Genomic DNA, 115343 nt, shown 5'->3' on the forward strand with positions numbered 1-115343 from the left:
TGTATGATTCCAATTTGTTTCTATAGCAGTATTGTTTAGTTCTATTTTACTATATCTTTTGTACATGTTAGTAGTCTTTTTTCCTTCAAAAGGCTTTATTATTTCTTGGTTCACCACCTACACTACCTTTCAAAAAGGAATTGTTTCAATCTGGCAACAAGATTCGGCTTTTTGAAATGAATTGGAAGTTCAAACTCTTGTTGACAATATTTTTCTACCATACTAAACAAAGCCATTGAAGCGGGTGCTTTTTCGTTTAACTGAATAAAAGGTGTTTGCTTTTTGACTGCCTGGGGAATAATCGGATCCTCAGGTATGACACCAAGCAAAATCGAGCCTTTTTCAAGGAAATGATTTAACACCTTAGAAATTCGGTGATACGTCTCTGCTCCTTCTCGTTCTGATTGAGCTCGATTGACTATAATATAGAATGGGAGAGTTTTATTTGAGAGTGTGATAAATTTCATCGCCGCGTACGCATCTGTTATTGAGGTCGGCTCACACGTTGTAATAACAATAATCTCATCTACTGCTAAAATAAAACGTAGAGAACTTTCACTCATACCAGCACCCATATCGAAAATAACATAGTCATAATCACTCATTAAACTGGAAAACTGATCAAAAAAGCTCTGTAATGATTCCTCTGTTATTTTAGTGAATTGGGATAGACCTGTCCCTCCAGAAATATAGTGAATACCACCTGGTATCTCTGTAATCATGCTTTTAAGCAGAACATTACTTGTAAAGAAATCAGCAATGGAATGCATGGAGGAAGCTCCCATAAGGATATCAATATTTCCCATACCGATATCCATATCAAATAAAAGGACTTTATGTCCCTTTTTTTGCAACATAATGGCAAAGTTCAATGAAACATTGGATTTTCCTACTCCGCCTTTTCCACTAATTACAGCAATGGTTTTTGTAGCCCTACCTGATTGTTGTTTTCGTAATTTTTCACGTAATCTTTCTGCTTGATCTTCCATGTTAATCGACTCCAATTATGCGACTTACTACATTCTCAGGAGTAGCTGCAATAAAATCATCTGGTACATTCTGACCATTTGTTATATATGCTGCTGCCTTTTGCTTTTTATAAATCATATTATATAGCGAGCCAAAAGTTGATGTTTCATCAGCTTTTGAAAATATCATCTTATCAATGGATATAAGTGAAAATTGTTGATAGATTTCCTCCATATCCATTTGCTTCGATGTTAAAGAAAGAACTAGAAAGGTTTCAATATCTTTTTGAAAATCAATAATATGATTCAAATCTTCCACGTATTTACGATTTCGAAAATTCCTTCCCGCCGTATCAATAAAAACTAAATCATAATTAGTAAAAGCTTGAGTTGCCTTTTGAAAATCATCCAAATTATAACAAACCTCAATAGGCGCATTTAGAATATTTGCATATGTTTTTAATTGATCAATTGCAGCAATGCGATATGTATCAGTTGTAATAAAGGCAACCTTTTTTTTATATTTTAAGATACAGTTTGCTGCAATTTTTGCTAATGTTGTTGTTTTTCCGACACCGGTTGGTCCGACCACAAGGATAAATTTCTTCTTAAATGAAATATCTCCAAAGGACAGATGACTTATTTGATTAATTAAATAAGTTTTTGCCCATTTCAATACCTCGGCACCAGTCATTTTCCCTCCGTTACTATACCATTCCTCAATAGCTGCTTTTAATAGAGAATTCATCAACTCCTGATCAATTCCCTGATTCGTCAACCGATTTTTCAAGTCTTGAATAGGAGTTGGTAAAGGGATGCCTTCGCTGCTTTCCATTTTTACATTTTTAAGCAGTGCTTTAAGTTCCGTTAATTCATTTTGTAGGTCTTTTGAAATCAACACATGATTATTATCGACACTTTTCAGGATTTGTGAATTCTTCGAAGGCCCTTCTGTTTCGACGGACTTTTGTTTTTCCTTAATCACAGGTTTAATCGGATCTTTCATTTTGTCATCAAGAGCAGCAATTACCTCAATACTTCGCTTTTTAAAAAGACCAAAAAAACCTCGAGTTTGAATCACTTTTGAATTCAGAATAATAGCTTCATGGCCAAGTTCGCTGCGAACTAGCTTCATGGCTTCAGGCATTGTAGCAGCTCGATATTTTTTTACCTTCAATCTATATTCACCACCCCAACACTTTGAACTTCAACATTTGCTTCTAATTCATTGTATGACAGAATCGGAATTTGCGGAAAATAACGTTCCGTTAATTGACGTACATACATTCTGACAGCGGGTGAACATAGAACGATTGGTGTTTGCTCCATTAACGAAAGATGCTCTACCTGTGCTGCTATCGCCTCTAATATATGTTGTGAAACAGCCGGATCGATGGCTAAGTAATTTCCATGTTCTGTTTGTTGTATGCCATCAGCTATTATTTTTTCGACTTTACCAGACAATGTAACAACTTTTAATGAATCATTTCCTTGTAAAAATTGATTTGTTATTTGGCGAGCAAGAGACTGTCTAACATATTCCGTTAGAAGTTCTGTATCAGAAATCATTTTCCCATAATCAGCCAGTGTTTCAAAAATAATCGGTAAGTTTCTAATAGAAATATTTTCTTTTAATAGTTTAGCCAAAACCTTTTGAACTTCTCCAATGGAAAGTGGGTTTGGTGTGACTTCTTCGACAAGAATCGGATAATTTTCTTTCAAATGGTCAATTAGTTGTTTTGTTTCTTGTCTTCCTAATAAATCGTAACCATTCGTTTTAATTACCTCTGTGATATGTGTTGATACAACTGAAGGAGGATCGACTACTGTATATCCTAGTATTTCAGCTTCTTCTTTCATATCTTCAGTTATCCATTTTGCAGGCAGCCCAAAAGAGGGTTCAATTGTATCAATTCCAACAATTGAATCATCATCTGTACCCGGACTCATGGCTAAATAATGATCTAATAACAACTCGCCATGCGCCATTTCAATTCCTTTTATTTTTAATCGATATTCATTTGGCTGTAATTGAATATTATCTCTTATTCGTACAACAGGTATAACGATACCAAGTTCAATAGCAAGCTGTCTTCGAATCATAACAATTCGGTCAAGGAGGTCTCCCCCTTGATTTGTATCCACAAGCGGGATTAAACCATAGCCAAATTCAAATTCAATAGGGTCCATGCTTAACAAGCTTACGACACTTTCAGGACTTTTCATTTCATCTGCTTCAGCGTCTTCTTCCACTTCCGGCAGGAGGTCCTTCTCTTGGTCAGGGATATTAGTAAACCTGTAGCCTGCAAAAATCAGAAGTCCGGCAATTGGAATAGTCAGAACATCATTGATAGGAGTAAATAAACCTAAACAAAGAATAGTCCCCCCAGTCACATATAACATCTTAGGAAAATTAAGCAATTGGGATACAATATCAGCTCCTAAGTTACCATCAGATGTAGCTCTTGTTACAACAATCCCAGTTGCTGTAGAGATTAATAAGGCAGGTACCTGACTGACAATACCGTCACCTATCGTTAATAATGAAAAATGACTTGCTGCATCAGCAATACCCATCCCCTGCTGCATGACACCAATAATAATTCCAAAAATCAAGTTAATTAATACGATGATAATGCCTGCAATGGCATCCCCTTTCACAAATTTACTGGCACCATCCATGGCTCCATAAAAATCTGCTTCTCTGCTGACTTTTTCACGCCTTTCCCTTGCCTGCTGCTCAGAAATCATGCCTGCATTTAAATCAGCATCAATACTCATTTGTTTTCCTGGCAATGCATCGAGAGTAAATCTTGCTGCCACTTCAGACACACGTTCAGAACCCTTAGTAATAACAATGAAATTTATAATAACCAAAATAAGGAAGACGACCATGCCAACAATTAAATTCCCACCGACAACAAAGGATCCAAATGTTTCTACTACTCCGCCTGCATCACCATGAGTAAGAATAGCACGGGTTGTCGAGATATTCAGCCCTAAGCGAAACAATGTCAAGAGCAGCAAAAGGGATGGGAAAACGGAAAACTGAAGGGGTTCTGTCATGTTCATAGATGTTAACAGAACTAACAACGCAATCGAAATATTTACTATAAGTAAAATACTTAATAACCATGTCGGAAGAGGGATAATTAGCATCGCAACAATCATGATGACGCTTATTATGACAATTAAATCTCTTGCTTTCATGTTATGCCCTCCCAATAAATAAAGCACAAGGCCCTGATTTTTTTTAGCTGTTCACTAGCTATTTTTTTGCCAAGTTCAGGGCCGACCTGCCTCTCATAAACTACTTGACCATATTTTTCGTTCGGTAAACATATGCTAATATCTCAGCAACTGCTTTAAAAAATTCTTCGGGAATCACATCCCCGATATCAGTTTGACTATATAAAGCCCTTGCCAACGGTCGATTTTCAATCATGATGACATCATTTTCCTTAGCCACTAATTTAATTTTCTGAGCCACAAAATCGACTCCTTTCGCTACCACAAACGGGGCATCAAATTTCGTTTCATCGTATCTTAAAGCAATAGCAAAATGAGTTGGATTTGTAATGATGACATCTGCATTCGGGACTTCCTGCATCATTCGGCTCATTGCCATTTCTCGCTGCTTTTGCTTAATTTTTGATTTAATTAACGGATCCCCTTCAGAATTTTTATATTCATCTTTAATATCTTGTTTTGACATTCGGATATTTTTTTCAAAATCATATTTTTGGTAAAGGTAATCTAGCAGTGCTAAGAACAATAAGGCTCCACCAGCATATAAACCCATTTGTACAGTTAGATTGGCTAAGAAAGCAAGTGCAGCTCCAATTGATTTTTGCGATAATGTCAAAATTTCATACAAACTGTTCCAGATAATTAGAAAAGTAATTATGCCGACAATACAAATCTTTAATATCGATTTTAAAAATTCAACAACCGAGCGAATGGAAAAAATCCGCTTAAATCCCTTAATCGGATCAATTTTTTCTAGTTTTACCTGCAGGGTTTCTGTTGAAAAAAGAAAACCTACCTGTAAATAATTTGCAGCCACACCAGCTAACAGAGCCACAAGCATGATGGGACCGACAAACAATACTAGCTCCTTTAAGAGCTCTATTAAAATCATATATACACTCTCTTCAGTTACATCCATAAGCATATAGTTTTGAAATGAATGTTTAAGAATGGATACTAGTTTTTGTAATAAATATGTACCTGCAAATAACAAAAACATAAATACAGCAAGTAAACCAATTGCCGTATTCACATCCTGACTTTTCGCAACCTGGCCCTTTTTTCTTGCATCACTTCTCTTTTTGGGAGTCGCTTTTTCTGTTTTTTCACCGGCAAAATATTGCAAATCTAAGGCTACTAATTTCAATGTTTAAAGACCCCCAAGAAGATTCATAATTCCTCTCATCGTTGTCAGCATTAATTTAAATAAATTTGAAACAGAAATCATCATTGTACCCATAACTATCATTAGTATTAAGAAACTCACACCAATTTTCAACGGAACACCAACTACAAAAATGTTTAACTGTGGAAAAGTTCTAGCTGTAATTCCAAGTGCGACATCAACTAGGAACAAACTGCCCACAACGGGAAGTGACATTTGCAATGCAATCATAAACATCGTACTAAATGACTTCAGTATATATTGCAGCAAATGTTCAGAACCAAGCGGCAGCCAAGCCTGTTCAAGAGGGATAAATTGATAACTATAATAGATACCATCTATCATTAAATGATGTCCGTTAACCATTAGCAGGAAAAATAAACTTATGATATTCAAATATTGCCCCATTAACGGACTTTGGGCACCGGTTTGCGGATCCATCACGTTCACCATACCAAATCCCATTTGAAAATCAATAAATCCACCTGCTATCTGGATAGCCGACATAACCAAATAGGCCATAAAACCAAGCAAAATCCCAATCAATGCTTCCTTTAAAATCAATAAGTAATAAACTCCATCCATTTCCAAAGCAGGCGCCTTTATATTAAAAAACATAATTAAGGCTAAAAAAAATCCAAAACCGACTTTAAAAGTAGTTGAGACTGTCCGATAAGAAAAAAGAGGCATCATTAAGAAAAAGGATGTTACCCTTACAAAGACGAGCAAAAAGGCAGGGAATGTTTCAAAAAGATTCACCATAGATTCAGCCTATAAACCGAACTAAATTTGAGAAAATATTGTTTGTATATGAGAGCATATGACTAAGCATCCATGGACCAAAAAATACAATTCCAAGTAAAACCGCAACAATTTTCGGTACGAACGCTAAAGTTTGCTCTTGAATTTGCGTTGTTGCCTGAAATATACTAACGACCAAACCGACGACAAGTGCCAGCGCTAAAAGCGGACCGCTTATCAGCAGAACAACCCATATTCCTTCTTCCGCTATGGCTATGACTGTTTCAGGAGTCATTCTTATCACCTACTTAAAAACTTTGTAACAGAGATTTAACAACTAAGTTCCAACCGTCTACAAGAACAAACAGCAAAATCTTAAATGGCAACGAAATCATAACAGGAGGAAGCATCATCATCCCCATCGACATTAAGACACTAGCTACCACCATATCAATTACTAAAAAGGGAATGAATATCATAAATCCGATTTGAAAAGCTGTCTTAAGCTCACTGATTGCAAAGGCCGGAACAAGGGCAGTCAGCGGGATATCCTGAATGGATTCAGGCTGCTCTGCTTTTGAATAATTAAGAAATAAAGCCAAATCCTTTTGTCTAGTATTGGCGCTCATAAACTCCTTAAAGGGAACTACAGCATTCTCATAGGCCTGTTCTAAATTGATTTCATTGTTAAATAAAGGTGTAAGTGCCTCTGTATTTACCTCTTGAAATGTTGGTGCCATAATAAAAAAACTTAAAAACAATGATAGACCAATAATGACTTGGTTTGGCGGCATTTGTTGAGTGGCTAGAGCCGTTCTGACAAAAGACAGTACAATGACAATTCTGGTAAAACAAGTCATTAAAATAAGGATACTTGGAGCTAAAGAAAGTACCGTTAATAATAATACAAGCTTTACAGAAGTAGATACATTTTCAGGTGAACTGTTATTAAAAAATTCCATAAACTCATTCATTGCTTGTCCGAACCCTTCTCTTTCTCTAATTCATCGTACAGTTTTTGTCTTCCTTTTGAAAAATCAACTAATTGCCTTTGAAGCTGAGATTGGAAGCTTATGCCCTCATCCTTTTTCTCAGAATTCCCGCCTGCCTTATTGAACAATTTTGACAATATATCTCCAGACTGTGTCAGCTGATCCATTTTATTGTTATAGGTTGACAAAAGTTCTTCAAATTCCTTTGAATCATCGATTTCTTTAATCAAATGAACATTTTCACCAACCCCAATAACAAGGATACGATTCCCTATTTTAATCAGTTGAACAGACCGATTTGCACCAAGTGTAGTGCCGCCAAGATTTTCTATCAGTTGCGAGCTTTTAAATAAGCGACCTTTTTTATTAACGAACATCAAGATGAAGTAGAGCAGTGCAACAACAAAAATAGTGGCTGCTATCATCTTAATAAAATCCCAAATCGTTAGTCCTATGGTATTCCTATCATCTGTCTGCTTTGTAACAGAATCATCTGTTTGCATATTCTGCTCTGTATTTGGTTGATCTCCACATGCTTCAGGCTGTTCAAAGCAATCTTTTACACTTTTTTGTACTTGCTCTGCTGAGGCTTCTTCACGAAACCCCAATAGAGCAAATACAAGTATAAAGGCAATGAAACAGAATTGTTTTTTCCGCAACATCCTGCACCCTCTAGTAATAAGTCTTAGCCGAGCGTTTTCGAAATGGCTTCCAATACACGATCAGCTTGAAATGGTTTTACGATAAAATCCTTTGCACCTGCTTGAATGGCGTCAATAACCATTGCCTGCTGTCCCATTGCAGAACACATAATTACTTTTGAATTTGGATTAATTTTTCTAATTTCTTTTAAGGCTGTAATACCATCCATTTCCGGCATCGTTATATCCATGGTAACAAGGTCAGGTTGCAGTTCTTTATATTTTTCAATAGCCTGCTGACCGTCAGCAGCTTCCCCCACAACCTCATAACCATTTTTAGTTAAAATGTCCTTTATCATCATTCTCATAAATGCAGCATCATCTACAACTAAAATTCTATGCGCCATTAATCTTCTACCCCCATAGTGATTTTTGTATTAATCTCGTTAATAATTTAACATCTGTTATTTTAGCTTTTTCAACCTGTCTGACTGGCTGATAATATCTGTAACTCTGACACCAAAATTCTCCTCAATCACAACCACTTCTCCTTTAGCAATCAATCTGCTGTTAATAAGGATATCAACAGGTTCACCTGCCAACTTATCCAGTTCTATAATAGATCCTTGAGACAGTTCGAGAATTTCTTTCACTGACCTTTTTGTTCGACCCAGTTCCACCGTAACTTGTAATGGTATATCAAGAAGCATATTCAGATTTTTTGATTCAGGCTCTTGAATAGGGTACGGTTCAAAATTAGAGAACAGAGCAGGCTGTACATTAGGCTGCACACCCAAAGGATTTGCCGAACCAAAATGCTGCGGACCAGTAGGTTGATTTACCGGAGTAACACCAAATGAATGATTTCCGGAATAGTTTTGTTGGTTTAATGGCTGCTCACGGCTTTCAAATCCATAAGGAGTCTGTACCATATTGCTTTGTTGAGCCGAATGGTCCATTTGGTTTTGCGTCGGCTGATTATACTGTGGTTCTTGATAATAGGATTCTTGAAGCTTCTCTGCTGTCTGCGGAGGGACATTTACCTCTTGGATTGGCTCTGATATTGGGTTTAACAGTTCATATACTAATCCCTTAGCAAAATCCAATGGCAGCAACTGCATAATATTAGAGTCAATTAAATTCCCAATCTTCAATCGGAAAGATATCTTTACTAATTTGTCATCATTTGGCAGTTTATCGGTTCCTGTACCGTGAAGCATATCTAAAAGATCAATTGAAGGCGGGGAAATATCCACTCTTTTACTAAAGATGGTGGACATGGATGTTGCTGCAGACCCCATCATTTGATTCATTGCTTCTTGAACAGCACTCATTTGGATTTCGCCCATTAAATCCGCCGGTTTTTTTCCATCTCCGCCAAGCATTAAATCAGCAATAATTGCTGCATCATTCTGCTTAATCACTAACAAATTCGTTCCAGAAAATCCTTGAGTATAACTTACTTGAATCGCTACATTTGGTTGAGGAAACTCTTCCGATAATTTATGTTTTAAAACAACTGACACTTCTGGTGTTGTAATATCAACCTTTTGATTTAATAACGTAGACAATGCAGTAGCTGAACTGCCAAAAGAAATATTCCCAACTTCCCCCAGTGCGTCTTTTTCCATTTCAGATAAATAATTATCCGTGGTATCTAAATCTGAAGTGACCAGTGATCCGTCATTACTTCCTCTTAGTAAAGCATCAATTTCATCCTGTGAGAGCATTTCATTACTCATCTTCTTCATCTCCCTCCTTCCATGTATCTAATACTTGTACGGCTAGTTTTTTATTCATTTTTCCAGGCTGTCCGACAAATTTGGGAACCTCACCTACTTTTACCAATAACGGTCCATCAATCAGTTGATTTAATTCAATTACATCACCAATATCAAGCATTAAAAAATCTTGTATAGATATATTTGCCGTACCAAGCTCAACTGCAATGGGTATTTCAGCCTGTTGAATTTTCTTTTCAATCTGTTTAACTTCATCAGGCTCCCTGACTTTTTTTTCTGTCTGCATCCAATATTGCATGGACAATTTGGGAATGATTGGCTCTAGAACAACATGCGGAATACAAATATTAATCATACCTGTGGTTTCAGCAATCGCAGTATTTAGAGAAATAACTACAACTGTCTCATTAGGTGAAACCATACGTAAAAACTGTGGATTTACTTCAAACTCTGACAAAACAGGGTCAATCTCAACAATCGTTTCCCATGCCTCTTGTAAATAATCACATGCCTTCTCAAAGATAGCTGACATGATTTTGGTTTCAATTTCAGTTAAATTATCTACTTTATTAATGCTCGTCCCCTTTCCTCCCATCATTCGATCCATCATAGCATAAGCAATATTGGGATTGACCTCCATAAGGATTCTTCCTTCTAAAGGAGGGACATCAAAGACATTTAATATCGTCATTTTTGGTATAGAACGTATAAATTCCTCGTATGGAATTTGATCTGCGGATGCCACACTGATTTGCACATATGTTCTTAACTGAGCAGAAAAAAAGGTTGTTAACAGTCTTGCAAAGTTTTCATGTATCCGTGTCAAACTTCGGATTTGATCTTTTGAAAATCGTAAAGCCCTTTTAAAATCATAGACTTTTATCCGTTTCTCAAATTCCTCTTTTTTTAAGTCATCTGCATTCATTTCACCTGTTGACAAGGCAGACAATAAAGCATCTATTTCATTTTGAGAAAGCACATCTCCTGACATCAAATTCACCTCCATTGCTTATACTCTTCTCAGGATGTCTTTTTACTGGAGGAGGAATTGAGTAATGTAGACCTTTTCAACTTCACCTTCCTGCATAATCTCATTGATGCTGACCTTTAAATTTTCTTCCAGCTGCAGCTGACCTTCTCTTCCCTTTATAGTTGCAGCCGATTGTTCAGATAGTTCCAAAATAATAATATTGTTCACTTGAAAACTTCGTTTTTCTAATTCTTCCTTTGCCTCTATACTATCTGTTTGAATTTTAAACGAAATACGTATAAAATCATTTTCAGCCAGATTCGTTGTAAGTTCTGGAATATCAACCGATGCCTCAAGGACTTCATCAATTGTTGGTTCTGCGTTTTTATCCTGGCCGTTTTGATTCAGCACCAATACAATGGCCACCGTTCCAGCTAGGGCAATCGCAACAAGAAGGATTAACATAATCATAACAAGCTTATTATTCTTCACGCTCATTTCCCCCTAACTGTTGTCCAAGAAGGTTTACAGATTGATAGAATTTCCGGATCATTTCCAATACCTTTTCTTCCGTCTCTTTGACAATATATTTACTGCCATTTGTCAATGTAATGGTTGTATCTGGAAATGACTCAATTGTTTCTATGTATAACGCATTAATAATAAATGGTTTCCCGTTTAATCGCGATACTTTAATCACTGTTAAATTTAGGGTTAAAGGGGGTTCCTCTAACCCTATCCTCCTTTAAATTAACGTTTTAAATTAACTAATTCCTGCAGTATTTCATCTGAAGTCGTGATAATTCTTGTATTCGCTTGGAAGCCGCGCTGCGCAACAATCATATCGGTAAATTCTTCTGAAAGATCAACGTTGGACATTTCAAGGGCACCTGATACGAGTGTTCCTGCTCCGTTTGTACCGCCGGGAACATCAACTGTTGGTGCACCTGAATTTGTTGTTTCTCGGTAATTGTTCGAACCAACTTTCTCTAATCCACCATTATTAGAGAACTTTGCAAGTGATATTTGATCAGCCGTTGTTAAAGAGCCTCCACTGTCGATATAAGAAAGGGTACCATCACTACCAATACTAAAACTTTTTGCATCTAAAGGAATATTAATATTCCCGCTCTGGCCTTGTACATAATTTCCGTTTGCATCAACAAGATCTCCCGCATTATCTAAATAGAAGTTACCTGCACGTGTATACGTCGTCATTGCTCCATCCGTAAGTATAAAATAACCATCTCCGGAAATTGCTAAATCCAATGTTCTTCCAGTAGTTTGCAAACTTCCTTGGATATCTACTGTATCAATAGTTGATAACTGTGAACCTAGACCGACCTGCTTTGGATTTACACCACCTTTACTTCCGGTTGGTGCGCTTGCACCAGAAATACTTTGGCTCACCAAGTCTTGAAAGGTTACGCGGCCTTTTTTAAATCCATAAGTATTAACATTAGAAATATTATTTCCAATCACATCTAATTTAGTTTGAAAGTTTTTCATTCCGCTTATTCCAGAATACATTGATCTTATCATATCCAATTTCCCCTCTCAGAATGAAGCTGCGTCAGCCACTCAGCAGCTTATGGGCTTCCTAAAAGGTCCAGCCCTATGTTAATCCATCAAAATCGTTCCATTTATATTCGTAAAAATTTGTGTTGTTGCTTCAGCACGGTTCATAGCCGTAATAACTGTATTGTTTTTTGCACTTACAATTAACGCGGCCTCTTCTAAAAGTACAAGCGATTCTTTTACGCCCATGTTTTTCGCTTGTTGTACTTTTTCATCAATTTGCTCCCAACGAGCAGCATTTATTGTGATACCTCTTTGTTCTAGTCTCTCTTGTGCATGTTTAGATATCGTTAATTTGTCACAGTTAGGTTTTATAGCGGAATGGAGTTCAACTACAAAAGATGTTTCTTCCTTTTTATTTGTTTTATGCGTTTTTCTCATATTTCCTTGAATAAATGGCTGTGTCAGCGGTCTGTAAACTTGCATTAAAACCTCCCCTTTATTCGATTTTTATCACTTGTGAAGATGTAATTACTGAGTTTCCTGTATCATCTAACTGGAATGAGATTTTTCCATTTCTAAACGAAACCGAATGGATGACGGCACTAACTTCTTCATTTGATTCATTTACATAGGTCACTTTTTTGCCAATCATCATGCTTGCTTGAATCATGTTCGACTCATTAGCTGTCGCATTGACTTGTGAGATATTGGCCGGTTCAAGCTTTGTACCATCTTCAAGAATGAAAAGTACTTTTTCATTTTTATATTGAATACTTGTAACTTTACCAGAACCTTCCTTTACTTCTGCCGTACCATCTTCCAATTCGCTGAGTTTATGCCAGGCAACCTCTTGACCAACAAATTGATTATAGGAAATCAATAGGCTTTGCTGCTGCTGTGTGATAAATCTTTCAAGCGTACTGTTCATATTTGTCATTTGTTCTAAAGAAGAAAATTGTGCCATTTGAGCAATGAACTCCGTATCCTGCATAGGATTTGAGGGATCCTGATTTTGCAGTTGTGTCATCAATAGCTTTAAAAAATCATCTTTTCCAAGCTGAGATGATCCGGTTTTCCGCTCAGCTTTCTGGTAATTAGTGAGGTATAAATTGGAATCAATGGTATTGGTCAAAACTTTCCCTCCTATGCTTCTACATTTAAAAGAACTTCCTCGAAAGAAACAGCATGCGTCTGATTTCCACTGTCCTGCTGTTCTTCCTGCTCATTAGGTTGCTGTTGTCCCTGCTCCTTTTGCGGATTTCTATTAAGGAACCGCTCCTGTTGAAGCTGCTGATTTATCTCAATTTTTTCCACCTGCAGATTTTGGTTAAGAAAGGCTTGCTTAAGATTTAGAATTTGAGATTCTAATAAATCCTTCGCATTTTCAGTAGTTGTTAAAATTTTTGCTGTAAATATTGAATTTTGCTGTATTAATTCAATCCGTAAAGCTCCTAGGTGTTCTGGGTATAGCTTAATGAAAAGCTTTTGGTTCCCGCCTGCAGTGATAAATTGACTTTTGGCTAAAATAGTTTCAAATTGTTTGATAAGCTGATCTTTGGAAACCAGCTGCCCTGATTGCTCTTGCAGCAAAGCCAATGGATCCTGTTTTGCCAAAAACGATAAGGAATGAATAGAACCAGTCGGCATGAATCTGCCCGTTTGATTGCTATCTATCATGCTCAACTGCTCCTCGTTTTGCCCATTTGCTATTAGACCCTCCAGCTTTTCAACTGTCTTTTGTAAAAGCTGCTTCATCTGAGTATTTTCCAGATTGGGCTGCTCGTAGTGTAAGAGCAATTCCAGCAGTTTGAATGACTTGGCTAATTGGACACCTTCTTGGTCTGCCTCAAACGACAGCTGATTGATATTTATGCTTGGCAAAATTTGAAGTAAAGACATTAAAGCTTCATTTAGTTCCATGTTTGGAAGTTCTTCCATTAGTTGTATTAGCTCCATTTCTTCAAGAAAAGCATTAAGAGCTGAACGCAACTCTCCTTCATTTAAATGTAACTTTTCTAAAATCACCATTGACAAATCAGTGTTACCTTCTGTCAGTAAGTCCTCTATTAAATCACTTCCATACTCAATTTCAGCTAAGTCGGATGCTTGTAATAACTTAACAGCCTCTTTTATTTCAGTATGAGATAGTGCAGGAAGCTCCTGCCTCGCTGCTTTCTCCATTTTAATGCTAGAGTTAGGCTGTTTGAGATTTGACAATAAATGGGCAAATCTGTAATTCTTCTTTTGTCTCGCATTTACATTGCGCGTAAAATCTGTTTTTGCCATACTGACTGAATTAATTTGCGTATCCATCATTCCACCTCCTTGCAAATAAGAGATAAAATTAAAGAGTTATAGTTATTCATTACTGCTATTTTTTGTTAATAGGACAGTATATTTAGCTGCATCTTGAGCATTCATTTTCTCAAGAATAGCCGCTAATATATCCGGCTTTAAGCTTGACAATATTCTAATAGCTTCATCATCATTCATTTCAGCAATAATAGGCGCTGCTTTTTTTGCTGATATTGTTTCGAATGTATTTACAATTTCTTTAAATGTTTGCTGACCTTCTTCCTGAGTTAAGAGCAAATCATCTATTTGAGACTGCAATTGTTCTTTTTCCCGTTGGAGTGTGTCAATTTCTAAATCTTTTCCTTCAACTGCTGTTTCAAGCTGAGCAATGACTGCTTCACGTTCTTCAATTTCTGCCTTCAATTTCGTTAATGTACTTTCGCCTTCTTTTAAAGCGTGTTTATCGCTTAATTCTTCCCTTGTTGGTACAAACGGAATTTTGTCTCTGAACTCGTTAGCCTTTTCGAATACATTAATACCTGCAACAGTTAATACAAGGACAGCTACAGTTACGGCAAATAATGTAGGTATAACAATCACTACAAAAAACCATTGTACTTTACTGTATTTCTTTTCTTCCTGTTCTTCTATTAACTTTTCCATGTTTACACCTAGCTTCCTCGATGAACAAAGTGTTGAATGGAGATATCATCCATTTGTTTGGCTTCAACATGTTTTACTTCCTCTAAGAACTCATGCAAGCCTTTTTCCTTCATTTTTACAAATTTTTTCACTTCGATATTTTTATGCATTAATTTTTCCTGTTGGAAAAGCATATGATTACGGGCATTCTGCACCATTTTTTGATATTGCTCAATTGACTTTTGTAAGTTCACAATAAACTGTTGATGATGTCTTATTTCCAGCACTGGTAAGCCGCTTACAAGCTTCATAGACTGATAGCTTTCTAAATCCTCTTTTTTTTTCAGCAGCTCATATAATTTTTCGGCCACTTCTTCGAACCTTTTTACTGAATCATTGTAAGCCGAAAGAGCTTCGTTTTTCTCACGTTCTTTGACAGACATAATTTTTTCAAACTTAAAATGGTACCCCATGAGGTTATTCTCCTCTTCCTATTAATTGGTACAAAGTATTAACGCTGTCCTGCATGGACATTTTTTCATGGGTTCCTTGCTTTAAAAAGGAAATAATCTCTGGATATAACTGGATAGCAGCATCAATTTCTCTTGATGATCCCTTTTTATACGCACCAATATTAATTAAATCCTCGGCATTATAATAAGTGCTCAAGAGTTCTCTTAGTCTCTCAGCTGATTTACTATGTTCCCTGCCAACGATATTATTCATCACTCGACTGACACTTTTTAAAACATTAACAGCTGGATACTGACCTTTATTCGCTAAGCCTCGATCAAGTACAAAATGGCCATCGAGAATTCCACGTACCGTATCAGCTATCGGTTCATTCATATCATCACCATCAACAAGGACAGTATAGAACGCGGTAATAGAACCAAGTTCATTTGTTCCTGTTCGCTCTAACAGCTTTGGCAATAAAGCAAATACAGAAGGTGTATACCCTTTAGTTGTAGGAGGCTCACCGATTGCCAGTCCTACTTCCCTCTGCGCCATAGCAAAGCGTGTGACAGAATCCATCATTAACATCACATTTAATCCTTGATCACGAAAATACTCGGCTATCGCTGTAGCCGTAAGCGCTCCCTTTAAGCGCATCAGCGCAGGCTGATCAGAGGTAGCTACAACAACAATCGATCGCTGCAATCCTTCTGACCCGAGATCTTTTTCAATAAACTCACGTACCTCCCGACCCCGTTCACCTATTAATGCAATAACGTTTAAATCTGCTTTTGTATTACGCGCAACCATACCAAGTAATGTACTCTTTCCCACACCGCTGCCGGCAAAAATACCTACGCGCTGACCATTGCCGACGGTTAACAAGCTATCAATCATCCGCACACCTACCTCAATTGGTTCAGATATAGGCGGTCTTTTTAACGGATTTGGAGGTGCTTGCTCTGTTGGCACAGATGTCAAACCTTTCGGTAAATCCATCCCGTCAAGGGGATTCCCTAACGCATCAATGACATTTCCTATTAATGCAGATCCCACTTTAATTTCGAGAGGCTTCGAGGTGGCTTCAACAAGGCTGCCGGGAGCAATATCATTTACAGATGTGTAGGGCATTAAGATGACATTTTCTCCTTTAAAACCGACTACCTCAGCTTGGATTACTCTATTTTTTCGATGGCGAACATGAATGAGACACAAGTCTCCAACGGAACTTTCCGGTCCTTGCGATTCAATCATAAGACCAACAACTTGTTTCACTCGCCCAAAACGTTTATAGGAGTCAATTCCCTCCAGTTTGTTAACTAAATCAGCGGCTTTCAACTCTGATCACTCTCCAGCCATTCAGTCAGCCTCCGTTTTATTTCCGCAAGCTGAGTATCAATACTTGCATCAATGCGGCCATATGGTGATTCCAACCGGCAGCTGCCTGCAGGTAAGTCACTGTCGGGATAAATAAACAGCTTTGTATCATGTGTAAAAACAGCCAGCAATTCTTCTTTTCTGGAAAGTAAATATTCATAGTTCTCAGGGTTTACATGTATCTCTACATCTTGAAATTCCTTAACTTCCCGCACAGCTTTTTTCACAAGCGATACAAAGAACCCTTGGTCATCTTCAACCTTTTGATGAACTATTTTTTCAGCAATACGCACCGCTAAATCTAAAATGGTACTTTCTGATGCTTCTAAATATGCGTCATAATCCGTTTTAGCAGAGCGAATCATTTGTTCCGCTTGTAAAAGTTTTTCTTGATACTCAGAATAGCCCTTTAATTCTCCCTGTTCCCATCCAGCATGATAACCTTCTTCCCTAGCTTGATTTACCAACTTGACCCTTTCCTGCTCCCATTCCTCCCGTGCCTGTTGAACTTGGGCAAAAAGTGCGTCAGTTTCACTTTTCGCCTTTCTCTTAATCCTGTCAGCTTCAAGCATCGCTTCTTCAATTATTTGGCTGGAAGTTTCTTCTTCCATTTCTGGATCTTTTTTTAAAGAGAAATCTTCCTTTACTTCTGGCATATTAAATAATTTAATAGAAATGACTCTCTTATCAGATGAGGTATCCGACCATTGTGATTTAATAAGCCTAGACAATGATATCATCTCCTCCGCCACGGGCAATGACAATTTCTCCTGCTTCTTCTAAACGGCGAATAATCGCAACAATACGCGATTGAGCTTCCTCTACATCCCGTAAGCGAACAGGTCCCATATATTCCATTTCTTCTTTAAACGTTTCAACCATTCTTGTTGACATATTTTTAAAGACAGTCTGTTTAACTTCATCACTAGAAACTTTAAGTGAAAGCAATAAATCCTCATTTTCGCATTCACGTATAATCCGTTGAATCGATCGATTATCCAATGTAACAATATCTTCAAATACAAACATTCTCTTTTTAATTTCTTCGGCAAGTTCAGGATCCTGTATTTCAAGAGCATCTAAAATCGTTCTCTCAGTTGTTCTATCAACACCGTTTAATACCTCTACCACAGCCTCAATGCCGCCTGTTTGCGTATAATCCTGCGTTACAGTCGTTGACAGCTTCCGCTCTAATATCTGTTCAACTTCATTTATTATTTCTGGAGATGTGCTGTCCATTACAGCAATTCGTTTTGCAATATCCGCTTGCATCTCCTGAGGCAGCTCAGATAGAATTTGGCCAGCCTGCTGAGCGTCTAAATAAGAAAGTATTAAAGCAATGGTCTGCGGATGTTCATTTTGAATGAAATTTAATATCTGACCTGGGTCTGCTTTCCTTGCAAAATCAAAGGGACGGACCTGCAATGAAGAGGTAAGTCGGTTTAAGATGACCGCTGCCTGCTCTTCCCCAAGAGCCTTTTCAAGAACTGTTTTTGCATAGCCAATTCCACCTTGGGCAATATAATCCTGGGCAAGTGCGATTTGATGGAATTCCTCCACTACTTCTTCTTTAGCCTGACTGTCAACCTTTTTCACTCCGGATATTTCTAATGTCAACTTTTCAATTTCTTCCTCACTTAAATGCTTATAAACCGATGCAGAAACATCCGGACCAAGAGAAATTAAAAGAATGGCTGCCTTTTGTTTTCCACTTAATTCCTTTTGTTCATTTTTTGCCATCTTATCCCCTCCCTTTAGTCCTCAGCTATCCACGACCGTAAAAGCTTAGCAAATTCTTCCGGCTTTTCTTTAGCCATTTTTTCAAGTTGTTTTCTGCGAAGACTGTTTTCTGTTTCATTACTGTGGTCATTAACATCAGGAATCTCAATTGGATGTATAAAGTCTTCCATACTTTCCTCATCTTCTTCAGAGCTCTTTCTACGAGCTCTAATATATAGAAATACTAGTAATCCAATTACCGCAACAAGCACCCCGCCAATAGCATAAATCCACCATGGAATAGAGAACTTCGCTTCCTCATCAAAAGCAATCTTTCCTTTAAATGGCTGAACGGAAACTGAGATTTTTCGGTTAATATCTTCATCAGTCAATTCTGCATTCTCATTTTTATCAATTGAGGTTCTAACAATAGTGGCAAGCATATTTCTCATATCATCTACTCGTTCCGCAGGCAATGAATCTGGATTATCAGCTTCAGGCGGTTCGACCATCACTTGTATACCAAGATCTCTAATCTTAAATGGACTTTCAACAATTTCTTTTCGGATTCTATTAATCTCGTAATTAATCGTATCATTAACTTTTTCGTAATTACCGCTATTTGCAGCGCCGTCTGGTTGAGTATAGCCAGTATCTCCTGCTTCCTCAGCCTGTGGAACTCCCTCAGGAGCATTCCCTGAACCTGTATACGCTTCGGTAATTTTTTGGGCGCTTATTGCAAGCCCTTCCATATTTTCCTCGTCAACAGGTGTTACTAGATTCTCTTCTCGATTTTCCTGCGTAAAATCGATATCTGCAGTTACAGAAACAACAACTTTATCCTGCCCCATCAATGTACCTAACATACTCTGGACTTGACGCTGTACATCACGTTCAATTTCCTTTTTCACTTCTTGGTGATTAGCAAAAATAGATCCTGATAAATTATTTTCATTTTTTAAATCAAAATACTCAAAGTTTTGGTTCATAATGACGATATTATCAGTAGGCAAGTTAGGAACGCTTTTTGATACCAATTGATACAGGGCTGTAATTTGATTTTGTTCAAATTGATAGCCTGGTTTTGTACTTAATACAATGGAGGCTGAAGCCTCTCCCACTTGATCAGTGACGAATAAACTGGTTTCAGGAAGATTAATCATCACCTTTGCATCAGTAATTCCTTCAATTCCTTTTATTAGATTCGCAAGCTCTGTTTGCATTGCATCCAGCTTCAGCACATTAAATTCATTTTCAGTCGTTCCCATTCCGGCGTTTTGACTAAAAAAGGAATAGTCGATGCTACCTGATTTTGGAAGACCTTCTGCCGCCAATTCAACCTTTAATGTATCAACAATTTCCTCTGGAACTTTTATTGTTTGACCGCCGTCGGTTATTTCTGATTCAATCCCTCTTCCATCAAGGCTTTCTTTAATAGAACCGGTCTCAGAAGGAGTGAGATTGCTATATAAAGGCACTAGATTAGTCCTTGTTGTCAAAAATGTAATAACTCCGGCAGCCATTAAAATAGAAACAACAGCACTGATTAAAATGATCCGCTGTTTTTTTGAGCGACTTGTCCAGTACTCTTTTAATGGGTTTACAAATTTTTGTAACGATTCCTTCATGTTTATCCCCCGGTTATTAGATCTGATTCGTCAGTAGTAAATAACCTCCAAAATACGCTTCTTATTTCTATTAAACTTGCATTCTCATCATTTCTTGGTAAGCTTCTACCGCTTTATTACGTATCTCAAGTGTCAATTGCAAGGACACACTTGCTTTTTGTGATGCGATCATCACCTGATGCAAATCAACATTCTGTCCGAGCGCTAATTTTTCCGTTAATTTATCAGATTCCATTTGTGCTTGATTCACTTTTTCAATTGAACTTTTAAAGAAGGAAGAAAAGCTTTTTTGTGCTTCAGCCGGCGTAGCGGCTGTTTGTGCAGTTTTCAACCTATTAGCTGATACTGCCGGCGTAATGGTAATTGGCTTCAATTAGATGTCTCTCCTTTATTTTCCAATCTCTAATGCTTTCATTAGCATATTTTTAGATGCATTAAAAACCGTAACGTTTGCTTCGTAAGACCGGGTTGCACTCATTAAATCTACCATTTCCTTTAATGGATCAACATTCGGCATTTGGACGTAACCATCCTCGTTCGCATCTGGATGCGAACGATCATAAACAAGCTGAAATGAAGATTCATCTTCTACGATTTTGCTTACTTTTACACCATTACCGGCTCTCTGACGACTATTCGTATCCAGCGCCGTTTGCAGATAAGAAGAAAATTGATCTTCTTTTGCCTGCATGACAACAGATTTCCGACGATAAGGTTCCCACTCGCCATTAACAAATTTGGCACGAGTTGTATCTGCATTTGCCATATTTGAAGAAACAATATCCATCCGAAGGCGCTGAGCGGTTAAGGCTGATGCCGTTGTATTCATGCTATGGAAGATTGACATTACTTCCCACCTCTAATCACATTCTGCAATGTTGAAAATTTTCCACTTACCCTTTCAGTCAAGGCATTATAGTAAATTTGATTTTTTGCTAGGTCAGACATTTCCCGGTCGATATCAACACTGTTACCATTCTCATTATAAGAAACTAACTTTTTGTTTATAACACTTGATGAAGCGTCTACTGGTTTGTGTAAGACAAAATGTCTATAATCCGTACGGTTTGTTGAAAAAGATTGATCCACAGCATAATCTAGCGCAGCTTTAAAGCTGACTTCCTTTGCCTTATAATTGGGGGTATCTACGTTTGCAATATTTTGAGAGATGACCTTTTGTTTTGTTGAAGAATAATTAAGTGCATTCTCTAACAAAGATATTGTGCCTGAAAATAAATTCATCGTTTCACCTCTATACTTCAATAATATTTATGACCGAGAAATATGTAGAATTATGATGAATATTAACGAATCAATAGTTACAAATCTAATTGTAAATAAAACGTAATAATATGTCTATGACTGTTACGTTAATTTTAATAAGCAAATAGTCCCATTTTATAAAAACACGCGAAATATCCATTATTTGATTACAATTTTTTATAGAATCTTAATACAATCCTAGTAAAAATAAATTAGGTTAATTAATTCGATATACCTAGATTAGTCCATTTAAATGGAACATTACGAATATATTACATTGTAAAACTTAATGTAATTTACTGTTCAACTCTATTTATTCTATTTTTTACATTTTGTCGAATTCAATTCAACTAAATAGATCTAATATTTTTCTTATATAAGAAACAAAAAAATCATCTGCTTAAACAGATGATTTTTAATCATTTATTTAGTTTGTTTTTAATTTTTCTAATTCCAGTAAAAACTTATCATTTAGAACCTTAATATAGGTTCCTTTCATTCCAAGTGATCGTGACTCAATAACACCAGCACTTTCAAGCTTACGCAATGCGTTTACAATAACTGACCGAGTAATACCAACACGATCGGCAATTTTGGAAGCAACTAGGAGACCTTCAGTACCATTTAATTCTTCAAAGATATGCTCTATTGCTTCAAGTTCACTGTATGATAATGAGCTGATTGCCATTTGAACAACAGCTTTACTGCGTGCTTCCTCTTCAATTTCCTCTGCCTTTTCATGAAGTATTTCCATTCCTACAACCGTTGCACCGTACTCTGCAAGAATTAAATCATCATCATTAAATTGTTCTTCTAGTCTTGACAGAATCAGAGTACCAAGACGATCGCCTCCGCCAATAATTGGTACGACAGTTGTTAAACCATCCTTGAAAAGATCCTTATTTTCCGATGGGAAAGCAGAATAGTCACTTTCAATTGTAAGGTTTGGTGTTGTTTCATTAATCCCGAATAGATTCTTTGTATATTCCTCAGGGAACTGACGGTCTTCTAGCATTTTTTTCATCCGGTCATTTTCAATCTGTTGGTTTACAGAGTAACCAAGTAATTTCCCACGGCGGCTCACAACAAAGATATTTGAATTAATGACATCACTCAATGTTTCAGCCATCTCTCTGAAGTTTACCGACTTTCCGGTAGCTTTTTGCAACATTGCGTTAATTTTTCTTGTTTTTGATAATAAATCCATTACATTCTTCCTCCTATTAACTAACAACCGATTATTCTTTATCTAGGTTTAGTTACATTTGTTGATTTTCTTCTATTAGACGTAACATGCGATAGAGAACTTAAAGAATAAAACGGCTTAGATCTTTATTCCGAGAGATTGCCCCTAACTTTTCTTCTACATATTGCGGTGTGATAACGATTTTCTCCATTGTAATTTCTGCAGCCTCAAACGATAAATCTTCAAGCAGTTTTTCTAATATCGTGTGCAGACGTCTTGCCCCAATATTATCTGTATTTTGATTCACCTCAAAGGCAACTTCAGCTATCTTAGTAATAGCATCGTCAGAAAATTCAATTTGTATACCTTCAGTTGCCATTAATGCCTGATATTGTTTAATTAATGCATTATCTGGTTCTATCAGTATTTTCACAAAATCTTCTATCGTTAATTTTGTCAGTTCAACCCGAATTGGAAATCTCCCTTGTAATTCAGGTATTAAATCAGAAGGCTTTGCAATATGAAAAGCTCCAGCAGCAATAAAAAGAATATGATCTGTTTTAACTGAACCGTATTTTGTTACTACTGTTGATCCTTCAACAATCGGAAGGATATCCCGCTGTACACCCTCACGAGACACATCTGCAGATGAACCACCGCTGTTTTTACTAGCAATTTTATCAATTTCATCAATAAAAATAATTCCTGATTGCTCTGCACGATAGACCGCTTCTTGTGTAACCTCATCCATGTCGATTAACTTCGCTGCTTCTTCTTGAGTTAATACTTTTCGCGCTTCATGAACAGCCAGTTTTCTTTTTTTCCGACGCTTTGGCATTAAACTTCCTAATGCGTCTTGCATATTTAACCCCATCTGTTCCATCCCCGAGCCTTGCAGCATATCGAACATGGATGGTTGATTTTCTTCTACTTCAACAGTTACAATTTCATTTTCTAATTCTCCTGCAGCTAGCTTTGCCAGTACACTCTTCCGCTTTTCTTGAAGATTAGCTTCATCAGATCCGCTTGTCTCCTGTTGGTCTTGATTACCACCACCGCCAAATAGCATCTCAAGAGGATTTTTTATTGATGCAGTTTTTTTATTTGAAGGCACAAGCAATTCAACCAAACGCTGATTGGCATTTTTTTCCGCTTTGCCCTTAACACTTTGCATTTTTTCCTCTTTTACAAGCCTAACAGAAGTTTCAATCAAATCCCGAACCATTGATTCCACATCACGTCCTACATAACCAACCTCAGTAAATTTTGTAGCTTCAACCTTCACAAACGGTGCCTGTACAAGTCTTGCTATTCTTCTCGCAATTTCCGTTTTTCCGACACCTGTCGGTCCAATCATTAGAATATTTTTTGGACTAATTTCATCACGAATTTTCTCATCCAATAGACTGCGGCGATATCGATTGCGAAGTGCAACAGCAACCGCTTTTTTAGCATCGTTTTGCCCGATAATATACTGGTTAAGTCGTTCAACAATTTGACGGGGTGTTAAATTTATACCTTTTACCATGTACTTAGACTCCCTTCCCACTATAACTCTTCAACGATAATATTATCGTTTGTATACACACAAATTTCAGATGCAATTTCAAGCGATGCTTTCGCTATCTCTTTCGCCGTTAAGTGTTCTCCAGCATATTTCTTTAATGAGCGTCCAGCAGATAATGCATAGTTCCCACCTGAACCAATTGCTAAAATGCCATCATCTGGCTCAATAACTTCCCCTGTTCCTGATACGAGCAGTAAATCTTTTTCATCCATAATAATTAGCATAGCTTCTAATCTTCTTAAGACCTTATCACTTCTCCACAATTTTGCTAATTCAACAGCAGCTCGCTGCAGGTTGCCATTATACTCCTCTAGTTTTCCTTCAAATAATTCAAATAATGTAAAGGCATCTGCCACAGAGCCGGCAAATCCAGCTATAACTTTTCCATTGAAAAGCTTTCTAACCTTTCTAGCTGTATGTTTCATGACAACTGCGTTTCCAAACGTAACTTGACCATCACCAGCCATTGCACATTTTCCTTTGTGATGAATCGCAAAAATAGTGGTCGCATGAAATTCTGCCATCAAAAAACCTCCTTATTATTCTTGCATATTTAATCGGTCTATATAATATCGGGGTGGCACAAGATGTACTGACCTCGACGTAAACTATAGGACACGGCGATTTTCAGTTGATATTTCTCCTCTTATCCGCCTCCGCTTTTCTATGTCTAGCTGCAGCGGCTAGACCCTCGAGGTCATAAGCTGTGACAATGGAAAGGTGAAAGGACAATCTTCCCATTGCCCCATCTTATGCTTGTCAGGTCTGAGCAAGCCGCTTCCGCTTTTCTTATTAAGCTCTTGGGTGATGAGACATATATGACTTTCTTAAATACTCATTGGTTACATGTGTGTATTTTTGTGTGGAAGATAAAAAGGAGTGACCTAACAGCTCTTGTACCGTTCTCATATCTGCTCCGTTTTGCAGCAGATGTGTTGCGAACGTATGCCGGAGCATATGTGGGTGTATTTTCCCGTTATAAGAAGAATCCTCAAGTATTTTTCCTAAAATAACACTTATTCCCCTCGTTGTTAAAGGTCCGCCCCTATAATTAACAAAAAGAAAATCATGGGTATTTTGGTTTTTCATTAATTGTTTACGAGCATTATGTATATATTGTTCTAGTGCATCATGAGCAAAACTTCCAAACGGCACATATCGATCTTTTGAGCCTTTTCCGTGAACGAGAATTGTTGATAAAAAGAAATCAACATCCTTGAGCCGCAATTGACTGCACTCTCCTACACGAATACCTGTCGCATACAATAATTCCAATATGGCTAGGTTTCTTAAACCTAAAGGTGACTCTGTCTTGATTGCATCAAATAATTGCTGCATTTCCTCACCATAAAAGAAATTTGGCAGCCGTTTTTCTGCTTTTGGAATCGATACAAGCGTAAATGGATTTTCCTCTATTATTTTTTCCCTAGACAGAAATTTATAAAAACTGCGCAAACTTGAAATTTTTCTTGCAACTGACTTCCTTGCCAGCCTTTCCTCATACAATTTCGTTAAATAGATTCGGATGTCTGAATATGTAACATCATTTACACTGTTAATATTTTGTTCATTCATGAACATAAAAAAATCTTTTACATCAAACTCATAAGACCCAATTGTATATTGTGAATAATTTCGTTCAATTTGTAAATATTCAATAAACAACTTTAACATAACGTTCACATTTTCAACCATTCCAATCACCTCACATAGGCTACTATAGCATACCATATTATAGCAGCCTACATCAAATAAATCACAAACTCTTCATAAAGTTCTGAATTGTTTCTAATGCTCGTTTTGCATGTTGTTCATTTCTTTCCTGCTTCCCTCTGATTTTCACAGGTAATTCAGGAAATAGCCCAAAATTCGCATTCATTGGTTGGAAGTTTTTTGCATTTGTTGTCGTTATATAATTAGCCATACTTCCAATTGCCGTTTCAACAGGAAATCGAACCGGCTCCTGGTCATTTATCAGCCTTGCGGCGTTAATCCCCGCGACTAATCCACTTGCAGCTGACTCAACATACCCTTCAACACCAGTCATTTGTCCTGCAAAAAACAAATCTTCACGAAGATTGAATTGATAGGTAGCCTTCAGCACTTTGGGTGAATTAATAAAGGTATTTCGATGCATGACACCATAGCGGACAATTTCAGCCTGTTCAAGTCCTGGAATTAATTGCAGCACTTCCTTCTGTGCTCCCCACTTCAAATGCGTTTGGAACCCGACAATATTATATAAAGTGCCGGCAGCGTCATCCTGGCGCAGTTGAACAACAGCATAAGGCCTTTTCCCAGTCTTTGGGTCCTCTAATCCAACTGGCTTCAATGGACCGAATAACATCGTCTTTTTTCCTCTTTGGGCCATTACCTCAATCGGCATACAGCCTTCAAAGAATATTTCTTTCTCAAATTCTTTTACAGGAGCTGTTTCAGCAGTAATTAATGCATTATAGAAACGTTCAAATTCTTCCTCAGTCATCGGACAATTTAAATACGCGGCTTCCCCTTTATCGTATCGGGATTTCAAGTACACCTTATTCATATCAATGCTGTCTTTTTCAACGATTGGCGCAGCAGCATCATAGAAATATAAATAGTCTTCACCAGTCAATGCTTTTAATTTATCCGCAAGCGCTGAGCTTGTTAATGGACCAGTAGCTATTATTGTTACACCTTCTGGAATCTCCGTTACTTCCTCATTCATGACCATTACGTTAGGATGATTTTTCACTTTTTCTGTTACAAGCCCTGCAAACTCATGCCTATCAACAGCTAATGCTCCACCAGCCGGCACAGCACATTCGTCAGCAGAGCTGATAATAACTGAATCAAGCTGACGCATTTCTTCTTTTAAAACACCTACAGCATTAGTTAAGTTATTGGCTCTTAAGGAATTACTGCAAACTAATTCAGCAAATTTATCCGTATGATGAGCAGGTGTTTGTTTCACAGGTCTCATTTCATACAACCTGACGGATATCCCCCTTTTTGCTAACTGCCAGGCAGCTTCACTCCCAGCCAATCCAGCTCCAATCACATTTACATATCTATCTGTCATACTAAACCTCCTATATTAAAAAACACAATCCTCAGCATAACATAAATTTGAATCCAATCGAAAAAATTCAGATCGCTATTACTACTATCAACTGTTATATATAATAATTATCTTTTTATTTATATTCACTTTGCATTTTACACAATATTTTCAAAAGAATAAAGTTTCATTTGATGATTTATGTCGATTTTTATATAATTTTGTCAATATTTTATTATATATTACTTATTACATTGCCATACTAATAAGCCTTCTCTGTAAGCATAGAAAAGAGTGAGTATATCACTCACCCTTAACTTTGTGGTTCTTCTTTATAATCACATTCCACACATTGTACCTGTACGCCCTTTTTCAGTTTCTTTTCAACCAAGAGCCCTTCACATTTAGGACATTTACGAGGTAAAGGCTTATCCCAAGACAGAAATTCACATTCTGGAAAACGGTCACAGCCATAAAAAATTCGTTTTTTCTTACTTTTTCTTTCAATAATATTTCCTTCGTTACATTTCGGACACTTTACACCAATTTCTTTCACAATTGCTTTTGTATTCCGACAGTCAGGAAAATTACTGCAAGCCATGAATTTTCCATAGCGTCCCATTTTAAAGACCATCGGATTTCCACATTGTTCACAGTCTTCACCGGCAGGTTCATCTTTAATCTCTACCTGTTCCATCTCTTTTTCAGCAATTTTAAGTTTTTTCTCAAATCCCTGGTAAAAATCATCAATAATTTTTACCCAGTTTATTTGCCCCTCTTCGATATTATCCAAATCTTGTTCCATTTTTGCCGTGAATTCTACATTAAGAATTTCCGGGAAAAATTCAAACATCAGCTCTGTCACAATTTCTCCAAGCTCAGTCGGGATAAAACGCTTATTTTCAAGAGCGACATAACCCCTTTTTTGAATCGTATCCAATGTTGGCGCAAACGTAGAAGGACGGCCAATCCCAAGTTCTTCAAGTGTTTTAACTAGCCTGGCTTCCGTATAACGAGGAGGAGGCTGTGTAAAATGCTGTTTTGGATCAATATCCTTCTTAAAGACCTCGTCACCTTCTCGTAAATCCGGCAACAAACGATCCTTCTTCTCTTCAGCATTGTCATCTGTACCTTCTACATATACCTTCATAAATCCAGAGAACTTAATTTTTGATCCAGTCGCTCTGAATATGACGGGACCATTCTTTAAATCAACACTCATCGTATCCATAACAGCCGCTGACATTTGACTTGCTACAAAGCGTTCCCAAATTAATTTATACAGTCTTAACTGGTCACGAGAAAGGAATTCTTTTAAGCTATTCGGCTCTCGTAACGTACTAGTCGGTCGGATGGCTTCATGGGCATCCTGAGCAGTTGAATTTTTCTTTTCCTTACGCTGTTCTTCTTGTAAAAAGGCCTTGCCATACGAACGTTCGATATACTCTGCAGCCTCTGCTTTTGCTATATCTGATATACGAGTAGAATCCGTTCTCATATATGTGATAAGACCAATCGTACCCTCACTTCCTATATCAATACCTTCATAAAGCTGCTGCGCAAGCATCATAGTCTTTCTCGCCCTGAAATTTAATTTCCTAGCGGCTTCCTGCTGTAAGGATGAAGTTGTAAACGGAGCTGCCGGGTTACGGCGCCGTTCTTTTTTCGTAACACTTTGCACTGTAAATCGGTCTTCATTTATTTGCTTCAATACATTTTTTACGTCTTGCTCAGAAGATAACTCCACTTTTTTCTGATCAATCCCGTAAAACGATGCCTCAAAACTCTCATTCCCCTTTAAAAATTCCCCATCAATGGTCCAGTACTCTTCTGGGATAAAGGCTTTAATTTCTTTTTCCCTGTCAATAATCAAACGAACGGCTACTGATTGAACCCTGCCTGCACTTAAACCTTTTTTTACCTTTTTCCATAACAATGGACTAATATTATAGCCTACTAGACGGTCAAGAACTCTACGCGCCTGTTGGGCATCCACTAAATCCATATTAATCGGACGAGGATGCTTAAATGACTCTTTAATGGCATCCTTTGTAATTTCATTAAAAACAACTCGACAATCTGAGTGAACGTCTACGTTTAAACTATTCGCTAAGTGCCAAGCAATTGCTTCTCCTTCGCGATCAGGGTCGGCTGCAAGGTATACTTTTTTTGCCTTTTTTGCAGCTGTTTTTAAATCCTTTAAAATAGGACCTTTCCCTCGAATCGTAATATACTTTGGTTCAAATTGTTTTTCATAATCAATACCCATTTGACTTTTAGGTAAATCTCTAATATGTCCCATCGATGCTTTTACTTTATATTTTTTTCCTAAATACTTCTCAATCGTCTTCGCCTTTGCAGGTGATTCAACGATTACAAGAAACTCTGACATTCCTAAATCCTCCTCAAGAGGGACTATATCCGCACTATTTCTATCACTATAACTGTAAACTTAAAATATTCATTATTATTGTCCAAATTTATCACGTCTGTCAACAAAAGATGTTAAATAATTTATAATATTTCTTCTTTTATATGACTGCTCCCAAAAAGGAAAACGGTTTCAGGCTATAAAAATAAGTATTAAAAGTCTATTCCATTAACTTACTTATCATCCATAAACACGGATATTTTCCGACACATTTTTGTTACCTTTGATGCAATTTCTCTTCATTATAATACATTTTCAGAAATTGAGTCATGACATAACTTATGTTGCAAAATGTATAACAGATTAATAATAATTTCAACCTTTTTATTGAATATTTAACAAAAGTAAGGGGAAAACACAATAAAAACGGTTATTTTTTCTTCATTATATTTAGAAATGAACTTTTTATTACGTATTATAAATTAGATTTCTTCCAAAATGTCCTTTGCCGTAATGACAAGTTTAGCACCTTGTTGAATCAGTTTATTTGTTCCAACAGAATATGGAGAAAGAATATGTGCGGGAACGGCAAATACATCCCTGCCTTCTTGTAGAGCGTAATCAGCAGTAATAAGCGATCCGCTTCTTTTTTTAGCCTCAACAACAAGAATACCATGGCTTATGCCTGCTATAATACGATTTCTCATTGGAAAATGCCATTTTTGAGGTGTGGAATGCGGAGGATATTCGGAAAGGACCAAATGTCTTTCCATCATATATTGTGCAAGCTTTGCATTTTGCTTCGGATAGATGTGTTCAAAACCGCCAGCAATCACACCAATTGTCCTTCCTCCAAAGCGAATAGCCGTTTGATGGGCTTCTGCATCTATACCGGCTGCCAAACCGCTTACAACGACAATCTCGCGTTCTATTAACTCCGGGAATAATAACTCAATGGACTTTTTACCAAATACAGTTGCCTGCCGCGAACCAACAACAGCAAGACGCCTATTCGCCGATAGTAAACTAAGGTCACCTTTCGCATATAGCACCCAAGGAGGTTGATACGTTTCTTTTAGCAAAAGAGGATATTCAGGATCAAACAAGGTAATTATACCAATATTATTTTGCTCATATTGATTAATCCTCTCTATAATATGCTGAGATTTTAAATCTTCAAGAATGGAAGCTGCTGTTTTAAGTGTGGAAAAATGGCTGCCAGAGCGAAAATCATAAAGGGAATGTAACTGTGGGTCTTTTTTGAGGATGGTGTGAATACTATCCCAACTTGCTCCTTTGCATTGGTGAAGATGGACTAGCTTTTGTTTAAAGTTCATGGTAGTCCTCCTTATAATCAATTAATTTTTTACTGTATACCGATGCAAATTATACATGCATCTTCAGGTAACCGGAAAAAGCCCCTTAATGACAAGGGACTTAATCCTATTGGTATATTATTAATGTGTTTTACACTTTTCGTAAAGGCCTTTTTCCTTTAATACAGTGATTAACGTTTCACCCATTACAGAAGGAGTATCCGCCACTTTGATTCCACATTCATTCATAATACGGATTTTCTCGTCTGCAGTACCTTTTCCGCCGGAAATGATAGCACCAGCATGTCCCATACGTTTTCCTGGAGGTGCTGTACGGCCGCCAATAAAGCCGACAACCGGTTTTTTCATATTTGCTTTTACCCACTCAGCAGCTTCTTCTTCAGCAGTTCCCCCGATTTCACCAATCATGATAACTGCTTCCGTTTCAGGGTCTTCATTGAATGCTTTTAAAACATCGATGAAGTTTGTACCGTTAACAGGGTCTCCACCAATTCCAACAGCTGTTGTTTGACCAATACCAGCCTGTGTTAATTGATGAACTGCTTCATACGTTAATGTTCCAGAACGAGAAACAACGCCTACATGGCCTTTTGTATGAATATAACCCGGCATAATACCGATTTTACATTCGTCAGCTGTAATAACGCCCGGGCAGTTAGGACCGACTAGACGGGTTTTCTTGCCCTCCATGTAACGTTTTACTTTTACCATATCCAATACTGGAATATGTTCTGTAATACAAATCGCTAATTCTATCTCAGCATCTACTGCTTCAATAATAGCATCAGCTGCAAAAGCTGCTGGCACATAAATGACAGATGCAGTTGCGCCTGTAGCATCTACAGCGTCTTTGACAGTATTAAAGACTGGTACTCCTTCAACCTCTTGTCCGCCTTTACCAGGTGATGTACCTCCAACAATTTTCGTACCATATTCAATCATTTGTTTTGTATGAAAAAGGGCAGTTGAACCTGTAATCCCTTGAACAATGACTTTTGTATCTTTATTTATAAATACGCTCACGTTTATTCTCCTTTCTATTACTTCACTAGTGTAACGATTTTTTGTGCTCCGTCTGCCATTGACTCAGCAGGAACAATATTAAGACCTGATTCACGTAAAATTTGTTTTCCAAGATCTACGTTTGTCCCTTCTAAACGTACAACAAGTGGAACTTCAAGGCTTAATTGCTTTGCAGCTTCGACAACACCCGTTGCAATAACATCACACTTCATGATTCCGCCAAAGATATTGACAAAGATACCTTTAACATTTGGATCAGAAAGGATAATTTTGAACGCTTCTGTTACCTTTTCAGCAGTGGCACCGCCCCCAACATCAAGGAAGTTTGCCGGTTCTCCGCCATAGTGATTAATAATATCCATCGTTGACATCGCAAGTCCAGCACCGTTAACCATACATCCAATGTTTCCATCAAGGGATACATAGCTTAAATCATATTTAGATGCTTCGATTTCTTTTGGATCTTCCTCTTCAAGGTCACGATATTCAAGAATATCTTTTTGTCTATATAATGCGTTAGAATCAAAATTTAATTTTGCATCAAGTGCCATTACTTTTCCATCACCTGTTACTACAAGTGGGTTGATTTCGGCAATTGAGCAATCCTTTTCAATATAAGCATTGTACAGTCCAATCATAAACTTCACAGCCTGATTGATTAGATTATGCGGAATATTAATATTAAAAGCGATTCTGCGTGCTTGGTATGGCATTAAGCCTAGTACCGGATCGATTTCTTCTTTGAAGATTTTCTCCGGAGTCTTTTCTGCCACTTCTTCAATCTCAGTTCCGCCTTCTTCAGAAGCCATTAAAGTAACTCTTGACGTAGCGCGGTCTAATACAAGACCAACATAGTATTCCTTCTTAATGTCACAGCCTTCTTCGATAAGTAAGCGTTTAACTTCCTTACCTTCTGGACCTGTTTGATGTGTGACAAGTGTCTTGCCAAGAATTTCAGTTGCGTATGTACGAACCTCATCCAAATTTTTTGCGACTTTTACACCGCCGGCTTTTCCTCTTCCACCTGCGTGAATCTGTGCTTTCACTACACAAACATCTGATCCAAGTTGTTTTGCTGCTTCTACCGCTTCTTCGACAGTAAATGCAACCTTACCATTTGGAACTTCTACCCCATATTTTCTGAGGATTTCTTTCCCTTGGTACTCATGAATATTCATTTCCCATCCTCCTATTAAACTATTGGAAAGCATCTGCAATATGCAGAACTCTTTCATTTCAACAGATTTTCACTATTGAATTTTAAAAATATACTGCGCTTTCATTTATTTTATATTAAGCAAATAGAGCTTGTCTACAATAATGAATCAAAAATTTATTTTTTTATAAATATTCAAACATCAATCATATTGTAAACGGTTGCAAAAATATAATATTATCCTTAAATAGCAAAAAATGTTAATTTAATTCTTTGATTTTATATAATCCCCCGTTAGCACAATAAATATTCCCTATGTATTTCTATTTACTTATGTTACTTTTTATTCATTAATTGATCTGCTTGATAAATGAAAGCAAATACCTCTGCAACAACCTGATAGAGCTCCTCCGGAATTTTCTCATTAATATTCAGCTTCCCTAATAATTCAACTAGAGAGGGGTCTTCCTGTATCGGAATTTGATGTTTTTTGGCTTCTTCAAGAATTTTGTCGGCCGTCAGTCCCTTACCTTTCGCCACAATAACCGGAGCAACCGCTTGCTTTTCATCATAGGTAAGGGCAACAGCTTGTTTTCTTTTTTCTAAATGTTTCATCATATACGAATATCCACTCCTGAATAGGGACTATTAGAAAGATAGGACGATAAAGCTTTTGTTTCGTTTTTCATTTTATACTCAGTCGGTTTTACGAAATGCACAAATGACAGCTTATAGCCGAGTGCTTGTAAATTTTCTTTTAGTATATCAGTATAAGGTGAGGTCAATTGTTTTAAATGGTTATATTCATTTACAACAGTCAACGTAATAATGCGATTTTGCACCTGCATATCAACCATTGTGTCTTGTAATTGTTCTAGTTCTAAATAAAATAATATCCGGCAATAACTAGGATCAATTTGACCATTTTCAAGCTTTCTTCCGCTCCATTGCATAGTTAAATCAACTGGTTTTTTCCATAGTGAAAGAGGAATTTGGAATGCAAATTGTTCTATTTGCGCAAAATCCTGTGCTAGAAGCTGCAATCCTGTTATTTTATGCAGAACAGCTTCAGCTGCTTCTCTTACAGACCCAGTCGATTCTTCTCTAATATAATTTAACAGCAGCGGCTTTAAAGCATTCTCTTTGAAACCATCATTAGAAAGGTCCTGTAAAAACCCTCCTACTTCATGCTCATACGTGTAGCCTATCCGTTGCATTAGCTCTTTAACAATCTTCACAAACGACGCAGGAGCATGAGGCGGAGCATCCGCTGTTATTTTAGATTTATCTGTTGCAGCCAATTCCGCTCCAGAATTAGAAATAGCTGCTTCATTTACTGTAGAATTCGCTAATAGCTGCTTTACGAAAGAAGCTAATTGCTGACCGGAATGGGATAATGACTCTTTTTGCATAAGACCACTTAATCTCTCTAGAGACTCTGTCAGTGAAAAGGAATCTGTTGCCGCAAGAGTGGCCTGAAAGGTTGTTGTTGTCATAGGCAGCTGTCTTTTAATCATCTGTTTGACTGCTTCTAGACCAGCCTGAACAGATTCTGACTCTTTGAGCCAAGCAGCTGTCTGTTCAACCGTTTCTTTACTAATCGGAAGCTGTTCCTTTAGAAAGAAACGAGTAATATTTTTATTCTCCGCATTAACTGGTATTTGCAGTTCCTTTATTAATGAGGAGATAGAGTCACCTGAAGTGCCCCCGTAATCAGCTGCTGATGCAAGCACCTTCAGTCTAACCTTTCCTTCACCCGGCTGAACTTGAAACCAGTATCGTTGATTAGCTTCTAGTGAAGCCTCCAATTGGGCCACAACCTTCGCCGCCCCCACCTGCAGAGAGGCGATCCCGTTTGGAAAGAGCTTAATAATTTTTCCGTTTAATATCTGCCCTGGATGAAAAGCAGTCGTTTGGCTATCCGATATTGTTCCGTTACGATTCAATCCTGCTAATATACTGCTGATGTTATTCATGCTCTCACCCTTATAATATATATTCCTTAATTGGTGCAAAGCTTTTCCGATGGATTGGTGTAATTCCGTAAGATTGTATAGCTTCTAAATGCTCCTTGGTCCCATAGCCTGCATGATTAGCAAAGCCGTAATCAGGGTATTGAACGTCATAATCCTTTAATATTTGGTCACGTGTTACCTTCGCCACAATAGATGCGGCTGCAATAGAAATACTTAGTCCATCACCTTTAATAATCGATTCCTGCGGGTACCGTGTATCCAGCTTTACTGCATCAATCAAGAGAAAATCAGGTTTTGGTTCTAGTTGAGAAATCGCCTCTAACATTGCTTTTTTCGTAGCTGCAAATATATTTATACGGTCAATTTCATCATTATTAATAATACCAATACCAATGGCTACTGCCGTTTCTTTTATTTTCATGCAAAATTGCTCACGTTTTTTCTCATTAAGTTTTTTTGAATCATCAATACCCGGCAGATAAAAGTCAGGAGGCAGTATTACAGCAGCCGCAACAACTGGTCCAGCAAGCGGTCCACGGCCTACCTCATCAATGCCAGCAATATATTGATACCCCCCCTGCCTATACTTATGTTCATATTCTGTCATTTTAATAAATTTCTCATGCTGTATCTTCTGATGCTCACGCACACGTTGCCACCTTTTTATAACTGTTTGAACACCTTTTCTCTCATCCTGCTGGATTTGTCTAAAGAATTCATCCTTTTCATCGTTTATTGTTACAAGCTTTTCTTCTATCTCCTTAATCGTCCATTTCAACTACATCTACCCCTATAATCTGTTAATAGTATATATATCGGTAAAAAAACAAAAAAATCAAGACTATCATTCATCCTGTAGTCTTGATTTTTTTATTTTTTTCTCCTAGTCTTCGGTAATAACTTGTTGGCTGATTAACCCAGGCCTTTCAAATGATAGAGCACCCATTTTCTCCGTTCTAATCTCACGAATGATAAGCTCAGTCACCTTATCGTAGTCAATTTCACCTTTTCCAAGCAGGCACCCTCTCTGTTTGCCAATGATATTGAAAAATTCAATAATATCTTCAGGGAATTCTTCAATATGAAAACGTTCTTTAAATCGATGAGGATAATTCTGCTCTAAAAATCGAATAGCATAAATAGCAACATCATGGAGATTTAAGATTGCATCCTTAATTGCTCCAGTTAATGCCAGCTTTAAACCAACTTCTTGATCTTCAAATTTTGGCCACAAGATTCCCGGCGTGTCCAATAACTCGAGTTCTTTTCCAACCTTAATCCATTGCTGGGCTTTAGTAACCCCTGGAGTATTTCCTGTTTTTGCAATATTTTTCTTTGCTAAACGGTTAATTAACGTTGATTTTCCTACATTAGGAATCCCTACAATCATGGCTCTAATCGCCCGAGGATTTACCCCTTTTGCTTTCATTCTGTCAAATTTATCTTTTAATATTCCCTGAGCTTCCAACACAATTTCCTTCATCCCTGTACCAGCTTGGGAGTTGATAGCTATTGCTTTTATCCCCTGCTCCGCAAAGAACTCTACCCATTCCTTTGTAATGGCTTTATCTGCCATATCTGCTTTATTTAATAGAACCAGCCTTGGTTTATGCTGAATGATTTCATCAATCATTGGATTACGGGAAGACAGTGGAATACGGGCATCCACTAACTCAAAGATGATATCTATAAGCTTTAATTTTTCTGTAACCTGTCTTCTAGCTTTGGCCATATGCCCGGGAAACCATTGGATTGTCAAATTACAATACCTCCTAATTATTTGATAAAACGTACATCTTCTAACGGCCAATAAATGACGCTTGTTTTTCCCAATACCTTTTCCATAGGAATTGTTCCAATATGTCGACTGTCCTTACTGAAACGGCGATTATCTCCCATCACAAATAATTCCCCTTCAGGTACTGTCGTCTGGCCAATTTTTTCTTCTAATGTAAATGGCTCTGTTAACGGTCCATCAATCACTTGTTTTTTATACTCATCCAGATACGGCTCCTCATATGCTTTTCCATTCACATAAAGCGTATCATCCTTATACTCAATTGTATCACCTGGAAGTCCTATCACTCGTTTTATGTAATCTTTTTCTTCAGGTGCATGAAACACGATAATGTCAAAACGTTCAGGCTCACCGATTTTATAACTAAATTTGCTGACAATCATTCTGTCTTGATCATGTAACGTCGGCATCATGGAAAGACCATCTACGACAATTGGAGCAAATAAAAAGTAACGGATAACTGCTGCTAATAATACGGCAATAACCAGCGCCTTAATCCATTCCCAGAATTCATTCTTTTTCTTTGCCAACTTTAATCCCCACCATTCTTGGGTATATTTATGAAGCAGTCATATTCAGACGAATAAAGTCGACAATTAGATAACAAATATGTATGTTTTCTATTGACCTACAAATAATTAGACTGATTCATACCTTCTTGTATATTTTACAATAATTTCTATTAAAAACAAAAATAATGAATTTTAATCAATAAAAAGGAGCCTGTTACCAAGCTCCTTTTTTACCGCTCTATTATCGAATTTCTTTGATACGAGCTTTTTTACCACGTAGATTACGTAGATAGTAAAGTTTCGCACGACGGACTTTACCGCGACGAATAACTTCAAGCTTCGCAATTTTTGGTGTGTGGACAGGGAAAGTACGCTCAACGCCTACTCCGTAAGATACCTTACGAACTGTGAAAGTCTCGCTAATTCCACCACCACGACGCTTAATCACAACACCTTCATATACCTGAATACGCTCACGAGTTCCCTCAACAACTTTTACGTGTACACGTACAGTGTCACCAGGACGGAATGTAGGAAGATCTGAACGAAGTTGTTCTTTTGTGATTTCTTCGATTAATTTATGCATCGTTTTCAACTCCTTCCAACAGATGCTCTTGCACAACAAATATAATTTTCTTAACTGCAGCGGAACATCTTTATAAGACTTAGAACCACTGTTCTAAATCACAAAATTTATAATAGCATAAAATATTCATGAATACAATAGTTAGATTGTTTTCAGATAATAAAATTAATTCACTTACAACTTCTAGCTCTTCTTTTTATCAGATTCTTGTTCCTTTAAGAATTCTTGAAGCCATTTTTTTTGCTTATCATCTAAAGTGTACTCTTCTAATAAATCCGGGCGCCGCAAAAACGTTCTTCTCAATGACTCTTTTGCACGCCATTCGTCAATTAAGCGATGATTACCAGAAAGAAGAACATCCGGGACTTTCATGTCTCGAAATTCAGCCGGACGAGTGTAATGAGGATGCTCGAGAAGGCCTGTACTAAAGGAATCCTTTATATGAGACTGTTCATTTCCTAGTACGTCCGGAAGAAGTCGTACAACACTGTCGATGATTACCATCGCTCCAAGCTCTCCTCCCGTCAATACAAAATCTCCAATCGAAATTTCATCTGTTACAACATGTTCTCGAATTCTTTCATCATAACCTTCATAATGTCCGCAGACAAAAATCAAATGCTCAGACTGAGCTAATTCCTCTGCTTTTTTTTGATTAAAGCGCTCACCTTGCGGACATAGCAAAATTACACGCGGCTTTTTCGATTCGGAATGAGCTGTTAAATCCTCTACTGCATCAAAAATCGGCTGCGGTTTTAACACCATTCCAGCTCCCCCGCCATAAGGATAATCATCAACAGTCTGGTGCTTGTTATCGGAATACTCTCGAAAGTTCACAACCCGATAGGAAACAGCCTTTATCTCTTCCGCACGTTTTAAAATAGAGGACCCAAGAACTCCGGAAAACATTTCAGGAAAAAGGGTTAATACATCCATTTTCATCATGACAACAATCCCTCAATCGGGGAAATTATAATTCTCTTCTCATTCACATCTATTTCTTTAACAACATCCTCTATATATGGGATTAAATGTTCCTTTCCTTTACCTTTCACTACCCATACGTCATTTGCCCCAGGTGTTAAAATTTCCTTTACCTTTCCTAACTCTTCACCTTCATCCGTGATGACAGTACAGTCAATTATTTCATGGAAATAATACTCATCTTCATCAAGTTCACCAAGCTGATTTTCAGGAACCTTTAACATACCCTCTTTAAAGGTTTCGATTTGATTAATATCGTCATATCCCTCGAAAGAAAGTAAATCAAAGTTTTTATGATTACGGTGAGTTTTGACAATTAATTCAATTGGCTCTAGTATACCTTGTTTAAATAAAAATAACGTATTTCCTTTTTTATATCGTTCATCAGCAAAATCCGTTTTGGAAATCACACGAACTTCACCTTTAATTCCGTGCGTGTTAACAATTTTTCCAACATTAAACCATTTTTCCATCAGATCCTCACCTCTAACGTATTTCAATCACGATATCATCCTTTATGACGATTGTTTTTCTTTGTATCAGCTCACTCCAACGATCGCCTTCTTGGATTTCAACAAGTGCCTGAACTTCACTCTCTTTAATTTCGCTGCCTAAAGGTAGCATATGTAATTGTTCTAATTGAAACTCAATCAGTTTTACTTTTTCAAGCCTATTTTGTATTTCTTTATCAAATTGACTTTTCAAACTGGCCTGCTGAAATTTTTTCGACTTTTCTAGCTTTTTCAACTCAAAACGCAGCTGGTCACATTCTTTTTGAAGTTGTACTAAACTCGTATGATATTTCTTTTGCAGTTCGCCCTTACTCTTATCAGTTAAAACCTGCTTGACAACAACTGATTGCAGCAGCTTCATCCAAGCGCCCCCTATCATACTTTTATTTTGGTACAAAAAAGTAAAAAACACGCAGTTTATTATCTGTTAATGCTGTTTACATAATATGTATACATGATAAGTTTTGAACTATGTTAAAAAAGCGCAGGAGCCAAAAATGGCACTTGCGCTAATCTTTCTTTTCGACAGCTCTCATATTTATAAACAAGAACCTTTATCGATGTTACTCTTTAATTTCTAAAAATGCCTTTTGCTGCAGGTTCGTTGTTGCCGCCGCATAAACGACTGTTCGTATCGCTTTAGCAACCCTGCCCTGCTTACCGATCACTTTTCCCATATCTTGTTTGTTGACAGAAAGCTGATAGATGATTCGATTATCCTCTTCAAGGACATTCACTTGAACATCATCAGGATAGTCAACAAGGGGTTTTACAATCGTTTCGATAAGTTCCTTCATACGTAAGAAGAATTACTTAGCGTTTTTGATATTATGGAATTTCTCCATAATACCTTGTTGTGAGAATAGGTTACGAACTGTATCAGATGGTTTTGCACCGTTTTGCAACCATTTTAATGCTAGTTCTTCATCGATGTTAATTTGTGCTGGTTGTGTAACCGGGTTGTAAGTTCCTACTGTTTCAATAGAACGTCCATCACGAGGAGAACGAGAATCTGCTACAACAATACGATAGAAAGGAGATTTTTTTGCTCCCATACGTTTTAAACGAATTTTTACTGCCATTTTAATAAGCACCTCCGAATAGTTTCACACAAGATAATATATTATCAATTGTTAAAAGCTTTGTAAAGTCTTTTTTCTTGTCAGTTAGAAAAAACTGCCGACAAGAGATTAAAACGGTTTAAATGGAAATTTGAAACCGCCTTTTTTCTTTCCTTTTTGCTGCATTCCAGCCATTTGCTTCATCATTTTTTTCATATCGTCAAATTGCTTAAGCAGTCGATTTACCTCCGGAACAGAAGTACCGCTTCCTTTCGCAATTCGTTTACGACGGCTGGCATTAATAATTTCAGGCTGTATTTTCTCCTGCTTTGTCATTGATTTAATGATTGCTTCTACATGGGCAATCTGTTTATCGTCAATCTGCAGATTATTTAAGCCCTTTATTTTGTTCGCACCTGGCATCATCTTCAGCAATTCATCTAATGGACCCATATTGCGAACCTGGCCAAGCTGTTCAAGAAAGTCATCAAAGGTAAAGGATGCTGTGCGCATCTTTTGTTCTAGTTCCCTTGCCTTTTCTTCATCAACATTTGCCTGCGCTTTTTCAATAAGCGTCAGAACATCACCCATGCCTAGAATTCTTGAGGCCATTCTTTCAGGATGAAACGTTTCAATTGCGTCCATTTTTTCCCCAAGACCAACAAATTTGATTGGTGTATTGGTAACGGAACGAATAGAAAGTGCTGCACCCCCACGAGTATCGCCATCAAGTTTTGTTAAGACAACACCTGTTAATCCAAGCTGTTCATTAAAACTAGAAGCTACATTAACAGCATCTTGACCGGTCATGGCATCGACAACAAGAAAAATCTCATCGGGCTTTGTGAGCTCTTTAATTTGCTTAAGCTCATCCATCAATGCCTCATCCACGTGTAAACGCCCTGCTGTGTCAATCAAAACATAGTCATGATGATCATCTTTTGCCTTTTGAATAGCCTGTTTAGCTATTTCTACGGGGCTCACTTGGTCTCCAAGTGAGAAGACGGGCATGCTTAATTGTTTTCCGAGCGTTTCAAGCTGCTTAATTGCTGCTGGTCGGTAAATATCAGCGGCAACAAGCATGGGATTGCGGTTATATTTCTTACGAAGTAAGTTTGCGAGTTTCCCTGTTGTTGTTGTTTTACCGGCACCCTGCAGCCCAACCATCATAATGACAGTTGGCGGCCTATTCGAAACAGCAATTTTGCTCTGTTCCCCACCCATTAGTTCTGTCAGCTCTTCCTTAACTACCTTTATTACTTGTTGTCCAGGTGTTAAGCTTTTCATTACTTCTTGACCAACAGAACGTTCGCTAACCTTTTTAACAAAATCCTTCACGACTTTGAAGTTAACATCGGCTTCTAAAAGAGCTAGTCGTACTTCACGCATCATTTCTTTAACGTCTGATTCCGTGACCTTCCCTTTACCACGAATCTTTTGAATCGTACTTTGCAGTCGGTCGGCTAAACCTTCAAATGCCATGTATGCCGCCTCCTAATCTAATTTCGCAAGCTCATCAACCATTTCAGACAATTTATGTAGAGATACTGTTTCCTCTTTCAGTCTCTCTTTCATTTCCTCAATTAACTTTGTACGCTCTTGAAATTTCTTGAATAATAACAGCTTTTCTTCATATTCTTCAAGCATGATTTCCGTCCGTTTGATATTATCATAAACAGCTTGACGGCTAACATTATATTCTTCTGCAATCTCACCCAAGGAAAAATCATCTAAATAGTAGAGAGCCATGTAACTGCGCTGCTTCGGTGTTAACAACGATTGATAGAAGTCATATAAGTAATTCATTCTCGTTGTTTTCTCAAGCATCGCGATTCCCCCTATGTTAAGTGAAAAGCCTTTACAAAAGTTAGTCTACACACTAATGACTAAGATGTCAAGAAAATATCTTTACATATACGAAAAGCGGAAGCGCCTTGCTTAGCGACGTATGGACTGGAACACTCCGGACTGAGATAAAGGAAACACGAAGAACGCGCTAGGCGTGATTCGATGTTGACGAAATCGTTGCGGAGGAAGTGTGAAGTCCACTAGGTGCTAGGCGCTGGAGCTAGACAAAGAAAAGTGGAAACTCCTTGCTCAACCTACAATATAGCGTTTATTCAGCCTTTTCGACAAGGTCAGCAAATAGTCCATAAACATATTGTTCAGCATTAAAGGTTTGCAGGTCATCCATTTTTTCACCGAGTCCAACAAATTTAACCGGGATATTTAACTCATTACGAATTGCAAGGACAATTCCTCCTTTTGCAGTGCCGTCAAGCTTGGTTAAAACGATTCCTGTTACGTCCGTTGCCTCCTTGAACGTTTTAGCCTGGATCATTGCATTTTGACCTGTAGTAGCATCTAACACAAGCAATACTTCGTGAGGAGCACCAGGAATTTCCCTTTCAATCACCCGTTTTACTTTTTCTAATTCTTTCATCAAATTAACTTTATTTTGCAGACGCCCTGCTGTATCACATAACAGAATATCTGCATTTCTTGATTTTGCTGCTTGAATCGCATCAAACATAACAGCAGCTGGATCTGAACCGGCTGCTTGCTTAATGACTTCAACGCCAACTCGTTCTCCCCATACTTCCAATTGTTCAATAGCACCTGCTCTGAAGGTATCTCCTGCTGCCATTAAAACCTTCTTTCCTTCCGATTTAAATTGATAACCTAATTTACCAATTGTTGTCGTTTTACCAACACCATTTACACCAACGAACAAGATGACCGTTAAGGCATTCTCCTGAATATTTAATGAAGAAGACGCATTTTCGCCTCCCTCATAAATGGCAACAAGCTTTTCAGAGATAACACTTTGTACTTCATTTGGATCTTGGATATTTTTTCTTTGTACCTCACGTTTTAATTCTTCGATAAGAGTCATCACCGTATCGAAGCCAACATCCGCTTGAATGAGGATTTCTTCCAGCTCTTCAAAAAACTCTTCATCCACCTTTCGATAACGGGAAACAAGATCATTTACACGGCCTGTGAAGCTGTCCCTTGTTTTTGTTAAGCCTTCTTTAAATTTTTCCGTCACACTATCTGTTTGCTTTGTAATTTTTTCTTTTAATTTTTTGAAAAAACTCACAGAATCACTTCCTTTATATTTATATACATACTGATTATTCTTCTGAACTCAACAGCTAATGGAAGACATTATTATGGGGACGTCCTTAAGGAGCTGCAAATTCTTTTGTCTCTTCAAGTCGGACAGATACCAGCCTGGAGACTCCCGATTCCTGCATGGTGACACCATATAAAACATCCGCCTCTTCCATCGTTCCTTTACGATGAGTGATAACGATAAATTGAGCTTCCTTGCTGTATCGTTTTAAATATTGGCTAAAGCGGTACACGTTTGCTTCATCAAGAGCTGCTTCTACTTCATCTAGAATACAGAATGGGACAGGTCTAGTTTTTAAAATAGAAAATAACAGTGCAATTGCAGTTAAAGCCCGTTCTCCTCCAGAAAGCAGTCCTAAGTTTTGCAGTTTTTTACCAGGAGGCTGTGCAACAATCTCTATCCCTGTGTTTAATAAATCCTGTGAATTTGTTAAACGCAAATCTGCTCTGCCGCCGCCAAATAATTCTTTAAACACTGATTCAAAATGAAAACGAACCTCTTCAAACGTCTGCTGAAACCGTCTTTTCATTTCAACATCCATCTCATCGATTACTTGGAATAACGTATTTTTTGCTTCTTGAAGATCGTTTCTTTGCTCCTTTAGAAACTCATAGCGTTCTGAAACTCTTTCATATTCCTCTATTGCACCAAGATTAACAGTCCCAAGCTCCTCTAGTGCCAACTTGATTAATTTGACTTTCGTCCGTGCTTCATCAATTGAAAGCATGAGCGGGTAAGCTTCCTTAGCCCCTTCATATGATAACAAGTATTCTTCTCGTAGGTGTGCCAATTTATTTTCTAGCTCTACATCAAGACGATTCAGCTGTACCTCTTCATCCTTCATAAAAACAGACAAGCCTCTATGCTGACGCTTTAATTCTTTAATTTCCAGCTCTAGGTCATCAAGTTCACTCTGTATGTTCAGACGTTCTCTCCGTCTACCTGCAATCAGGTTCACTGTTTCATTTTTATCACGGAGTTTTTCTGTTGCTGCTGCTTCCAGTTTACTTTCTCCTGACGAGCTCTCAGACATTTCGGAGTCCAATAGTTGCAAATCCTCCTGATAGAATCGCAGTTTTTTTTCGCTGTCTTCCAGTTCAAATGAAACTGAAGCTAGTTTTTCTTTTGTATAATTCACCTGTTCATTTTTTGCAGCTAATAGAGCTTTTAACTCGCTAATTTCTGAAAGCAAGGAATCTTTGGATAAGTTTTGCGAGACCTTTTGCTCACTTAACTTTTGAATCTCAGTTTCAAGCTGCACGATAGCCGAATGCTGATTTTCTAATAAACTTGAAAGAAGCTTCTTTCGGTCTGTCATTCTTTCCTTTTCAATCAGATACTCTTTTTGATTAAGATCATAGATTGAAAGACGTTCATTCATATTCTTTTCCTGTAGCTCTGCTTCTCTTAATTGCCCTTTAATGGCCTGCTCTTTCAATCTTAGCGTTTCGCCATTTTTACGCATGTGATCAAGTTCTTGCTCCTTCGATACTACATCCGTTTTTAACCCCTTGATTTTAGCTTCTAAATTAGTTGTTTTATCTTCCATATCAGCTAATTTTTCCTTCAGCTCATCAAGTTCACTTTTTCGCGACAATAGTGAAGAAGAATTTTGCTTAACGGCTCCCCCGGTCATAGATCCTCCTGCATTGACAAGATCACCGTCGAGCGTCACAAATCGGCAGCGATAGCCAAGTAGCTTTGCCATTTCATTCGCGCTCTTTAAATCCTTCGTAATGACAACCATCCCTAAGAGACTTTTCATGATATCTTCATAAGCTGAATCAAAGCTAATAAGATCCGACGCAACGCCAACAAAGTCAGGATGTTTAGAAATTAGTTGCAATTGATTACTTGCTAACGATTTTCCTTTTATAACACCTAGAGGCAGGAAAGTAGCACGCCCAAAACGATTGTTTTTTAAATACTGGATCGCGTGTCTGCCATCCTGCTCATTACGAACTACAATATGCTGCATGCTCGCACCTAAAGCTGTTTCTATGGCAACCTCATATTCCTTTGGTACCGAAACTAATTCAGCGATGGCACCTTCAATCCCCTGCAATTTCCCTTGCCGGGCTTTTAAAACCTCTTTAACCCCTTGGAAAAATCCAGCATATCCTTCTTCCAACTCTTCAAGCATCTCTTTGCGTGATTTTGTTTGCTGCAAGTACTGATACGCTTGATACAGGGTTTTCTCGTTTTTGTCATACATATTTTTTAATGCTTCATACTTCCCCTGTTCCTTATGATAAAGGTGGGCTTGATTTTCTAGCTCTTGTTGAACTGCCTTTAATGAATTTTTAATTTTCATTATCGTTTTCTGCAGCTCAGCACGCTCGGCAATATATTTGGCATTATCATCTTCCTGTCTGCCATTTCTTTCACTTAACTGTTTTAATTGCTGCTCAATGAGATGTAATTCGTTTTTCGCAGCAGCCTGTTTATTTAAAACCTCAATATATTCACTTTTTCTATCATCTATCGTTTGCTCAATATTTTCACTAAGGCGGTTCATTTGTCCTTGTTTATCTTTTAACTGGGTCTTTAATGTGTCTGCTTCGGCTTCAAGCACAAGAGCCTGCTTCTCGAGCTTTTCTTTTTGAATGGTTAAACTTTCTGCCTTTTTGCTCAAGTCTTTTACACTATTCTCTAGCTGTACTTTATTTTGAGCCGCATTTTTCTTTCTTTCCTTTAAAACTTCTTTTCTGCCCTCAAGCTTCTCGAGCTCCTCACTTGCATGAAGCAGTACATTTTGCAAATCATTTATCGACTCATCTAACGCCGTCATATGATTTCGTAGCTCTTCAAGCTTAACTTCTTTTCTTTGCAAGTTTGTGGAAAGCTTTATTTCGTTTTGCTTATGTTCCTGCACTTTCTCAGACATCGATTTCCATTTGGTATGTAATTCTTCAATTTCAAACACAGTTACAGCAACTTCTACTTTTTCCAGCGCTTCTTTTTGTTCTAGATAGTCTCTTGCTATTGAGCTTTGAATTTTTAGTGGTTCAATCTGCCCCTCTAATTCAAAAAGTATATCGTTCACACGATTTAAATTTTCTTCGGTTTCATTTAACTTTCCTTCAGCCTTCTTTTTTCTTGTTTTATATTTTAATACACCGGCTGCTTCTTCAAAAATAGTCCGTCGGTCCTCAGCTTTACTGTTGAGAATCTCTTCCACTTTTCCTTGGCTGATAATCGAAAACGCTTCTCTTCCAAGCCCTGAATCCATAAAAAGATCAACAATATCCTTTAAACGGCATGATTGTTTATTAATGAAGAATTCACTGTCACCAGAACGAAAGACCCTTCTTGTAACGCTGACTTCGTTATAATCGACAGGCAGAAATTGATCTTCGTTGTCTAATGTTAATGTGACTTCTGCAAAGTTAAGAGGTTTTCGCGAATCGCTTCCAGCAAAAATAATATCTTCCATTTTTGCCCCCCGAAGCGATTTAGCGGATTGTTCCCCTAAAACCCAGCGAATAGCATCGGTAATATTGCTCTTTCCACTTCCATTAGGACCGACAACAGCAGTGACCCCTTGAACAAAATCCACTGCTATTCGCTCAGCAAACGATTTAAAGCCCACAATATCTAATCGTTTTAGAAACACTGTGCTTCCTCCTTACTCTGGATGCGTTTCTGTTAAATTTCCATGTAGATGTGCTTTTAGCTTTTCCAGAGCCATTTGGGCTGCATGCTGCTCGGCTGCTTTTTTCGAACGCCCCGCACCTGTACCAATCTCTGCTCCATTTAACAAGACAACAGAGATAAATTCACGGTTGTGCGCCGGACCTTTTTCTACCAGGATTTTGTATTCAATCATTCCTGTGCTGTCCCGTTGAACTAATTCTTGAAGCTGACTCTTGAAATCCATAACATGTGAAAAAGCCCCCGCATTGACCTTTGGAAAAACATACTTCTCCAAAAAAGCAACAACTGTGTCAATACCTTTATCCAAAAAGAGAGCACCAATGAATGCCTCAAATACGTCAGCTAATAAAGCAGGTCTCTCACGGCCGCCTGTCAATTCCTCTCCCTTACCAAGCAAAATGAATTTCCCGAATTGAAGCTCATTAGCAAATGCCACGAGGGATGGTTCACATACAATGGCTGCCCGTAATTTAGTCAACTCTCCTTCACTCATCATTGGATATTTTAAAAATAAAAATTTCGAAACCGTTAGTTCAAGTACCGCATCACCTAAAAATTCTAAACGTTCATTGTCCTCGTACGGCTTTCTTCTATGTTCGTTGACATATGAAGAATGGGTAAAGGCTTGCTTTAATAATTTGATGTTTGTAAATGAAATACCAATCGTTTCCTGTAATTCTTTAAATTGTCTATCATGCGTGCGTATACCTTTTTTCTCTTTTCCATTCTTACGCATTTATAATTCCACCTTAACTAGAAACTTAACTACCTATAAAAGTTTAATTAATAACGATAAAAAAGGCAAAGAAACTTTTAAAAAAGCTTTATTTTGCCTAATTGTATTTTTCGAACTTTATCATAAAAGAAAGCCCCGTAAGTATACGGAGCTTTGTGAATCCAACGATTATTGTTTTGCTTGTATGTAATTCACAGCATCACCGACTGTTGCGATTTTTTCAGCATCATCGTCAGAAATTTCCATGTCAAACTCATCTTCAAGTTCCATAACAAGTTCAACTACATCAAGGGAATCTGCACCAAGATCATCTTTAAAAGAAGCCTCTAAAGTTACTTGAGATTCTTCTACACCTAAACGGTCTACAATGATTTTTGTTACGCGTTCTAATACCTCTGCCATTGGTCATTCACCTCCCCTCAGGTCATTATAGAGTATTTCAAATAGATTAGCTAGATTTAATTTTAAAGATAATAAAATACGTAAGACAGCCTTTGTTACATGACCATTCCGCCATTAACATGAATCGTTTGTCCAGTGATGTAACGGCTATCATCAGATGCAAGAAATATAACTGCATTGGCTATATCCTTTGGCTCACCGAACTGTGCCAGAGGTATGGCTTTTAACATCTCTTGCTGAATTTCCTCCGATAATTTATCAGTCATTTCTGTTGTGATAAATCCAGGGGCTATTGCGTTAACAGTAATCCCTCTTGGAGCAAGCTCTTTAGCTGTTGTTTTCGTTAATCCGATGACACCGGCTTTAGCAGCAACATAGTTTGCTTGTCCTGCGTTTCCCATGGCACCGACAATGGAAGAAATATTAATGATTCGGCCGCTTTTTTGCTTCATCATTTGTCTCGTCACTGCTTTTGTACAAAGGAATACACCTTTAAGGTTGATATTCATGACATCATCCCATTCGCTTTCCTTCATACGCATCAGCAGGTTATCTTTTGTAATTCCAGCATTATTAACAAGAATATCGAGTCTTTCAAATCTTTCAATTGTTTCTTTTACCATATTTGCCACAGAATCACTGTTTGAAACATCACATTGAACGGCGAATGAATCTCTTCCCATTCCTTTTATTTCATCCACAACTTCCAAAGCCTTTGCTTCACTGCCGGCATAGTTAACCGCAACATCAGCGCCCTGTCTTGCAAGTTCTAACGCAATTTCTCGGCCAATTCCACGAGAAGCACCTGTGACTAATACTTTTTTACCTGCTAATTTCATCTTGTCCCCTCCTTCAATGCTTCCATGACTTCTTGGCATGTTTTCTCATCTGAGACTGCATAAGTAACTGCCGTACGGCTTACTTTCTTGACCAAGCCGGATAACACTTTTCCAGGACCAATTTCAATAAATGTCGTTACGCCTAAATCAAGCATTTTCTGTACACTCTTCTCCCATTGAACGGGTGAATAAAGCTGCTCAATTAGTTTTTCTTTTATTTCTGCTGCATTGGACATCTCTGATGCTGATACATTGGCAATTACAGGCACCTTTGCGTCCGTAATGTTCATTTCATCAAGCACCGCTCTAAGCTTTTCGGCAGCCGGCTTCATTAATTCAGAATGAAAAGGTCCGCTAACTTCAAGAGGCAGCACGCGTTTTGCTCCGGCTTCTTTTGCTTTAATACCGCCTAGTTCAACACCTTTTCTTGTCCCGGATATGACAATTTGTCCTGGGCAGTTAATATTTGCCAATTGCACAAGATGGCCGCTTTCTGAAATTTCATTTGTGACAGCTTCCAATTTGTCACTGTCAAGTCCAAGCACTGCAGCCATTGTTCCTTCCCTATTAGGGACAGCTAATTCCATAAATTCGCCTCTTTTATGAACCGCATAAACCCCTTCTTCAAAAGAGAAGGCGCCAGCAGCAACAAGGGCAGTATATTCTCCAAGACTATGGCCGGCTACATAATTAGGTGTAATACCTGACTGTTTAAAGTACTCCATAATTGCAATACTGGTTGTTAAAAGAGCCGGCTGTGCATTAGAAGTCAATGTCAGCTCAGACTGAGGCCCTTCAAATATCAGCTTTGTAAGAGGGTATTCCAATTTTTTATCAGCCTTCACAAAAAAATCATTGGAAGGCTGATACGTCTCTGCTAAAGATTTTCCCATTCCAACTGTTTGTGAACCTTGACCAGGAAATATAAAAGCTATTTTACTCATTACTTTCCTCCTATGATTGACTATTCGTTCTCGTTTTTTCAACAGCTGCTCTAATGGTTTCTACTACCTGTCCTTCCACCATCTCGCGTGTTTGTCTAACCGCGTTGAAGATAGCCGTCGCATCAGAGGATCCATGTGCTTTAATAACAGGTGCCTTTAGACCAAAGAGGCCTGCACCGCCATACTCTGAATAGTCCATTTTAGTCTTTAATTGATATAAATCAGGCTTTAAGACAGCAGCCGCAAGCTTGCTTTTCCAACTTGACATTAATGCAGATTTTAACATTTTCATAATCGACATGGCGGTTCCTTCAACCGTTTTCAGCACCATATTACCTGTAAATCCATCTGTGACTGCTACATCACAAACACCTTCCATTAAATCACGAGCCTCTACATTACCAATAAAATTCACTTCTAAATTTTGCATTAATTCATATGTATGTTTTGTGAGCTCATTTCCTTTTTTCTCTTCCGCACCAATATTCAATAAACCGACACGAGGATTTGATACCCCTCTTACCTTTTGACTGTATATAGAACCCATTAAAGCGTATTGGAGGAGATGTTCAGGCTTAGCATCAGCATTAGCTCCAACGTCTAAAAGTACAAACCCCTCTCCGCCAATTGTAGGTAGAGTTGGTGAAAGTGCTGGGCGTTCAATCCCCTCAATTCTTCCTACAATAAACAGGCCTGCAGCCATCAACGCGCCAGTATTGCCGGCCGATATACAGGCATCTGCTCTCCCATCGGCTACTTCCTTGGCAGCAAGCACCATTGAAGCGTTTTTCTTTCTTCTTACAGCGCGGACAGGCTCGTCCTGGCTGGATATCACTTCTTCGGTATGAATAATGGAGATTCGATCATGATCCTTCATATATTCTTTGATTTTTTTTTCATCCCCGACAAGTACAATTTGAACATCGGTATAGGTTTCGATTGCTTTTAGAGCTCCCAGCACAATTTCTTTTGGGGCATGATCTCCACCCATAGCATCAATAGCAATTTTCATGATGTCTGTCCACTACCCTTCTACCTGCATTCACTCATTCTCCCGAGCGATACATTTCAAATTCACCTTTGCACACTAGTTGATTATTGACAAAGCTCTGAACTTCCACGATTGTTCGGCCTATTTCATTATCAATATTGCTAACCTTTGCTTTCGCAACCACCCGCTCACCTTCTTTAACTGAATGGATAAAATGGATGTTTGCTTTTGCTGTCAGCGCAAGTTCATCATTAATAACAGCAACAGCAAGTGAATTAGCCTGCGCAAATAAATGATGACCACGTGCTATGTGATTCCGCTTAAAAACATGCTCAGGTTTTACATCAAAAATAGAAATGGCTGTTTTATCTAATTCAATATCAATAATTTCTCCAATGACCTCTTCAATAGGCAGAGAGCGAACCTCGTCCTCAAACTTTGTTGCTGCAACATGCTTAATTCGTTCTCTTAACTCTGGAATAGATAATTCAAGCCGGTCCAACCGAATCGTTTGAACACTTACTGAGAATTTTTCTGCCAATTCTTCATCGGTAATAAACGGATTTTCTTTAATGGTTACCTGTAAGTTTTTTTGTCTGTCCCGCTTATTTCTTTTCATTTATGACACCGTCCACGATACTAAGACTAGGTACTAATAGTAGTATATATTTTTAAAAAACAGATTGCAAGAATAAAAGTATAACCTCCTTACAGATTATGAAACCACAAAATACGAAGTGCATCCTATAAAGAATACTAAAAAGCACTCAACTGGAATGGAAAGCTGAGTGCTCCTGTATATATTAGTCTAAATTTTCACCATCGAATACTCCAGTTTCTTCGAGATAGCTTCGTAATGGCTGATATTCTTCCGCATTCCAAAAATAAGTCGATTCTACAAGAAGATGCGCATCCTGTCTGGCTGTTTCTAAAGCTCTATAATCATGTATCATATCTGCTACCTTAAATTCCGGCACACCGCTTTGCTTTTTCCCAAAGAAATCTCCGGGTCCGCGCAGTTCAAGATCTTTTTCACTTAGTACAAAACCATCATTTGTTTCGGTCATAATTTTCATTCGTTCTTTACCATTTTCCGATTTAGGATCTGCCAGCAATATACAATAGGATTGTTCACTGCCTCTGCCAACCCTTCCCCTAAGCTGATGCAGCTGAGAAAGACCAAAACGCTCGGCATCGTAAATGACCATTAGTGTGGCATTAGGAACATTGACGCCTACTTCGACAACAGTTGTAGAGACAAGAACATGTAATTTATTGTCACTAAACTCCTTCATTGCAGCATCTTTTTCGTTTGCAGGGAGACGCCCATGCATCAGACCTATTTCAAAGCGGTTTTGAAAATAATGTACAAGAGTGCTGTGTACATCAATCGCATTTTGCACATCAAGCTTGTCTGATTCTTCAATTAAAGGACAAATAACATAGACTTGACGTCCCTTCTGCAACTCTTTATTCATAAAGCCGAGTATTCTGTCCATCATATCAGGCTTTACCCAATACGTTTCAATGGTCTTTCTTCCCGCAGGCATTTCATCAATAATCGACACATCCATTTCACCAAATGCAGTAATTGCTAACGTACGCGGAATTGGCGTTGCCGTCATAAATAAAACATCTGGATTTTCGCCTTTTTCTCTTAGAATACGGCGCTGTTCAACCCCAAAACGGTGCTGCTCGTCCGTAATCACAAGCCCGAGTTTTTTAAATTCTACTTCCTCTTGAATCAAGGCATGCGTACCAATTAAAATATGAATTTCACCTGTTTTTAAACGACTAAGAATTTCTTTTCGTCTTTTACCTTTCACAGAGCTCGTTAAAAGTTCACAGAAAATACCCGCAGGCTCAAGCAGTCCCTTTAAAGATTCCGCATGCTGCTCAGCTAAAATTTCAGTTGGCACCATCAGCGCTCCTTGAAACCCGGCGGAAACACTGGCAAATAAAGAAATAGCTGCCACTACTGTCTTACCCGAACCTACATCCCCCTGCAGCAGACGGTTCATACGGTAAATCGATTTCATGTCTGAAAGAATTTCATTTACTACTCTAACCTGGGCATTGGTTAATGGAAATGGCAGATGTGCAATAAACTCAGCCGTTTTTTCTTCTTCATATACCTGTGAAATACCTTTTGACTGCTCGCGTTCTATTTTGCGAAGCGTCTGCATTTTTAATTGAAATAAAAGAAATTCCTCATAGACAAACCGTCTCCTCGCTTGTTTTAAATCGTTCTGATCAAGTGGATAATGAAGAGCTCTTAGTGCTTCCCTTCTGTTCATTAATTTATACTTTTTTCGTAACGAACCTGGTATAGTTTCCTCTACCAATTGGCCAAATTGGGAATAAGCTAGCTGAATACAGCGTCTTATTCCCTTCATAGTCATATCCCCTTTTATAGCATACACCGGTTCAAAATCCTTTGATCCAGCAGAAGAACCAATTTTCAGTTCACTCGCTGTAAGCATTTGCCTGTGCCCATCCCATTTTCCTGAAACCGTCACTTGTTCATTCATCGCTATCTTTTTCTTTAAATATGGCTGATTAAATAGCACTACTTGAATTAAATAACGACCCACCAGGAGACGTATGGTTAAACGAGATCGTTTTCGACCATAATAGGTAAGAGAAGGCTCACTATGAACCTTCCCTTCAATTGTTATTTTCTCCTCATGCTTCACTTCTGCTAAATCACGAAGACGATAATCTTCATACCGATACGGAAAATGCTCTAATAAATCTTGAATCGTATATAATTTCATATCAGCTAATGCCGCTGCTGTTTCTTCTCCTATGCCTTTTACGGCAGTTACAGATTGTTTTAATAGATTTGTCACTTAATTAATCGGCCTACCAAAGATCTTTGCTTCAAGTCTGCGACCGGTTGGTGTAGCCGCCAACCCTCCCTGTCCTGTTTCTTTAAGCGCCGTCGGCATCGATTGCCCGATTTTATACATCGCACCAATCACCTCATCGCATGGAATTCTGCTTGTAATACCTGCGAGTGCCATATCGGCTGCCACTATGGCATTGGCCGCTCCCATTGCATTTCTTTTTACACATGGGACTTCCACTAAACCTGCCACAGGGTCACATACTAATCCTAACATATTTTTTAATGTTATAGCCATCGCTTCCGCACATTGATTAGGAGTTCCTTCCCGCATTTCTACAATTGCAGCCGCAGCCATTCCTGCAGCCGAACCAACTTCAGCCTGACAGCCGCCAGCTGCTCCTGAAATCGACGCATTATTGGCTATAACAAAACCAAAGGCTCCAGCAGTAAAAAGATAGGCAAGCATTTGTTCCCGTGTTGGGTTCAGTTTATTTTTTAAAGCAAATAATGTTCCAGGAACCACGCCCGCCGAACCAGCTGTCGGAGTTGCACAGATAGTACCCATAGCTGCATTCACTTCATTCGTTGCCATCGCTTTACTAACCGCATCAAGAATAAGATCCCCTGCTAAGAATTGTCCTTTTTCAAGATATTTTTGAACCAGGACAGCATCCCCGCCTGTTAATCCCGAATGAGACTGAACACCCGCGAGACCGCGTTCAACGGCTTTCTCCATTACACCTAGATTTTGTTCCATTAGAGCAAGAATCTCTTCTCTGGAACGTCCGGTAATATTTATTTCTTGCTCAATCATTATTTCGGATATTTTCTTTTTATACTTATTTGCTTGTTCAACTAGCTCTGCAACTGTACGAAACATGTTTTAACCTTCCTTCATTGTATCTTTTCCTTTTTTCTTTTTGACCACACGGAAGGCGTAATCTAGCTTCTATTCGACGATTTTAGTTACCTTGCTAATATTATCGAGCTTCTCTAATTCCTTTAGTATAGAAGGATCAATAGTTTGATCGACTTCGATGGTCATAAGCGCCTGTTTTCCAACCTCTTTTCTCGCAACCTCCATATGTCCAATATTAATTAAATATTTGGCAAGTACATTCGATACACTTGCAATGGTCCCAAATTTATCATGATGAAAAACGAGAATGGCCGGATGATTACCTGAAAGTCGCAGGGCGAATCCATCTAGCTCAATCACTTCTATTTTTCCTCCGCCGATTGAAATTCCAACCAGCTCTAATTCCCCATTCTCATCTCCGATACGGACGCGGGCAGTATTGGGATGAACAGGAATGGCATCTTCGATAATAAATTGAAGCACGATACTTTTTTGCCTAGCGATGTTAATTGAATCAATAATCCGCTTATCAAAAGTATCAAAATCCAGTAAGCCCCCTACAATGGCTACATCCGTTCCATGCCCGCGGTACGTTTGGGCAAAAGATCCATAAAAGGATATTTTCGCCCACTTCGGTTCTCTTCCAAATAAACTGCGTGCTATTCTGCCAATTCGTGCAGCACCTGCAGTATGAGAACTAGACGGTCCAATCATTATAGGTCCGATAATATCAAAGACACTTTTATACTTCACTTCACAACCTCCAAATAAGGGGTGATTGCTAATAAAAAAGGGTATAATCCTTCTTCATAGTTTATAGCAACAAATCATTTATTGTTACTATAAAAAACGAGAGAATTATACCCTATTGATTTACCATATATAGCGAAAAGGTGTCAGGTCGCAAAGCCTCTATATAAAATCACTCAACTGCAATGATAAATGGATATAACGGCTGCTTTCCGTTATGGACTTCCACTTCAACATCTGGAAAACGTTCATCGATAAATGAAACTAATGCTGTCACATCTTCATCAGACGAATCCACCCCTTGTAAGATTGTGACAATTTCAGAATCTTCATCAATCATTTGTTCTAACAGCTCCGTTGCAGTGTTTTGCATTTTTTTGTTTTTAACGACGATTTTACCATCTAATATACCCATAAAATCATCTTTTTCAATTTCAAGACCATCAATCGTAGTATCCCGAACAGCAAAAGTAATTTGCCCTGTTTTTACCTGTTGAAGTGCCTCAGACATAATCATTTTATTTGAAGCTAAATCAGCATTAGGATTAAATGCAAGCAGTGCAGATAACCCCTGCGGAACCGTTCTTGACGGAATAACCACAACGTCTTCATCACAAAGTTCCACTGCCTGCTCAGCAGCCATAATAATATTTTTATTATTCGGCAGGATGATTACCTTATGAGCATGTACTTCTTTCACAGCTTTTACAATGTCTTCAGTGCTCGGATTCATTGTTTGTCCGCCTTCAATGACAACATGAGCTCCAATACTTCTAAATAAATCAGCCACTCCGCTTCCCATTGAGACAGCAACAATTCCGAATTCCTGCTTTTCCTTATTTGGTGCAGGTTCTGCTTCTTTTAATACTCTGTGTGTTTCACCAACGATATTCGTGTGCTGCTGACGCATATTTTCAATTTTCATGTTGATTAGGCTTCCGTAGCTTTGACCGTAATTCAACACATTGCCCGGTTCTTCTGAGTGGATATGCACTTTTACTACCTCATCATCAGATATGACCAATAAGGAATCACCATATTTACTCAAATCTTGTCGGAAGAGTTCTTCAGAAAAAGGTTTCTTATCCTCTAACCTGACCATAAACTCAGTACAATAACCAAAAACGATATCTTCTGTATTGATATGGCCCTGTACACTTTTATGATGTTCAGCACTTACAAGTTCATCCATTGACGGCAGACTTGATGGTGAATCAGGCAGCTGTTCTCCTTTTAGTTCAGCTAGAAAACCTTCATAAACAAAAACAAGCCCTTGTCCGCCGCTATCAACCACGCCTACTTCCTTTAATACCGGCAGCAAATCAGGTGTACGATTTAATGATGCCTTTGCTTCTTTCACAACTTCTTCCATAATGTAAATAAGGTCATCACTTTTCTTTGCTGCTATAACTCCCATTTTGGCAGCATCTTTAGCAACTGTAAGAATTGTTCCTTCCACCGGCTTCATAACTGCTTTATAGGCAGTCTCAACGCCCGCCTCAAATGCACGGACAAATTCCGTTCCGTTAATCAATGCTTTTTGTTCAATGGCTTTTGAAAAACCTCGAAATAACTGGGATAGAATAACCCCAGAGTTACCTCTCGCACCCATTAACAAACCTTTTGAAAGTGCTGATCCCACTTTACCAATATGTTCTTGAACATTTTGTTTAACTTCTTTCGCTCCAGAAGTCATTGATAAATTCATATTTGTTCCAGTATCACCATCTGGAACAGGAAATACGTTTAATGCATCAACATATTGGGCATTAGCAGCTAAATGATTAGCTCCCTGAATAATCATTTCTGCAAAACGTTTTCCGTCCAAAACTGTAATTGACACAATTCTTCCTCCCTCACTACGGATTCGTTACACGAACACCCTGAACGTATATATTTACTGTGTCAACGGCAAGTCCAACTGTTTTATCCAATGTATATTTCACTTTTGATTGAACATTATGGGCAATCTCTGAAATTTTTGTACCGTAACTTACGATAATATACATATCAATATGTACTTTTTCTTCCTCTTGACGCACAATGACGCCGCGGGTAAAGTTTTCTTTACGTAAAATATCTGTTAAACCATCTTTAATTTGATTTTTTGATGCCATCCCGACAATTCCATAACAATCAACTGCTGCACCGCCTGCGATGGTTGCTATAACGTCATTTGATATATCTATTTGTCCGTATGTTGTTTTTAATTCGATGGACATGAGTTTTCCCCCTTTTGGAAATTGCTCCTTGACTACTGCCATTTTACTATAAGCTTTCCTATTTTAAAAGGCATACTTATTATGCGTTAATTTTCGAGAAATTATCTGTTTGATGGATTATGTCGATTAAAGACTGGACCAGCATCCGGAGCATCTAAAGCTGTCGAACTCGGGGCACTAGGGACGACCGGCTTTCGCTTTTCTTATTGTCAAGTAATTTTTCTTGAAAGGTTTGATTTGAAGTATTGCAATCAGAATGGTTGTATGATAAATTATTAAGGTATCTTTAATGGATGAAAAACGGAGTTTGTCCTGTTTTTCTCATTTTTCCGGATGGATAAAAGATCTGATTAATAAAAATGTAACTGAACTGTAGAAACGATTCAGTTTTTCTAGTAAGGAGGGAAAATATATGCCACGCAAATGTGTTGTAACTGGTAAAAAAACAACTACAGGTAATGCACGTTCCCACGCTATGAACGCTAACAAACGTACATGGGGTGCTAACCTTCAAAAAGTTCGTATTCTTGTTAACGGAAAGCCAAAGCGTGTTTGGGTTTCTGCAAGAGCGTTAAAATCAGGTAAAGTTGAACGCGTATAATGAAGAGTGACGTCCTTTTAGGACGTCTTTTTTTTATTTAGATGCAGGCGAACAAAAACACCCAATAATGGGTGCATAAAGGTTAAGTTTATATCTATTTTCCAAAGGTTAGTTAATAATGGTTTGTCATCCCTTTTTAAACGTACCTAACATAGCCCGGACAAGACCGCCTAAAAATTTAGGCAACTTAATTGTATAAAATTTCATAATTATGTCCCTCCTCAAACATCATACAAACTAGGATGGTGCTAACCAGTTTAAAACGACTTTGAATTTTTCAACCACATTATCTTATTCAAATATCGGTAATAAGTACATTTATTTTCAAGCTTTTTAATCAATCGGTACTTCTTACAATCATTAATATGCCTTCAGAAAAAGAAAAAGTACCATAATCACCAATAAGCTCATTACTAATACATAATGTCGAGCCCAACGAAATATGGCGATTTATCAATGGATATTTAAAACCCTTTAGTGTAATGCCTTTTACATGGTTAGAAAGAGGAATAAAGGAAATATATTTTTTTTCAGCCAAAGCATCAATTGAATACTCCCCTGGGGTTCGAATAAAGATTGTGTTTTGTTGGTCAATCATTTCAATTTGAACAAATTGATTATTTATACTTGCTTTGAGCAATAATTGAACATTTCCAAACATATGATCCAATCTTCCTCCCGTTGAACCAAACATTCGAACTGTACGAGGCTGCTGCGCGATAGCCCAATTAAGAGCATGCTCCATATCCGTTTCGTCCTTCTCTGGTTTATATTTATTCAACTTCATAACCTTCTTATTAATAAATGAGAATTCCTCATCAGTCACTGAATCAAAATCGCCAAATGCAATATTAGGGTTAATCCCTTTTTCAATTAACGTATATACACCACGGTCCACCCCTGCCCAAACAATATCTTGCTCATGATACAAACTAAAATCAGGTAAAAGATTATCAGGACCACCACCTAATAAATGAATAATCATTTTCTCCATCCTTTCCTTATGTATAATTGAATACTTCCAAAATAAAGGCTATATTAACGAACCATGTTATGAGTCAAAAATTAATCATGTTAATAAACAAAGCTAAAATGAAAGAAAAGAAGCCGGCATAATAGCTGACTTCTTTTTTATCTTCTTTATCCCCTTAATGCTGCAATGGCTTGCTCGCGATTAGCTTGATCATAAACAGCAGAGCCGGCAACCAAAACAGTCGCACCTGCTTGAATACAAAGGGGAGCCGTTTCTTTATTGACACCACCGTCTACTTCAATCTCAACATTCAATCCTTTTTGAACTACTAATTCTTTAACTTGTTTAATTTTAGTAAGCACTGACGGAATAAATTTTTGTCCGCCAAACCCGGGATTTACTGACATTAATAATACCATGTCAAGGTCGTCAATAATATGATCAATCATTTGCACAGGTGTTGCCGGATTCAAAACAACACCTGCTTTTACACCAAATGATTTTATTAACTGGATTGTGCGGTGCATATGCCTGCATGCCTCCACATGAACGGTAATATAGTCAGCACCTGCTTTTGCAAATGCTTCAATATATTGATCAGGATTTTCAATCATTAAATGCACATCGAGCGGGAGCTTAGTAATAGGTCTAATGCTTTCAACAATTAACGGGCCAATGGTTATATTTGGAACAAAATGTCCATCCATCACATCAACATGGATGTAGTCGGCCCCGCCCTTTTCAACGTCCTTAATCTCTTCTCCTAATTTTGAAAAATCAGCAGATAGTATAGATGGTGCAATTTTTATCATCATTAATACCTCGGCTTTCTATTTTTTATCTCGTCTAGAAACTCTAAATAATGTTCATATCGGTAGGCTGGCAATTCCCCGTCCTCATAAGCCGATTTAACAGCACATTTTGGCTCAGAGATATGCAGACAGCCGCGAAACTTACATTCTTCACTAAGTGCTTGAATTTCAGGAAAACAGAAGTTTAGCTCCTCTGCTTCTATTTCAGTAAATTCTAAAGAGCTAAATCCAGGAGTATCTGCTACAAGCCCCTCACCAATATGGATGAGTTCTACATGTCTTGTCGTATGTTTTCCCCGGCCAAGATGATTAGATATATCATTTGTTTTTAAACTTAAGTCAGGACGAAGCACATTTAATAATGAGGATTTACCAACACCTGACTGCCCGGCAAAGACAGAGATTTCTCCTTTTATATAAGGTAACAATTCGTTAATCCCTTCTGCTGTTTCTGAAGAGGTTAATAAAACATCATAGCCTGCTTTTTGATAATCCTCTGCAAACTTATGGATATTGATTTTTTCAGCCTCACTCGTCAGATCCATTTTTGTAATACAAATTAATGGACGAATCCGATTGTATTCAATCAGTACAAGAAACCGGTCTAATAGAGCGGTGCTAAAATCCGGTTCTACTGCCGAAAAAACGAGGATAGCTTGATCAACATTTGCAATCGGGGGACGAACTAACTCATTTTTTCGCTCTTTGATTTCAAGAATATAGCCCTCCGTGTCATTTTCAGCTTGAAAGACTACCTCATCTCCGACTAATGGAGTAATTTTATTCTTACGAAAAACTCCCCGACCACGGCATTGAACTAATTTATCATTACTGAAAACATAATAAAAACCACTCAACGCTTTAACAATTTTGCCTTCAGGCATAGCAACGCTCCCTTAATTCAATATTGTTCAGCTTCACCGCCTAGTCGCGTCTGACAGGTAGTGCAGCTCTTCTAATTTATCCCACTCTTAACGGGCAGTAAGACCCCCACATCAAGATTCTGAATATACAAAAGAAGATAGATGGGGAATCAACTGCCCGTAAAGGTCCATTAGCGGAATCACAGACGAAGAACGCCACATTTTTGGCAACGTCTGTGTGACCCACATCCTGTGGGCCTCAACTAACCATCAGCGGGGGATGAAGAACCCCCCACTGATGGAAGTTTCACTTTATTCCGGGTAGGGTACAGCTTCTTCAAGAATGACACTTTTGTCACGCATTACTTTATAACCGGCTGATTCCCCATGAACAATGATTAATTCGATAACTTTTCTAGTATTTTCTTGAATATAGAAAGTTTCATCCGCAACTGTCATGCTATTGTTCATATCTTCAATAAAGATTTGAACCTCCTGTGGCATTCCCTCTACTTCAGGCTCATATGGAATATCAATTTCTTTAGTCACAGTTTTTGGCGGTATTTCCTCAGGACCTTTTGAAATAATGACTGTAATTTTTGAGCCTTTTTTGACCGCTGTACCAGGTGCCGGTGTTTGGGATATGACAAGACCCTTTGTAACCGTATCACTGAATTGCTCCTGCGAAACATCTGCCGCTAACCCTTCCGATTCAGCATAAGCTTGTACACCCGAAGCATTAGTCCCAGATAGATCCTTCACTTCAATCATCGCGGGGCCTTTAGAAATCGTAAATTCAAGGATTGTTTCATCAGGTACCACTTCTTCTCCTGCTGGATAATTTTGATCTAAAATCATCCCAACACTCGTCTCTTCATCATAAACTTCTTTTTTCTTAATATCTTTAAAACCCTTTTCTTTTAATAGAGTTACAACATCATCATACATTCTTTCTGTATAGTCCAATAACTCAAATGTCTCTTTTCCGGAGCTTTCAAAAATAGTGACCGTTGTGCCTTCCTTTACCTTTTTGCCTGCTTTAGGTTCTGTTTTTACAACATAGCCTTCTTCGAGCTCCTCATGGCTTATCTCTTTTGTGCCACCAATCACAAATCCAGCTGTAACAAGCTCAGTAACAGCTTGATCTAATTCCATACCTGCAACATCCGGAATCTCGATATCCTTCGGAGAGAAGAGACCTGGTAAAACAGTAATCGTTAACACACTAAGAATAATTAAAAAGCTTAAAATTGAAAATAATATAATCGGCAATTTTTTTCTTTTCTTTTTACTCTTCCCATTTTCTGTTGCTTTTACAGATGTCTCATCAGAATTCAATTTGAAATCTTTTTCATGAACAATTGTTTCATCAAGATTAGAATAAGGCCCATCATCCGTAATAATTGGTATTGCTTTTGTTGCATCTTCATCCATAGGAACTGAAAATTTAGGTTCATCCAAACGTTCTAGATTCAAAGAAGTTCTTATATCATCCTCCATCTCTTCGACACTTGCATATCGATGGAAAGGATCCTTAGCAGTAGACTTTAAAACAATATTTTCAACACTCTGAGGAATAGATGGATTCCATCTTCGTAATGAAGGAGTTTCAGACTGCAAATGCTTTAAAGCAATAGAAACAGCTGATTCACCAGAAAATGGAAGCCTACCTGTTAATAATTCAAACATAACAATACCGAGTGAATAAATATCTGATTTATTAGTGGCAACTCCCCCTCTAGCTTGTTCTGGCGATAAATAGTGAACGGAGCCGAGCACTGAATTGGTTTGAGTTATACTCGTTGCACTTAACGCCATTGCAATGCCGAAATCAGTTATTTTGACATTCCCATTCAAGTCCATCAGTATATTTTGCGGTTTAATATCTCGGTGAATGATATGATTATGATGCGCGTGTGAAATGGCTGATGTCAGCTGTTGCATAATATCAATGGCTTTTTCAATCGGAATAGGTGAATGATTTTGTATGTATTCTTTGAGGGTTTGTCCTTTTACATATTCCATGACGATGTAATAAATAGAATTTTCTTCTTCTCCGACATCAAAAATATTCACAATATTTGGATGAGCAAGGCTTGTAGCCGATTGAGCTTCCCTGTGAAACCTGCGAATAAATTCTTCATTGTCAGCAAAGTCAAGCCGTAACACTTTCACTGCCACATCTCTGTCAAGAATCATATCATGAGCTAAATAAACATTAGCCATTCCTCCGCCGCCAACCATCTCCAATATTTTATAGCGGCCGCTTATTCGTTTCCCAATCATCACTCTACATCACCCTTAATGCCAACAGGACCATATTCAACAATAATGAGTGTAATATTATCCTCACCGCCATGATTATTAGCGAGCTTAACAAGGGAATGTGCCTTTACCTCAATTTCCAAATCATTTTTCAGAATATCGACTATTTCCGTTTCCGTTACCTTATTAGATAATCCATCAGAACAAAGTAAAAGACGGTCACCCTCTTCAAAAAGAATCGTTTTAATATCCATTTCAACTGAAATTTCAGTACCTAACGCTCTTAATAATACATTCTTACGAGGATGATGTTCAGCATCTTCTTTCGAAATCTCTCCGGAACGTACAAGTTCATTAACAAGTGAATGATCTTCTGTTACCTGAGAGAACCCAGTCTCATTTAAAATATAACAGCGACTATCCCCTATATGAGCGATGGTGGAAAATAGATCAGTAACAATTGCTGCCACAATAGTTGTCCCCATTCCCTCGCATTCGGAATGTTTTTTCGAATGTTCATAAAGGACCCTATTGACTTGATTGATATGATTCTTCAGCCAGTTCTCGGCTTGGTCAGCCGTTTCAATTCTAACTGTTTTTTCCCATTCCTCCTGCAGCTTTATTAAAGCCATTTTACTAGCAACATCGCCTGCACGATGCCCTCCCATCCCATCTGCTACAATGGCAAGGCGTTGCCCAGATTGGCTAATAAATACACCGCCGCTGTCTTCATTATGCTGACGAACCTTTCCTTTGTCTGTCACGAAAATAGTCTTCATATCTTCACCTCGTCTCTTCTTTTCGTTCCTTTGCACGCAACTGTCCACATGCTGCATCAATATCAGATCCTTGTTCCCGACGAATAGTTACATTCACACCAGCATCTTTCAACGTTTTTTCAAATAGAAAAATTTGATCACGCGGTGTGCGGACATAATCACGTTCAGGAACATAATTGACCGGAATTAAATTAACATGACATTTTACATCTTTTATTAAACTGGCTAATTCTTTGGCATGTTCAACCTGATCGTTGACTCCTCCAAATAACCCGTATTCAAAGCTAACCCGACGGCCTGTTTTATTTATATAATATCGAACAGCTTCCATCAAATCCGGAAGTTTATATGCCTTATTAATCGGCATTAACCGGCTCCGTAATTCGGTATTTGGTGCATGCAATGAGATAGCAAAGTTAATTTGCATATTCTCATCAGCAAATTGATAGATTTTCGGAATAATCCCACTCGTTGAAACAGTGATATGTCTTGCACCTATATTTAAGCCTTGATCATGATTAATTATCTTTAAAAAAGAGAGCATATTGTCAAAGTTATCAAATGGCTCACCAATTCCCATAATGACAACAGAGCTGACTCGTTCCTCTGTTTCATCAAGGGCCTGTTGAACTTTAACCACCTGCGAGACGATTTCACCTGCTTCTAAATGTCGCTTAAGACCCCCAAGAGTTGAGGCGCAAAACGTACAGCCAATCCTACAACCCACTTGCGTAGTAACACAAACTGAATTTCCATAGTCATGCCGCATTAATACAGTCTCAATAGAATAACCATCGTGAAGTTCGAATAAAAATTTAATCGTTCCGTCAGCTGATTCCTGCTTAATAATTGTATTTAGAGTTGTCAAAGTAAAATGCTCCGAGAGCATATCCCGTAAATTCTTAGATAAATTACTCATTTGAGCAAAATCAGACACTCTTTTTTTATATAACCAATCAAAAATCTGCTCCGCTCTAAATGCTTTCTCATTCTGTTCCTTTAACCATTCCTTTAACTCTGAAAGCTGTAGCGAATAGATGGATGGCTTTTGGCTTAATTCTGTTATAGTCTCCTGTGTGGTCATTTTCTCCATCATTTACCCCTTCTTCCTTAAACAAGCAATATAAAAACCATCTGAATTCATATACTGCGGTAAAATTTGCATTTCACCGTTTTCTACATATGGTTTTATTTTATCAGGCATTCGATCTCTTACTGTTAAGTCTCTTTCAAATTCAGCGTGCTGTCTTAAAAACTCTTCAACCACCTGCTGATTTTCTTCCTGATCAATTGTACATGTACTGTAAACTAGAATACCACCTTTTTTTAATAAAGGGGAAACAGATTCTATTAATGATTTTTGAATTTTTTGCAGTTGAAATACGTCTTCTTCTTTTTTTGTGTATTTAATATCTGGTTTTCTTCTCATAACACCAAGTCCGGAACAAGGAGCATCCAGAAGAATACGGTCAAAGGATTCTTTTTCAAAATGCTCTTGAACATGACGGCTATCAAGTGTTTTTGCTTTTATATTCGGCAAATCTAGTCTTTCGGCATTTTCACGTATCAACTTAACCTTATGTTCATGTAAATCAAGAGAAATTACCTCACCTGTACCATGTAATCTCTCTGCAATATGAGTAGTTTTGCCTCCGGGTGCCCCGCAGGCATCAAGCACATACTGATTCTCTTTAACGCCAAGAGAAAGAGCAACTAGCATGGAGCTTTCATCTTGAATTGTTAAGAATCCCTGTCTAAATACTTCGGAGTTTGCCAGATTTCCTTTGTAGCAAAGAATTGCCTCAGGTACAACTGGGCTTGCTTCAACTGCAAAACCTTCTTCCTCTAAAAGTGCTAGACATTTATCCCGGCTTATTTTCGTTGTATTCACACGGCCAGTCATGACAGGGGCTGTTAAATTTAGTTCACACATCTCTTTCGTGTTTTCATAGCCAAATTGCTGGACCCAGCGTTTGACAAGCCAAAGCGGATGACTTGTTGATACCGAGAGCCTCTCTGTTGGATCTTCAATTGTCTCAAAGGAAGGAATCCCTTCTCTTTGGATACTTCGGAGGACACCATTAATCAGACTGGAAATTCCTTTATGCCCACGTTTTTTAGCAATCTCGACAGCCTCAAATATTGCCGCCCGGTCCGGTATTTTATCTAAATACACCATTTGATAAACGGTCATCCTTAATAATTGTCTAACCCAATTTTCCACTTTTTTATTTTTCAATAAAAAAGGTGATAGATAAAAATCAAGCGTCATTTTTCTTTGCAGGGTACCGTACGTTAATTCCGTTAATAAACCAATGTCTTTTGATTCGAGCTCATTTTTTTTAATGACATTATTCAAAAGGAGGTTACTATAGGATTGATTTTTTTCGATTAACTCCAAAATCTCAAGTGCTGCTTCACGAACATTTTTCCGTTTATTTTTCATAGTAATCCCCTAATCGTATACCTATGGTCAAATCACTTCCAGCGCCTCTTAAAAATTGACCTGTAGTCATCTTTTTCTTACCAGACGGCTGTAATTCCTTGACTTTTACAGATATCTGATTTCCTGTTGCGACGATAAATCCATCCTCTTCAATTCTGACAATGGTTCCAGGAGCTTCATTTACTTGTAATGGAATTTTTTCAGACTGCCAAATTTTCAACACACTGTCTTGCAGCGTTGTATAGGCTCCAGGCCAAGGGTTTAGTCCACGAATGTGGTTATAAATTTCTTCCCCAGACTTCGTCCAATCAATCTTCTCCTGCTCCCTTTTAATATTAGATGCAAATGTCGCTTCCTCTTCATTTTGTTGAATGGGTGTCAATTCCCCATTAATAAGCTTTGGCAATGTGTCTGATAATAGTTCGGCACCTGCTTCACTCAGTTTGTCATGCATTGTACCTACATTATCTTGTTCTAAAATAGCTACCTCTACCTGTGTTAAGATATCCCCGGCATCTAGTTTTTCAGCCATATACATAATTGTGATACCCGTTTTTTCCTTCCCTTGCAGGATTGCATAGTGAATCGGGGCACCGCCGCGAAGCTCAGGCAAAAGAGATGCATGAACATTGATACAGCCATACCGAGGAGCATCCAGAAGCTGCTTTGGCAGAATTTGACCAAAGGCTGCTGTCACAATCAAGTCTGGCTGCAAGTCCAATATAGGCTGTAATTCTTCAGGACGCCGGATTTTTTCCGGCTGAAATACCGGTATCCCATGTTCTAACGCCTCAACTTTAACTGGAGGTGGTGTTAAAACTTTCTTTCTGCCTACAGGCCTGTCTGGCTGGGTGACGACTCCTATCACATCGTAGCCATCTTCAATAATTTTTCTTAATACCGGTACAGAAAAGTCCGGTGTTCCCATAAATACAATTTTGGTCATTCTTCCTCCACCTCCTGAAGTTCTTTTTCATCTATATACCTAGTTACCTTTGATGTAAACAAGATGCCATGCAAATGATCGATTTCATGCTGTATGGCACGAGCAAGAAAATCTTCAGCTTCGAGTGTAAACGTTCGCCCTTTCCGGTCCTGTGCTTTTACTTTTACATAATAAGGACGGCTTACCTCCCCATACAAACCAGGGAAACTTAAACATCCTTCAACACCCGTTTGTTCACCCTTTGTTTCAAGGATTTCCGGGTTAATCATTTCTATCGTGCCTGAGCCGTCATCAATATCAACGATAGCAATTTGCTCATCCACACCAACCTGCGGTGCCGCCAAACCGACACCATCAAATTCAATCATCGTATCATACATATCATTCAAAAGCTTCTTCAACTTATTACTAAAGTCTGTTACTGGTTTACACGGCTGTTCTAATATCTCCGCCGGGTGCATGACAATCTTTTTAACTGCCAATTTAGTTCCTCCCCTGTTTTTCCATTTTTACGTCCAGCCCTTGCGGCTAAGGACCCAAAGTCTTAGGCTGTCTGCCTCTATACAAGCTCTACATTTTCTTAATAGTTTTTCCAATTTTCTTGAATCATAACATTTAATATACAATTTATTGTCTACATGAGGATATAAGGATTCTTATCAATGGCTATTTGAAGACCTGACTGGTGCATATCCTGTTGATGATGATCGAGAACTGTTTTTAGGACATCCGTTAATTTCGGTTCACGTTTATACTTAATCAAGCACTGATAGCGGTACCGATTATTCAATCTTGGAATCGGAGATGCAACAGGACCTAAAACGACGGCTTCATTTGACAACCTCGAGGTAATAAACCCCGTTATTTTCTCCGTTACATCTACTGTTTTCATCAATTCTTCATGGCTGACTGTTATTAAGGCAATATAATAAAACGGAGGGTATTTATGAACCTTTCGAATCATCATTTCCCGCTCATAAAATTGATCAAAGTCCTGTTCACCCGCGAGCTCAATACTATAATGCTCAGGCGTATAAGTTTGAATCACCACTTCACCTGCCAGCTCATGCCTTCCTGCCCGACCACTTACCTGTGTTAATAGTTGAAAGGTCTTTTCTGATGACCGAAAATCCGGCAGATGAAGCATCGTATCAGCTGATAATACACCAACTAATGTAATATTAGGAAAATCAAGGCCTTTTGCAATCATTTGCGTACCCAGCAAAATATCAGCTCGTCCTTCCTGAAATTGCGTTAACAGCTTTTCATGTGCCCCTTTTCTAGATGTTGTATCAACATCCATCCGAATCACTCTTGCCCCAGGAAAGACTTTCGCAATTTCTTCTTCAACCTTTTGTGTACCTGTCCCGAAATAACGAATATGGTCGCTGGCACATTCCGGACAGGTTGTCGGAACAATTGATTCATAACCACAATAATGACATTTCATTTGCTGATTAAAGCGATGGTAGGTTAAAGAAATATCACAATTAGGACATTGCAGCACAAGCCCGCAGTCACGACACATCACAAAGGAAGAATGCCCGCGCTTATTCAAAAACAGGACAGTCTGTTCTTTTTTTTCTAAACGGTCTTGTATTTTTTCATGCAGTACACGAGAAAACATCGAACGATTGCCTTCTCTTAGCTCTTCACGCATATCGACAATATCCACATGGGGCAAATGACGCTCGTTCATTCGTTTTGATAAGGTTAAGAGCTGATAGACACCTTTTTTCGCACGGGCGAATGTTTCTAACGAAGGTGTCGCACTGCCTAATACAACTGGACAATTGTAACGCTTAGCCCTTTCAATGGCTACGTCACGTGCATGATACCTTGGGTTATCCTCCTGCTTGTAGCTCGTTTCATGCTCTTCATCTATAATAATAATCCCTAAATTTTCAAACGGAGCAAAGACAGCTGAACGTGCACCTACAACCACTTTGACTTCTTTTCGTTGTATTTTTCTCCATTCATCATATTTTTCTCCTACTGATAATCCGCTGTGAAGAACTGCTACTCTATCTCCAAAACGACCTTTAAAGCGATTGACCATCTGAGCTGTTAATGATATTTCAGGTACAAGGACAATGCCTTCCCGCCCATCCTCAAGCACACGTTGGATTGATTGTAAATATACTTCGGTTTTTCCGCTGCCAGTTACTCCATATAAGAGGAAGACATCATGTTTTTTCTCTTCTAACGCAGCTAAAATCGGTTGAATAGCCTGTGACTGATCACTAGTCAACTGCAAAGGCTCCGTTTTTTCAATATCACGGTCCCTATAGGGATCACGATAAACCTCCCTTGTTTGTTCCGTTAAGATACCTTTTTCAAGCAGCCCCTTAATCACAGCACTTGAAACCCCTAAGATGGACATAACTTTTTGTCTTTCCATCGGCTCATGGTGTTCAATAAAATGGTCAATCAATTTTAGCTGCTTCACATTGCGGCTTGGAAACTCCGAACGAATCTTCTGCAATTCTTTGTTTGTGACAGCTGGTGCAACCATCTTTATTGTTTTCTTTTTTACTCTTTCTTTCACTTCATATAAAACTTCAAGCACATCGTTTGCAATTTCCTTTTGTAATAACGAAAGTTCATTTCCTTTACTTACTTCTTCCCATTTAATGACGTCACCATTAGAAAAAAGGGATTGTAAAACAGAGGGCAGCATGGCAAGATGTGAGCGGTTTTTCAATCTTACCTTTTTCTCGTATTTTGCCTTTAATGCAGGAGGAAGCATCACTTGAAAAGCAGAAATCTTATAGCATAACGTCTTTTCAGTTAACCAATCCGACAGTAAAAGAAGTTCCTCGTTCAATACCGGTTCAATATCCATCAACTCACTGATTTCTCTTAGCTTTGGAAATTGTGACTTTTCGGCAATTTCAATCACAAACCCCTGAACCTTACGGGGACCAAAAGGAACAATCACACGCATTCCAGGCACTAAGACATTCATAAGCCTGTTAGGAATCCTATAGTCAAAGGGTCTGTTTGTTTGCTTTGCCGGTACATCAACAATCACTTTTGCCACTGCCATTAACGCTGTTCCTTCATAAGCAAACATACTTCATCTATAATTTTACTTGCTACTTCTTTTTTTGATAGAATAGGAAACTCCTTTGTTACCCCGTCTTTTCTGTAAAAAGTTACGATATTGGTATCCGTTCCAAAACCTGCCCCTTCTGTTTTTACATTATTTGCAACAATCATATCAGCATTTTTACTCGTTAATTTTTTTCTCGCATATTCACTGACATGATCTGTTTCAGCAGCAAATCCAATCAAGAGCTGCTTGTCTTTTCTTTGACCAAGCTCCATTAAGATATCCTTCGTTCGCTCTAGTTCTATCACTTGTTCTCCAGGCTGTTTTTTTATTTTATGATCCGCATAATTCTTCGGACGATAATCGGCAACAGCAGCTGACTTAATGACAATATCAGCATCATTATATTGGCTGATAACCGCTTCATACATTTCCTGTGCACTCTCTACTTTTACAACATGTATCCCTTGCGGCGGTGCCAGTGAAACTGGACCGGATATTAAAATCACTTCAGCACCTGCTTTTGCTGCTTCCTCTGCAACGGCATAACCCATTTTTCCTGTTGAATGGTTTGTCAGGTAGCGAACAGGGTCAATTTTTTCTCTAGTTGGGCCGGCTGTGATTATTATTTTTTTACCTGAAAGCCTTTCATCCTTTTGATGAAAAAACGCATTTATTTTTGCAACAATGTTCTCTGGTTCTTCTAGTCTTCCTTTTCCAACATACCCGCACGCTAAGTACCCCTCACCAGGTTCAATAAACGAATAGCCATATTCTAATAAAGCAGCCATATTTCTTTGTACTGCAGGGTGGCTATACATATGAACATTCATTGCCGGAGCAATCCAGACAGGAACTGTTGCAGCGAGTAAGGTTGTCGAAATCATATCATCCGCAATTCCGCCTGCCAGTTTACCAATGATATTAGCTGTCGCCGGGGCAACAAGTATGATATCTGCCCAGTCAGCCAAATCAATATGGGCTATTTTTTTGGAATCCTTTTCGTCAAAGGTGTCAGTATACACATCATTTCGAGATAAAGCTTGAAAGGTTAGTGGCGCTACAAATTCACAAGCTGATTTGCTTAAAATGACACGCACATCCGCACCTTCCTGGGTGAGTTTACTCGTCAAAGCTGCCGCCTTATATACAGCAATGCCACCTGTGACACACAATAAAATATTTTTTCCATTTAGCATAGATCTGACCCCCATTTACAGTATTCTACAACACATTCACACCTTTGCATTGTCATAATGCAAAAGAAAAGGGTCTGACATGGTCAGCCCTTTCTTCCTTTTATTCATACCTTGAACCTAAATTTCTATCTGCTAAGCGATAAATCAATTTGTCAGCATTAATTTCCTCTAGTGCTTTACCCACATTTTTATGAGAAATATAACGGTTTAATAGTGTGGATTCTCCTAATTGCATTTGACGTGCCCGCTTAGCTGCAACCGATACTAAAGAGTATTTACTATCTATTTTTGTCATTAAAGAATCAATTGATGGATCTAACATATTACTTTACCTCCAACATTTTTAAATATTTTGGTTCTACACGTTCTCTGCGGCAGTGCTCTGCCACAACAATTGCATTTATGCGCTCACAAGCAAGATCAATTTGATCATTTTCGACCACATAATCATATAAGTGCATCATTTCAATTTCTTCTTTTGCTACATTTAAACGGTTATTTATTATATCCTCTGTTTCGGTTCCTCTTGTCACAATCCGATTTTTTAATTCTGTCAGACTTGGCGGCATGAGAAAAATAAATAATCCGTCAGGAAACTTTTCACGTACTTGTCGTGCTCCTTGAACTTCAATTTCTAGGAAAACATCTCTTCCTTTATTTAAAGTTTCACGAACATAGTCTACCGGTGTCCCATAATAATTGCCGACAAACTCTGCATACTCCAACAGTTTACCTTGTTCAATCAACTGTTCAAATTCTTCCCGGGTTTTAAAAAAATAATCCACGCCGTTAACTTCCCCTTCGCGTGGAGATCTCGTTGTCATTGAAATAGAATATTCAAACTTTGTATCTGGCTGTGAAAAGATTTCTTTTCTTACCGTTCCTTTCCCTACCCCCGAAGGTCCGGATAATACAATTAATAGCCCTTTTTCATGCATCCATTTCGTCCTACCCTTCATCCAATATTTCATCCCGATCATTTAAACGATGTGCAACCGTTTCAGGCTGCACTGCACTTAAAATCACATGATCACTATCCATTATAATGACAGCTCTCGTTCGTCTGCCATATGTTGCATCAATTAATGAACCACGGTCGCGTGCATCCTGAATAATTCTTTTAATGGGTGCTGATTCAGGACTCACGATAGAAATGATCCGGTTGGCAGAAACAATGTTGCCGAAGCCGATATTAATCAGTTTAATCACCTGATTTTCCTCCTATATCAGTTAATTAGTTTCACCCTGACAATTATTTTTAAACAAGCACTACTCAATGTTTTGTACCTGTTCTTTCATTTTTTCAAGGATACTTTTCATCTCAACCACTACTCTGGCAATTTCGGAATCATTTGCTTTTGAACCAATCGTATTTACTTCTCTGTTCATTTCCTGCAGAAGAAAATCAAGTTTCCTGCCTATCGGCTCATTTAAAGTAAGAATTTTCCCAAACTGCTTAATATGGCTATTCAGCCTGGTTAATTCTTCATTAATATCTGCTTTATCAGCAAAAATCGCTACTTCAGTAAGAATACGAGCTTCATCAACTTGATCACCGACAAATTCATGTATTCTTTTTGTTAATTTCTCACGATACATTCTGACGACAGACGGTGCGAGCTCTGTAATTGCTGCCACCAAACCCTCGAAAATATGTAAATGTGAACCTATATCCTTTTCTAGCGCAGAACCTTCAGCTTTGCGCATTTGAATGACTGAACCAGCCGCCTCCTCCACTGCTTCGAGAACAATCTGTTCAAGTTCTTCATCACCAGTTTCTTCTTCTTCAATACTGATAATATCTTCCCTACTGAGTAAATCCTGGAGTGATAAACCGTGCTCAAGAACATATTTTTGTTTGATGCTGGCAATTGCCTGTACGTAATGATCGAGCAGATTCCAATCGACCAAGACTTTTCGATTAACAATTCCTTCTCCCTCAACCGTCACATAAACTTCTATTCTTCCTCTATGTATAAATGAGCTCAACTTCTTTTTAATTCTATCTTCTATTTTATTAAACTGACGGGGCATTCGAATATAAAATTCTGAAAACCGATGGTTTACCGTTTTTATTTCGACTGAAACAGAAAAAGAATCAGTATTTTTTTTACTTCTCCCAAATCCTGTCATACTCATAACCATTAAGACCACATCCAATCTGCTCCTAAAGCGTCAGGAGACTTTTCATGCTCATTTTCATCTGATGTTTTATTATTATGTTAGCATTTATTTATAAAAAAGTGGAGGTAGTTTGGCTTACGAAAGAAAAGGTAATAGAGATATCTCTACTACCTAAGAAATTATAACATATTTCATTTTGTTTTTCGCAGTAAAAATGAACCCGCAAGTAAAAAAGTTGGGACTGCCGCTAACCCAGTTATAATCCACCAGTCAGAAGCTAAAATTGGAACAGTATGAAAAATAGGCTGAAGAGGCGGATAATAGATCACAACAAGCACCATCAACAGTGACAAAATGACAGCCCATACTAAATATTTATTCCCAAATGGATTACGTGAAAGTATCGATTTTTCACTTCGGCAATCAAATACGTGAATTAATTGCGCTAATACTAATGTAGCAAATGCAACTGTTTGCGCATATTCAAGGTGATCCGGGTTGTCCTTGTACGCAAACATAAATGCAAGCAAAGTAACCAATCCTATTAAGAAGCCTCTTGATATGATTTTCCAGCCTAACCCTCTTGCAAACACTCCTTCTTTTGGACTTCTCGGCTTTCGTTTCATCACGTCTCCTTCTGGCTGATCTAGACCAAGTGCCATCGCTGGTAAGCCATCTGTAACTAAATTTACCCATAGGATTTGTATTGGAACAAGAGGCAATGGCAATGCTAATAACATCGCAAATAACATCACAAGAATTTCCCCAACGTTGGAGGCTAGTAAGTAACGGATAAATTTGCGAATATTTTCGTAAATGTTACGCCCTTCTTTAATGGCCGCTTTAATGGTAGCAAAATTATCATCAAGCAATACTAAAGCAGATGACTCTTTAGCCACATCTGTACCAGTAATCCCCATTGCAACACCAATATCTGCTGCTTTAATAGCAGGCGCATCATTGACACCGTCACCCGTCATAGCGACAATATGACCTCTATTTTGCAATGCTTTGACGATTTTTAATTTATGCTCTGGAGATACACGCGCAAATACAGATACATCTTCCACAACATCTTCTAGTTCCTCAAGTGACATATTTGAAAGAGCTGGTCCATCTAACACCTTTGATTGATTTGAAAGGATCCCAAGCTGTTTCGCAATAGCTTTTGCTGTTATAACATGGTCACCTGTTATCATAACCGTTTTAATTCCTGCATCCTTACATTCCTTAACAGCGAGCTTTACTTCTGGACGCGGCGGGTCAATCATTCCCTGCAAACCAATAAAGGTCAAACTCTTTTCTGCCTCTTTTTCATCAAGAACCATTGTCTGCGCAGGGATTTCCTTAAATCCGATAGCAATCGTTCTGAGAGCTTTTGACGCTAACTCATTGATGGCAGACTGAACAGTTTGCTTTGCATCCTGTGATAACAGTTGTTTTTTGCCATTCCAAAGAATCGCTTCGCTTTTTCCTACCAGAATATCAGGCGCTCCTTTTGTGACAACAAACTGCCTGCCATTCGGGTCCTTAATAATCACGCTCATCATTTTCCTTGTTGAATCAAATGGAAATTCCTGAACGATGCTAAATTCATTTAATAGATCCGCTCGATTATATCCTGCTTTGATGGCGGCAACAAGGAGCGCTCCTTCAGTCGGATCCCCGTCAACAATATATTCCTTTTTCTTTTGAATTAATTCTGCATGGTTACATAACATACCAAACATGAGCATCTGCTGCAATGCTTTCTCGTTATGAACATCTATTCTTTCATCTTTATGGTAGAAATCTCCTCTTGGCTCATAACCGACCCCGTCAACAAACCATGTTTGGCCGCTGCTCCATAAATGCGTAACCGTCATTTCATTTTGTGTCATGGTTCCAGTTTTGTCTGAACAGATGACAGAAGCACAACCTAAGGTTTCAACAGCTGGGAGCTTTCTAACAATGGCATTTTGCTTAATCATCCGCTGAACACCTAGAGAAAGAGCCACCGTGACAATGGCTGGAAGTCCTTCCGGAATAGCAGCAACAGCAAGGGAAACTCCAGCTAAAAACATGGTATATAAATCATTACCTTGAATAACACCAACAATAACAACAAGAGCGGTTAAGAAGAGTGCTGTTACGATTAATATTTTTCCAAGCTGCTCCAATCGTCTCTGCAGCGGTGTTGTCATTGATTCAGCGCTTTGGAGTAAATCAGCAATCTGCCCCATCGCTGTTTTCATACCCGTCCCGACAACAACCCCCATTCCGTTTCCTCTTGTCACCATTGTGCCCATAAAGGCCATATTGGCCATATCACCAATACCGAGATTTTCTGCGGGTAGTTCATCTGTCATTTTTGAAACAGGCAGTGACTCACCGGTTAATGCCGATTCTTCTATTTCAAGACTTTTCACATCAATCAAGCGTAAATCTGCACCGATTCGATCCCCGCTTGAGAATTTTAATATATCACCGGGGACAATTTCTTTTGAAGCAATTTTAATCCATTGTCCATCTCTTAACACTTGTACCTGCGGTGCAGAGAGTTCTTTTAAAGCCTGCAGTGATTTTTCCGCCTTTATTTCTTGAAAAAAGCCAAGAAAAGCATTCACAATAACAATTGCAATGATTGCAATTGCATCAATATATTCCCCTAAAAAACCAGAGATAAGGGTCGCTGCTAATAAAACAAGCACCATAAAATCTTTAAATTGACTGAAAAACAACAACCAGGCAGACTGCTTTTCACCTTCTTCTAATTCGTTGTGTCCATATTGCTTCAACCTTTGTTTAACATCTGCACTTGATAATCCTGACGAGAGGTCTGTATTTAGCGCTTCCTCTACCTCTTTCGTGTTCATCTCATGGTACTTCATCCCGCCATCTCACTTCCCCCTTAAATATGAAAAGCGTAACCGAAGCCTAGTGCCATACTCCGGGAAGCCTTTCATTTAGTTAGATAGATAACTTTTTCTGCATCTAAGGAAAGCTTATTCACTCTTGTCCAAAAAAATGCTAATATAGTTGCACTTCAATCAAACAACTTGTACATTTAAAGATAGATTAGCAAAGATAGCGGAAGCGTCTTAGCCTTAGATAAGCTGGCCGCTTGTGCTAGACTACTATCAAAGTTTATTAAGTAAAGGATGTTTGTCATGTCGTTTGATGGTTTATTTACCAGGGCAATGGTTAAAGAACTTGCAGATTCACTCCAAGGCGGCCGAATCAATAAAGTACACCAACCGTATAAAAATGAAATTATTCTCGTCGTAAGAGCAAACGGGAAAAATCAAAAGGTATTACTCTCTGCACATCCGTCGCATGCAAGAGTCCATATTTCGAAAGAAGAATATGAGAATCCATCTATCCCTCCAATGTTTTGTATGCTTTTACGAAAGCATTTAGAAGGGTATATTTTGGAGAATATCCATCAAATTGGACTTGATCGGATGATTATTTTTGATATTAAAGGAAGAAATGAAATCGGAGATATTTCCTATAAGCAGCTGATTGTGGAAATTATGGGACGTCATAGTAATATCATTTTAGTAGACCGTAACAAAAATATGATTCTTGACAGCATTAAGCATGTATCAGCAGCTATAAATACATATCGAACGGTCCTTCCAGGACATGAATACATCTTTCCGCCAGAGCAAGATAAAACGAACCCTTTTGAAGCTGATGAACAGGACCTATTAAGACGTCTAGATTTCAACGGTGGCAAACTAGATAAGCAGCTTGTCAGCGAATATGCTGGACTTTCACCTTTAGTTGCAAAAGAAATTACCTTTCGGGCCGGTCTGGTCAATCGAAATACATTGCCAAAAGCATTTCTTAAGCTAATGAATCACATTAAACATCATGAGTATTCCCCTTCCATCATGGAAATTAATGGTAAAGAAAACTTTTATTTATTCCCACTCGAAAGCACGCAAAGTAATCATGTAAAATCATTTACAACCCTTGGTGAAATGTTGGACCGCTATTATTTTGGAAAGGCAGAACGCGATCGTGTCAAACAGCAGGCAAATGATATTGAACGTTTAGTTTTCAATGAGAAAGAAAAAAATGAGAAAAAAATTGCTAAGTTGAAAGAGACTTTACATGAAGCGAATAAAGCCCAAGAGTTTCAATTATATGGTGAATTGTTAACAGCCAATATATACGCTGTACAAAAGGGTCAGAATGAAATCGAAGTGGTGAATTATTATGACGAACATGGTTCAACTGTACGAATCCCGCTTGATTCATTAAAAACACCTTCTGAGAATGCTCAAAAGTATTTTACCAAATACCAAAAAGCAAAAAATGCCATTGAAATTGTTAAGGAGCAAATTGATAAAGCAATAGAAGAGGTCCGTTATTTTGATGCGCTTATTCAGCAGCTTGAAACAGCCTCACCGAAAGATGTTGCTGAAATCCGCGATGAATTAATTGAAGAGGGCTATATTCGAAACAGACAGAAAAAGCAGTTGAAAAAACAAAACCAAAATCAAAAACCTGCCTTAGATTATTATTTAGCTTCTGATGGGACTGAAATTATCATCGGCAAGAACAATAAACAAAATGATTATTTAACCAATCGATTGGCAGCCCGTGATGAGATTTGGCTGCATACAAAAGATATTCCTGGATCACATGTGGTGATTCGAAGCAAAGAACCAACAGAGAAAACCATTCAAGAAGCGGCAGTTCTTGCAGCATTTTTTAGTAAAGCACGTAATTCCAGCTCGGTTCCCGTCGACTTTACCCGTGTACGCCATGTAAAAAAACCATCAGGAGCAAAGCCTGGCTTTGTGATTTATGATAATCAGCAAACAGTCTATGTTACACCCGATGAAGAAACAGTCCTTAAATTAAAAAAACGGCTATAATGTATTTACTCCAGTATACGCTGTCTATTTAACAAGGATTTCTAAAACCAATTAAAAAGAGTGCAACATGCACTCTTTTTATCCATTTTCCCCGTTGTCCGGCAACGCTATATTCTTTGCGGTTAAAACACGTTCAATCGTTTGAATCATAATATTTAATGTTTCTAAACGGGCATAACGTTTATCATTGCTTGGAATGATATGCCATGGTGCATAGGGTGTATCCGTCTTTTCAAACATTTCCTCAGCCGCTTCTAAATACAAATCCCATTTCTCCCGATTCCGCCAATCTTCATCAGTCAATTTCCAGCTTTTAAGCGGATTGGCCTCACGCGCTTTAAAACGCAATAATTGCTCATCCTTACTAATATGAAACCAAAATTTCAGGATGACATATTGATCATCACTTAATAATTTTTCAAAACCATTAATTTCCTCGTACGCCCTTGACCATTCTTCTTTTACTGCAAAACCTTCAATTGGTTCCACTAGAACTCTTCCATACCAGGAACGGTCAAAAATGGTTAACTCACCGTGCCGCGGAAGTTTATTCCAAAATCGCTGCAGATAATGGTATCTTTTTTCATGAGGCTCAGGAGCAGCAATTGGCCAAACCTTAAATCCGCGCGGATCAAGATGTTCCGTAACTCGTTTAATTGCCCCTCCCTTGCCGGCAGCATCCCAGCCTTCCACTACCATAAGAACTGCTATTTGCTCTTGACGTAAAATATGCTGAAGTCTTAATAGCCGTCTTTGGTAACTGAGCAGTTTGGTATTATACTCTTTTTTATTGTCTACCATCTTGGTTAAATCAACCTGACCTAAACGATTATTCACAGCTTAAATCCTCTCCCTAACCGAATCAATAAGAATATTTCTTTCATTTATATGATAATCGGTTTATTGCTGCGCATATAAAAAAGAAAATTAGCCTGACAACATTATGTCAGGCCTGAATAGTCATTTATTTTCCCCACTCAGCAGGGTTTTTACGCCACTCCATCAACTTTTCCCAGTCCTTTTGTTCAATGTAGCCTTTTTCGCTTGCTACCTCAACAAGAGTTGAAAAATCAGTTAACGAAAATACAGTAATATCTGCATTTTTCATTAACTCAAAACCTTTTTCAAGCTGATAGGTAAAAATAGATACTACACCTAATACTTCACATCCAGCTTCACGTAATGCCTCTACAGCAGTAATGACACTGCCTCCCGTTGAAATCAAATCTTCCACTACAACCACTTTTTGCCCTTTTTCCGCTTTTCCTTCAATTTGGTTTCCTTTTCCATGACCCTTCGCTTTTGATCGTACATAGCACATTGGCAGGTTTAATTCCTCACTTACCCAGGCAGCATGCGGGATTCCTGCTGTTGCAGTTCCAGCAATAAGCTCAGTGCCCAGAAATTGTTCCTTAATGATTCCGGCAAGCCCTGATGCAATGTTTCTTCTAATTTCTGGATATGAAAGAGTTAACCGATTGTCACAATAAATAGGTGAAATGATGCCTGATGCCCATGTAAAAGGTTCATTTGGACGCAGTGTGACAGCTTTAATTTCTAATAAACTTTCGGCAATAATTTTTCTCACAGTTGAACACCTTCCCATGCTTGTATAAACTTTTGATAACTCTCGTGAGGATTTTCAGATTTTGTAATCGAACGGCCAACCACCATATAAGAGACGCCTGCCTTTTTGGCAAAGTCCGGTGTTGCCACCCTCTTCTGATCACCTGCTGCATCCTCTTTTAAACGAATACCAGGGGTAACTGTTAAAAAGTCATTTCCCAGCACTTCACGAATCATCGCAGCCTCATGTGAAGAACATACAACACCATTAAGTCCGGACTGTTTCGTAAGCTTTGCATAATGAAGCACTGATTCCTTAAGCGGTACTTGAATCAGCTGCTCTTTTTTCATTTGTTCTTCAGACGTGCTTGTCAACTGTGTTACAGCAATACAAAGCGGTCTTCTTTGTCCTGCAGAAGTCCCTTGATCCAATCCTTCTAATGCTGCCATCATCATTTCTTGACCCCCAGCAGCATGTACGTTAACTAGATCACATTGAAGCTTTGCAAGGCCCTTCATAGCACTTTTTACAGTATTTGGTATATCATGAAGCTTTAAATCCAAGAAAATTTGATGTCCTCTTTCTTTAATATCATGAATAATGGCCGGACCCTCTTGATAAAAAAGCTCCATCCCCACTTTAACAAACAATTGTTCATTAGAAAAACGATTTAAAAATGTTAAGACCTCATCCTTAGAAGCAAAGTCAAGAGCAATGATTACTGGTTTCCCCATCTACTTCCAGCTCCTTCCTGTACACTGTGAAATATGATCAAAACCGAGCTGCATTAATCGTTCAGGCAGTTCATCGATAATAGAAGGACAAACAAAAGGGTCAACAAAATTAGCTGTTCCGACAGCTACTGCACTTGCACCGGCATAAAAATATTCAATCACATCTTCTGCCGTTTGAATACCACCCATACCGATAATCGGTAGGTCCACCGCCTGACTTACCTCATAAATCATTCGAATCGCAACAGGCTTCACTGCTGGTCCGGATAATCCGCCGGTCTTATTCGCTAGTATCGGTCTTGCTGATTTTATATCAATTCTCATTCCGACTAATGTATTAATCATTGTTAATCCATCCGCACCACCAGCTTCAACAGCTTTTGCCATATCCACAATATTGCTTACATTTGGTGATAATTTTACATACACGGGAACAGACGATACTTCTTTAACTTTTTTTGTTAGCTGTTCAGCAACTTCCGGTATTGTACCAAAGGCAATACCGCCTTCCTTTACATTGGGACAGGATATATTAAGCTCAAGTGCATGTACATTAGGAGATTTTGAGATTTCCTGGGCTACTGCCACATAATCTTCCTCGGTAGATCCTGCTACATTAGCAATAATTGGAACATCAAACTGTTCTAGCCATGTAAGTTCTTCAGAAATAACTTTCTTTAAACCGGGATTTTGCAGTCCGATGGCATTAAGCATACCTGCAGATGTTTCAGCCACCCTTGGAGTCGGATTCCCAAAGCGCGGTTCAACGGTCGTTGCTTTAATCATAATAGCTCCAAGTTTGCTTAAATCATACAATTGGCTGTATTCACGTCCGAAGCCGAAACATCCTGACGCCGGCATGATTGGGTTTTTCAAATCAAGTCCTGGTAATTTCACATCAAGCATGCTCATAATACAACCTCCCCAGCCCGAAACACAGGACCATCACTGCAAACCTTTTTATACGTGTAACCATCTTTGTCATTCTGTGTATGACATACACAAGCAAAACAAGCACCAATACCGCAGCCCATTCTTTCTTCTAATGAAAGAAATACTTTTTTATCGGCAAAATTTGTTTCAATTGCTTTAAGCATCGGAGTTGGTCCGCATGAGTAGAGCGTAGTAAATACAAACTCTTTTTCAGCAATCACATCTGTTACAAAACCCTTTGTACCGTACGATCCATCTACAGTTGCTATATAAGTCTCACCTAACAGGGAAAATTCATGTTCATAAAAAACAGCTTCTTTTGACTGAAATCCAAGAACATGAATCACGGTAACCCCTTTATCAGTAAGCTGCCGCGATAATTCGTAAAGGGGCGGTACACCAATTCCTCCACCTACTAAAAGAGCAGTTTCGCCCTTTTGAGTTTCTTCGAGTGGAAATCCAGACCCGAGCGGACCTAATACATCTACTTCATCACCGGTCTGCTTTTGCGCCAAAAGAGAAGTCCCTCTGCCCTCTTTTCGATAGATCATCGTAAATTCACTGTTTTTCTTATCAATTCTTGCAATGGAAATCGGACGTCTCAAGAGCGGATCCATGCCATTAGAAACCTTTAGATGGACAAATTGACCTGGTTCATTCATTTGTTGAACAAGCTCACCTTTTAAGGTGAGCTCATAAATAGAATCGGCTAATTCAGTCTGTGAAACGACTGTACACATTTCTTTATTTATCATGAGAGAATAGCCTCCCTGGCATTAACTGGCTGAGCCATTGCTTCTGCTGAAAAATTCATGGATTCAATGACACGTAAAATCGCTTCAGCTGTATCAAGTGAGGTTAAGCATGGAACTCCATTTTCAACAGATTCGCGGCGGATTCTAAAGCCATCGCGTTCAGGCTGTTTACCTTTTGAAAAAGTGTTTATAACAAATTGGGCTTCCCCGTTTCTAATTACATCTAAAAGATCAGGACCTTCTGAGCCAATTTTGCTGACAACACTAACTGGAATCCCTGCTTTTTTCAAGAATTCAGCTGTACCGCTTGTTGCCATTAGACGATAACCAATTGCGGCATAACGTTTTGCAATATGCAGTGCTTCTTCTTTTTCTTTATCAGCAATGGTCAAGAGCACTGTACCAAATTTTTGGATGGTAATTCCAGATGCAACAAGTGCTTTATACAACGCTTTTTCCAATGTGTAATCTTTCCCCATTACTTCTCCTGTTGATTTCATTTCTGGTCCTAATGAAATATCGACATTACGCAATTTTGCAAAGGAGAATACAGGTGCTTTTACATATACACCAGCTTTTTCCGGAACAAGACCGGAAACGTACCCTTGTTCAGCAAGAGACTGACCAAGAATCGCTTTTGTAGCAATATTTGCCATTGGCACATTTGTAATTTTACTTAAAAATGGCACCGTACGGCTTGAACGCGGATTTACTTCCAGTACAAATACATCATCATTACTTACAACATATTGGATATTTAATAAACCAACAATATTCAATCCAAGCGCTAATTTTTCAGTATACGTAATTAGTTTTTCTTTTACAGTATTTGAAAGACTTTGCGGCGGATATACAGCTATGGAATCGCCTGAATGTACTCCTGCACGTTCAATATGTTCCATAATTCCAGGAATCACTACATCCTTACCATCGGATATCGCATCAACCTCTATTTCTTTACCTGTTAAATAACGGTCGATTAAGACAGGGTGCTCTGGATTAATTTTTACTGCATTCTCCATATAATGAAGCAGTTCTTCCTTCTTATAAACAATTTCCATCGCTCTTCCGCCTAATACATATGAAGGTCGCACTAATACCGGATATCCAATTTCCTCTGCGATTTTTAATGCCTCATCTACAGAAAGAGCTGTTTTCCCTTTCGGCATTGGAATCTCTAATTGTACTAATGCCTGTTCAAACTTATCACGATCTTCAGCACGATCTAAATCCTCTAGAGTCGTTCCTAAAATTTTCACTCCATGCTCAACAAGCTTGGAAGCAAGGTTAATTGCCGTTTGACCGCCGAACTGTACGACAACACCTATTGGTTTTTCCAAATCTATGATTGCCATAACATCTTCCGTTGTTAATGGTTCAAAGTATAATTTATCTGAAATACTGAAATCAGTTGAAACCGTTTCAGGATTATTATTAATGATGATAGCTTCATAACCGGCTTCTTTAATCGCCCAAACGGAATGAACGGTTGCATAATCAAATTCAACACCTTGACCAATTCGGATTGGACCTGATCCTAGTACGATTACACTCTTTCGATCTGTAACAATTGACTCATTTTCCTCTTCATAGGTTCCATAAAAATACGGAGTTTCTGATTCAAATTCTGCTGCACATGTATCAACCATTTTATATACTGGTACAATCCCTTGCTTCACACGCCAATCATAAATGGAACGCTCTGTTGTATTCCAAAGTTTTGCGAGTGAAAAATCCGAAAATCCTTTTTTCTTCGCCTTTTCTACCCATTCACGATCAAATGGATGTTTGGATAGTTCTTTTTCAAACAAGATAATTCCTTCCATTTTATATAAGAAGAATAGATCGATTTGACTCCACTCATGAAGGGTTTCAATACTGACACCACGTCTTAATGCTTCAGCAATATAAAATAAACGTTCGTCTCCTGCTTTACGGATTCGTTTTTCAATTACTTCATCACTAAACTCTTCTCCATTTGGCAAAGCAAAATGATAGACATTACTTTCAAGTGAGCGAATTGCCTTTAATAACGACTCTTCAAATGTTCGTCCAATGGCCATTACTTCACCAGTTGCTTTCATTTGTGTTCCAAGTAAGCGATTCGCAGATTCAAACTTATCAAACGGCCATCTTGGTATTTTCGTTACAATATAGTCCAGAGCAGGTTCAAAACAAGAGTATGTTTTGCCTGTAACTGGATTCATCATTTCGTCCAGTGTCAGACCCACAGCAATTTTAGCTGCAAGCTTTGCAATTGGATAACCCGTTGCCTTTGAGGCAAGAGCCGAAGAACGGCTGACACGCGGATTGACTTCGATAATGTAATAATTATAGCTGTAAGGATCTAGGGCAAGCTGTACATTACATCCGCCTTCAATTCCAAGTGCACGAATAATTTTCAAGGAAGCATTGCGCAGTAATTGATACTCCCGGTCACTTAATGTTTGGCTCGGTGCCACAACAATGGAATCTCCTGTATGCACACCCACAGGGTCGATGTTTTCCATGTTACATACAACAATCGCATTATCAGCAGAGTCTCTCATAACTTCATATTCAATTTCCTTGTATCCCGCAATGCTTTTTTCTAATAAACATTGTGTGACAGGACTGTATTTTAGCCCGCTTGCGACAATTTCAACAAGCTCTTCTTCATTATGACAGATTCCACCGCCGGTACCGCCTAGTGTAAAGGCCGGACGTACAATTACCGGATATCCAATTCTCTCAACAAAAGCATACGCTTCCTCAAGATTATGAATAATATCACTTTCAGGAACCGGTTCGTTTAATTCATTCATAAGTGTTCTAAATAAATCACGGTCTTCCGCTTTTTCAATGGCAGTTAGCTTCGTCCCTAATATTTCAACCCCACATTCTTCCAATAAACCAGATTTTGCTAATTCTACGGCGAGATTTAATCCTGTCTGTCCGCCTAATGTTGGCAACAATGCGTCAGGCCTTTCTTTTCTGATAATTCTTTCCACAAATTCAAGTGTTAATGGCTCTATATAGACTGCATCCGCAATCTCTGTATCTGTCATAATAGTAGCAGGATTGGAATTAACAAGGATAACTTTATAGCCTTCTTCTTTTAATGCTAAACACGCTTGTGTTCCTGCATAATCAAATTCTGCAGCCTGACCGATGACAATTGGCCCAGATCCGATTACTAAAATACTATTTATATCATTACGCTTTGGCATAAGTGTTTCCCTCCTGTTTAGCAGTCTCAATTAGCTCAAGAAATTGTTGAAATAAATTATTAGAATCCTCAGGTCCTGGTGAAGCTTCCGGATGATATTGAACAGTAAAAGCAGGGAAGTCTTTGTGTTTCAACCCTTCTATACTTCCATCATTTAAAGCGATTTGTGTGACTTCTAAGCGTGTATTCTCAATTGATTTTTCTTCGACTGTAAAACCATGGTTTTGCGATGTAATATCTACTCTTCCGGTTGCCAGATCTTTTACCGGATGATTTGAACCGCGGTGACCAAATTTCATTTTTTCAGTATTAGCTCCACATGCAAGAGCGAACAACTGATGACCAAGACAAATCCCAAATAGTGGTACTTTACCAAGAATACCTTGAATCATTTCGATTGCTTCTGGAACATCCTTTGGATCTCCAGGTCCATTTGAAAGCATAACACCATCAGGACTTAATTCAAGAATTTCTTCAGCTTTTGTATTATAAGGAACAACAATTACATCACAATCACGACGATTTAATTCTCTTAAAATTCCATGTTTCATCCCAAAATCAACAAGTACAACTCTTCTGCCTCTTCCAGGGCTTGGATAGGCTGTTTTAGTCGATACCTGTTTAACCTGATCACGTCGAACTTCAGTTGCCCGTAATCTTTCCAATACATCGTCAACATTTTCGCTCATATTACATAGAGCACCCTTTAATGTACCATGCTGACGAATAATTCTTGTCAGTTTTCTCGTGTCAATCCCTGAGATTCCTGGAATATTCTTTAGCTTAAAATACTCATCTAATGATTTTTCACTTCTCCAGTTAGATGGAAAATCGGCTGTTTCTTTTACGATAAAACCGCTGATTGCCGGCGTAATTGATTCAAAATCATCGCGGTTAATTCCATAATTACCAATAAGCGGGTAAGTTAATGTAACAATTTGTCCGCAATATGAAGGATCTGACAGTACCTCTTGATATCCAGTCATACCGGTATTAAAAACAACCTCCCCTGTACAACTTGTTTCACTTCCAAATGCTTCACCAATAAATACAGTTCCATCTTCTAGAATAAGCTTCTTTTTCATATCTTTTCACGTCCTTTTTCCCAAGCTATCTTTCCATCAACCAATGTGACAACAGGCCATCCTTTACATTCCCAGCCTCCAAATGGTGTATTACGGCCTTTTGACAAAAAGCTTTGCGGATTGATTTTTTCTTTATGATTTAAATCAAGTAAGACGATATCCGCCGGGGCACCAACCTTTATTTCTCCTGCATGAAGACCGAATGCTTGTGCAGGCTTGCTACTTAAATAATCGATTAACTGCGGTAATGTCATCATTCCCTTATCAACAAAATGTGTATATAGGAGTGGAAAAGCTGTTTCTAAACCAACAATACCGAATGGAGCTAGCGTCATACCTTCATCTTTTTCTTCCTTTGTATGTGGTGCATGATCTGTCGCAATAAAATCAATTGTCCCATCCAAAAGCCCCTCTATTAAAGCCTCCCGATCATCTGATCCGCGTAATGGAGGATTCATTTTAAAATTGGGGTCCAAACCTGGAATATCCTCTTCACACAACAATAAATGATGAGGAGTAACTTCCGCAGTGACATGTATTCCTGCCCGCTTTGCATCTCTCACGGTCCTGACTGATTCCTTCGTACTGATGTGGCATACATGATAATGACAATTAGCCGCTTCTGCTAGGAGAACGTCCCGAGCAATATGTACAGACTCACAAACAGAAGGGATGCCGTTAATTCCATGTTCTTTGGAGAAAGATCCTTCATGTACCGATCCTTTATTAATTAATGTATTTTCCTCACAGTGAGCAACAATGGTTAAGCCTTCTTGTGCCGCTTTCTTCATCGCTGAAAGCATCATATCGGCTGATTGAACACCAACACCATCATCTGTTAAGGCAAATACACCTGCTTCCTTCAATGCAGAAAAATCTGTCAGTTCCTTGCCTGCTTCTCTAATTGTAATGGAACCATATGGAAGTACCTTTACAGCAGCAGTTTCATCAATTCGTCTATGCAGCCATTCTAATTGCTCCTTTGAATCAGGAACCGGCCTTGTATTTGGCATAGCAGCAATTGTTGTAAATCCACCTTTTGCTGCTGCAAGTGTCCCTGTGGCAATGGTTTCTTTCTTTTCCCCTCCTGGCTCACGTAAATGAACATGAAGGTCAATAAACCCTGGAGCAACAACCAAGCCATCCGCTTCTATCATTTCATCTGCCTTTACGTTTGTGAGGGTTCCAATTCCCTTAATGAATCCATCCTCAATAAAAATGTCACCAGTTATTAATTCCCCATTAATTAGCAATTGTCCATTTTTGATGAGTATTGACACTTTGCATTCCCCCTTGTTTATCTAGTGCTCGCTTAATAACAGCCATGCGTACAAATACACCGTTTTTCATTTGCGTAAAGATTCTTGATCTGCTGCATTCAACTAATTCATCTGCTATTTCAACATTTCTATTTACAGGTGCAGGATGCATAATAATGCTTCCCGGCTTCATTTTTTTCTCGCGTTCAATCGTTAAACCAAATTGCTGATGATAATTTTCCGACACACCTGTGTCACTTCCATCATGACGCTCATGCTGTATACGCAATAGCATAACAACATCGGATGTTTCAATTGCAGTATCCACATCCTCGTAGCCCCCATTTTCAAGAAATTCTTCATCAAACCATTCTTTAGGACCAGAAAAAACAACCTTTGCTCCTAATCTTGTTAAAGCATCAGCATTTGACCGAGCTACTCGGCTGTGTCTAACATCTCCGATAATCGCTACCTTTAATCCTTTAAAATCTCCATATTCCTGTTGAATGGTCAGTAAGTCTAATAAAGACTGCGTTGGATGATGACCGCAGCCATCACCTGCATTAATAACAGGTATTCCAACACGGCCGATTAACTCATCAAAATATTGATCCTTATCATGCCGGATGACAACAGCATTGACTCCAATTGACTCTAGTGTTCGAACAGTATCATACAATGTCTCGCCCTTTAACACACTTGAAGAACCAGCATCAAACGGGATAACCTCTAGACCAAGCTTTCTTTCTGCTACTTCAAAGCTTGATTTTGTTCTTGTGCTTGGCTCGAAAAATAAATTCGCTATAAACTGCTGCTCAGTCGGTTTCCATTGTTCCCCTTCTAAAAAACTTCGCGCTTGGCTCAGAATTTTTTTAATTTCCTCTACAGATAGTGAAGCAGTTGATATTAAATGGTTCATTATTAAAGCCTCCTTTTAATAAGACCAACACTAAATACATGCCGTACAAATCAGTTAAATCAAATGTTTTTGAATAAACCCTTTGTTTCTTCTATTTAATATAATCAGACAATTATTTATATTGTTTTCATGGTATTGAATATAGAATTTGAAATTTATAAGTGCGGCATTCAAAAATAGTTTTCGTAATTATTGTTAAATTACCGCACTCTAATTAAATTGCGCCAGTTATACCTGTTTTAATGTGTGTCGAACATATCTTCTTTTACCTCTTCTCTGCCAGGTAAAATTAAATTCAATATAACTCCAATAATTGCTGCAAAGGCCATACCTTGAAGCTGAAATTGATCAGAGACTTTAATTAATGCACCGCCAATCCCTAATACTAGAATGACTGAAGAAATAGCTAAGTTTCTGTTGCTGCCAAAATCGATTTTATTATCAACCAGCATTCTTAACCCTGAAGAGGCGATAATTCCAAATAACAGGATTGACACTCCTCCCATGACAGCCTGTGGAATGGTATGAATCAATGCGGAAATTTTACCAATAAAACCAAACACTGTTGCGATGACTGCCGCTCCTGCTATGACATAAACACTATATACTTTCGTTAATGCCAATACACCAATATTTTCGCCGTAAGTTGTTTTTGGAGGACCACCGATTAAAGCAGATATCATTGTGGCTGTACCATCACCAAGAATGGATCGATGTAAGCCAGGTTCCTTAATATAGTCACGGCCTACTACTTTACTTAGTACTAATTGATGACCAATATGTTCTGAAATGGTAACAACAGCAATTGGAACCATTAAGAGAACAATGTCTAACGTTATCTTTACATCATAATGGACAAAAGGAATGATAAATGGCGGCCATTCAAACCATTTTGCCTCAAGAACTGGAGTAAAATCGATCATTCCAACCAACAATGCATAGACATATCCAACGATTATTCCAGCAAGAATGGAAACCATACTCAAAAATCCCTTAAAGTAAATCGAGAAGATTATCGTTGCAGCCAAGGTAACAAGGCCTATCGAGAAAGTAAGTAAATCATACTCTCCTGTTGACGGCTCATTCATAGCCATACCAACTGCTGTTCCCGCCAAGGATAAACCAATAACCATAATAACCGGACCAACGACGATTGGTGGCAGCAGCTTCATAATCCAGCGATAACCTGCTTTTTTAATAACGAGTGCAACTAGACCATATACAAGTCCAACAATAAAACTTCCAATCATAGCAGCTCCAGGCCCTCCACCGCTTGCTTTTGCAGCAATAATCGGCGCTATGAAAGCAAAGGATGAACCTAAGTAAGCCGGAACCTGCCATTTTGTAATAATAAGAAAGGCAAGTGTTCCAAGTCCACTAGAAATAAGGGCAATGGCTGGACTTAAATCCACCAAAACAGGAACAAGTACAGTGGCTCCAAACATGGCAAATAAATGCTGTAAACTAAGAGTCACCCAATGTAACGGTGATGGAATATCTTTAATATCTAATACGGGTTTATTCATTGCTGTCTTTCCTCCATCAATTTAACTTTACATAAAAACCCTCTTGTTTTATGCACAAAGAGGGTAGAAAAGGGCAGGCTAAAGACAAGTCTTATACCTTTCCCTTTGTCAGCCTCTCTGTGCTGCTTTTAAAAGGGCTATATTATTTTTCATGAATACTTACCTGATCAAATTTATCAATCTCGTTAAGCTCTACAACAATTTTTTCAGAGCTTGAAGTAGGAATATTCTTTCCAACGTAGTCGGCTCTGATTGGTAATTCACGATGTCCTCTGTCAACTAGTACAGCGAGCTGAATCGAACTTGGACGGCCAAAATCAACAATTGCATCTAAAGCAGCACGAACTGTTCGGCCTGTGTATAAAACATCATCAACAAGGATAACTGTTCGATCCTGTATTTCCTTTTCGATGTGCAAACCTTTCACAAGAGGTTCGCTATCAACTGTTTTTGTTGTTAAATCATCACGGTATAACGTGATATCTACTTCACCGACTGGAACATTTTTACCTTCTATTTGATTAATTCTTTCAGCAAGCCGATTAGCGATAAAGATTCCCCGCGTACGGATTCCTACAAGAAGAAGGTTATCAATACCTTTATTTTTCTCAATAATTTCATGAGCTATTCTCGTTAATGCTCTTCGAATCGCTTGTTCATCTAATACAATTGCCTTTTGTGTCATGTTTTTTCCACCCTTTCATAAAAACGTCCAATCTGTTTGAAATGATGCATTCTTAAAAGACTATCCTATGAGAAGATAAAAAAACCCTCTTACCGTGACGGTAAGAGGGTAAACGAATAAGATAATACATTTGGGCATAGTACACCCAGTATAAAATCCGTTTCCTTCTCAGCCTCACAGGACCGATTTAAAGGACTTATTCAACTAAAATTAGTGTAATGCACGTGTAGAATTTTGTCAATTAATTTTTGCGCAGCTTTTCAAGAAGTTCCTCATATTCCTTTGGCAATGGCGCTTCAAATTCTAAGTACTCCTCTGTACGCGGATGAGTAAAACCAAGAATGGCTGCATGCAGTGCCTGCCCATTAATTTCTAACGTTTTTCTTGGACCATACTTCGGATCACCTACAAGCGGAAAACCGATGTATTTCATATGCACACGAATCTGATGCGTCCTCCCTGTTTCCAAACGGCATTCGACAAACGTATAATCTTTAAATCGTTCGAGCACTTGAAAATGTGTGACTGCATGCTTACCGTTTTCAACGACTGTCATACTTTGCCGATCTTTTGGATCTCTTCCGATTGGAGCATCAATGGTACCATAATCATGGCCAATATTCCCATGAACCAATGCTTTATATTTTCTTGTAACTGTTTTTTCTACCAATTGATTAACTAAATGCTCATGTGCTTTATCATTTTTCGCAACCATTAATAATCCAGATGTGTCTTTATCAATCCGATGAACAATTCCAGGACGCAGAACTCCATTTATTCCTGACAAATCTTTACAATGCGCCATCAAACCATTTACAAGGGTACCAGTCACATGGCCAGCAGCCGGGTGCACGACCATTCCTTTTGGTTTATTTACAACAATTACATCACTATCTTCAAAATAAATATCAAGATCCATTTCTTCTGGAATAACATCGAGGGCTTCCGGATCTGGAATCGAAATTTCGATATGATCCTCTATATTACATTTATAATTTGTTTTAATTATTTTTTCATTAACTAAAACCAGTCCCTCTTTAATCCATTGCTGAACTTGGGTCCTAGACCAATCAGAATCTAGACTGGTAATTACTTTATCAATCCGCTCATTCTTTTCATGCTCAAGAACGGTGTGTTCCACTTTCTCCATTAACTTTCTCCTTTTCCTTTTTCTCTTCTAGCAGCATATATATGATTAATATAGCTACTCCTATGACAAGTGCGGAATCTGCAATATTAAAAATCGGAAAATTATAGCCAAAAGGATACGTATGAATAAAGTCTACTACTTCTTGACGGAATACACGATCGATAAAATTCCCAATCGCTCCTCCCAGCATTAAAGCAAGTGAAAATTTGAACAGCGGACTTTCCATTTCGGATTTTTTCAGATAATAAATAATAGCAATAATGACGATTACTGTAATCACATAAAAGAACCACATTTGCCCTTGTAAAATTCCCCATGCTGCACCTCGGTTTCGATGAGATGTGATATACAGGAAATTTTCGATTACGGTTATTCGTTCACCTAATTCCATATTCTTAACAATCAGCCATTTTGTCCATTGATCGGCAAGAACGGCTAGTAACGCTATTATGTAATAAAACACAAAGGCACCCTCCAAAAGATTAGATTTCTCCTTTGCATTTTAGCACAACCCCAAGTAAAACGACAGCAGAAGCTTTGCCGGATTCTGGCTTGTATACATCATTTTCACTTTTTTGTTAATCTTAATGCTGGCTGATAACATAACTTACTGTTTTACAGTCATCAATGGTTTTCAGTGTTGGGATAATTTGCAGCAGTTCCATCGGCATCAGCTCTCCTGATAATTCACACGTACCAAAAGTACCGTTTTCAATTTTTTTTATTGCTGTTTCAATATCCGTTAGCTCTTCCTCTATATAGGGTCTCACTAGCGAAGAACAATTTTCATTGGATATCCGCTTAAGCAATTCATTTTTTGTTTTACGGAGATCTGAATAGATTTCATTTGTATTTAGATCCATGTCTTTCCCTCCGTTCTTGTTGTACACATTATCATTTCCCGCTTGTTTGAATAAACACGGAAAAACATTTGTCAAGGCGCACAACAATTAACGAAGGTGGAATATTTTATCTTATTATTGATTTCATCTTTACAAACACTTTCAAAAAAAGGATAAAATTTCATATTAAGCAACACGAAAGGCAGACTTTACCTAAGTCTGCCTTTTGTAACAAATAGATTAGACTAAATGGCTGTAATGTTCCTGAACGACATCTGCACAGCGCGGGCAGAGTGTTGGATGGTTTTCCTTTTCACCCACGTGTGGAGTCACTGTCCAGCAGCGCTCACAAGTCTCACCTTCTGCTTTTGACACAACAATCGCTGCAAGTTCAAGCTTTAGCGCTTGTTCTGGTGCCTTATCATATCCATCAACTACTTCAAATCCAGATATAATAAAGAGTTGTTGTAAATTCTCTTTAATTGATTCTAAAAGACTCTTCGTCTCATCATTTACATACAATGTTACTTTTGCTGTTAATGATTTACCAATAACTTTTTCATTACGCGCTTCTTCAAGTGCTTTTAACACATCATCACGAAGTTTCATGAACCTTGACCATTTTGCCATTAATCCCTCCGCTCCCTGTAATTCTTTTGCTTCAGGGAAATCGGTTAATTGTACACTCTGTTCTTGTACAGCTGGAATAAAGCTCCACACTTCATCAGCTGTATGAGAAAGAATTGGAGAAATCAATTTAGTTAAGGCAAGTAAGCTTTCATATAAAACCGTTTGAATCGCACGGCGGTCATACTGATCACTTGCTTCGATATACAGGACATCTTTTGCAAAATCAAGATAGAATGAGCTTAAATCAAGTGTACAGAAATTGTTCACTGCATGGTAGATACTAGCATACTCATAGTTTTCATAGTTATTACGTACTTGTTTAATTAAATCATTTAATTTAACAAGCATAAATTGATCAACTTCACGTAAGTTTTCATATGAAATGGCATCCTTAGCCGGATCAAAATCTGCAAGATTTCCCAGTAAGAAACGGAACGTATTTCGAATCTTACGGTATACCTCAGCTACTTGCTTTAATATCGCATCGGAGACACGCACATCCGCTTGATAATCAACAGAAGCAACCCAAAGTCGGAGGATATCTGCTCCTAATTGATTCATAACTTTTGCAGGAACAACTACGTTCCCAACGGATTTACTCATTTTTCTGCCTTCGCCGTCAAGTGCAAAGCCATGGCTTAATACGCCCTTATATGGTGCTTTACCTGTTACAGCAACTCCTGTTGACAATGATGAGTTAAACCAGCCGCGGTATTGGTCGGAGCCTTCTAAGTAAAGATCTGCTGGCCGCTGTAAGTCATCGCGTTCTAATAGTACTGCTTGATGAGATGATCCGGAATCAAACCAAACATCCATAATGTCTGTTTCTTTTGTAAAGCTGCCGTTTGGACTTCCAGGATGTGTAAATCCTTCCGGTAGAAGATCCTTTGCCTCACGTTCAAACCATACATTCGATCCGTGTTCACGGAATAAGTTTGACACATGTTCAATCGTCTCATCCGTAATAACAGGCTCACCATTTTCTGCATAAAAGACTGGAATTGGCACACCCCATGCACGCTGACGTGAAATACACCAGTCGCCCCGATCGCGAACCATATTAAATAATCTTGTTTCACCCCAAGCCGGCACCCATTTTGTTTCTTTAACGGCTTCTAACAAGTCATCCCGGAAATCCTTAATAGATGCAAACCATTGTGCTGTCGCGCGGTAAATAACCGGTTTCTTCGTTCTCCAATCATGCGGGTAGGAGTGCGTGATAAAGGATAGTTTTAAAAGTGCACCAACCTCTTCTAGTTTTTCCGTTATCGCTTTATTCGCTTTATCATAAAATAATCCAGCAAACCCTTCTGCTTCCTTCGTCATAACACCTTTATCATCAACTGGACAAAGAACATCAAGACCGTATTTCTGACCAACATAAAAGTCATCTTCCCCATGTCCTGGCGCTGTATGAACACAGCCTGTTCCAGCATCAATTGTTACATGCTCACCAAGCATAACAAGAGAATCACGATCATAGATCGGGTGTTTGGCTACAATTCGGTCAAGCTCTGATCCCATAATAGTTTGAACAATACTCGGCTGTTCCCAACCGATTTCGCTTGTTACAGCTTCAAGAAGATCATTTGCGACAAGATATTTTTGTTCATTTTCTTCTACAACAACATAAGTCAAATCTGGATGTACAGAAATACCTAGGTTTGCTGGAATCGTCCATGGTGTTGTTGTCCAAATAATAATTTGAACATCCGTATCTAACACACCTTTTCCATCTCTTACTTTAAACCCAACATAAATAGATGGTGACTTTTTGTCCTGATATTCAATTTCAGCCTCCGCAAGAGCAGATTCACTTGAAGGAGACCAGTAGACAGGCTTTAATCCCTTATAAATATAACCTTTTTTAGCCATTTCACCGAATACTTTAATTTGCTGAGCCTCATACTCAGGCTTTAATGTAATATATGGATTTTCCCAATCTCCTCGAACACCTAAGCGTTTAAATTGGCTGCGCTGACTGTCAATTTGCTCATAAGCATATTTTTCGCAAAGCTTTCTAAATTCAGCAACAGTCATTTCTTTGCGGTTTACACCTTTGTTTGTCAAAGCCTGCTCAATTGGCAGACCGTGCGTATCCCAGCCTGGGACATATGGAGCATTAAAGCCGCTCATTGATTTATAGCGAACAATAAAGTCCTTTAAGATTTTATTCAAGGCATGCCCCATATGAATGTCACCATTCGCATATGGAGGTCCATCATGTAGTACGAACATTGGTCGATCCTTTGTTCTTTCTTGCACTAATCTATAAATATTCATGTCTTCCCATTTTGATTGAATTTCAGGCTCTCTTTTTGGGAGATTACCACGCATTGGAAATTCAGTATTTGGCATTAATAAAGTATCTTTGTATTCCATGTCTCTTCCTCCATTTAATTCATTAGCAAAATTCTTAAGCTGACCTTTTGTCAAAATTGTTTAACCCTGTATTGTTATTACCGATATTATTGATAATGAAACTTCTTTTTACAGAGCAAAATAAAAAAGCCTTTCACATCCCATAAAGGGACGAGAAAGGCTATTCCCGCGGTACCACCCTTGTAGATAGAAAAACTCTTCTATCCGCTCAAAACATCCTTAACGCGAATGACACGCCTTGTCTTAATCCTAATGATTAGTTTCAGCAAGGAACTCAAGGGTGATCTTCCAGACTTACTGCTTATACCGGGCTTCCACCATCCCCGGTTCGCTAGATAAGCTAAATGAAGCTGTACTGTCCCTATCAACGCTTAATCGAATATAATAGATCAATTAGAAAATAAACTTTTATAAGAAATTATATGCTTTTTTACTGCCAAACGTCAAGCAAAGGAATCCTCTTCTTGAGTTGACTTTAACTCGGTGGAATCAAGCTCATACTCGAGCAAATGATCCCAATCATCATTATTCAATAAATCAAGCTGTGCTTCAATCAACATTTTAAAGCGGGTACGAAATACTTTCGATTGCTTTTTAAGTTCTTCTATTTCAAGAGCAATTTTTCTTGCTTTTGAAAGGGACTCATTTACAATACGATCGGAATTTTTTTCTGCCTCTTTAATAATGAGCTTTGCTTCTTTTTGAGCATTACGCTTTACTTCTTCAGCCGCTTCCTGAGCTACAACAATTGATTTATGCAGAGTTTCTTCTAACGAGTTAAAATGACCCATTCGATCCGTCATCTCGTTTAACTTATCTTCTAACTCTTTTTTTTCACGCAGTACGATTTCATAATCCTTGATGACCTGATCAAGAAATTCATTTACTTCATCCTCATCATAACCACGAAACCCTTTACTAAACTCCTTATTATGTATATCCAAAGGCGTTAATGGCATACTGCCACCTCCCAAGTATTTTCTCAAGTTTGCACTTTTTCTTTTTCGACACGTTTTATTTTATTCCTGCTTGAAAAATAATTATTTTTGTCTTCCAACTGAAATACGCCATTTCTCTTTTTTAGTTTGGCCTTCAATAGAGAACAGCTTGCCGCGGCCGAAACCACGTACTGAAATCGTATCTCCCTCACCGCATTCAAATGAAGTATTTTCTATGCTTGTCCAATTTACTTTTACGAGTCCGGAATTAATTAAACTTTGAGACTTTTGTCTAGACAATTGAAAAATGGTTGCCACAACCGTATCGAGCCTTAACGAAGATACTGAAACAGACTTTTCATGCCATAAATCTTCGTGTGCGATGCTTTCAGACAATGGCTGTTCAATTAATTGAACAGCAGCCCTGCCCACTGTTTGTAATTGTATACGTACATAATCCCCAATCTCTTCTGCACAATAAAATTGTAAACGTTCACCTACGCTAACAATATCACCAAACTTTTCGCGTCTTAAGCCGAGGGACATAAGACTCCCTAAGACATCACGATGGGCAAGATTGATAAATTTATTCGGGTATTCAATTTCATATAATTTTATCTTATAATCGCCATCTTCGTTTTGGGAATATTCTGGATATAATAAAGCTCTTTTTCTTTCCGTATAGGCAGAGCCTCCAAAAAAACTCCATTTAACTTCCAGTTGCTGTCCAATAATCATTTTAACTATTTGTTGTTCACGAGGATTTAGAAAATCAGTTAGTTTCGGGGCATATGCCTGTTCAACATACGCCTTCCAATTTAATACCTGGTTGATAAAATCGCGTTCCTCTGGCCGAAAATGCTGGTAAATTGACATATTTTTTCACCTTAGATTTAATCTCAAAAGAGACAGGGATTAAGTCCCTTTTCACTTTATCTTTTCTTCTGTTTTAAGCAAACCATCTAGCAAGCTGTCCTAAACCTGCTGTAGCAAAGTTCAGAACCATAAATGCAACAATTGGTGAAATATCAATCATCCCAATTGATGGAATAAAACGACGAAATGGCTCTAAATATGGTTCACATATACGACCTAAAAACTGACCAATGCTTGATGAACGGGCATTTGGAAACCAAGACATTAAAATATAGATAATCAATGCCCATGAATAGTAATAAATTAAAGTTGACAAAATGCTAATAATAAATCCCATTTACGATTACCACCTCGAATGTTCAAATTCTTTTTCTTGAAGAAATTCTGATATACTGCCTGAAACCTCAACATTATCTGGTGTACAAAGAAAAATATCCATACCGATTTTTTGAATATCTCCGCCTAAGGCATAGACCGTTCCACTAAGAAAGTCGACAATTCTTCTTGCCTGGTCATGCTGAATACGTTGTAAATTAACCACAACTGCTTTCCTGTTCTTCAAATGATCTGCCACATCCTGCGCTTCAGCATAAACACGAGGTTCGACCAACACTACTTTAGAGGACTTTTGTATGCTTTGCAGACTTACAACATTTTGCTTAGTTGGCGGCGAGAAGTTTTTTTGCGTTTTTTCTGGTTCATAATCTTCTTCAACTTGGTCCTCTTGGTTGTCAGCATATTCATCATCTAAAAAGAAAAATGTTTTAAATTTAGATTTAATGCTCATCTTTCGAACCTCCTATTCTTCCCCGACTAAGGCTGTCCCAATGCGTACCATTGTTGCACCTTCTTCAATGGCAATTGCGTAATCATTCGACATCCCCATCGATAATTCTTTACAAGGTGCATATTCTAGTTCTAATTTTTGAATGTCCAACTGAATCTTCCTCAATTTTTTAAAGCATTCATGTAAAAATTCCCGATTATCTATGTAAGGTGCCATTGTCATTAAACCAGCAATTTCAATATTCGGAAATTGTTTTATTTCGTCTATAAAAGTCATAACCTCTTCTGGTGCCAGTCCATGTTTCGACTCCTCACCAGACACATTCACTTGTACTAAACATTTAATCTTTTTATTTGCCCGTTTATTAATCTCTTTAGCCAGTGATAGACGATCAAGAGAATGAATATAGTCTACTTTATCAATAATATTTTTTACCTTACGTGTTTGTAAAGATCCAATAAAATGCCACGTAGGCTTCCCTTGTAAAGCTTCCCATTTTGCCGCTAAGCCTTCTTCTCGATTCTCTCCTAAATCAACAATACCAGCATTTAAGGCTTCCTTTGCCCGTTCAATCGATACATATTTAGTCACTGCAATAATTTTAACTTCTTCTGGACTTCGGTTCGACTGTTCACACGCTTTCACTATCGTTTCATTGATTGTCTGTAAATTATCTGCAACTTTCATTTTTTAAAGTATATCCTCCTTCCAGCCGATAAAACTCATCATTCTTCCGGTTTTGCCGCGATCCCTACGATGGGAATAAAAATGATCCTTTTGACAGCTGGTGCACAAATTGGTTATCAGGATATTTTCTCTTAGCACCCCTGCCTTTAAGAGGATTTCTTTATTGCATTCTTTTAAATTTAGATTATATTGATGATCACTAATTAAATTATATGGTTTTAACTCGACATCTTCTAGTTTATTTTGCACTAAATTTATCACACGATCATCAACTATATAACAATTTTCGCATATAGAGGGGCCAATTGCCACAAAAATGTCATTTGAATTCAATCCTTCTGATTGAAATGCACGTATCATTTCCTCGGCAATTCCATTAACAGTCCCTTTCCAGCCTGCATGGGCAATTCCAATTGCACATGATTCAGGGTGTAGGAAGTAAAGCGGTACACAATCTGCGTAACATAAGGTCAGCAATATTCCATGCTCAAACGTATAGAATCCATCCGTTTGCTTAAATGCATTTGCATAGGAGACTGCACCATTACCCTTATCTGCTGCTGTGATTTTTTTAATTCCTATTTCATGGGTTTGCTGGGCGCCTATCCAATTGGTTAGTGGAAAATCAAGTTTTTCTGATAAAAGAAGCCGGTTTTCATTTACAGCTTGTTCGTTATCATTAACATGAAAACCGACATTTAAACTTGAAAAATCCCCGCTGCTCTTGCCGCCATTTTTAGTTGTAAATCCAACAGATAAGCTTGGAAACCTTTGGACCCAATCATCAACAATAAAATATTCTTTCTCTTTTAAAATAAATGGATCCATAACCTTACCTCTTCTTTATTTTATTAAATTATTCTATCACACAATGAATACGCATCACAGTAAAATACCAATATTATGATTCTTCTTCATTCGGTTTATATTCAGAGGATTCCTTATAACGGACTAAAATCACATCTTCACCTATTTTCAAAATATTCTCCCAAGGAATAGTGATGTCATCATCTTTACCAAAAAAGCCAAGTATTTTACCTGAACCAGAAATAATGATTGCATCAATTTTTCCGGTTTGAACATTAATTTCTATATCACCAATATTCCCTAGCTTTTTGCCATCAGCAACATTCACCACATCTTTTATCTGAAATTCAGAAATTCTTACCATACCAATCACTCCCGCAGTTAGCCTTATTTATGTATATGAATAACTGAATACGAAAAATCACTTTATACTCATGCATAATGAAGATTTTTTTACATTAGACTATGTTAACAAATCATGTTGATAAGTCGGATTTTTGACTCATCCGTGAGAAATGTCCATTTCTCACGCCTTTCAGCTGTGCTGAAAGGTTGCTGTATGGTTAGGAAGTGACAGGAGAAAATGAATTTTCTCCTGTCACTTCCTAACCATACAGCTTTAGATGAGTCAAAAATATTAATAAACAAGGAAATAAATTAAAAAAAGCTGCCATAATTCGGCAGCTTTAACTTTGTATATTTTTATTCATTTGTTTTATGGCAGCTTTCTCTAGCCTAGATACTTGCGCCTGAGAAATCCCAATTTCTTCGGCCACTTCCATTTGTGTTTTACCTTGAAAAAATCGCTTTCTCAATATCAGCTTTTCCCGTTCATTCAGTCTGCGCATACCTTCTTTAAGCGCAATTTCTTCAATCCAATTGATATCCTTGCTTTTTTCATCACTTAATTGATCCACGACATAAATGGGATCTCCTCCATCATTATATATGGGTTCAAATAATGATACAGGGTCTTGAATCGCATCAAGAGCGAATACAATTTCTTCATGAGGTACATCAAGCTCTTTTGCAATTTCTTCCGCTGTAGGCTCGCGTGATGTTTTACTCATTAGTCTTTCCCGTACTTGCAGTGCCTTATAAGCAATGTCCCTAAGTGAACGTGATACTCGTATCGGGTTATTATCACGCAAATAACGTCTGATTTCTCCGATAATCATCGGAACAGCATAGGTGGAAAATTTCACGTTTTGACTTAAATCAAAATTATCAATTGATTTCATAAGTCCAATACAGCCAACTTGGAACAGATCATCAACAAACTCGCCTCTGTTATTAAATCTTTGAATGACACTTAAAACAAGGCGCAGGTTCCCATTAACGAGTTTTTCCCGTGCGGATATGTCCCCTTCTTGTTGCATTTGCTTAAAAAGCAATCTCATTTCTTCATTTTTTAATACTGGAAGCTTTGATGTGTCAACACCGCAAATTTCTACTTTGTTTCGAGTCAATCCATTTCCCTCCTTACAGGAGTTGCTGTACAAAAAACAGTATTTCCCCTGTAAGGAAAAATATGCACTGATGAAACAGCAGAAAATGGACCAAGCAGAAAAAAAACGTAACAAACCTTGAGAGTTATCCTATTTTCAAGTTCTAAAAATTTTTTTATATCCATTCGGTTTTCGAATTTTGACACGTATTTTTATTGGGCTTTTAGGTTCATCCGTCTTTAAGAAGTGAAGATCTTTTGCTGATTAAAGTTAGACCATTTTATTAAATTCCTTTTTAAGTCTTTTAATAATTCTTTTTTCTAACCGTGAAATATAGGATTGTGATATTCCAAGCATATCAGCAACATCCTTTTGTGTTTTTTCTTCACCTGTACCTAGACCAAAGCGAAGCTCCATTATTTGTTTTTCACGATCCGAGAGCTGATGCAGGGCATTTAACAATAGTTTTTTATCCACACTGGCCTCAAGATCCTTCGTAATGATATCCTCTTCAGTACCAAGCACATCAGAGAGTAACAATTCGTTTCCATCCCAATCGATGTTTAATGGTTCATCAAATGACACTTCCGAGCGGATTTTATTATTCCTCCTTAAATACATGAGGATTTCATTTTCGATGCACCGTGATGCATATGTAGCAAGTTTTATTTTCTTTTCTGGATTAAAAGTATTAACGGCTTTAATTAAACCAATCGTTCCTATGCTTATTAAATCTTCAATATTAATACCCGTATTTTCAAATTTCCTTGCAATATACACGACTAATCTAAGGTTGCGCTCAATTAGGATTGATCTTGCCGCTTTATCACCTTGTGGAAGCTTTTCAATCAGCATGGCTTCCTCTTCTTTATTTAAAGGAGGTGGTAATGCTTCACTCCCGCCAATGTAGTAGGTTTCATCGGCTTTTAAGCCTAACTTAAACAATAGTTTATACCACAAATAAGAAAGGCGCAGTTTGAGTTTTTTCATCATTATTCCTCCTTTTGGCGGTTAATTATTTATTAACTCTGTCGTCCCTGATCAAGCCGGCTCCGCTTTTCTTATTCCATTGAGCATTTTGGGGTGGACGATGCATTGGAAGCTGTCATCCGAAGATAGTTCCTGCATGGTAAAGGAGACCAGGCCTTTGTCGACTTTGATGGTCTCTCTGTTTTGCGTAATGATGATATCATCCGGCTTGATGGCAATAATTAATTGATGCTCCTTCCCAAGTACTTTATAAGGAATAACTCTCATCCGGTTCTCCCATTCGGGTGCTAATGGTTTATTTCCCATAATAACTTGCTCAGAACTTAAGGCAACCTCCTTTAATGCTTCTGGCAATTCCTCTATTATTTTTTTTACTGATAGAAACATCACCGGCATTTTTGATATGGGATCATATAACTGATTGCCGCTGTCTACTAGCCCGGTAAAGTTATACGATTTTCCACCTAAAACAATTTCAAGAAGAACTTTCTGGTTAAATTGAATTTTCGCTACTTCGATACGTTCAAAATTCCGTTTTGAAAACTGCCATGCTAGAGGAAAACCAATAACCACGAACAGCCAGCTGATTGGGTCACCAAACCCTTTTACACTTGCCATAAAAACAGACGATGAAAGATTCATATCAAATTGGACAAAATAATGTATGCCCATTAAAGAACCGCCAATTAGAAAAGTAGTCAAATAAAAAGTCATTAGCCCGCTAATAAAATATTTAAATCTCTTATAACCGAAAACTGTAAGTACCATAATGACTGAAAACAATAATTTTACAATTGGGTGTCCTGAATAGGCATTCAATGGTGTAATCGTTAATATGATAATGAATGAACCAATAATCCCCCCCAAAAAAAGTCTCCAATAATGAAAATCCCTTTTTAAGACTAGGGCAGTTAAATAAAGTAGGAGGCTATCAAAAAGGAAATTTAATAACCATATAATATCTAAATAAACTGCCAATTGGCTTCCTCCTATCTATTAATCTGTTACAAAAAAGTATACATTACATTCAATGATGAAGTGTGTCACTTTCTGGTTATAAAAAAGCAGAACTTTTCACTATTCCAAACGCTTTTTGTCACTATTTTATTTTCAGTAACATTCACATATACCTTTATTGTTCCATTTCCTAAAATCTACTACGTACAATAATAGAAATCCAATCTTCCCTGTATTGAAAAATATGAAAAAGGCACAGCCGATGGCTGAGCCTTTTTCATACTTTATCTTCTTCGATTACGGTTTCTTAGGAAGGTTGGAATATCAAGAACATCTTCACCCTGCTGTGGTGCACTTACTCTTGTTTGTTCAACAGGAGGCTCTTCTCTCTTAGGCTCCCTTTTCACTGTATTCGTTACAGGCTTTTGCGGTTGACCAAGGGACGGTCTTAATGGCTTTGCCTGCATCATCACTTCTTCGTTAAAACCTGTTGCAATTACTGTTACAACAATCTCATCCTTTAAATTATCATTAATGACAGATCCGAAAATCATATTTACTTCCTGGTCAGAGGCACTTGCCACAATATCTGCTGCTTCCTGTACCTCATAAAGACTTAAGTTTGAACCGCCGGTAATATTTAATAATACCCCTTGGGCACCATCAATGGATGTTTCTAGTAACGGTGATGAAATGGATTTTTTTGCCGCTTCAGCAGCACGGTTTTCACCTGAAGCTACACCAATTCCCATCAAGGCAGAGCCTTTATTGGACATAATCGTTTTTACGTCAGCAAAGTCAAGGTTAATCAAACCAGGTACAGCAATTAAATCGGAAATACCTTGGACCCCTTGACGAAGCACGTTATCGGCTTCTCTAAAAGCCTCAAGCATCGGTGTGCTCTTATCAACAATCTCAAGAAGACGATCGTTAGGAATGACAATTAATGTATCGACCGATTCCTTCATAGAAGAAATTCCACCGGTTGCTTGTGTTGCCCTTTTTCTGCCTTCAAATGTAAACGGTCTTGTTACAACACCGACTGTTAGAGCACCTAAATCCCTTGCAATTTGCGCAATAACAGGGGCTGCACCAGTACCTGTTCCACCGCCCATTCCAGCAGTAACAAACACCATGTCTGCTCCTTTTAAGGCTTCCTCAATTTGCTCCTTGCTTTCTTCCGCAGCCTTTTTCCCTACCTCAGGATTGGCACCTGCGCCAAGTCCCCTTGTTAATTTACCGCCAATTTGCATTTTCACTTCTGCTTTTGACAGGTTCAATGCTTGGGCATCAGTATTGACGGCAATAAATTCTACACCTTGCACACCATGTTCTATCATACGGTTAACGGCATTATTCCCACCACCGCCAACACCTATAACTTTTATCGTTGCTAATGCCTCTACATTTGATTCAAATTCCAGCATGACAAATCCTCCTAATTCGTCGATATTCCTGTTAGCAGTGCATACTCGGATTGCTACATTATATCAGTCTGTTATTTCGTTATTATTATTCGAAAAAGTAACCAAAAAACTTTTTCATTTTAGTGGATACTTTTTCTTCCGGTTGCTTTTCCGGCTTTGATTTCGCCTGCGTTTGCTTGACCGGCCTTTTTTCTTTTACTTCATGATTGACAGAAGGCGAACTCATCTGTCTGCCTTGAATTTTTGCATTTTTATATGCAAATTTAATTAAACCGACAGCTGTCGTATAGTGCGGCTCTCTCACTCCAATATAGTCAGGAATTGCGATACGAACCCGGTTTTCAAAAACAACCTGTGCTAGTTCAAGGATACCAGGAGTATTTGCTACACCGCCTGTTAGGACAAAACCTCCCGGCACATCCCTTACACCTAAACGATGAATTTCCGCTAAAATCAATTCAAATACTTCTTCCAATCTAGCTTCTATAATATCACTTAATTCCAATTGATTAAATTGTTGTTGCTGATCACTGCCAATAATTGGAACATTAAATACAACATCCTCAGAAGCATGGTCATAAAAAGCATGCCCATATTTGATTTTTATTTTTTCGGCGTCCTCAGATGAAGTTCGCAAACCAATGGAGATATCTTTTGTAATATGTTCCCCACCCACAGGAAGAACTGATGTTGCACGTAAACCGCCTTGTTCGAATAAGGCAATCGTTGTAGAACCTCCGCCAATATCTATGAGTGCAACTCCCAGGTTTTTTTCATCCTTTGAAAGGGCAAACGATCCCGCAGCTAGCGGCTGTAAAGTTATGTCTAATATTTCTAAACCAGCCTTTTCCACACAGCGCAAAATATTATGTAGGATTGTTTTTGAACCTGTAATAATGGTTCCTTCTACCTCAAGCCGAACACCAATCATTCCACGTGGATCATGAATTTCATCTAGGCCATCTACAATAAACTGCTTCGGTATCACATCAATGATTTCCCTTTCCGGAGGAACGGAAACAACTTGTGCCGCCTCTAAAACTCTTGCGATATCCACATCTGATATTTCCCTATTTTCACTTGATACGGCCACTACTCCGTGTGATGGCTGCAGCATGATATGATTTCCTGTAATTCCAACAATCACTTGTCGGATGTCCATCCCTATCATTCTTTCAGCCTGTTCTATTGCTCTCCCAATAGAATGAACGGTTTCATCTATATCAACAATTGAACCTTTTCGTAATCCTTCAGAGGGTACATTCCCCACCCCGATAATATTTAATGAATCGTTGACCATTTCACCTATGATTACTTTCACACTGGATGTACCGATGTCAAGGCTAACGTAAATTTCATTGCTGTTCATTCTATGGCACCTCCCTTTACAAATACTAGTTGAACAACAAGTCTCTAAATTAAGTAATAATTATCTTTGACGAGCAGCGAAATCTGCTTTGTACTTTTAGAACGAAAGCCTGTTGCCATTTACGCAATTTTGTTCGCTTTTCCTATATCTTAAAATTATTCGTCAAAATGTAATTATTCCCTTTTTAAAATTTAATATTTTTTTACATTTTTTCCTTATTTGCTGACCATTTTGTAAGAAAAATTCTCCGAATAACAGCAATATTTTGAAAAAGCCTAACACCAAATGCAAAAACTGCTGCTAAATATAAGTCTACACCAAGATGGACACCTAGAAAAGCTAAACTTGCAGCTAAAATAATATTAAAGAAAAAGCCTGAGACAAATACTTTTTCATCATAAATATTTTGCAAATGAGCTCTAATTCCTCCAAATAATGTATCTAACGCTGCTAGGACAGCAATCGATAAATAATTAGCATATTCAGCCGGGATATTAATATCCGCAAGTGAACCAAGAAACAACCCTATGAGTAACCCTAGAACCGGAAGCCACATGTTTACCCCCCTTTTTCAGTTTCAGCCAACTCCATGTGACGGATTCTAATGCTTTCCTGATATGCTGGAATGGTTATGTTTGACTTCGACTCTGAAATCGTTAAACGAAAGTTATCAATAAAAAATTCCTCTGCTGAAGAAGAAACCTGCATACGGTTACGTAGTTTTTCGGCCGCTTCCATATTATTAACAACAATTTTTACTTCAATCGGTAAATTATCAAGACTATAGCCATCTACTTTTGTCTGACCGTTGATATTACGAATCATACTAGAGTTTATCAGCCGTTGACCAGCAATAGATATATGGTTGGCGCCATATTGATTTAATTCATTGACTAACTTCTTGATTAAATAGGTAGAAATAGGCGAAACCTCTTCTCCAAGTAATAAGTCTTCATTGACATGTTCAATATTGATCACAACCCCCGGTCCTTCTACTTCAAATAAACCTGCTTCAGCTTTTAATTCATTTAAAGTCTCTTTCAGTATCTGTTCCTTACTTTGTGATCTTTCAGTTTCGTATTTTTCAAGCTTTTCTTCATTCGATCTGATTTCACGAATCAAACTTAAATATAGTTCTTTTTCTTTAACTAAATCTTCCCGCAGCTGTGACGTATCACGAGTGTCGCGAACAACTGGTTCTTTTACGTTTTGATACTGAACTGCTACCATAAAACCAATGATTAGTGTAATCATTGTCATGCTAAGATAACTTTTTTGCCCCATGTTCGGAACCACCTTACTTAACCCAAAGCCATTAACTCTTTAATTTTGCAGTTATCACGATTTCATCTTTCTTTTCTAACGTAAATTGTACATTTTCATTTACAAGAATATCTTTAACTCCGCCATTTAAATTTAATGACTTCTCCATTGTATCAGCATCACCAATTGCCGTGATAACAAATGGTGCAGGAAAACTCTTCCCATCCACTTCTATAACGGGACCATTACAGAGCACATATGAATCATGTGACAGCCGCTGCCCATTGATAGCTATCACACTTGCACCAGAAATATAAAGTTCATTAATTACTTTAAACACATGATGTTCATGAACAATATATTGATTAGGATTATACTCACCAAGATTATAGTCACTGTCGGCAAGGGTGACCTGAACACCCTCGCCTTTTACGTTAACCTTACCAAGATACATACGATATTTCTCTATATCCCCGGCAAGCTTAGAGTAAATTCTCGCTTCATTTGATAATTCCTTTTCAATGTTCAACACTTGCTGCTGTTTTTGGCTTAGCTCCTGCTGAAGCTCGCGGTTTTTTTCTTCCTGTTCAATCAATTCGTTTCTAAGTTCCATATCCCTCTCAAATTGACTGCTTGTCATATTTGTATTACTTTCCTTTTTTTCAGTGAGATGGTAGGAGAATGCAAGCATAAACCCAAAAACAAGACAGACAATAGTTAATATGACGTACCTACTCTTCACTTTCTTTATCGGTTTCACTAGACTCATCTCCTTTCAATTCATAAGCTTTAAAGTATGAACCAACCTCTAAATTAATAACACCTTTTTGGGTTGGATCTAACTGGCTTATAATTGAAGGGTAATGGGACATCTTTTCCGCAAATGTTCGAATCGTTGCGCTGACTTGATTACCGTCATTCATAAATAACGAAATATGATATAGATCTGATTTCCATGGATCATAATGGATTTCGGAAATTGAGTTCAATACTTCAGCAGGTAATTTTTCTAAGCTGACAATCATTTCCTTCAATGCTTTATTTTCAGAAAAACTGAATAGGATGGGGGCATTTAATGGAAGGTCAGTTGTTTTTTTCTCATGAAGAATATTGCCATTTTCCAAAACAGGTAAAAAGTGTTTCCCTTTCGAAACATAGGAAATACGTTGATATTCCTGGATGTTTATGATGACTGAATGAGGCAATTTTGTTTTCACTTCTGCCTTTTTCATTTCAGGTAAACTATTCAGCTTCTTTTCCATTTCCTTATTGCGAACTTTCCAAATATTTGTATCCTTCCTAATCCCGACAATTTCCATGATTTCCTCATCAGAGTGAGCTGAATTTCCGTTGATTACAACATGTTTAACATTGCTTAATGGGGATTGAAAATATAAGATAAAAGCGATTAGAATAAAAAATAGCAATAGTAAAAAAATTAGTCGTCGATTGGCTTTTTTTCTGCGCTGTTGTTTTAATTTAGGTATGCGCTCTTCAATTGAGACAACATTACCATTTCCCATCCCAATCACCTCACATCAATCATAGTGCTTGTCCATTTTTTTGCTTCTAGCTCCGCTGGCTAGGGGCTCATGTCATAATCTGTCTCGGTAGTGAGGTTAAAGTACAACCTCACTACCGAGACAGATTATACTAGTCGCTCCTGACCAAGCCGACTCCACTTTTCTTATCAAAAACAACGGCACGAGTATTCATGCCGTTTTGTTTTTTTAGGGTTTATTTCAATTGATAATTATAACATATTAAATGGAGAATGCGGTTGGAAGTTTTTTGTTACTTTCTACCTATTATTTCTACTTCAGTTTCCATTTTCACTTGGTATAATTCAAAAACGGTTTTTTTCACATGTTCTATTAAGTTTAATACGTCCTCAGCCGTTGCATTTCCTGCATTAACAATAAAATTTCCATGCATTTCTGAAATTTGCGCACCACCTATTTGATAACCCTTTAATCCTGCTTCTTCAACTAGTCTTCCTGCATAATTAGGCAAAGGATTTCGGAAAATGCTTCCTGCACATGGAAAATTCCATGGCTGTGTTTCTTTTCGGTAATCTTTATTTTTTTGCATAACCTCAACTATCTTTTCTTTTTCTCCTTCAGTTAACTGGAATCTTGCTTCAATGACGATACCAGGGCGCTTTTTCTGCAGTACAGATGTACGATAAGAAAATTCCATTTCTTCGTTAGATAACCATTCAAACGTACCGTCTTCAAATAGTATATGTGCCTGTGTTAGGATTTTAGATATATCTGACCCATGTGCACCGGCGTTCATATAGACCGCTCCACCAACAGAACCAGGGATACCGCTGGCAAACTCAAGTCCTGATAATCCCTGCCGGCTGATTTTCATTGCAAGACTTACAAGAGAATAACCTGCTCCAACAGTCAAAACCGTGCCATTCACATCCATATGATCTAAACCGCTGCCTAATTTTATAACTACTCCCTCAATTCCATCATCTGAAACAAGCAAATTGGAGCCTCTTCCAATCGCTCTCCAGCCCAATTGATACTTCCCAATTAGTTTTAGGGTAGTTTTTAGGTTATCAATCGAGTCCGGCTCAATAAACAAATCAGCAGGACCACCAATTTTGATTGTTGTATGATTGGCTAGCGGCTCATGTTTTTTTATTTTTCCAACATTCAATTCTTTAAGCTCTTTCATTAAATCATTCATCTTATTGTCCATAAAAACCTCCTGAAAATAAGGTTACCATAGTGTATGCCGTAAACATAAATGGGCTACTTTTTCTTATCAACAAGCTCTTTCATTAACAAATATAGTCTTCTTGCCGCATCTGGAATCCCTAATTCTTTTGCTGAATTTTTCATTTGTTTCAATACTTTTTCATCCATCAGGATTCGGTCAATTTCCTCAATTAGTTTCTGGCTTGTTAATTCTTTTTCAAGCACCAGTTCAGCAGCATGGTGTTCACTTAATGCACGTGCATTTTTCTCTTGATGATTATTTGTTACATATGGACTGGGGATTAGAATACTTGGAATCCCAAGTGAAGTAAGCTCTGCAAGAGTTGTTGCACCTGCTCGTGCAACTGTTAAATCAACCCCTGCAAGCACCTCAGGCATATTATGAATAAATGGTTTGATGACGACATTCTTCGGATTTCCGACTAATTCAACTTCCTTTTTCACTTCTTCATAATGAACATCACCAGTTACATATAGCACTTGATAAGGCTTTTCTCCAAGCAGCGATAAAGCTTTTAAGACCGCTTCATTAATTGGTCTTGCCCCTCGGCTACCCCCAACAATTAATACAACAGGATCCGATACATTTAGTCCCGCCGATAATTTTCCTTTTATACCGTCTTGGTGCAATACTTCTGATGCTCGAGGATTACCTGTAAGAACCACTTTGCTTTCCGGAAAAAAAGATTTTGCTTCTTCAAAGCAAACCGCAATTCGATCGACATAACGACTTAAGAACTTATTCGTTAACCCTGGAACACTGTTTTGTTCATGAATGATTGTCGGGATTCCAAGTTTTGCTGCTGCATAAACGACAGGACCACATACATATCCACCTGTTCCAATGACAACATCTGCTTTAAATTCCTTTAACATTTTTTTACTGTCATTTACACCTTTCAGAAAACGTAGAATGGTTTTTACATTATCAATTGAGATTTTTCTTTTAAAGCCGGTAATATGTATCGCTTTGAAAGGTATATTTTCTCTCGTCACAAGCTTACTTTCAAGACCTTTTTCCGTACCGATGTATAAAAAGTTTACATCCTTTGTTTCTTTCTTTATTTCACGTATTAGAGCCAGAGCTGGATAAATATGACCTCCAGTTCCTCCTCCACTTACAACAATATTCATTTGTTCACCTCATAAAACAGATAAATAATATTAAGTACAGGTACAAAGAGTGAAAAAATCACTGCATTTACCATTCCTATTCTACTATATTCCAAACGTAAGAAAGATACCATCAAAAGAATGTTATAAAATCGTAATCATTAATAAAAGAATGATATATGTGTAATAAGCGGATATGAACTGGTAATGATTTAACCCCACTCCTACACAACTATACATTATCATCTTCTTTTCATGATGAACGAAGGCTATTCTTTTCTGTCTTACTCCACAAAAAAACTGACCTGAATACCGGTCAGCTTTAATTGGAAACACCATCAGTACCTGGAGTAGCGGCTAATATTTAATAACACACCAATGGCTAATAGCATTAGGGTTAACGAAGAACCTCCATAACTTAAAAACGGAAGAGTGATTCCAGTAACTGGCATTAGGCCGGTTACTACTCCAATATTAATCATTACTTGGATTGCAACCATTGCAATAATCCCGACAGCAAGGAAACTTCCATACAGATCCGGAGCACCTAAAGCAATTCGTATCCCCCGCCAAAGCAAAAGCGAAAACAATAATAAGATAAATGAACCACCTATAAAACCTAACTCTTCCGCGAGAATAGCAAAAATAAAATCTGTTTGTGGCTCAGGCAAATAGAAGAACTTTTGTCTGCTTTGTCCTAAACCTAATCCGAATAATCCTCCCGGCCCGATAGCAAATAACGATTGAATGATTTGAAACCCGCTTCCAAGCGGATCCTGCCACGGGTCTAAAAATGAAGTAATCCGTTTTATTCGATATGGAGCTGAAATAACAAGTGCAGCAAAACCAGCTATTCCAATCAACCCTAGTACAGCAAAATGACTTACCCTTGCTCCTGCAATAAAAATCATCACAATACAAGTCCCTACCATGACAGTTCCAGTTCCTAAGTCAGGTTGAAGCATAATCATTCCAAAAGCTAAAAACACTAAACCTAACGAAGGTGCTAAGCCTTTTTTAAAGGTTGTAATATATTTTTGATTTTCTGATAAAAATTTTGCTAAAAAAGCAATCATTGCTAATTTCATAAATTCTGAAGGCTGAATGGAAAACGCACCGATTCCAATCCAGCTTCGTGAACCATTACGAACATTCCCAATTCCTGGTATTAATACAAGCACCAGCAGTACAAAGCAAACAATCACTAACACTTTAGCCCACGTTCTCCAAGTCCAGTAATCAACGTTCATAATAAAAAACATTCCGACAATCCCTACACCAGCAAATAACATTTGTCGTTTCGCAAAGAAGAAGGAATCATCAAATTTATAATCTGCCCAGATGGCACTTGCACTGTAAACCATAATTAGTCCTATAGCTAAGAGCGTAAATGTCAATATCATTAAGATGATATCAGGAGTCGTTTTTTTTGTTGGCAAAAGACCACACCTCGAAATGCAAGTTTTTTGGCCTGTTTAGAGATATGACGTACCACTCTGATGTTGACAAGCCCTTACTTAAGCATATGCACTGCTTCGATAAAAATGTCTCCTCTTACTTCAAATGTTTTATATTGATCCCAGCTAGCACATGCAGGCGATAAAAGAATAACATCCCCAGGCTCTGATAACTGATAGGCAAGAGGTACAGCTTTTCCAACATTATCGACACGTCTAATTGTTTTTATTCCAGTCTTTGTCGCAACGTCTTCTAATTTTTTCGCTGTTTGCCCAAATGTTATGATTGCCTTGACATTAGTAAAGGAAGGAATTAATTCATCAAATTCATTTCCTCTATCTAACCCCCCTGCCAACAGAATAATCGGTTTATCAAAAGCGGCTAATGCATTTTTTGTTGCAAGTATGTTTGTCGCCTTTGAATCGTTATAAAACATCCTGCCATCCACTTCATCAATAAATTGCAACCTATGTTTTACACCTGTAAAAGTGTTGAGCACTTGATATATTGCTTCATTATTAACACCTGACAGCTTAGCAGCAGCTACAGCGGATAATATATTTTCAAGGTTATGTGATCCAGGCAAGCGGATATCTGATCGCTTCATAATCTGTTCGCCGTTAAATATAACCCAGTCATCTTTTATATAAGCACCTGAAGAAAGCTCTCTAACAGCAGAGAAAGGGACTATCTGAGCCTTCGACCCTCGTGCAATGTTCATCACATCAGCCTGCTCGGCATTCACAATAAAAAAGTCATCACTCGTTTGATTTTTAGTTATATTTGCTTTTGCTTTCACGTATTCTAATCTTGTCCCATGATAATCAAGATGAGCATCATACAAATTAGTTAATATAGCAATCCTAGGTCTGAAGCTGGGAGTTCCCATTAACTGAAACGAGGATAGTTCAATAACAATCTGATTATGTACCTTTGCTGCTTGTGCAACCTCAGAAGCAACTGTTCCAATATTTCCCGCAATAAGAGGAGATTTATGCCCTGCATTCAGTATTTCATAAATAAGGGTTGTAGTCGTTGTTTTTCCATTTGTACCTGTAATGGCAATAAACGGAGCCTCAGAAATTTGAGATGCCAGCTCAACCTCCGTAATGACAGGAATCCCCCTTTTCATCGCCCCTTCAATCATTGGGTTATGATATGGAATCCCTGGATTCTTGACAATTAATTCAAAACCTTCTTCAAGCAGTTCTATCGGATGTTCACCACAAATTACTTTTATACCTTGCTCAAGCAGCCCCTGAGCCTCAGGATTTTCCGATAACGGCTTATAGTCATTTACAGTTACAAATGCACCAAGCTTATGTAAAAGTAATGCAGCACTAACACCACTTTTTGCCAAACCAAGAACAAGTATTTTTTTATGAGTATATAAATTAATTTTTTTCAATTATAACCACACCTCAATATAGATTCCCATAATGGCTAATAATAAACCGGCAGTCCAAAAGGTTACAACTACCCTCCACTCACTCCATCCTACTAATTCATAATGATGATGAAGCGGGCTCATTCTGAAAATACGTTTTCCCGTTGTTTTAAATGAAACCACCTGCAAAATGACTGAAAGTGTTTCAATAACAAATACCCCGCCAATAACTAGTAAAAGGAGTTCAAGCTTTGTTAATATGGCAATGGATGCAATGGCGCCTCCTAATGCCAATGAACCTGTATCACCCATAAACACCTTAGCCGGATGAGCGTTAAAGACAAGAAAACCAAGCACCGCTCCGACTACAGCTATAGAGAAAATGGACACCTCGAAATTAGATTGATTCCATGCTAAGACAGCAAATGCACCAAAAGCAATAGCTGCAGTTCCTGATACAAGACCGTCAAGTCCATCTGTCAAATTTACAGCATTTGAAAACCCAACAAGCCAGAATACAATAAATAAAACATAAAAAAAGCCAAGTTCAAATGAATAATCAGTAAAAGGAATCTCCACAGATGTTGAGAAATCAGTTTGCTTTAATAAGAAATAAACAAT

The 115343-nt window shown here is 38.1% G+C and carries 116 protein-coding genes, 1 pseudogene and 1 other annotated feature (2 of these 118 running past the window's edge); of the genes and pseudogenes, 2 read left to right on the forward strand and 115 right to left on the reverse strand.

Annotation, left to right across the window (positions count from 1 at the left end):
- From F4V44_RS08195 to F4V44_RS08500, 62 genes are all read right to left on the reverse strand, one after another.
- Window positions 1-66: the beginning of a CheB methylesterase domain-containing protein gene (locus F4V44_RS08195; protein ID WP_150439511.1), read on the reverse strand. 570 nt of this gene lie to the left of the window's left edge; the window shows 66 of its 636 coding nt (coding positions 1-66); its start codon is at window positions 64-66; its stop codon lies off the left edge, out of view.
- Window positions 67-122: 56 nt separating this feature from the next.
- Window positions 123-989, reverse strand: a complete 867-nt coding sequence (locus tag F4V44_RS08200; RefSeq protein ID WP_150439512.1) for a MinD/ParA family protein — start codon at window positions 987-989, stop codon at window positions 123-125.
- Between the two features lies 1 nt (window position 990).
- Window positions 991-2145: a flagellar biosynthesis protein FlhF gene (gene flhF / locus F4V44_RS08205; RefSeq protein ID WP_150439513.1), complete on the reverse strand. Its 1155-nt coding sequence runs from the start codon at window positions 2143-2145 to the stop codon at window positions 991-993.
- Window positions 2142-4178, reverse strand: a complete 2037-nt coding sequence (gene flhA, locus F4V44_RS08210; protein WP_150439514.1) for a flagellar biosynthesis protein FlhA — start codon at window positions 4176-4178, stop codon at window positions 2142-2144. Before flhA ends, flhF begins: the two co-directional genes overlap by 4 nt.
- 100 nt (window positions 4179-4278) lie before the next feature.
- A complete protein-coding gene (gene flhB, locus F4V44_RS08215; protein WP_150439515.1) occupies window positions 4279-5364 on the reverse strand; it encodes a flagellar biosynthesis protein FlhB in 1086 nt (361 codons plus the stop codon).
- 3 nt (window positions 5365-5367) lie between these two features.
- On the reverse strand, window positions 5368-6144 hold the full coding sequence (gene fliR, locus F4V44_RS08220; protein WP_150439516.1) for a flagellar biosynthetic protein FliR: 777 nt from the start codon (window positions 6142-6144) through the stop codon (window positions 5368-5370).
- Between the two features lie 4 nt (window positions 6145-6148).
- Window positions 6149-6418, reverse strand: a complete 270-nt coding sequence (gene fliQ, locus F4V44_RS08225) for a flagellar biosynthesis protein FliQ (protein ID WP_150439517.1) — start codon at window positions 6416-6418, stop codon at window positions 6149-6151.
- Window positions 6419-6431: 13 nt separating this feature from the next.
- Window positions 6432-7097: a flagellar type III secretion system pore protein FliP gene (gene fliP / locus F4V44_RS08230; protein WP_150439518.1), complete on the reverse strand. Its 666-nt coding sequence runs from the start codon at window positions 7095-7097 to the stop codon at window positions 6432-6434.
- Window positions 7094-7777, reverse strand: coding sequence for a flagellar biosynthetic protein FliO (locus F4V44_RS08235; RefSeq protein ID WP_150439519.1), 684 nt, complete (start codon window positions 7775-7777; stop codon window positions 7094-7096). Before F4V44_RS08235 ends, fliP begins: the two co-directional genes overlap by 4 nt.
- A 23-nt stretch (window positions 7778-7800) precedes the next feature.
- The gene (locus F4V44_RS08240) at window positions 7801-8163 is read right to left on the reverse strand and encodes a response regulator (protein WP_150439520.1); all 363 of its coding nucleotides are present in this window, start codon (window positions 8161-8163) and stop codon (window positions 7801-7803) included.
- Window positions 8164-8220: 57 nt separating this feature from the next.
- The gene (gene fliY, locus F4V44_RS08245; RefSeq protein ID WP_150439521.1) at window positions 8221-9498 is read right to left on the reverse strand and encodes a flagellar motor switch phosphatase FliY; all 1278 of its coding nucleotides are present in this window, start codon (window positions 9496-9498) and stop codon (window positions 8221-8223) included.
- On the reverse strand, window positions 9491-10489 hold the full coding sequence (fliM, locus tag F4V44_RS08250; protein ID WP_150439522.1) for a flagellar motor switch protein FliM: 999 nt from the start codon (window positions 10487-10489) through the stop codon (window positions 9491-9493). The genes fliY and fliM overlap by 8 nt, the downstream gene beginning before the upstream one ends.
- Window positions 10490-10531: 42 nt before the next feature.
- Window positions 10532-10960, reverse strand: coding sequence for a flagellar basal body-associated protein FliL (gene fliL / locus F4V44_RS08255; protein WP_150439523.1), 429 nt, complete (start codon window positions 10958-10960; stop codon window positions 10532-10534).
- The gene (locus F4V44_RS08260; protein WP_150439524.1) at window positions 10950-11168 is read right to left on the reverse strand and encodes a flagellar FlbD family protein; all 219 of its coding nucleotides are present in this window, start codon (window positions 11166-11168) and stop codon (window positions 10950-10952) included. The genes fliL and F4V44_RS08260 overlap by 11 nt, the downstream gene beginning before the upstream one ends.
- Window positions 11169-11218: 50 nt before the next feature.
- Window positions 11219-12010 (reverse strand): flagellar basal body rod protein FlgG, encoded by a 792-nt coding sequence (gene flgG, locus F4V44_RS08265; protein ID WP_150439525.1) that lies wholly within the window; start codon window positions 12008-12010, stop codon window positions 11219-11221.
- A gap of 78 nt (window positions 12011-12088) precedes the next feature.
- Entirely contained in the window at window positions 12089-12472 is a 384-nt protein-coding gene (locus F4V44_RS08270) for a TIGR02530 family flagellar biosynthesis protein (RefSeq protein WP_191090609.1), read from the reverse strand.
- A gap of 13 nt (window positions 12473-12485) precedes the next feature.
- Window positions 12486-13121 carry a flagellar hook assembly protein FlgD gene (gene flgD / locus F4V44_RS08275; protein WP_150439526.1) on the reverse strand — a complete coding sequence of 212 codons (636 nt, stop codon included), beginning with the start codon at window positions 13119-13121 and terminating at the stop codon, window positions 12486-12488.
- A gap of 11 nt (window positions 13122-13132) precedes the next feature.
- Window positions 13133-14305: a flagellar hook-length control protein FliK gene (locus tag F4V44_RS08280; RefSeq protein WP_150439527.1), complete on the reverse strand. Its 1173-nt coding sequence runs from the start codon at window positions 14303-14305 to the stop codon at window positions 13133-13135.
- Between the two features lie 42 nt (window positions 14306-14347).
- Entirely contained in the window at window positions 14348-14947 is a 600-nt protein-coding gene (locus tag F4V44_RS08285; RefSeq protein WP_150439528.1) for a MotE family protein, read from the reverse strand.
- Between the two features lie 8 nt (window positions 14948-14955).
- Window positions 14956-15399: a flagellar export protein FliJ gene (fliJ, locus tag F4V44_RS08290; protein WP_150439529.1), complete on the reverse strand. Its 444-nt coding sequence runs from the start codon at window positions 15397-15399 to the stop codon at window positions 14956-14958.
- A gap of 4 nt (window positions 15400-15403) precedes the next feature.
- Window positions 15404-16720, reverse strand: a complete 1317-nt coding sequence (fliI, locus tag F4V44_RS08295; protein WP_150439530.1) for a flagellar protein export ATPase FliI — start codon at window positions 16718-16720, stop codon at window positions 15404-15406.
- Window positions 16717-17490, reverse strand: coding sequence for a flagellar assembly protein FliH (fliH, locus tag F4V44_RS08300; protein WP_191090610.1), 774 nt, complete (start codon window positions 17488-17490; stop codon window positions 16717-16719). Before fliH ends, fliI begins: the two co-directional genes overlap by 4 nt.
- A complete protein-coding gene (gene fliG / locus F4V44_RS08305; protein ID WP_150439532.1) occupies window positions 17483-18499 on the reverse strand; it encodes a flagellar motor switch protein FliG in 1017 nt (338 codons plus the stop codon). Before fliG ends, fliH begins: the two co-directional genes overlap by 8 nt.
- Before the next feature lie 14 nt (window positions 18500-18513).
- On the reverse strand, window positions 18514-20106 hold the full coding sequence (gene fliF, locus F4V44_RS08310; protein ID WP_150439533.1) for a flagellar basal-body MS-ring/collar protein FliF: 1593 nt from the start codon (window positions 20104-20106) through the stop codon (window positions 18514-18516).
- 70 nt (window positions 20107-20176) lie between these two features.
- Window positions 20177-20470 carry a flagellar hook-basal body complex protein FliE gene (gene fliE, locus F4V44_RS08315; RefSeq protein WP_223881860.1) on the reverse strand — a complete coding sequence of 98 codons (294 nt, stop codon included), beginning with the start codon at window positions 20468-20470 and terminating at the stop codon, window positions 20177-20179.
- A 24-nt stretch (window positions 20471-20494) separates the two neighbouring features.
- A complete protein-coding gene (gene flgC / locus F4V44_RS08320) occupies window positions 20495-20953 on the reverse strand; it encodes a flagellar basal body rod protein FlgC (protein ID WP_150439535.1) in 459 nt (152 codons plus the stop codon).
- The gene (flgB, locus tag F4V44_RS08325) at window positions 20953-21348 is read right to left on the reverse strand and encodes a flagellar basal body rod protein FlgB (protein WP_150439536.1); all 396 of its coding nucleotides are present in this window, start codon (window positions 21346-21348) and stop codon (window positions 20953-20955) included. Before flgB ends, flgC begins: the two co-directional genes overlap by 1 nt.
- A gap of 448 nt (window positions 21349-21796) precedes the next feature.
- Window positions 21797-22576, reverse strand: coding sequence for a GTP-sensing pleiotropic transcriptional regulator CodY (gene codY, locus F4V44_RS08330; protein WP_150439537.1), 780 nt, complete (start codon window positions 22574-22576; stop codon window positions 21797-21799).
- A gap of 100 nt (window positions 22577-22676) precedes the next feature.
- Window positions 22677-24083 (reverse strand): HslU--HslV peptidase ATPase subunit, encoded by a 1407-nt coding sequence (gene hslU / locus F4V44_RS08335; protein ID WP_150439538.1) that lies wholly within the window; start codon window positions 24081-24083, stop codon window positions 22677-22679.
- Between the two features lie 20 nt (window positions 24084-24103).
- On the reverse strand, window positions 24104-24646 hold the full coding sequence (gene hslV / locus F4V44_RS08340; RefSeq protein ID WP_150439539.1) for an ATP-dependent protease subunit HslV: 543 nt from the start codon (window positions 24644-24646) through the stop codon (window positions 24104-24106).
- 268 nt (window positions 24647-24914) lie between these two features.
- The gene (gene xerC, locus F4V44_RS08345) at window positions 24915-25817 is read right to left on the reverse strand and encodes a tyrosine recombinase XerC (protein ID WP_150439540.1); all 903 of its coding nucleotides are present in this window, start codon (window positions 25815-25817) and stop codon (window positions 24915-24917) included.
- A gap of 61 nt (window positions 25818-25878) precedes the next feature.
- Window positions 25879-27186 (reverse strand): FADH(2)-oxidizing methylenetetrahydrofolate--tRNA-(uracil(54)-C(5))-methyltransferase TrmFO, encoded by a 1308-nt coding sequence (gene trmFO, locus F4V44_RS08350; protein WP_150439541.1) that lies wholly within the window; start codon window positions 27184-27186, stop codon window positions 25879-25881.
- Window positions 27187-27478: 292 nt separating this feature from the next.
- Window positions 27479-29557 (reverse strand): type I DNA topoisomerase, encoded by a 2079-nt coding sequence (gene topA, locus F4V44_RS08355; protein ID WP_150439542.1) that lies wholly within the window; start codon window positions 29555-29557, stop codon window positions 27479-27481.
- Between the two features lie 461 nt (window positions 29558-30018).
- A complete protein-coding gene (gene dprA / locus F4V44_RS08360) occupies window positions 30019-30873 on the reverse strand; it encodes a DNA-processing protein DprA (protein WP_150439543.1) in 855 nt (284 codons plus the stop codon).
- 120 nt (window positions 30874-30993) lie between these two features.
- Window positions 30994-31896 (reverse strand): succinate--CoA ligase subunit alpha, encoded by a 903-nt coding sequence (gene sucD / locus F4V44_RS08365; protein ID WP_150439544.1) that lies wholly within the window; start codon window positions 31894-31896, stop codon window positions 30994-30996.
- A 17-nt stretch (window positions 31897-31913) separates the two neighbouring features.
- Window positions 31914-33074 carry an ADP-forming succinate--CoA ligase subunit beta gene (gene sucC / locus F4V44_RS08370; RefSeq protein WP_150439545.1) on the reverse strand — a complete coding sequence of 387 codons (1161 nt, stop codon included), beginning with the start codon at window positions 33072-33074 and terminating at the stop codon, window positions 31914-31916.
- Between the two features lie 314 nt (window positions 33075-33388).
- Window positions 33389-33670: an EscU/YscU/HrcU family type III secretion system export apparatus switch protein gene (locus F4V44_RS08375; RefSeq protein ID WP_150439546.1), complete on the reverse strand. Its 282-nt coding sequence runs from the start codon at window positions 33668-33670 to the stop codon at window positions 33389-33391.
- Window positions 33667-35028, reverse strand: coding sequence for a hypothetical protein (locus F4V44_RS08380; RefSeq protein ID WP_150439547.1), 1362 nt, complete (start codon window positions 35026-35028; stop codon window positions 33667-33669). Before F4V44_RS08380 ends, F4V44_RS08375 begins: the two co-directional genes overlap by 4 nt.
- Window positions 35029-35038: 10 nt before the next feature.
- Window positions 35039-35806 (reverse strand): ribonuclease HII, encoded by a 768-nt coding sequence (locus F4V44_RS08385; RefSeq protein ID WP_150439548.1) that lies wholly within the window; start codon window positions 35804-35806, stop codon window positions 35039-35041.
- A 105-nt stretch (window positions 35807-35911) separates the two neighbouring features.
- Window positions 35912-36787, reverse strand: a complete 876-nt coding sequence (ylqF, locus tag F4V44_RS08390; protein WP_150439549.1) for a ribosome biogenesis GTPase YlqF — start codon at window positions 36785-36787, stop codon at window positions 35912-35914.
- 17 nt (window positions 36788-36804) lie between these two features.
- Complete coding sequence (gene lepB / locus F4V44_RS08395) at window positions 36805-37356, reverse strand: signal peptidase I (protein WP_150439550.1); 552 nt, start codon at window positions 37354-37356, stop codon at window positions 36805-36807.
- A 223-nt stretch (window positions 37357-37579) separates the two neighbouring features.
- Window positions 37580-37924: a 50S ribosomal protein L19 gene (gene rplS / locus F4V44_RS08400; RefSeq protein WP_150439551.1), complete on the reverse strand. Its 345-nt coding sequence runs from the start codon at window positions 37922-37924 to the stop codon at window positions 37580-37582.
- Window positions 37925-38107: 183 nt separating this feature from the next.
- Window positions 38108-38866: a tRNA (guanosine(37)-N1)-methyltransferase TrmD gene (gene trmD, locus F4V44_RS08405; RefSeq protein ID WP_191090628.1), complete on the reverse strand. Its 759-nt coding sequence runs from the start codon at window positions 38864-38866 to the stop codon at window positions 38108-38110.
- Entirely contained in the window at window positions 38866-39381 is a 516-nt protein-coding gene (gene rimM, locus F4V44_RS08410) for a ribosome maturation factor RimM (protein WP_150439553.1), read from the reverse strand. Before rimM ends, trmD begins: the two co-directional genes overlap by 1 nt.
- Window positions 39382-39394: 13 nt before the next feature.
- Entirely contained in the window at window positions 39395-39781 is a 387-nt protein-coding gene (locus F4V44_RS08415) for a YlqD family protein (protein WP_150439554.1), read from the reverse strand.
- A 202-nt stretch (window positions 39782-39983) separates the two neighbouring features.
- Window positions 39984-40217: a KH domain-containing protein gene (locus F4V44_RS08420; protein ID WP_150439555.1), complete on the reverse strand. Its 234-nt coding sequence runs from the start codon at window positions 40215-40217 to the stop codon at window positions 39984-39986.
- Between the two features lie 12 nt (window positions 40218-40229).
- Entirely contained in the window at window positions 40230-40502 is a 273-nt protein-coding gene (rpsP, locus tag F4V44_RS08425) for a 30S ribosomal protein S16 (protein WP_071395362.1), read from the reverse strand.
- Window positions 40503-40610: 108 nt separating this feature from the next.
- Window positions 40611-41963 carry a signal recognition particle protein gene (ffh, locus tag F4V44_RS08430; protein WP_150439556.1) on the reverse strand — a complete coding sequence of 451 codons (1353 nt, stop codon included), beginning with the start codon at window positions 41961-41963 and terminating at the stop codon, window positions 40611-40613.
- Window positions 41964-41975: 12 nt separating this feature from the next.
- Window positions 41976-42308, reverse strand: coding sequence for a putative DNA-binding protein (locus F4V44_RS08435; protein WP_150439557.1), 333 nt, complete (start codon window positions 42306-42308; stop codon window positions 41976-41978).
- Between the two features lie 289 nt (window positions 42309-42597).
- Window positions 42598-43584 (reverse strand): signal recognition particle-docking protein FtsY, encoded by a 987-nt coding sequence (gene ftsY / locus F4V44_RS08440; RefSeq protein ID WP_150439558.1) that lies wholly within the window; start codon window positions 43582-43584, stop codon window positions 42598-42600.
- 85 nt (window positions 43585-43669) lie between these two features.
- Window positions 43670-47236 carry a chromosome segregation protein SMC gene (gene smc, locus F4V44_RS08445; protein ID WP_150439559.1) on the reverse strand — a complete coding sequence of 1189 codons (3567 nt, stop codon included), beginning with the start codon at window positions 47234-47236 and terminating at the stop codon, window positions 43670-43672.
- Between the two features lie 12 nt (window positions 47237-47248).
- Window positions 47249-48013, reverse strand: coding sequence for a ribonuclease III (gene rnc, locus F4V44_RS08450; RefSeq protein ID WP_150439560.1), 765 nt, complete (start codon window positions 48011-48013; stop codon window positions 47249-47251).
- Window positions 48014-48181: 168 nt separating this feature from the next.
- Window positions 48182-48415, reverse strand: coding sequence for an acyl carrier protein (locus tag F4V44_RS08455; RefSeq protein WP_071395368.1), 234 nt, complete (start codon window positions 48413-48415; stop codon window positions 48182-48184).
- Between the two features lie 95 nt (window positions 48416-48510).
- On the reverse strand, window positions 48511-49254 hold the full coding sequence (gene fabG, locus F4V44_RS08460; protein WP_150439561.1) for a 3-oxoacyl-[acyl-carrier-protein] reductase: 744 nt from the start codon (window positions 49252-49254) through the stop codon (window positions 48511-48513).
- On the reverse strand, window positions 49251-50198 hold the full coding sequence (gene fabD / locus F4V44_RS08465; protein ID WP_150439562.1) for an ACP S-malonyltransferase: 948 nt from the start codon (window positions 50196-50198) through the stop codon (window positions 49251-49253). Before fabD ends, fabG begins: the two co-directional genes overlap by 4 nt.
- Window positions 50199-50208: 10 nt before the next feature.
- A complete protein-coding gene (gene plsX, locus F4V44_RS08470; protein ID WP_150439563.1) occupies window positions 50209-51210 on the reverse strand; it encodes a phosphate acyltransferase PlsX in 1002 nt (333 codons plus the stop codon).
- Window positions 51211-51244: 34 nt separating this feature from the next.
- Window positions 51245-51808, reverse strand: a complete 564-nt coding sequence (gene fapR, locus F4V44_RS08475) for a transcription factor FapR (protein ID WP_150439564.1) — start codon at window positions 51806-51808, stop codon at window positions 51245-51247.
- A 184-nt stretch (window positions 51809-51992) separates the two neighbouring features.
- The gene (gene recG / locus F4V44_RS08480) at window positions 51993-54041 is read right to left on the reverse strand and encodes an ATP-dependent DNA helicase RecG (protein WP_150439565.1); all 2049 of its coding nucleotides are present in this window, start codon (window positions 54039-54041) and stop codon (window positions 51993-51995) included.
- Window positions 54042-54920, reverse strand: coding sequence for an L-serine ammonia-lyase, iron-sulfur-dependent, subunit alpha (gene sdaAA / locus F4V44_RS08485; RefSeq protein ID WP_150439566.1), 879 nt, complete (start codon window positions 54918-54920; stop codon window positions 54042-54044). It lies immediately after the preceding gene.
- Window positions 54921-54989: 69 nt separating this feature from the next.
- The gene (gene sdaAB, locus F4V44_RS08490) at window positions 54990-55652 is read right to left on the reverse strand and encodes an L-serine ammonia-lyase, iron-sulfur-dependent subunit beta (RefSeq protein ID WP_150439567.1); all 663 of its coding nucleotides are present in this window, start codon (window positions 55650-55652) and stop codon (window positions 54990-54992) included.
- A 169-nt stretch (window positions 55653-55821) separates the two neighbouring features.
- On the reverse strand, window positions 55822-57492 hold the full coding sequence (locus tag F4V44_RS08495; RefSeq protein ID WP_150439568.1) for a DAK2 domain-containing protein: 1671 nt from the start codon (window positions 57490-57492) through the stop codon (window positions 55822-55824).
- A 16-nt stretch (window positions 57493-57508) separates the two neighbouring features.
- On the reverse strand, window positions 57509-57871 hold the full coding sequence (locus F4V44_RS08500) for an Asp23/Gls24 family envelope stress response protein (RefSeq protein WP_150439569.1): 363 nt from the start codon (window positions 57869-57871) through the stop codon (window positions 57509-57511).
- A gap of 412 nt (window positions 57872-58283) precedes the next feature.
- Here F4V44_RS08500 and rpmB point away from each other — a divergent pair, with 412 nt between their 5' ends.
- A complete protein-coding gene (gene rpmB / locus F4V44_RS08505) occupies window positions 58284-58472 on the forward strand; it encodes a 50S ribosomal protein L28 (protein ID WP_071395377.1) in 189 nt (62 codons plus the stop codon).
- Window positions 58473-58598: 126 nt separating this feature from the next.
- On the opposite strand, the gene spoVM is transcribed toward rpmB, so the two are convergent.
- From spoVM to F4V44_RS08590, 17 genes are all read right to left on the reverse strand, one after another.
- The gene (spoVM, locus tag F4V44_RS08510) at window positions 58599-58679 is read right to left on the reverse strand and encodes a stage V sporulation protein SpoVM (protein WP_071395378.1); all 81 of its coding nucleotides are present in this window, start codon (window positions 58677-58679) and stop codon (window positions 58599-58601) included.
- A gap of 130 nt (window positions 58680-58809) precedes the next feature.
- Window positions 58810-59457, reverse strand: a complete 648-nt coding sequence (locus F4V44_RS08515) for a thiamine diphosphokinase (RefSeq protein WP_150439570.1) — start codon at window positions 59455-59457, stop codon at window positions 58810-58812.
- 155 nt (window positions 59458-59612) lie between these two features.
- On the reverse strand, window positions 59613-60257 hold the full coding sequence (gene rpe, locus F4V44_RS08520; protein ID WP_150440097.1) for a ribulose-phosphate 3-epimerase: 645 nt from the start codon (window positions 60255-60257) through the stop codon (window positions 59613-59615).
- 2 nt (window positions 60258-60259) lie between these two features.
- On the reverse strand, window positions 60260-61141 hold the full coding sequence (gene rsgA / locus F4V44_RS08525; RefSeq protein WP_150439571.1) for a ribosome small subunit-dependent GTPase A: 882 nt from the start codon (window positions 61139-61141) through the stop codon (window positions 60260-60262).
- A 291-nt stretch (window positions 61142-61432) separates the two neighbouring features.
- The gene (gene pknB / locus F4V44_RS08530) at window positions 61433-63406 is read right to left on the reverse strand and encodes a Stk1 family PASTA domain-containing Ser/Thr kinase (protein ID WP_317978315.1); all 1974 of its coding nucleotides are present in this window, start codon (window positions 63404-63406) and stop codon (window positions 61433-61435) included.
- The gene (locus F4V44_RS08535; protein ID WP_150439573.1) at window positions 63406-64164 is read right to left on the reverse strand and encodes a Stp1/IreP family PP2C-type Ser/Thr phosphatase; all 759 of its coding nucleotides are present in this window, start codon (window positions 64162-64164) and stop codon (window positions 63406-63408) included. The genes pknB and F4V44_RS08535 overlap by 1 nt, the downstream gene beginning before the upstream one ends.
- Before the next feature lie 4 nt (window positions 64165-64168).
- A complete protein-coding gene (rlmN, locus tag F4V44_RS08540) occupies window positions 64169-65257 on the reverse strand; it encodes a 23S rRNA (adenine(2503)-C(2))-methyltransferase RlmN (RefSeq protein WP_150440098.1) in 1089 nt (362 codons plus the stop codon).
- Window positions 65258-65260: 3 nt separating this feature from the next.
- Window positions 65261-66610 carry a 16S rRNA (cytosine(967)-C(5))-methyltransferase RsmB gene (gene rsmB / locus F4V44_RS08545; RefSeq protein WP_150439574.1) on the reverse strand — a complete coding sequence of 450 codons (1350 nt, stop codon included), beginning with the start codon at window positions 66608-66610 and terminating at the stop codon, window positions 65261-65263.
- Window positions 66600-67556 (reverse strand): methionyl-tRNA formyltransferase, encoded by a 957-nt coding sequence (gene fmt / locus F4V44_RS08550; RefSeq protein ID WP_150439575.1) that lies wholly within the window; start codon window positions 67554-67556, stop codon window positions 66600-66602. Before fmt ends, rsmB begins: the two co-directional genes overlap by 11 nt.
- Window positions 67553-68038, reverse strand: coding sequence for a peptide deformylase (gene def, locus F4V44_RS08555; RefSeq protein WP_150439576.1), 486 nt, complete (start codon window positions 68036-68038; stop codon window positions 67553-67555). Before def ends, fmt begins: the two co-directional genes overlap by 4 nt.
- 152 nt (window positions 68039-68190) lie before the next feature.
- Window positions 68191-70605, reverse strand: coding sequence for a primosomal protein N' (priA, locus tag F4V44_RS08560; protein WP_150439577.1), 2415 nt, complete (start codon window positions 70603-70605; stop codon window positions 68191-68193).
- Window positions 70605-71810: a bifunctional phosphopantothenoylcysteine decarboxylase/phosphopantothenate--cysteine ligase CoaBC gene (coaBC, locus tag F4V44_RS08565; RefSeq protein WP_150439578.1), complete on the reverse strand. Its 1206-nt coding sequence runs from the start codon at window positions 71808-71810 to the stop codon at window positions 70605-70607. Before coaBC ends, priA begins: the two co-directional genes overlap by 1 nt.
- A gap of 100 nt (window positions 71811-71910) precedes the next feature.
- A complete protein-coding gene (rpoZ, locus tag F4V44_RS08570; RefSeq protein ID WP_150439579.1) occupies window positions 71911-72132 on the reverse strand; it encodes a DNA-directed RNA polymerase subunit omega in 222 nt (73 codons plus the stop codon).
- 1 nt (window position 72133) lies between these two features.
- Window positions 72134-72748 (reverse strand): guanylate kinase, encoded by a 615-nt coding sequence (gene gmk / locus F4V44_RS08575; RefSeq protein WP_150440099.1) that lies wholly within the window; start codon window positions 72746-72748, stop codon window positions 72134-72136.
- 10 nt (window positions 72749-72758) lie between these two features.
- Window positions 72759-73019, reverse strand: coding sequence for an extracellular matrix/biofilm regulator RemA (gene remA / locus F4V44_RS08580; RefSeq protein WP_150439580.1), 261 nt, complete (start codon window positions 73017-73019; stop codon window positions 72759-72761).
- 60 nt (window positions 73020-73079) lie between these two features.
- Window positions 73080-73955, reverse strand: coding sequence for a YicC/YloC family endoribonuclease (locus tag F4V44_RS08585; protein ID WP_150440100.1), 876 nt, complete (start codon window positions 73953-73955; stop codon window positions 73080-73082).
- A gap of 170 nt (window positions 73956-74125) precedes the next feature.
- Window positions 74126-76804: a calcium-translocating P-type ATPase, SERCA-type gene (locus tag F4V44_RS08590; RefSeq protein WP_150439581.1), complete on the reverse strand. Its 2679-nt coding sequence runs from the start codon at window positions 76802-76804 to the stop codon at window positions 74126-74128.
- A 279-nt stretch (window positions 76805-77083) separates the two neighbouring features.
- On the opposite strand from F4V44_RS08590, the gene F4V44_RS08595 reads away from it, so the two are divergent.
- Window positions 77084-78805, forward strand: coding sequence for an Rqc2 family fibronectin-binding protein (locus tag F4V44_RS08595; protein ID WP_150439582.1), 1722 nt, complete (start codon window positions 77084-77086; stop codon window positions 78803-78805).
- Window positions 78806-78883: 78 nt separating this feature from the next.
- Here F4V44_RS08595 and F4V44_RS08600 read toward each other — a convergent pair whose 3' ends face one another.
- From F4V44_RS08600 to mraY, 36 genes and pseudogenes are all read right to left on the reverse strand, one after another.
- Window positions 78884-79606: a polyphosphate kinase 2 family protein gene (locus F4V44_RS08600; RefSeq protein ID WP_150440101.1), complete on the reverse strand. Its 723-nt coding sequence runs from the start codon at window positions 79604-79606 to the stop codon at window positions 78884-78886.
- 163 nt (window positions 79607-79769) lie between these two features.
- On the reverse strand, window positions 79770-80393 hold the full coding sequence (pyrE, locus tag F4V44_RS08605; protein WP_150439583.1) for an orotate phosphoribosyltransferase: 624 nt from the start codon (window positions 80391-80393) through the stop codon (window positions 79770-79772).
- Window positions 80390-81106: an orotidine-5'-phosphate decarboxylase gene (gene pyrF, locus F4V44_RS08610; protein ID WP_150439584.1), complete on the reverse strand. Its 717-nt coding sequence runs from the start codon at window positions 81104-81106 to the stop codon at window positions 80390-80392. Before pyrF ends, pyrE begins: the two co-directional genes overlap by 4 nt.
- Window positions 81107-82018, reverse strand: a complete 912-nt coding sequence (locus F4V44_RS08615) for a dihydroorotate dehydrogenase (RefSeq protein WP_150439585.1) — start codon at window positions 82016-82018, stop codon at window positions 81107-81109.
- A complete protein-coding gene (locus F4V44_RS08620; RefSeq protein WP_150439586.1) occupies window positions 82015-82794 on the reverse strand; it encodes a dihydroorotate dehydrogenase electron transfer subunit in 780 nt (259 codons plus the stop codon). Before F4V44_RS08620 ends, F4V44_RS08615 begins: the two co-directional genes overlap by 4 nt.
- On the reverse strand, window positions 82791-86003 hold the full coding sequence (gene carB, locus F4V44_RS08625; RefSeq protein WP_150439587.1) for a carbamoyl-phosphate synthase large subunit: 3213 nt from the start codon (window positions 86001-86003) through the stop codon (window positions 82791-82793). The genes F4V44_RS08620 and carB overlap by 4 nt, the downstream gene beginning before the upstream one ends.
- A pseudogene (locus tag F4V44_RS08630) lies at window positions 85982-87087 on the reverse strand (carbamoyl phosphate synthase small subunit). Before F4V44_RS08630 ends, carB begins: the two are co-directional and overlap by 22 nt.
- Window positions 87084-88367, reverse strand: a complete 1284-nt coding sequence (locus F4V44_RS08635; protein ID WP_150439589.1) for a dihydroorotase — start codon at window positions 88365-88367, stop codon at window positions 87084-87086. The pseudogene F4V44_RS08630 and the gene F4V44_RS08635 overlap by 4 nt, the downstream one beginning before the upstream one ends.
- The gene (locus F4V44_RS08640; RefSeq protein ID WP_150439590.1) at window positions 88330-89265 is read right to left on the reverse strand and encodes an aspartate carbamoyltransferase catalytic subunit; all 936 of its coding nucleotides are present in this window, start codon (window positions 89263-89265) and stop codon (window positions 88330-88332) included. The genes F4V44_RS08635 and F4V44_RS08640 overlap by 38 nt, the downstream gene beginning before the upstream one ends.
- 239 nt (window positions 89266-89504) lie before the next feature.
- Complete coding sequence (locus tag F4V44_RS08645) at window positions 89505-90791, reverse strand: solute carrier family 23 protein (protein WP_150439591.1); 1287 nt, start codon at window positions 90789-90791, stop codon at window positions 89505-89507.
- A 142-nt stretch (window positions 90792-90933) separates the two neighbouring features.
- On the reverse strand, window positions 90934-91476 hold the full coding sequence (pyrR, locus tag F4V44_RS08650) for a bifunctional pyr operon transcriptional regulator/uracil phosphoribosyltransferase PyrR (RefSeq protein WP_150439592.1): 543 nt from the start codon (window positions 91474-91476) through the stop codon (window positions 90934-90936).
- A gap of 241 nt (window positions 91477-91717) precedes the next feature.
- Entirely contained in the window at window positions 91718-92626 is a 909-nt protein-coding gene (locus F4V44_RS08655; RefSeq protein WP_150439593.1) for an RluA family pseudouridine synthase, read from the reverse strand.
- Window positions 92598-93089: a signal peptidase II gene (gene lspA, locus F4V44_RS08660; protein WP_150439594.1), complete on the reverse strand. Its 492-nt coding sequence runs from the start codon at window positions 93087-93089 to the stop codon at window positions 92598-92600. Before lspA ends, F4V44_RS08655 begins: the two co-directional genes overlap by 29 nt.
- 121 nt (window positions 93090-93210) lie before the next feature.
- Complete coding sequence (locus F4V44_RS08665; protein WP_150439595.1) at window positions 93211-93489, reverse strand: TraR/DksA family transcriptional regulator; 279 nt, start codon at window positions 93487-93489, stop codon at window positions 93211-93213.
- A 219-nt stretch (window positions 93490-93708) separates the two neighbouring features.
- On the reverse strand, window positions 93709-96480 hold the full coding sequence (ileS, locus tag F4V44_RS08670) for an isoleucine--tRNA ligase (RefSeq protein ID WP_150439596.1): 2772 nt from the start codon (window positions 96478-96480) through the stop codon (window positions 93709-93711).
- A gap of 143 nt (window positions 96481-96623) precedes the next feature.
- Window positions 96624-96857 (reverse strand) — a binding site (T-box leader).
- Window positions 96858-96923: 66 nt separating this feature from the next.
- Complete coding sequence (locus F4V44_RS08675; RefSeq protein ID WP_150439597.1) at window positions 96924-97439, reverse strand: DivIVA domain-containing protein; 516 nt, start codon at window positions 97437-97439, stop codon at window positions 96924-96926.
- A gap of 81 nt (window positions 97440-97520) precedes the next feature.
- The gene (locus F4V44_RS08680) at window positions 97521-98294 is read right to left on the reverse strand and encodes a YlmH family RNA-binding protein (protein ID WP_150439598.1); all 774 of its coding nucleotides are present in this window, start codon (window positions 98292-98294) and stop codon (window positions 97521-97523) included.
- A 73-nt stretch (window positions 98295-98367) separates the two neighbouring features.
- Window positions 98368-98631, reverse strand: a complete 264-nt coding sequence (locus tag F4V44_RS08685) for a YggT family protein (RefSeq protein ID WP_150439599.1) — start codon at window positions 98629-98631, stop codon at window positions 98368-98370.
- 6 nt (window positions 98632-98637) lie between these two features.
- Complete coding sequence (locus F4V44_RS08690; RefSeq protein ID WP_150439600.1) at window positions 98638-99081, reverse strand: cell division protein SepF; 444 nt, start codon at window positions 99079-99081, stop codon at window positions 98638-98640.
- A gap of 12 nt (window positions 99082-99093) precedes the next feature.
- Window positions 99094-99768 (reverse strand): YggS family pyridoxal phosphate-dependent enzyme, encoded by a 675-nt coding sequence (locus F4V44_RS08695; RefSeq protein WP_150439601.1) that lies wholly within the window; start codon window positions 99766-99768, stop codon window positions 99094-99096.
- A 3-nt stretch (window positions 99769-99771) separates the two neighbouring features.
- Entirely contained in the window at window positions 99772-100596 is an 825-nt protein-coding gene (gene pgeF, locus F4V44_RS08700) for a peptidoglycan editing factor PgeF (RefSeq protein WP_150439602.1), read from the reverse strand.
- 73 nt (window positions 100597-100669) lie between these two features.
- Complete coding sequence (locus tag F4V44_RS08705) at window positions 100670-100939, reverse strand: YlmC/YmxH family sporulation protein (protein WP_150439603.1); 270 nt, start codon at window positions 100937-100939, stop codon at window positions 100670-100672.
- A gap of 322 nt (window positions 100940-101261) precedes the next feature.
- Complete coding sequence (sigG, locus tag F4V44_RS08710; RefSeq protein ID WP_150439604.1) at window positions 101262-102044, reverse strand: RNA polymerase sporulation sigma factor SigG; 783 nt, start codon at window positions 102042-102044, stop codon at window positions 101262-101264.
- Between the two features lie 249 nt (window positions 102045-102293).
- On the reverse strand, window positions 102294-103013 hold the full coding sequence (sigE, locus tag F4V44_RS08715) for an RNA polymerase sporulation sigma factor SigE (RefSeq protein WP_150439605.1): 720 nt from the start codon (window positions 103011-103013) through the stop codon (window positions 102294-102296).
- Window positions 103014-103064: 51 nt separating this feature from the next.
- A complete protein-coding gene (gene spoIIGA / locus F4V44_RS08720) occupies window positions 103065-103991 on the reverse strand; it encodes a sigma-E processing peptidase SpoIIGA (protein ID WP_150439606.1) in 927 nt (308 codons plus the stop codon).
- A 263-nt stretch (window positions 103992-104254) separates the two neighbouring features.
- Window positions 104255-105397 (reverse strand): cell division protein FtsZ, encoded by a 1143-nt coding sequence (gene ftsZ, locus F4V44_RS08725; RefSeq protein ID WP_150439607.1) that lies wholly within the window; start codon window positions 105395-105397, stop codon window positions 104255-104257.
- Between the two features lie 85 nt (window positions 105398-105482).
- Window positions 105483-106766 carry a cell division protein FtsA gene (gene ftsA, locus F4V44_RS08730; protein WP_150439608.1) on the reverse strand — a complete coding sequence of 428 codons (1284 nt, stop codon included), beginning with the start codon at window positions 106764-106766 and terminating at the stop codon, window positions 105483-105485.
- Between the two features lie 202 nt (window positions 106767-106968).
- On the reverse strand, window positions 106969-107322 hold the full coding sequence (locus tag F4V44_RS08735) for a small basic family protein (protein WP_150439609.1): 354 nt from the start codon (window positions 107320-107322) through the stop codon (window positions 106969-106971).
- Between the two features lie 2 nt (window positions 107323-107324).
- Window positions 107325-108050 carry a DUF881 domain-containing protein gene (locus tag F4V44_RS08740; RefSeq protein ID WP_150439610.1) on the reverse strand — a complete coding sequence of 242 codons (726 nt, stop codon included), beginning with the start codon at window positions 108048-108050 and terminating at the stop codon, window positions 107325-107327.
- Window positions 108051-108081: 31 nt separating this feature from the next.
- Window positions 108082-108798, reverse strand: a complete 717-nt coding sequence (locus F4V44_RS08745; protein ID WP_150439611.1) for a DUF881 domain-containing protein — start codon at window positions 108796-108798, stop codon at window positions 108082-108084.
- Window positions 108761-109552 carry a cell division protein FtsQ/DivIB gene (locus F4V44_RS08750; protein ID WP_150439612.1) on the reverse strand — a complete coding sequence of 264 codons (792 nt, stop codon included), beginning with the start codon at window positions 109550-109552 and terminating at the stop codon, window positions 108761-108763. The genes F4V44_RS08745 and F4V44_RS08750 overlap by 38 nt, the downstream gene beginning before the upstream one ends.
- A 271-nt stretch (window positions 109553-109823) precedes the next feature.
- Entirely contained in the window at window positions 109824-110732 is a 909-nt protein-coding gene (gene murB / locus F4V44_RS08755; RefSeq protein WP_150440102.1) for a UDP-N-acetylmuramate dehydrogenase, read from the reverse strand.
- Window positions 110733-110797: 65 nt separating this feature from the next.
- Window positions 110798-111898 (reverse strand): undecaprenyldiphospho-muramoylpentapeptide beta-N-acetylglucosaminyltransferase, encoded by a 1101-nt coding sequence (gene murG / locus F4V44_RS08760; RefSeq protein ID WP_150439613.1) that lies wholly within the window; start codon window positions 111896-111898, stop codon window positions 110798-110800.
- A 317-nt stretch (window positions 111899-112215) separates the two neighbouring features.
- Complete coding sequence (gene spoVE / locus F4V44_RS08765) at window positions 112216-113316, reverse strand: stage V sporulation protein E (RefSeq protein WP_150439614.1); 1101 nt, start codon at window positions 113314-113316, stop codon at window positions 112216-112218.
- 74 nt (window positions 113317-113390) lie between these two features.
- Window positions 113391-114743, reverse strand: a complete 1353-nt coding sequence (gene murD, locus F4V44_RS08770) for a UDP-N-acetylmuramoyl-L-alanine--D-glutamate ligase (RefSeq protein ID WP_150439615.1) — start codon at window positions 114741-114743, stop codon at window positions 113391-113393.
- A protein-coding gene (gene mraY, locus F4V44_RS08775) for a phospho-N-acetylmuramoyl-pentapeptide-transferase (RefSeq protein ID WP_150439616.1) crosses the window boundary here: on the reverse strand, window positions 114744-115343 show its 3' portion. It continues 375 nt past the right edge of the window; the window shows 600 of its 975 coding nt (coding positions 376-975); its start codon lies beyond the right edge, outside the window; its stop codon occupies window positions 114744-114746.

This window comes from Niallia endozanthoxylica (assembly GCF_008710145.1).
GTDB lineage: Bacteria > Bacillota > Bacilli > Bacillales > Cytobacillaceae > Bacillus_BD > Bacillus_BD endozanthoxylica.

Bases quoted from the DNA above. Each gene is read 5' to 3' on its own strand.
- F4V44_RS08200 (WP_150439512.1), bottom strand. From the start codon at position 989: ATGGAAGATCAAGCAGAAAGATTACGTGAAAAATTACGAAAACAACAA.
- flhA (WP_150439514.1), bottom strand. From the start codon at position 4,178: ATGAAAGCAAGAGATTTAATTGTCATAATAAGCGTCATCATGATTGTT.
- fliR (WP_150439516.1), bottom strand. From the start codon at position 6,144: ATGGTGAATCTTTTTGAAACATTCCCTGCCTTTTTGCTCGTCTTTGTA.
- fliQ (WP_150439517.1), bottom strand. From the start codon at position 6,418: ATGACTCCTGAAACAGTCATAGCCATAGCGGAAGAAGGAATATGGGTT.
- fliP (WP_150439518.1), bottom strand. From the start codon at position 7,097: ATGAATGAGTTTATGGAATTTTTTAATAACAGTTCACCTGAAAATGTA.
- F4V44_RS08235 (WP_150439519.1), bottom strand. From the start codon at position 7,777: ATGTTGCGGAAAAAACAATTCTGTTTCATTGCCTTTATACTTGTATTT.
- F4V44_RS08240 (WP_150439520.1), bottom strand. From the start codon at position 8,163: ATGGCGCATAGAATTTTAGTTGTAGATGATGCTGCATTTATGAGAATG.
- fliY (WP_150439521.1), bottom strand. From the start codon at position 9,498: ATGAGTAATGAAATGCTCTCACAGGATGAAATTGATGCTTTACTAAGA.
- fliM (WP_150439522.1), bottom strand. From the start codon at position 10,489: ATGTCAGGAGATGTGCTTTCTCAAAATGAAATAGATGCTTTATTGTCT.
- flgG (WP_150439525.1), bottom strand. From the start codon at position 12,010: ATGATAAGATCAATGTATTCTGGAATAAGCGGAATGAAAAACTTTCAA.
- F4V44_RS08270 (WP_191090609.1), bottom strand. From the start codon at position 12,472: ATGCAAGTTTACAGACCGCTGACACAGCCATTTATTCAAGGAAATATG.
- F4V44_RS08280 (WP_150439527.1), bottom strand. From the start codon at position 14,305: ATGATGGATACGCAAATTAATTCAGTCAGTATGGCAAAAACAGATTTT.
- F4V44_RS08285 (WP_150439528.1), bottom strand. From the start codon at position 14,947: ATGGAAAAGTTAATAGAAGAACAGGAAGAAAAGAAATACAGTAAAGTA.
- fliJ (WP_150439529.1), bottom strand. From the start codon at position 15,399: ATGGGGTACCATTTTAAGTTTGAAAAAATTATGTCTGTCAAAGAACGT.
- fliG (WP_150439532.1), bottom strand. From the start codon at position 18,499: ATGGCAAAAAATGAACAAAAGGAATTAAGTGGAAAACAAAAGGCAGCC.
- fliF (WP_150439533.1), bottom strand. From the start codon at position 20,106: ATGAAGGAATCGTTACAAAAATTTGTAAACCCATTAAAAGAGTACTGG.
- flgC (WP_150439535.1), bottom strand. From the start codon at position 20,953: ATGTCAATCTTCCATAGCATGAATACAACGGCATCAGCCTTAACCGCT.
- flgB (WP_150439536.1), bottom strand. From the start codon at position 21,348: ATGAATTTATTTTCAGGCACAATATCTTTGTTAGAGAATGCACTTAAT.
- codY (WP_150439537.1), bottom strand. From the start codon at position 22,576: ATGGATTTATTATCAAAAACAAGAAAAATTAACGCAATGTTGCAAAAA.
- hslU (WP_150439538.1), bottom strand. From the start codon at position 24,083: ATGGTAAAAGGTATAAATTTAACACCCCGTCAAATTGTTGAACGACTT.
- hslV (WP_150439539.1), bottom strand. From the start codon at position 24,646: ATGGCAGAATTTCATGCGACCACTATTTTTGCGATTCATCACAAAGGA.
- xerC (WP_150439540.1), bottom strand. From the start codon at position 25,817: ATGGTTGAAAATGTGAACGTTATGTTAAAGTTGTTTATTGAATATTTA.
- trmFO (WP_150439541.1), bottom strand. From the start codon at position 27,186: ATGACAGATAGATATGTAAATGTGATTGGAGCTGGATTGGCTGGGAGT.
- topA (WP_150439542.1), bottom strand. From the start codon at position 29,557: ATGTCAGAGTTTCTTGTAATCGTTGAATCACCTGCAAAGGCGAAGACG.
- dprA (WP_150439543.1), bottom strand. From the start codon at position 30,873: ATGAACTTTAAACAAAAGCTAGTCCATCTTCACCAATGCAAAGGAGCA.
- sucC (WP_150439545.1), bottom strand. From the start codon at position 33,074: ATGAATATTCATGAGTACCAAGGGAAAGAAATCCTCAGAAAATATGGG.
- F4V44_RS08375 (WP_150439546.1), bottom strand. From the start codon at position 33,670: ATGATGAAACATTTAGAAAAAAGAAAACAAGCTGTTGCCCTTACCTAT.
- F4V44_RS08380 (WP_150439547.1), bottom strand. From the start codon at position 35,028: ATGAATAACATCAGCAGTATATTAGCAGGATTGAATCGTAACGGAACA.
- rplS (WP_150439551.1), bottom strand. From the start codon at position 37,924: ATGCATAAATTAATCGAAGAAATCACAAAAGAACAACTTCGTTCAGAT.
- trmD (WP_191090628.1), bottom strand. From the start codon at position 38,866: ATGAAAATGGATGTATTAACCCTTTTTCCTGAAATGTTTTCCGGAGTT.
- rimM (WP_150439553.1), bottom strand. From the start codon at position 39,381: ATGGAAAAATGGTTTAATGTTGGAAAAATTGTTAACACGCACGGAATT.
- F4V44_RS08415 (WP_150439554.1), bottom strand. From the start codon at position 39,781: ATGAAGCTGCTGCAATCAGTTGTTGTCAAGCAGGTTTTAACTGATAAG.
- F4V44_RS08420 (WP_150439555.1), bottom strand. From the start codon at position 40,217: ATGAAGGAACTTATCGAAACGATTGTAAAACCCCTTGTTGACTATCCT.
- rpsP (WP_071395362.1), bottom strand. From the start codon at position 40,502: ATGGCAGTAAAAATTCGTTTAAAACGTATGGGAGCAAAAAAATCTCCT.
- ffh (WP_150439556.1), bottom strand. From the start codon at position 41,963: ATGGCATTTGAAGGTTTAGCCGACCGACTGCAAAGTACGATTCAAAAG.
- F4V44_RS08435 (WP_150439557.1), bottom strand. From the start codon at position 42,308: ATGCTTGAGAAAACAACGAGAATGAATTACTTATATGACTTCTATCAA.
- rnc (WP_150439560.1), bottom strand. From the start codon at position 48,013: ATGCGTAAGAATGGAAAAGAGAAAAAAGGTATACGCACGCATGATAGA.
- F4V44_RS08455 (WP_071395368.1), bottom strand. From the start codon at position 48,415: ATGGCAGAGGTATTAGAACGCGTAACAAAAATCATTGTAGACCGTTTA.
- fabG (WP_150439561.1), bottom strand. From the start codon at position 49,254: ATGAAATTAGCAGGTAAAAAAGTATTAGTCACAGGTGCTTCTCGTGGA.
- fabD (WP_150439562.1), bottom strand. From the start codon at position 50,198: ATGAGTAAAATAGCTTTTATATTTCCTGGTCAAGGTTCACAAACAGTT.
- plsX (WP_150439563.1), bottom strand. From the start codon at position 51,210: ATGAAAATTGCTATTGATGCTATGGGTGGAGATCATGCCCCAAAAGAA.
- fapR (WP_150439564.1), bottom strand. From the start codon at position 51,808: ATGAAAAGAAATAAGCGGGACAGACAAAAAAACTTACAGGTAACCATT.
- sdaAA (WP_150439566.1), bottom strand. From the start codon at position 54,920: ATGTTTCGTACAGTTGCAGAGCTAGTTGAACAAGCAAATAAGTATAAA.
- F4V44_RS08500 (WP_150439569.1), bottom strand. From the start codon at position 57,871: ATGTCCATCGAATTAAAAACAACATACGGACAAATAGATATATCAAAT.
- rpmB (WP_071395377.1), top strand. From the start codon at position 58,284: ATGCCACGCAAATGTGTTGTAACTGGTAAAAAAACAACTACAGGTAAT.
- spoVM (WP_071395378.1), bottom strand. From the start codon at position 58,679: ATGAAATTTTATACAATTAAGTTGCCTAAATTTTTAGGCGGTCTTGTC.
- F4V44_RS08515 (WP_150439570.1), bottom strand. From the start codon at position 59,457: ATGATTATTCATTTATTAGGTGGTGGTCCTGATAATCTTTTACCTGAT.
- rpe (WP_150440097.1), bottom strand. From the start codon at position 60,257: ATGATAAAAATTGCACCATCTATACTATCTGCTGATTTTTCAAAATTA.
- rsgA (WP_150439571.1), bottom strand. From the start codon at position 61,141: ATGCCTGAAGGCAAAATTGTTAAAGCGTTGAGTGGTTTTTATTATGTT.
- pknB (WP_317978315.1), bottom strand. From the start codon at position 63,406: ATGATTGGGAAACGAATAAGCGGCCGCTATAAAATATTGGAGATGGTT.
- F4V44_RS08535 (WP_150439573.1), bottom strand. From the start codon at position 64,164: ATGAAGACTATTTTCGTGACAGACAAAGGAAAGGTTCGTCAGCATAAT.
- rlmN (WP_150440098.1), bottom strand. From the start codon at position 65,257: ATGGAGAAAATGACCACACAGGAGACTATAACAGAATTAAGCCAAAAG.
- rsmB (WP_150439574.1), bottom strand. From the start codon at position 66,610: ATGAAAAATAAACGGAAAAATGTTCGTGAAGCAGCACTTGAGATTTTG.
- fmt (WP_150439575.1), bottom strand. From the start codon at position 67,556: ATGACCAAAATTGTATTTATGGGAACACCGGACTTTTCTGTACCGGTA.
- priA (WP_150439577.1), bottom strand. From the start codon at position 70,605: ATGGCAGTGGCAAAAGTGATTGTTGATGTACCGGCAAAGCAAACAAAC.
- coaBC (WP_150439578.1), bottom strand. From the start codon at position 71,810: ATGCTAAATGGAAAAAATATTTTATTGTGTGTCACAGGTGGCATTGCT.
- rpoZ (WP_150439579.1), bottom strand. From the start codon at position 72,132: ATGTTAGATCCATCAATTGATTCTTTAATGACAAAAATAGATAGTAAA.
- gmk (WP_150440099.1), bottom strand. From the start codon at position 72,748: ATGCATGAAAAAGGGCTATTAATTGTATTATCCGGACCTTCGGGGGTA.
- F4V44_RS08585 (WP_150440100.1), bottom strand. From the start codon at position 73,955: ATGGTTATGAGTATGACAGGATTTGGGAGAAGTAAAAAAAATACTGAT.
- F4V44_RS08590 (WP_150439581.1), bottom strand. From the start codon at position 76,804: ATGAAGTACCATGAGATGAACACGAAAGAGGTAGAGGAAGCGCTAAAT.
- F4V44_RS08595 (WP_150439582.1), top strand. From the start codon at position 77,084: ATGTCGTTTGATGGTTTATTTACCAGGGCAATGGTTAAAGAACTTGCA.
- F4V44_RS08600 (WP_150440101.1), bottom strand. From the start codon at position 79,606: ATGGTAGACAATAAAAAAGAGTATAATACCAAACTGCTCAGTTACCAA.
- pyrF (WP_150439584.1), bottom strand. From the start codon at position 81,106: ATGGGGAAACCAGTAATCATTGCTCTTGACTTTGCTTCTAAGGATGAG.
- F4V44_RS08615 (WP_150439585.1), bottom strand. From the start codon at position 82,018: ATGAGCATGCTTGATGTGAAATTACCAGGACTTGATTTGAAAAACCCA.
- F4V44_RS08620 (WP_150439586.1), bottom strand. From the start codon at position 82,794: ATGATAAATAAAGAAATGTGTACAGTCGTTTCACAGACTGAATTAGCC.
- carB (WP_150439587.1), bottom strand. From the start codon at position 86,003: ATGCCAAAGCGTAATGATATAAATAGTATTTTAGTAATCGGATCTGGG.
- F4V44_RS08640 (WP_150439590.1), bottom strand. From the start codon at position 89,265: ATGAACCATTTAATATCAACTGCTTCACTATCTGTAGAGGAAATTAAA.
- F4V44_RS08645 (WP_150439591.1), bottom strand. From the start codon at position 90,791: ATGAATAAACCCGTATTAGATATTAAAGATATTCCATCACCGTTACAT.
- pyrR (WP_150439592.1), bottom strand. From the start codon at position 91,476: ATGACACAAAAGGCAATTGTATTAGATGAACAAGCGATTCGAAGAGCA.
- F4V44_RS08655 (WP_150439593.1), bottom strand. From the start codon at position 92,626: ATGGAGAAAGTGGAACACACCGTTCTTGAGCATGAAAAGAATGAGCGG.
- F4V44_RS08665 (WP_150439595.1), bottom strand. From the start codon at position 93,489: ATGGATCTAAATACAAATGAAATCTATTCAGATCTCCGTAAAACAAAA.
- ileS (WP_150439596.1), bottom strand. From the start codon at position 96,480: ATGGAATACAAAGATACTTTATTAATGCCAAATACTGAATTTCCAATG.
- F4V44_RS08675 (WP_150439597.1), bottom strand. From the start codon at position 97,439: ATGCCATTAACGCCTTTGGATATACATAATAAGGAGTTTAGTAAAGGG.
- F4V44_RS08680 (WP_150439598.1), bottom strand. From the start codon at position 98,294: ATGTCAATTTACCAGCATTTTCGGCCAGAGGAACGCGATTTTATCAAC.
- F4V44_RS08685 (WP_150439599.1), bottom strand. From the start codon at position 98,631: ATGGGATTTATTATTAGCATTTTGTCAACTTTAATTTATTACTATTCA.
- F4V44_RS08690 (WP_150439600.1), bottom strand. From the start codon at position 99,081: ATGAGCATTAAATCTAAATTTAAAACATTTTTCTTTTTAGATGATGAA.
- F4V44_RS08695 (WP_150439601.1), bottom strand. From the start codon at position 99,768: ATGAAAGTTGCAGATAATTTACAGACAATCAATGAAACGATAGTGAAA.
- pgeF (WP_150439602.1), bottom strand. From the start codon at position 100,596: ATGGATCCATTTATTTTAAAAGAGAAAGAATATTTTATTGTTGATGAT.
- F4V44_RS08705 (WP_150439603.1), bottom strand. From the start codon at position 100,939: ATGGTAAGAATTTCTGAATTTCAGATAAAAGATGTGGTGAATGTTGCT.
- sigE (WP_150439605.1), bottom strand. From the start codon at position 103,013: ATGAAAAAACTCAAACTGCGCCTTTCTTATTTGTGGTATAAACTATTG.
- ftsZ (WP_150439607.1), bottom strand. From the start codon at position 105,397: ATGCTGGAATTTGAATCAAATGTAGAGGCATTAGCAACGATAAAAGTT.
- ftsA (WP_150439608.1), bottom strand. From the start codon at position 106,766: ATGAACAGCAATGAAATTTACGTTAGCCTTGACATCGGTACATCCAGT.
- F4V44_RS08735 (WP_150439609.1), bottom strand. From the start codon at position 107,322: ATGTGGCTTCCGGTTCTAGGGTTACTCATAGGGTTGTTTCTTGGTTCA.
- F4V44_RS08740 (WP_150439610.1), bottom strand. From the start codon at position 108,050: ATGGGGCAAAAAAGTTATCTTAGCATGACAATGATTACACTAATCATT.
- F4V44_RS08745 (WP_150439611.1), bottom strand. From the start codon at position 108,798: ATGAGTCTAGTGAAACCGATAAAGAAAGTGAAGAGTAGGTACGTCATA.
- F4V44_RS08750 (WP_150439612.1), bottom strand. From the start codon at position 109,552: ATGGGAAATGGTAATGTTGTCTCAATTGAAGAGCGCATACCTAAATTA.
- murB (WP_150440102.1), bottom strand. From the start codon at position 110,732: ATGAATGATTTAATGAAAGAGCTTAAAGAATTGAATGTTGGAAAAATA.
- murG (WP_150439613.1), bottom strand. From the start codon at position 111,898: ATGAATATTGTTGTAAGTGGAGGAGGAACTGGAGGTCATATTTATCCA.